The sequence below is a fragment of the Actinophytocola xanthii genome (assembly GCF_001921205.1).
Taxonomy (GTDB): Bacteria; Actinomycetota; Actinomycetes; order Mycobacteriales; family Pseudonocardiaceae; genus Actinophytocola; species Actinophytocola xanthii.
In genome coordinates, this window is the sequence record NZ_MSIE01000006.1 from 1 (window position 1) to 110,644 (window position 110,644).

Below are 110,644 nucleotides of genomic sequence, written 5' to 3' on the forward strand. Positions count from 1 at the left end.
GACGGCCCGCTCGGCGACGGCGCCGAGCTCTACACCCGGCACTTCCGCGACTACCGCGCCTACCTCGCGGTGGAACCGCTGGCGAGCTAGGCGCTTGGCGTCAGCGGTACCCGCACCGACCTGGCGCCGCGCAGGTCCAGCCAGACCTCGGTCGGCGTGCGGACCAGGCGGGCCAGTACCGCCTGGCAGCCGGCGCACCTGGCGACGGCGCCCGGGGCGCGGTCGTAGACGTGGCTGTCCGCGAACCGGCCCGCGGCGCCGCATGACGCGCAGGTCACCGTCGCGGTGGTGACGTCGACGCCGAACGCCTCGGCGAACAGCCCGGCCATCGCGTTGCCGTCGATGAAGTCGTCTGTCGTCGTGTCCACTCGCCATCACCCTCCACTCGGGCCGAACCGCTCGGTCCTGATGTTCGCCGGGTCGTGACCGGCCGCCAGCAGCAGGTCCGACGCCGCGGTCACGAAGCCGGTCGGCCCGCACACGTAGACCCGGCCGCCGACCTCCCCGGTGAGGTCGGCCGCGGCCAGCCGTCCGGCGGCGCGGGAGCCGGGCGGAGCGGTTCGGGTGTGGACCATGCGCAGGTCCAGCCACTCGGCATCCGCCAGCCCGCGGAGCTCCTCGCCGTAGAACACCTCGGCCGGGCCGCGTACCGAGTACAGCAGGGTGAACCGCCCCGCGTCCGCTACCCGGGCCCGCTCCCGCACCATCGCCATCAGCGGGACGATCCCGGAGCCGCCGGCGACCAGCAGGACCGGCCCGCCGTCCGCCGGGTGCCAGGCGAACCAGCCGCCGACGGGCCCGAGGACCTCGAACTCGTCGCCGGGCAGCACGTCGTCGACGAGGTAGGGCGAGACCTCGCCGGCCGGTACGCGCTGGACGGTCAGCTCCACCCGGTCCCCGTCGGCCGGCGCCGCGATCGAGTAGCTGCGCTGGGCGGTGTAGCCGTCCGGGGCGGTCAGCCGCACGTCGAGGTGCTGGCCCGCCACGTGCCCCGGCCACCCCGGCACCTCGAGGACCAGGGTTCTGGCCGTCGACGTCTCCGAGCGCACCGCGACGACCCGCGCTGCCAGCCAGCGGGCCCGCCGCCGGACCGGCGGGCGAGGACCGGCGGCGGTGTCAGTCATCGCTGTACCGCTGCTCCCGCCAGGGGTCGCCGTAGTTGTGGTACCCCAGCGACTCCCAGAAACCCGGCTCGTCCTCGTGGCCCAGGTCGATCCCGGACACCCACTTCGCGGACTTCCAGAAGTACAGGTGCGGCACGAGCAGCCGGGCCGGGCCACCGTGCTCGGCCGGCAGGTCCTCCCCCTCGAACCGGTAGGCGATCCAGGCCTTGCCGTCGAGCAGGTCCTCCAGCGGCAGGTTCGTGGTGTAGCCGCCGTGCGAGCGCACGAGCGCGTGGTCGGCGACGGTCTCCACGTCCTCGAACAGCGTGTCGAGGGAGACGCCCTGCCAGGTCGTGCCGAGCTTGGACCACCGGGTGACGCAGTGGATGTCGACCGTGGGCCGCTCGCTGGGCAGGTCGAGCAGCTCCCGCCACGTCCAGGAGGTCTCGGCGCCCACCTCGGTGCGGATGGTGAACCGCCACTCCTCGCGCCGGACGAGCGGGGTCGGCCCGGCCTGCAGCACCGGGAAGTCGCTGGTCAGGTACTGGCCTGGCGGCAGGTCCTCGTCCGACGGCTCCCGCCGACCGCGAAAACCCCTGCTCACGATGCTCACTCGGCCACGCTAGCGACTCTCGAGCGTTTTGCGCAGGGCCGCGTCCGCCTTTCGGGACATGTCCGCGACCGCCGCCCGCCGCAGGGCGTCGGCCTCGTAGGCGGCCCGCCGGTCGCGCACGACCTTGGCCGGGATCCCGGCGGCCACGGCGAACTCGGGCACGTCGCCCTTCACCACTGCGTGCGCGCCGACGACGCTGCCGCGCCCGATGCGCGAGCCCTTGGCGACCGTGACCTTCGTACACAGCCAGGTGTCCGGCCCGATCCGCACCGGCGACTTGACGATGCCCTGGTCCTTGATCGGCTGGTGGATGTCGGACGTCACATGGTCGAAGTCACAGATGTAGACCCAGTCGGCCACCAACGCGGCCTCACCGAGCTCGATGTCGAGGTAACAGTTGATCACGTTCTGCCGCCCGAACACGGCCTTGTCCCCGATGCGCAGCGAGCCCTCGTGGCAGCGGATGGCGTTGCCGTCGCCGATGTGGACCCAGCGGCCGATCTCCATCCGGCCGTAGCCGGGGCGGCAGTGGACGTCGAGGTTCTTGCCGAGGAAGACCATGCCGCGCAGGACGATGTGCGGGTTGGCGAGGCGGAACTTCAGCAGGCGCCAGTACCGGACGAGGTACCACGGAGTCCAGGCCCGGTTGCGCACGACCCACCGCAGCGAGTCCACGGTGAGGAACCGCGCCTGGTTCGGGTCCCGCCGCGAGCGTCGCCATCCCCGGATCCGGTCGGCCACCGGAGCGCCCCACATCGACGTCATAGCAGCTGACCGTAGCCCACCGGGTTACGTTGCAGAACATGACCGAGCCCGAGCCGTCCGACCGGCACGCCAGCTGGTTGGAGCTGTTCTTCGACCTGGTGGTCGTGGTCGCCGTCAACCAGCTCGCCCATCTGCTGCACGGCAGCGCCCACCACGGGCCGGACGGCCTGCACATCGCCACGTTCTTCACCCTGTACCTGGCGATCTGGCTCGTGTGGACGACGTACACGCTCTACTCGAACGTGGTCGCCGAGCGGGTGCGGGAACGCTCGATGTTCGTCGGGATGGCCGGGATCGCCACGATGGCGGCCGCCGTCCCGACCGGCATGGGCGAGCGGGCCGACGTCTTCGCGGCGCTGTATCTGGTGACGAGCGTGCTGGGCGTGAGCAGCTTCACCCGCTCGGGCCGGATCCTGCTGTCCTGGGGCGCCGCCACGCGCAACGCCGGCCTGCTCCCCTGGATCGCCTCGTTCTGGGTCGAGGAGCCCTGGTGGAAGCTCTCGCTGTGGATCTTCGGGCTGGGGGTCACGCTGTGGTTCAGCGTGCTGACCTCGCGGGGCGACGGCCAGCGGGTGATCGAGATGATGAACGAGCGGCTGGCCCGCCGGGCCGCGCGGAGCCGCCGGGAGATGCCGCCCCTGGTGGAGGCCACGGTCAACCCCGGACACCTCGGCGAACGGCTCGGGCTGTTCGTGATCATCGTGCTGGGCGAGGCCATGCTCCAGCTGGTGGGCGCGGTCGGTGAGGTCGAGGACTGGTCGCCCGGCGGCGGGCGGGGCTGGCTGCTGCTGCTCACCGTGGCGGCCGCGTTCGGACTGCTGGTCGCGCTCTGGTGGCTCAACGTGCGGTTCGGGTTCGCCGAGGAGACCCGGTTCCCGCCCCGGGTGGTGCTGCCGGCCCACTTCGTGGCGATCGCCGCGATCACCACGGTCGCCGCCGGGCTCGGCACCGCCGCGGCCGGGGTCGGTGAGCACCTGCCGGCCGCGAGTGCCTGGCTGCTGTGTGCCGGGGTGTCGGCCTACCTGCTGGTGATCACGCTGCTCAGCCGGCAGCGCCTGTCCTGGCGAACGGCGGCCACCGCCGCCGGCGTGGTCGTTCCGTTGGTCGCGGCGGTGCTCGCGCCGTGGCTGCCGGCGGCGGTCGTGGTGGTGCTGCTGCTGGCCGGCTGTCTTGTCGGGGCGGCGGGATTGCGCGCCCCACTAACGTCGAACGGGTGACCGCACTCATCATCGACACCGACCCGGGTATCGACGACGCCTACGCGCTCGCACTCGCCTGCGCGAGCCCCGAGGTCGACCTGCTCGGCGTGACCACGGTGTTCGGCAACGTCGGGCTCGCGATGACGACGCGGAACGCCCTGCGGGTGCTCGCCCTGTACGGGCGGGACGACGTGCCGGTGGCGGCCGGAGCGGACCGCCCGCTGGTGTTCCCCCACCCCCACCGGGCTCGGTACGTGCACGGCGAGGACGGCCTGTCCGGACGCTCGGACAGCCTGCCGGAACGCGCGGTGGGCCTCGCGGGCACCGACGCCGTGTCGCTGATGGCCTCGCTGCTCGACGCCGCGGACAGCCCGGTCACGATCGTCCCCATCGGGCCGTTGACCAACATCGCGCTGCTGCTGGCCGTGTACCCCTCGCTCGCCGGGAAGATCGGGCGGCTCGTGGTCATGGGCGGCTCGATCGCGGGCGGGAACGTCACGGCCGCCGCGGAGTTCAACATCTGGAGCGACCCCGAGGCCGCCCGCCGCGTCCTCGTCGAGGAGGAGATACCGACCGTCCTGGTCCCCACCGACCTGACGCACCGCTGCGCCGTGGATACCGAGTGGCTGGACCGGCTGGCCGCGAGCGGATCGCGGGGCCGGGTGCTGGTCGAGCTGACCGCGCGGTACCGGGAGTACTACCGCGAGGCCATCGGTCGGGACTGCACCGTCCTGCACGACGCGGTCGCGATGGCCGAGGCGATCAGCCCGGGGATCCTGCGGATGACTCCCCTGCCGCTCGAGGTGGAGTGCGCACCCGGCCCCGCGCGGGGAATGGTCGTCGCCGACCGGCGCAACCCGATGGCCCGCGAGCTCTCCGGGGAGCCGAGCGGCCGCACGGTGGACGTCGCCCTGGACGCCGACCTGGACGCGGTTCGCGAGTTCCTGCTGTCCCGGCTGGCCACCTGAGCGGCGGGCTCAGCGCACCTCGGCAGTGCAGACGAACGCCGTCGGGGTGCGGCCGATGCGGGTGAGGACCGCCGTGGCCGCGTTGGCTCCGTTGAGCTTGAGCCGGGGTCGCAGCGTGTTGGGGTCGACGTCCAGGCCGCGGACGAGGATCTCGAGCCGGCCGACCTCCCGCCGCCGCAGGGTCTGGCGCAGCGACTTCTCGCTGTAGTGGCCGAACTCCAGCACGCGGAACGCCCGGACACCCGGCGGTGGCTCGTCCCCGGTCAGATAGGCGATCCGTTCGTCCAGCTGGGACAGGCCGAACCGGGCCGCGTAGTGGCGGACGAGACCGGCCCGGACGACGGCGCCGTCCGGGTCCACGAGCCACTCGCACGGCTCGACGACGGCGCAGTCGTCCGAGTCCGCGTCCGTGATGCTCCACTCAGGACCACCTGAGCGGAGTACGGTGGCCCGGCGGCGAATGCCGGGGGTGGCGAGCTCGCCCGTCCACAGGCAGGCCTCCCGCACCTGGCCGTCCAACGAGACCAGCTCCACCTCACCCGCCCAGGGCAGGAGGTCGAAGTCGACACCGGGCGCGCACTTGACCGCCAGGTCGCGGCCGGGCCAGGCCGCGGCCAAACCGTCCAGCGGGGGCAGGAAGTCCTCGACGCGCCAACGCCGCCGGCCGGCCGCGTCCCGGCGCCCCGGATCCGCGAACACCGCCGTACCCCGGGTGACCGGGCGCAGCGCGTCGGCACGGACCAGCGCGGCGCCGGGCACGTTGTGCGCGGCCATGGCGAGGCGCACCGGGTCGAGGTCGGACCCCACGCAACGGTCGGCCACCGGCAGCAGCGCGGCGAGGTCGACCCCCACCGAACAGGTCACGTCGTGGACGGCCCGGCCGGCGAACCGGCGGGCCCGGACCCGGGCAACCGGCGCGGCCGTCGCCTGCTGGAGCGCCGCGTCGGTGAACAGCCACCGGTCCGGCTCGTCCACCTTGGCGCTCGCCCGCCGACGAAGCAGCACGGTCTCCAGCACCGGGGCGGCCCGGTCACCGAGCGAGCGCCGCGCGGCGGCGACATCGGCCAGGTGCGACGCCGGCGTCAGCGGCAGCCGGTCGATCTCGGCGAGCGCCGCGCCCCCCGCCGGGGAGCGCAGGAACGCGACGTCCGCCGCGTGGAAGGTGTAGGTCAGGGCTTGGTCCCGGTCACCAGCACGTTGTAGAACACCTGGCGCGGAGCGATCCTGCTCAGCACCTTCTCGTCCAACCAGGACAGGCGCAGCCACGCCTTGTAGGCGAACAGCCTCCAGCCCAGCGTCAGCTTCTCCTGGGGCACGGCGGCCTCGAACGTGCGCACCGGCCAGCCGAACAGCGCCGCGGCCAGCTCCTCGGTGACCGCGCGGACGTCGGTCGCGCCGGCGTCGCGCACCACGCGCTCCAGCTCGGCCGGGTCGAACGTGTGCAGGTCGACGATGGCCTCCAGCGCGGCGGCCCGGGAGGACTCGTCCAGCTCGGACTGCGGCCGGCGCCAGGCGGCCAACGGCGGCAGCTTGGTGACGTTCGTGGTCAGCCACCAGGTGAGCTGGCCGAGCTTGCGGGCGTAGCGGTCGCCGATCCTGGTCGGTTCGCCGGCGAACACGAACCGCCCGCCGGGCTTGAGCACCCGCAGCACCTCGCGGAACGCGGCCGGAACGTCCGGGATGTGGTGCAGCACGGCGTGCCCGACGACGAGGTCGAAGGTGTCGTCGTCGTAGGGGATGCGTTCGGCGTCGGCAACGCGGCCGTCCACGTCCAGCCCGAGCTGGGCGGCGTTGCGCAGGGCCACCTGGACCATGCCCGGCGAGAGGTCGGTGACCGAGCCCTGCTTGATCACACCGCCCTGCATGAGGTTGAGCAGGAAGAAGCCGGTGCCGCTGCCGAGCTCCATGGCCTTCTGGTACGGCCACTCGGCGTCCCCGGCGACCGCGCGGAACCGACCGACGGCGTAGTCGATGCAGCGCTCGTCGTAGGAGATAGACCACTTCTCGTCGTAGGTGTCGGCCTCCCAGTCGTGGTACAGCACGTTGGCCAGCTTGGGGTCCGACCGGGCCGCCTCGACCTCGGCCTCCGTCGCGTGCGGGTTCGGAACGGGGTCCCCGCTCGGGTCACTTGCCACTGAACGTCGCCTTTCCCGGGCCGTTCTCGACGAACGAGCGCATTCCGGTCTTCTGGTCCTCGGTCGCGAACAACGCGGCGAACAGCTGGCTCTCCAGCTGCAGCCCGCTGTTCAGGTCGCCGTCCAACCCGCAGTCGATGGCGAGCTTCGCGGCGGCGAGCGCGCGGCCCGGGCCGCCGGCGAACTGCTCCGCCCAGCGCCGAGCCGCCGCGTACACGTCGTCGGGCGCCACCACCTCGTCGAGCAACCCGATCGCCAGCGCCTCGCCGGCGTCGACAAACCGTCCGGTGTAGACGATGTCCTTGGCGCGGCTCGGTCCGACGAGGCGGGCGAGCCGCTGCGTGCCGCCGGCACCCGGGATGACGCCGAGCAGGATCTCGGGCTGACCGACCTTGGCGTTGTCGCCGGCCACCCGCCGGTCGCAGCACAGGGCGAGCTCGAGGCCGCCGCCGAGCGCGTAGCCGGTGATCGCGGCCACCGTGGGCTTGGGGATCTCGGCGACCGCGGTGAACGACGAGGACAGCGCACCGGCGCGCGCTGCCATGTCCACATAGGACAGGTCGGCCATCTCCTTGATGTCCGCGCCGGCCGCGAACACCTTCTCGCCGCCGTAGACGACGACGGCGCGCACGTCGTCGCGCTGGGTGGCCTCCTGCGCGGCGGCGCGGATCTCCTCCTGCACCTGCTTGTTGAGCGCGTTCATCGGTGGGCGGTCCAACCGGATGGTGCCGACACCACCGTCCACTTCGAGCCTGACGAACTCACCCACGCCAACGCCTCCTGCCGCCTCGTCTGTCGTTCTCGTCAACCTAGTCGGAGGTGGCGCGCCGTGCGAAGTACCTGTCGCCGAGCCGGTCGAGCTCGAGGTCCTGACCGAAGGCCGTGGAGAGGTTCTCGCTGGTCAGCACGTCGTCGAGCAGTCCCTGGGCGACCACGCCGCCGTCGGAGAGCAGCAGCAGGTGGGTGAAGCCCGGCGGGATCTCCTCGACGTGGTGGGTGACGAGGATGGTCGCGGGGGCGTCCGGGTCGCGCGCCAGCTCCGAGAGGCGGGACACCAGGTCCTCCCGCCCCCCGAGGTCGAGCCCGGCGGCGGGCTCGTCGAGCAGCAGCAGCTCGGGGTCGGTCATGAGCGCGCGGGCGATCAGGGCCCGCTTGCGCTCGCCCTCGGAGAGGGTGCCGAACAGCCGGTCGGTGAGGTGGGCGATCCCCAGCGCCTTGCACAGCTCGGTGGCCCGGCCGGTGTCCAGCGAGTCGTAGTCCTCCCGCCACCGGCCGAGCACGGCGTAACCGGCGCTGACCACGACGTCGAGGACCCGCTCGGTGCCGGGCACCCGCGCGAGCAGGGCGGCCGAGCAGAACCCGATCCGCGGCCGCAGCTCGAACACGTCCACCCGGCCGAGGCGCTCGCCGAGCACGTGCACCTCCCCGGTGGAGGGGTGCAGCTCGGCGGCGGCGAGCCGGAGCAGGGTGGTCTTGCCGGCCCCGTTGGCGCCGAGGATCACCCAGCGTTCGTCGAGCTCGACACTCCAGTTGACCCCCGAGAGCAGGTTCGTGGTGCCGCGGCGGACCCCGACCTCGGACATGTGCACGACCAGGTCGTCCAGTTCGTCTCCCGTCACGGTGCCCTATTCAACAGGAGCGTTTGCCGGGCCGTGCCCTCGGTTTGCCCACCTGCGCAGCCGTGGTTCCCGCCCCTGGTCGACGGGCGTTCACTCCCGGCATGCGGCAGACCTACCCGGACCTGGGCTTCGACCCCGCCCCCGGTCGCAGCGCCGACGTCGAGGCTCTGCTGGCCCGGCTGACCGAGACCGAGGCCGCGCTGGTGGAGGTGGCGTCCGGCCTTTCGCGGAGCGCGCGTCCCGGCGCCTGGCGGGGAACGGCGGCCGCGGCGTTCCGGGCCGGGGTCGGGACACTGGCCGACGCCGCACGGGAGGTGGCGGCCGCCGTCGTGGCGACCCGGGAGCCGCTGACGACCTGGTCGGCCCGCCTGTCGGCGAACCAGCGCGAGGCCGACCGCCTGGACCGGCTGGCGGGGACCGTCCGGGACGAGCCGGAGGCGCTGGCCCGGGTGGTGGCGGAGGCGTGGCGCCTGCGCGGGAGGCACCTGCGCGAGGCCGCGGCGGCGGTGGAGGCGCTGCGGGGGTCGGGCGGTGAGGGCTGGTGGGGCCCCAGCGGGGCGACGGCGGCGGTGGCTGGGCAGGTCAGCGTCTGGTCGGGTGGACTGGCGGTGCTGGTGGCACCCCCGCCGCCGACCGGCCTGGCGGCGCTCCCGCTCGACGCCGTCCCGACCCCGCTCCCGTCGGGCTTCCTCCCGGCCGTCCCGCCGAACGGTGTCGTGACCCCCGCGGTGGCGTTCCCGGCCGCTCCCGTCCCCACCGCCCCGGCGGCGGTCCAGCTGGACTCCGTGCCGGCTCGCTGGTCCACGCCCGTCGAGCCCTCGACGCGGGTGGTGGACCTCTGGTCCGGCCCGGGAACGACGGCGCGGCGGTCGGCCACACCGGACAGCCGCGTGGAACGGGACGAGCCGTCCAGGCGCCTCCCGATCGGGCGAACTCCCCCGGTCCCCGCCGCACACCGCTCCCCGAGCGACCATTCCCGCCCGGCGGATCGGCGGGGTGCCGACCGCCGTCCGGCTACCGGGCCCCTGCCGGGGCACGAGGAGCCCGGCCGAACCAGCCGGCCGGCCGGAGCGCGGGTGGAACCCCCGGCCGCACGGATCGCGGCGCCGCCGGACCTCACGCCACACCCCAGCTCAGCCGAACCGCCCCCGCGCCAGCCCCCGGCCGGGCCGCCGCCGGGCCCGGCCGTGCCTGGCCCGCAACCCCGCCCAGCAGGGCCGATCGCCTCGGACCCCCTGGCCCGCGCACCGAGCCCACCCACCTCCGACCCGGCCCGCACGGCAGGCCCGGCCACCTCCGCCCCGCCGGCCCGAACCGCAGGGCCGTCCACCTCCGACCCACAGGCGCGAACCGCAGGCCCAGCCACCTCCGACCCGACTCGAACACCAGGCCCGAACACCTCGAACCCGCCGGCCCGAACGGCAGGCGCACATACCTCCGACCCCACCCGACCGCCGAGCCCGACCAGCCCGAACCCACTCACCCGGCCCGTCCCGCAGGCCTGGCCTGCCTCGGCACCGGCCGGCACCGGCACCGCCAGCACCCATGCCCCGGCCCACGGCACCGACCACGACGACCAGGACACCGACCTCGGCCTGGTCGCCATGCCGGTCGCTCCCGGCGTCCGGACCCACCGACCCGCACCACCCACCCGCCCCCGCGCCCGGCTGATCGCCTTCGTGCTCTCCCCCACCGACAGCGACACCGACAGTGCCACCGACAGCGACACCGACACCGACACCCTCGTCCTCGCGCTCGTCCTCGTCCGTGCCGACGACCACGGCCGGGTCCGGCACGACCACCTCTTCCTTGCCCCGCTGTGCGCCGACTTTGCCTCCCCGCGCACCCCGGCTGGTCCGCCGCCACCCCACCAACGTCTACTGACCACCAACGAAAGGAACGCCAATGGGTGAGGGATACGTCGCCGACGAGGCCGGGATCGCGGCCCGGGTCGGGGAGCTGAACGCCTGCGCCGCCGAGGTGGACAGCGTGCTCGGCGTGCTCGGCGGCACCGCGGGCGACCTCGGGCCGGGTGAGCTGTCGGCGGCCGTGGCCGAGGTCATGGACCAGTGGCGCGGCAACCTCGGCGAGATGCGGGACAAGATCGACAAGGCGGCCGAGAACACCCGCTCCGCGCTGTCGAACTACCAGCTCCTCGAGGATGTCAACGAGACCAGGATGCGTGCTTTCGCCAACGACAAGGTCGTCGAGGAGCAGCTGAACCTCGTGCGCGGCGCGGCCGTGGCCTCGCTGGCCCAGCAGCAGGGAGGCACCCCGTGACCCGCCGGTCCTTCCCCGCCCTCGGCTTCGACCCCACGCCGGGTGAGCTCGAGGCGGTCCAGGCCGTCCTCCTCTCCCTGCGCCGTGCCATCGAGGCCGCCGCGAGGACGCTGCCCCGGCTCCAGGAGGCCTGCTCGATCACCGACGACGCCGAGTGGGGCGGCAGCGCGGCCGAGGAGTTCAGCGACCACGCCGACGACCTGCCGATCGGGCTGACCAAGGGCATCGAGTCGATGGGCAAGGTCACCACGGCGCTGGGTGAGTGGGCGGGTCAGCTGAACGCCAACCAGGCCAAGGCCGAGGAGCTCGAGGACCGGGCCAGGAAGCTCAAGGCCCAGATCGCCGCCGCCGAGGACGACCTCATCGCGGCGGCCAGGGCCATCCCGGCGGACACGAGCCACCCGCAGTACGCCCAGCGACAGGCCGCCTACCTGGGACAGGTCGACCGCACAGCCGACCTCGACGAGGCGTTGCGCGCGGTCATCGAGCAGGCCCGCCGTCTCGAGGCCAAGCACCTGCGGGAGGCCAACGCCGCGGCGGACGGGGTGCGCAGCGGGCCCGACGACGCGTTCGAACCCGAGAACGACGCGTGGTACGTGCAGACCCTCGACGGCGTCTCCAAGGTCTCCGGCATCGTCTCCGCCGCCACGGCGGCCGCGGCCGCCGGGCTCGCCATCACCGGGGTCGGGGCACCGGCCGCGGCGGTACTGGGCACCGTGGCCGCCGGCACCGCCGGGATCAGCACGCTCGCCGGCATCGGCCAGCGGATCACCGGCTCGCGCAACGCGCCGTCCACCGTGGTGCTCGCGCTGTCGGCCATCCCCGGGCGCACCTACACCTCGGCGCTGGTCGGCGCGGGCAGGGGCGCGCTCCGACCGGCGGCCGGCGTGGGACGCACCCGCGGCGGCCTGGCCGGCGGGAAGGACGGCGCGGCCGAGGGGTTCACCTCCGGCGGCGTGCCGGCGATCGTGAAGGACGTCAACGACGTGCGGCGGCTCGCCAGGCAGCACGGTTCGCTCACCGACGGGGTCCGGGCGAAGGTGGCCACCAACGGGCTGAACCTGGTCGCCAAGGGCGACGGCAAGCTGGCCGGGGAGGCGTTCAGCAACCTCGTCGACGCCACCTCGCGCACCGTCCAGGCCAGCGGCAGCACCCTCACCCTCGAGCAGAAGCGCGAGCTGGAGCTGCTCAAGCTGCTGGCCAACCCGCGCGGTGACGCCGCCCAGAACGCGGTGGTCAACCTGGCCCGCGACGAGCTGCATCACCGGGAGACCGGCAAGTGAGGCTCGCCTTCCCCGACGAGGTCCACCGGATCCCGGTCGAACAGCCCGAGCGGGCGGTGCGTGAGCTCACCGCCCTCCTCGGCGAGCTGCGCGAGGGCACCGCGGCCGACCTCGAACCGATAGCCAGCGAGGCCGTCGAGACCGCGATACGGGAGGGCGCGTTCCTGATGGCCGTGGTCGCTCCGGCCGGTGCGGCCCCGGCCATGCTCACCGGAGTCGTCCTCGCCGTACCGCCCACCTGGGACGGTGACACCGCGGAGTCGCTGCGGGACGCGGTGGAGGACCGGGGCGGCCCGGACGTACGGGAGACGGCGACCGTCGAGACCGGCCTCGGCCCCGCCGTGCTCGTGCAACGGGTGCCCGGGGTGGAGCAGGCCAGGGAACGCCGCGCGCTCACCATCCAGCTGCAGGCGTTCGTCCCGGAGCCGGGGTCGGGCCGGATGCTGCTGCTCACCCTGGCCGCACCCACCGCGCACGGCTGGACCGTCCACCAGGAGCTGTTCGCCTCGCTGGTGGCCTCGGCCCGGCCGGACAACGAGGACGAGCGCGAGGACGAGCGCGAGGACCAGCCCCAGGACACGGTCGGGGCCGACGCCCCGGTCGAGGACCAGTCGTTCGAGGCACACACCTACCGCCTCTGAACCGCGGAGAACCTGAATGTGATCGAACAGGGGCGCCGCTCGTCGCGTTCGGCAGGCAAGATGGGCGAATGGCCGCCTCCCACGTGCACCCAGGACACCCGTTCCCGCTCGGCGCGCACCCGGAGGCCGGCGGGGTCCGCTTCGCCGTCGCATCGTCCATCGCGGACGCCGTGGACCTGTGCCTCATCTCCGAGGACGGCGAAGAGCACCGGATAGGCCTGACCGAGCGCACGTTCGGCATCTGGCACGGCCTCGTCCCGGGTGTCACACCGGGACAGCGCTACGGCTACCGCGTGCACGGCCCGTACGACCCGGCGCGGGGATGGCGATGCAACCCGGCCAAGCTCCTCGTCGACCCCTACGCGACAAGGATCACCGGAACGGTCACCGATCTGGACGCGACGCTGGGCTACCGCCACGACCCGATGAGCCCCGGGCGTTCCAACACCGACTCGCTCGGCCACGTCCCGCTGTCGGTGGTGACCTCGCCCGGCGGTCCGGACACGGGTGTCAAGCCGGAGACGCCGTTCGAGGAGACGGTGATCTACGAGCTGCACGTGCGCGGGTTCACCCGACTCCACCCCGACGTTCCCGAGCACCAGCGCGGGACCTACCTCGGCCTCACCCATCCCTCGGTCCTGGAGTACCTGCTGCGGTTGGGGGTGACCGCGGTCGAGCTGATGCCGGTGCACACGTTCGTCGACGAGCCGGCGCTGCTCCGCCGCGGCCGCCACAACTACTGGGGCTACTCCTCGCTCGGGTTCCTCGCCCCGCACGAGGGTTACGCGAGCGAGCCCGGCCGGGAGACCGCCGAGTTCCGCACGATGGTCGCCGCGCTGCACGCGGCGGGCATCGAGGTGATCATGGACGTGGTGTTCAACCACACCGGCGAGGGCGGGGTCGCCGGGCCGACCCTGTCCATGCGCGGGCTGGACGCCCCGGCGTACTACGTCCTCGACAGCCGGGGGTCCGACATCGACCTCACCGGCTGCGGCAACACGCTCGACCCCGCCTCGCCCACCGTCGTCCGGCTGGTCGCCGACTCGCTGCGGTACTTCGCCAGCGAGCTGGGGGTGGACGGGTTCCGGTTGGACCTGGCCAGCGCGCTGGGCCGGCCACGAGGCGGCTCGTTCGACCCGAACTCGCCGCTGCTGACGGCGATCATCACCGACCCCGTGCTGTCCCGGTGCAAGCTGATCGCCGAGCCGTGGGACGCGACCGGCGAGGGGTACCGGGTGGGCGGTTTCGCTCCCCAGTGGACGGAGTGGAACGGCCGGTTCCGCGACGAGGTCAGGGACTTCTGGCGGGGCCAGGTCGGTGTGCGGGACCTCGCCTACCGCCTGTCCGGCTCGGAGGACCTCTACGCCGCCAGCACCCGCCGGCCCTGGGCGTCGATCAACTTCGTCACTGCCCACGACGGGTTCACGCTGCGGGACCTGGTGTCCTACAACGACAAGCACAACGAGGCCAACGGCGAGGACAACCGGGACGGCACCAACGACAACCGCTCCTGGAACTGCGGCGTCGAGGGCGAGACGACCGACCCCGAGGTGCTCGGGTTGCGCGACCGGCAGGCCCGCAACATGCTCGCGACCCTGCTGCTGTCGACCGGAACGCCGATGCTCTGCGCGGGCGACGAGATCTGGCGCACCCAGGGCGGGAACAACAACCCGTACTGCCTGGACGACGAGACGTCCTGGGTGGACTGGAACCTCGACGACCGCGCCGAGGACATGCTGGCCTTCGCCAGGAGGCTGATCGCGCTGCGCGCCGACTCGCCGGCCCTGCGCCAGCCGGAGTTCTTCGACGGGCGCCCTTCCACGACCGGCCGGCCGGACCTGGTCTGGCTGACCGAGCAGGGCGCCCCGATGACCCCCAACGACTGGTTCGACGACACCCGCCGGACCATCGGCATGTGGATCGACGGCTCGACCTCGCTCTCCCGCGACCGCGAGGGCGAGCTGGTCGCCGACGACACCTGGCTGCTGCTCCTGCACGCCGGGGACAGCGACACCACGGTGACACTGCCACCGGTCGAGTACGGCGAGGTCTACCTCCCGGTCCTGGACAGCGGCACCCGTCGCGGGCTCCCGCTGTCCGACTCCGCCCTCTCCCCCGGCAAGACGATCACGGTGCCCGCCAGGACGCTGCTGGTGTTCCGCACCCCGCGGGCCTGAGAAGGGCGGCAGCTCGCGGCCCGGCTACCAGGCCGCGCTGGAGGATCGCTTGTCTCGTACCACCCCCTGGGACGGCTGGCCGGGGCAACTCGATCCTGTCACGATCAGCACCATGTTCCGGTCGCTGATTTGCTGGCGCGACCGCACGGTCGACCTCCTGCTGGTCGCCTCGTGTGGCTGTAGCCCCGCGCGACGCCCGCTGGACTGAACGGCGTCGCGCGTCCCCGCGCCCCGTAGTTCAGGAACCTCGCAAGGAGCATGGCGTTGTCCACCGCAACCCTTTCGTCCACGCTGCCGCTCGACGACCTGGTGGCCTCCCGTGGTCCACTCTGGACCGCGACCCAGCTGCGCGACCTGGTCTCCCGGGTCGGCACCGAGCTGTCCGGCCCGCTGCTGGACATGGTCCGCTTCGCCAGCCCGAACCGCTGGTGGACCCGGCTCGCCCTGACCGACGAGGTCGAGCTGTGGCTGCTCTCGTGGCTACCCGGCCAGCACACCGCCCCGCACGACCACGGAGGCGCGGCCGGTGCGTTCTCGGTCGTGCTCGGTGAGCTGTCCGAGACCTACCGCTACCCCGGCAACCCCGCCGGCCAACGCACCCACCGGGTCGGCGACGCGATCGGGTTCGGCGCGGGGCGGGCCCACCAGATCTGGAACACCGGCCTGGCCAAGGCCGCCACCGTGCACGCCTACTCGCCCCCGCTCGTGCCCACCCGGGAGTACGCGAGCCTGGACGACATCCCCAACGTCATCCCACCCGCCCCAGCCAGGTCGGCCACCCCATGACCCCTGTTGAGGAAATGCTGGCATTGGCCAGGGCACAGCTGGACCGGGTGACCGCGCACGAGGTCGCCGAGCTCGAGGACGCCCTGGTGGTCGACATCCGGCCGGTGCACAACCGCGCCACCGAGGGCGAGATCCCGGGCTCGGTGCCGATCGAGCGGATCGTGCTCGAGTGGCGGCTGGACCCGCGGGGGGAGCACCGGATCGACGGCTTCACCGAGGACACGGTCGTGGTCGTGGTCTGCAACGAGGGCTACTCCTCCAGCCTCGCCGCGCGTGACCTCCAGACCCTCGGCCTGACCAGGGCGACCGACCTCGTCGGCGGCTTCCGGGCCTGGCTGGCGGCCGGCCTCCCGGTCCGCGAGGGCCCGACGCCGGCCATCACCTGATCAGCCGGCGGCCGGATCGGGCAGCAGGGCCGCGAGCAGCTCGGCCCGGCGCGGGTCGTCCCCCGGGTGCCAGGTGCAGGCAACGCTGAGCGCGACGACCCGCCCGCTCGCCCGGATCCGGCGGACCGCCTCGACGACCGTCCCGGCCGACGGTCCGCCCGGGACGGGGAACAGCAGGCCGCTCAGCTCGGCGGCGTCGACCACGTCCAGGTCCACGTGCACGACCACGGGTCCGTCCGGAGCCTCGACCTCGGCCACGTCCCGGAGCACCACCGCCGAGGCCGCCAGGTACTCGGCCTCGGGCGGGTCCAGGTCGCGCGCCCCGACGAGCGTGGCCCGGTGCTCGGAAACCGGCCGCAGCCCCAGCGGGTCCGCGACCCGCTCCCGGTGCGCCCCCAGCGCGAGCCGCAGGGAGAGCCCACCGAGGTAGCCGGAGGCCGAGGTCTCCAGGGTGTGCACGTCCCCGTGCGCGTCGAACCAGACGAGCGACGGGTCGTGGCCGGCCCGCTGCACCCCGGCCAGCACGCCCAGGGCGACCAGGCAGTCCCCCGACACCACGACAGGATGAGCGGCACCGGCGTCCGACACGGCGTCAGCGACCTCGTCGTAGAGTGCGACAAGCCGCTCCCAGATGTCACCCTCCGGGAGGGTCGGCGCGACCGTCCGGTGACCGTCTCCCGGGACCGGCAGGCGCTCCGCGGACAACCGTTCGTCCTGGTGGAACGGCACGACGATGATCGAGGTCATGCCGCGGACGGTAGCCGCCAGACCGCGGCGCGGGCCAGCGGATTGCCCTTTGGGCTGTCCCACCAGGCGTGGTGGTGACACCGCCACCGCGTAACGTCTGCTGACTGTGAAGGTCGTTCGCCTGCTGCTCACCCCGGGCCGGATCGCGACGCTCGTGGCGATGGTCGCGATCGTCGTCCTGGAGCCGACTCCCGCCGACGCCGCCGTCGCGCTCGTCGGCGCACTCGCCGGCCTGCTGGCGATCCTGGCCGCCAGCCAGCTCGGCCTGCTCGCCAGTGTGCCGCTGGTCGGCGTCCGGGTGCACCGGATCGTCCTCGGCGTCGGTCCCCGGCTCGGCGACTGGAGCACCCCGAACCGGACGCTGACCGTGCGGGCAATCCCGGTCGTCCTGTCGGTCATGGTCCGCGCCGGGCGCGCCCCGGTACGCAGGCGGATGTGGGCCTCGGCGCTCTGCTCGGTCCTCGCCGAGGTGGCGGTCCTGGTGCTCGCGGTGAGTGCGGACAGCGTCTTCATGGACGGGTTCGCCGTGGCCTGCGTCGCCGAGCTGGCCCACTCGCTGCTCCCCCGCCGCTCCCCGGCGGGGACCTCCACTGGCTGGCTGCTGTTCCGCCTGCCCTGGGTGAGCACCGAACAGGCCCGCCAGATGGAGGCGGCTCCGCTGGTCGGCGAGGCGATCGACCTGGCCCACAACGGCCACCTGGCCGCCGCCGAACAGGTGGCCGCCCGCCTGCGCGACCAGTACCCCGACCTCCGCTCGGCGCTGACCGCGCGGATGGCCGTGCTCGAGGCCCAGGGCCGCTACGCCGAGGCGATGATCCTGGCCGTCAAGCTGGCCTCCGACGCCGCCCAGCGGCCCGACGAGGCCGCCGGGTCGTTCGCCGCCCTGGCCGGGCTCGCCGCGGTCACCGTCGAGGCCGGTCAGCTCGACTCCGAACTCGGCCTGTCCACCGCCAGCCAGGCCCTGGAGAACGCCAGCACGCTGGGCTACCCCAACTACCGCCTCAACGGCGTCCGCGCGCTGCTCGAGCTGCTCCGCGGCAACACCAAGGAGGCCATCGCCCTGGCCAGGCTGGCCGCCGGCTCGGGCGACGACCTCCTCGCCCGAGCCGACGACCTCGCCACCCTCGCCCGCGCCCACATGGCCTCCGGCGACAACCAGACCGCCCGCGAGATCATCGGCCAGGCCGAGAAACTCGCCTCCTGGTGGCCCCGCGTAGCCCGCACCCGCAGCCGCCTGGAGGTCTGTTAGCCAGGGACGCGCCCGACACGCCTCACGCCAGGCAGTCGCCACACGAAAGTGAAGGCAGAGGGCCCCGAGTCAGCCGGCCACCACCACCCGACCCAGCTCGACAGGGCTGGCGAGCAGCTCGTGGTTGGGCAGGACCCGGGCGGTGGCGCCGAGGGTGCCGGTGTGCGGAAGCAGGACCTCCGCCACGTACTCGCCCTCCTCGCCGGGTGACATCGGGACGGTCACCACGTCGTAGAGCTCGTCGTTGTCCGCGACGCGGCCGACCACGACCTCGACCCGGACGTCGGAGGGCGACAGGCCCGCCAGGTCCACCGCGGCCCGGACCCGGACCCGGTCGCCGAGCACCGGCGTGCGGCCCGACTCGCCGGCCAGGTCGACCTCGCACCTGGTCACCCGGACGTGCGTCCAGGAGGCACCCAGCCGGTCGCGGTAGGCGGCCAGCTCCCGGGACGCCCGGTAGTCGTCGGCATGCGCGAGCTCCACGGCCGTCGCCGCCGGCCGGTAGGCGGTCTCCACGTACTCCTGGACCATCCGGGACGCCTGCACCCGGGGACCGAGCGAGGACAGCGTGTGCCGCACCATCGCCAGCCACTGGGTCGGCACCCCGTCGGGCCGGTCGTAGAACAGCGGCCCCACCTGGGAGCCCAGCAGCTCGTAGAGCGCCGCCGCCTCCAGGTCGTCGCGGCGCAGCGGGTCGGACACCCCGTCCGCGGTCGGGATGGACCAGCCGTTGCTGCCGTCGTAGAACTCGTCCCACCATCCGTCGCGGATGGACAGGTTGAGCCCGCCGTTGAGCGCGGCCTTCATGCCGGAGGTGCCGCACGCCTCCAGCGGGCGCGTCGGGTTGTTCAGCCAGACGTCGCAGCCCCAGTACAGGTACCGGGCCATCGACATGTCGTAGTCGGGCAGGAAGGCGATCCGGTGCCGCACCTCCGGGTCGTCGGCGAACTTCACGATCTGCTGGATCAGCGCCTTGCCGCCGTCGTCGGCCGGGTGCGACTTGCCGGCCACCACCAGCTGGACCGGGTGCTCGGGGTGCAGCAGCAGCGCCCGCAGCCGCTCCTGGTCACGCAGCATCAGCGTGAGGCGCTTGTAGGTCGGCACCCGGCGGGCGAAGCCGACCGTGAGCACGTCCGGGTCGAAGACGGTGTCCGTCCACGCCAGCTCCAGCTGGGAGGCCCCGCGCTGTAGCCAGGCCTCGCGCACCCGCCGGCGCACCTCGGCGACGAGGCGGCGGCGCAGGACGCACCGCAGGTCCCACAGCTGCTGGTCGGACACCCCGTCCAGGCGCGGCGAGGACGGCTCGCCGACCACGTCGGTCAGCTCCCGAGCCGTCCAGGTCGGACCGTGCACGCCGTTGGTCACCGAGGTGATCGGCACCTCGCGGTTGTCGAAACCGGACCACAGCCCGCCGAACATGTGCCGGCTGACCTCGCCGTGCAGCTTCGACACGCCGTTCGCGCGCTGGGCGAGCCGCAGGCCCATGTGGGCCATGTTGAACATGCCCGGGTTGTCCTCCGCACCCAGCGCCAGCACGCGGCGGAAGTCCACATCGGGCAGCAGCGAGCCGTCACCGAAGTAGTGCTGGACCAGGTCGACCGGGAAGCGGTCGATACCGGCCGGCACCGGCGTGTGGGTGGTGAACACCGTGCCGGCGCGCACGGCGGAGAGGGACTCGTCGAACGACAGGTGCTGGCCGGACATCAGCTCGCGCAGGCGCTCGAGGCCGAGGAACCCGGCGTGTCCCTCGTTCGTGTGAAAAACCTCGGGCTGCGGGTGCCCGGTCAGCTCGCAGTAGGTGCGCACGGCCCGCACCCCGCCGATGCCGGCGAGGATCTCCTGGCGGATGCGGTGGTTCTGGTCACCGCCGTACAGCCGGTCGGTCACCCCGCGCAGGTCGTCGTCGTTGCCGTCCACATCGGAGTCGAGCAGCAGCAGCGGCACCCGGCCGACCCGCGCCTGCCACACCCTGGCCCGCAGCACCCGCCCGCCGGGCATGGCGACGTGCACGAGGATCGGCGCGCCGGACGGCTCGACCAGCGGCTCCAGCGGCAGGCCGTTCGGGTCGACGACCGGGTAGTGCTCGACCTGCCAGCCGTCCAGCGACAGGGACTGGCGGAAGTAGCCCGCCCGGTAGAACAGCCCTACGCCGATCAGCGGAACCCCGAGGTCCGAGGCCGCCTTGAGGTGGTCGCCGGCGAGCACGCCGAGACCGCCCGAGTAGTTCGGCAGGGCCTCGGTGACCCCGAACTCCATCGAGAAGTACGCGATCGAGGACGGCAGCCGGTTGCCCCGGCCGTTGCCCTCGGCGCCGTGCTCGGCGAGCTCGGCCCGGCGGTGCTGGTACCAGCGGTCCCCGGTCAGGTAGTCGTGCAGGTCGGCCGACAGCGCACTGGTTCTGGCCAGGAACTCGCCGTCGGTGGCGAGCCCTTCCAGCCGGTTCGCCGGAACCTCGGCCAGCAGGCGCAGCGGCTCCCCCACCCGGTCCCAGATCTCCTGGTCGATGGCGGCGAACAGCTCCTGCGTCGGCGGATGCCAGGTCCACCGGAGGTTTGTGGCCAGTGTGCCGAGCTCGGCGAGCGGCTCCGGCAGCCCGGCCCGGACGGTAAAGCGGCGTACAGCTTTCACGTCGACCGACCTTATCGGGCGACGATCGGGCAAATTCAAGGCGGCAGGCCGTGTACCCACTGCCGGGACCGGGCAGACTGCCACCACAGGGGGAAGATCTCCGCACTGCAGTAGCACCCGCATGGGAGGGTTGGACCGGTGAGTGGTCGACTTGGCATCGACGACGTAACTCCGATGGTGAGCTGTGGCCGCTATCCGGCGAAAGCTGTCGTTGGGGAACACATACCCGTGCAGGCGACGGTCTGGCGGGAGGGGCACGACGCGGTGGGCGCCACCGTGGTGTGGCGCGGCCCACACGACGAGACCGAGCGCCAGACCCGGATGATCTCCGACGACCCCCATACGGACCACTGGGCCGCCACCATCTGTCCGGACGAGACGGGCATGTGGACCTATCGGGTGGACGCCTGGAGTGATCCCTGGGCGACCTGGCGGCACGCGGTCGAGGTGAAGGTCGGCGCGGCGCAGAGCGCCGAGGAGCTGGCCAACGACCTCGAGGCCGGCGCCCGCCTGCTGGACCGGGCGGCCCGGCGGTTCCCGCACAACGGCGAGCGGGCCATGCTGCTGTCCGCGGCGGCGGCGCTGCGGGACGTGTCCAGCCCGCTGCCGGTACGCATCGCCGAGGCGCTCGACGAGCCCATCCAGCGGTACATGTTCGCCAACCCGCTGCGCGACCTGGTCACCCGCGGCCGCAAGTACCAGCTGTGGGTCGACCGGCAGCGCGCCCTGTTCGGCTCCTGGTACGAGCTGTTCCCGCGGTCGACCGGCGGTGTCGACGAGTCCGGCAAGCCGGTGCACGGCACGTTCGTCACCGCGGCCAAGGAGCTGGACCGGGTCGCCGCCATGGGGTTCGACATCGTCTACCTCCCCCCGATCCACCCGATCGGCGAGGCGAACCGCAAGGGCCCGAACAACAGCGTGATCTCGGTGCCCGAGGACGTCGGCTCGACCTGGGCGATCGGCTCGAAGGACGGCGGGCACGACGCCATCCACCCCCAGCTCGGAACCCTCGAGGACTTCGACGCGTTCGTCGCCAGGGCGAACGCGCTGGGCATGGAGGTGGCGCTCGACCTCGCCCTCCAGTGCGCGCCGGACCACCCCTGGGTGGCGGCGCACCCGGAGTGGTTCACGACCCGACCCGACGGCTCCATCGCCTACGCCGAGAACCCGCCCAAGAAGTACCAGGACATCTATCCGGTGAACTTCGACAACGACCCGGACGGCATCTATGCCGAGGTGCTCCGGGTGGTCATGCACTGGGTGAACCACGGGGTGCGGGTGTTCCGGGTCGACAACCCGCACACCAAGCCGCCGAACTTCTGGCACTGGCTGATCAGCCAGGTGAAGGCCGCCGAGCCGGACGTGCTGTTCCTGTCCGAGGCGTTCACCCGGCGAGCACGCCTCTACGGGCTGGCCCGGCTCGGGTTCACCCAGTCCTACACGTACTTCACCTGGCGGACGCACAAGCACGAGCTCGTCGAGTTCGGTCAGGAGATCGTCGACCACGCCGACGAGGCCAGGCCGAACCTGTTCGTGAACACCCCGGACATCCTGCACGCCTCGCTCCAGTACGGCGGACCGGCGATGTTCGCCCTGCGCGCCGCGCTGGCCGCGACGATGTCGCCGACCTGGGGCGTCTACTCCGGCTATGAGCTGTTCGAGCACGAGGCCGTGCGGGAGGGCAGCGAGGAGTACCTGAACTCGGAGAAGTACGAGCTGCGGCCACGCGACTTCGGCCAGGCACTGGCCGAAGGGCGGTCGCTGGAGCCCTGGATCACCCGGCTGAACGCCATCCGGCAGGCCCACCCCGCACTCCAGCAGCTGCGCACGCTCCGGTTCCACCACGCGGACAACGACGCGATCATCGCGTACTCGAAGTCGGATCCCGGGGGCAAGGACCTGGTGATCGTCGTGGTGAACCTGGACTCGTACCACCCGCAGGAGACGATGGTCCGGTTGGACATGCCGACGCTCGGGTTCGACTGGGACGACCGGTTCGCGGTGCGGGACGAGGTCACCGGCCAGACATGGGACTGGGGACAGGCCAACTACGTCCGCCTGGTACCCACCGAGGCGGTGGCCCACATCCTCACCGTCGTGCGGTAGGGGTGTTATTGGTCGCTCCCGCGACTGCGCTCAGACACCGTCTTCCTCCGACACGTCCTCGGCGCTGACGCGCCTGCGGGCGCTCCTACGTCCAGACGGTGTCCGCTCCGTCGCTCCCGCTCCTTAACACCGCGTAACTCTCCCGGCCGGGTTCGCCCGGCCGGGCGGCCGGCGTCCTCCGGCGGGGTGTCATTGGAGGGCCTCGGCCGGGGTGGGGACGTACGGTCCGGGCATGTCCAGGTTTTCCCGCGTCGTGGTGGCCGTGCTCGCGATGGCCGTCTGCGTTCCGGTGCCGCCGGCCGTGGCGGCGGCGGGTGAGGCCGGGTGTGTGCCCGAGTCGGGCTCGGCGCGGGTGCGGCCTGGGCACGGGCACGACCGCAACCACGTTGCCCAGCGGGAGGTCGAGCGGGTCGGGACCCGGTTGGGGCCCGCGCTGCCGGGGCGGGTGTCGGTGCCGGTGGTCTTCCACGTCGTGCACGCCTCGGACGGAACGGGGAACGTGTCGAACGCGGCGGTCAACGCTCAGCTCGCCGAGCTGAACCAGGACTTCTCCGGTCGGGAGGCGCCAGGCGCGGCGGCGGACACCGAGTTCTCGTTCACCCTCCAGGCCGTGCGCCGGCACCGGAACAACGCGTGGTTCTCCGGGTCGGACAGCGCGGCCGGGGAGACCGCCATGAAGACCGCGACCCGGGTGGGCAGCGCCGGGACGCTCAACATCTGGTCGACCGACACCGAGTACCTCGGGTACGCCACCTTCCCCTGGTGGTACGCCGACGACCCGAAGCTGGACGGGGTCGTGATCCAGTACGGCTCGCTGCCGGGCGGGCGGATCACCGACTACAACCTGGGGAAGACCGCATCCCATGAGACGGGACACTGGCTGGGGCTCTACCACACGTTCCAGGGCGGGTGCTCGCGGACCAACGACCAGGTCGCCGACACCCCGGCCCAGCGCACCTCGACCGAGGGCTGTCCCCGGGGCAAGAACACCTGCCCGGCCGCCGGCGCCGACCCCGTGCACAACTACATGGACTACTCCTTCGATGCCTGTTACAACCAGTTCACCGCCGGCCAGAAGGCCCGCATGCAGAACAGCTGGCTCGCGTACCGGTCCTGACGACGCCTGAAGTTCGCCACCACCCCTACCCGACGCACTCCACATGAGACAGTTTCCGTACGCGCGGACCGTCCCTTGTGCAGGAATGCCCCGCAGCGGTAACCATTGAGGGAGTGCCGGGACCCACCTGGCACCATGATCATGACCACGCGGCGACGAGGCCGGGTGACCGATCTCGAGGTGAGGGTGCGGGAATGACGGAATCTCCCGAGACGACACGGCCGGACGCCAACCTTGGCCTCGACGGCGTGCCGCATACCGGGGAGACCATGACCTCGGACGGCCACCTGGTCGAGCCGCAGTCGGAGGAGTTCGGGCACGCCCGCTCGGCGCCCAAGGCCCCCCAGTGGTACAAGACCGCCGTCTTCTACGAGGTGCTGGTCCGCGCGTTCAACGACTTCACCAACGACGGCACCGGCGACCTGCGCGGGCTCGCCGACAAACTCGACTACCTGCAGTGGCTGGGCATCGACTGCCTCTGGCTGCCGCCCTTCTACGCCTCACCGCTGCGTGACGGCGGGTACGACATCTCCGACTTCCGGGCCGTCCTGCCCGAGTTCGGGACCGTCGAGGACTTCGTGCACCTGCTCGACCAGGCGCACAAACGCGGCATCCGCGTGATCACCGACCTCGTGCTCAACCACACGAGCGACGCCCATCCGTGGTTCCAGGAGTCCCGCAATCACCCGGACGGCCCGTACGGCGACTACTACGTCTGGTCGGACACCGACGAGCGCTATGCCGACGCCCGGATCATCTTCGTCGACACCGAGTCCTCCAACTGGACCTACGACCCGGTGCGCGGCCAGTTCTACTGGCACCGCTTCTTCTCCCACCAGCCCGACCTCAACTACGAGAACCCCGAGGTCGCCGATGCGATGATCGACGTCCTGCGGTTCTGGCTCGACCTCGGTATCGACGGCTTCCGGCTCGACGCCGTGCCCTACCTGTTCGAGGAGGAGGGCACCAACTGCGAGAACCTGCCGCGCACGCACGAGTTCCTCAAGCGCTGCCGCAAGGTCGTCGACGACGAGTTCCCCGGTCGGGTGCTGCTCGCCGAGGCCAACCAGTGGCCCGCGGACGTGGTCGCCTACTTCGGGGACCCGGACACCGGCGGCGACGAGTGCCACATGGCCTTCCACTTCCCGCTCATGCCGCGCATCTTCATGGCCGTGCGGCGGGAGTCGCGGTTCCCGATCTCGGAGATCCTGGCGCAGACCCCGCCGATCCCCTCGGCCGCCCAGTGGGGCATCTTCCTGCGCAACCACGACGAGCTGACCCTCGAGATGGTCACCGACGACGAGCGCGACTACATGTACGCCGAGTACGCCAAGGATCCCCGGATGAAGGCGAACATCGGCATCCGACGGCGGCTGGCGCCTCTGCTGGACAACGACGCCAACCAGATGGAGCTGTTCACGGCGATGCTGCTGTCGCTGCCCGGATCGCCCGTTCTGTACTACGGTGACGAGATCGGCATGGGAGACAACATCTGGCTGGGCGACCGCGACGCGGTGCGGACGCCCATGCAGTGGTCGCCGGACCGCAACGCCGGGTTCTCCCGCTGCGACCCCGGCCGGATCTACCTGCCAGTGATCGCCGACCCGGTCTACGGGTACCAGGCGGTGAACGTCGAGGCGCAGCTGAACAACAGCTCCTCGCTGCTGCACTGGACCCGGCGGATGCTCCAGGTCCGCCGGGAGCACCCGGCGTTCGGCCTCGGCGACTTCGTCGAGCTCGGCTCGTCGAACCCGAGCGTGCTCGCCTACCTGCGCCACGTCCCGGCCGACCCCGAGCACGGGGTCCACGAGGACCTGGTGATCTGCGTGAACAACCTGTCCCGGTTCCCCCAGCCGGTGGAGCTGAACCTCTCCGAGCACGAAGGCCGGGTCCCGGTCGAGCTGACCGGCGGCGTACGGTTCCCGCCGATCGGGGAGCTGCCCTACCTGCTGACGCTGCCGGGCCACGGCTTCTACTGGTTCCAGCTGACCACCGACCTCGACGAGGGGTGAAGCACGTGATCCGGCCGGAGGACCTGGGCGACGGGCTGCTGAACTGGATGCTGGACCAGCGCTGGTTCCGCGCGAAGGCCCGCGGCGCCAGCTCCCTGCGGACCCGGCGCGCGGCGGCGCTGGACGGGGAACTGGTGCACACCCTGGTCGAGGTGGACGGCGAGCTGTACCAGCTGCCGCTGGGCGTGCGCGACCACGTGCCGGACAACCTGGAGCACGCGGTGATCACCCGCCGGGGCGACCAGGCGGTGTACGACGCCACGCAGGACCCGGAGCTGATGTCCAGACTGCTGACGCTGATCGCGGACGACGCGACCGTCGAGGGTCTGCGGTTCACCCCCGAGAACGGGGTCAACCTCGAGCGTGGCTTACGCGCCCGCCCGATCGGCGTGGAGCAGAGCAACACCTCCATCGTCTTCGGGGACAAGTACATCCTCAAGCTCTACCGCCAACCCGAGCCCGGACCCAACCGCGACGTCGACCTGCACCGCGCCCTGCGCGCGGCCGGTGCGAAGCACATCGCGGCGCCACTCGGCGTCATCACCGACGGTGACATCGTCCTCGGGTTCCTCCAGGAGTTCCTCTCCAACGCCGTGGAGGGGTGGGCGACCGCGACAGCGAGCGTGCGCGACCTGCTGGCCGAAGGCGACCTGCACGCCGACGAGGTGGGCGGCGACTTCGCCGGTGAGGCCCACCGCCTGGGCACCGCCGTCGCGCAGGTCCACACGGCACTCGCGGCGGCGTCCGGCACGGCCTCGGCCACTCCGGAGCAGATCTCCGCCGAGGTGGACGCCATGCACGGCCGGTTGGACACGGCGCTCGCGGAGGTGCCCCAACTGGCCGAGGACGAGTCACTGCTCCGCTCCGCCTTCGACGCCCTCCGCACGCTCGGCGCCCCCCTGACCGTCCAGCAGATCCACGCCGACCTGCACCTGGGTCAGGTCCTGCGCACCAACGACGGCTGGGTCCTGATCGACTTCGAGGGCGAGCCGGCCGCGACGCCGGACCAGCGCCGGGCCACGCGGTCACCGCTGCGCGACGTCGCCGGCATGCTCCGCTCGTTCGACTACGCCGCCTTCCACCTGCTGGCCGGGGATGAGGCCGACCGGCAGCAGACCGCCAGGGCGGAGGAGTGGTCGGACCGCAACCGCAACGCGTTCTGCGACGGATACGCCAAGGTAGCCGAGGATCCGAGGACGCAGGAGACCATCCTGCGCGCGCTCGAGCTGGACAAGGCCGTCTACGAGGTTCGCTACGAGTACCACAACCGCCCGGACTGGTTGCCCATCCCGCTGGCCGCGATCCGGCGCTGGCGACCGGAGAACCGGTAGAACGGGTGAACCGGGTACTGCGAACGTGCTCGCCCCGCCGCTCGCTCTGGCGGGCCTGCGGGGCCCGCGGCTAGCCTGGGAACGGAGGCGTCCACGCCGCGGACGCCCGCGGCGAATCGGGGTGTCCTGTGCGGATAGCGGATTTGTTGCGTCACAAGGGATCGGCGGTAGCCACGGCAATGCCGGACCGCTCGGTGGCGGGTCTGCTGGAGGATCTGGCCAGACACAACATCGGCGCGATGGTCGTCGTCGACGACGCGGGGAACGTGACCGGCATCGTGTCCGAGCGGGATGTCGTACGCCAGCTCCACGAGCGCGGCGCGGAGGTCCTGCGGGCACCGGTGTCCGAGATCATGACGACCCGGGTCGTCAGCTGCGAGCCCGGCGAGGCCGTCGACACCCTCGCCGCGATCATGACCGATCGCCGCATCCGGCACATGCCGGTCGTCGAGGACGGGCAGCTGGTCGGCATCGTCAGCATCGGTGACGTGGTCAAGAGCCGCATCCGGCAGCTGGAGTCCCAGCAGGAACAACTCGAGTCCTACATCGCGCAGGGCTGAGCCGAGTGATCTTCGGGGCATGTTGAGCAGCCCTGGTCGGGCGACGGCAGAATGAAGCGCGATGAACGACGTAAGGCCTGGAGCCGACCCGAGCGTGCTGCCGCCCGACGACCTGCGCCGGCTCGTGACCGGTGCGCACCACGCCCCACACTCGGTGCTGGGCGTGCACTCCGACCACGCCGGTACGACCATCGCCAGGGCCTACCGCCCGGGCGCCAAGGCCGTCACCCTGCTGGCGGGTGAGCAGCGGTACCCCCTCAACGAGACCGCGGACGGTGTGTTCACCACCGTACTGCCGGAAGCCCCCGGCGGATATCTGTTCGAAGTGGACTACGGCGGAGATCCGGTTCTCGTCGACGACCCCTACCGCTGGCTGCCCACGCTGGGCGAGCTGGACCTGCACCTGCTGGGCGAGGGCCGCCATGAGCGGCTCTGGCGGGTGCTCGGCGCGCACGTGCGCTCCTACGACACCCCGACCGGTCCGGTCGAGGGCACCTCGTTCGCGGTCTGGGCACCCAACGCCCGCGGCGTGCGCGTGACCGGTGACTTCGACGGCTGGGACGGCCGGGCCAACGCCATGCGCTCGCTCGGTTCCTCCGGCGTGTGGGAGCTGTTCATCCCCGGGCTGCCCGCCGGCACCTGCTACAAGTTCCGCATCCTCGGCCCCGACGGCACCTGGCACGAGAAGGCCGACCCGATGGCGTACGCGACCGAGGTCCCGCCGGCCACGGCGTCCAAGGTGGCGGTGTCGCGCTACGAGTGGGCCGACCAGGAGTGGATCGGCCGGCGGGACGCGACGGCCTGGCACAACGCGCCGATGAGCGTCTACGAAGTGCACCTGGGCTCCTGGAAGCAGGGCCTGAGCTACCGGGAGCTGGCCACCGAACTGGCCGACTACGTCTCCGAGCACGGGTTCACCCACGTCGAGCTGCTGCCGGTAGCCGAGCACCCGTTCGGCGGGTCCTGGGGCTACCAGGTCACCTCGTACTACGCCCCGACCGCGCGGTTCGGCTCCCCGGACGACTTCCGGTACCTGGTCGACACCCTGCACAAGCGCGGCATCGGCGTGATCATGGACTGGGTGCCGGCGCACTTCCCCAAGGACGCCTGGGCGCTGGCCCGCTTCGACGGCACCACGCTCTACGAGCACGGCGACCCCCGCCGCGGCGAGCAACCCGACTGGGGCACGCTCGTGTTCGACTTCGGCCGTACCGAGGTGCGCAACTTCCTGGTGGCCAACGCGCTCTACTGGATCGAGGAGTTCCACATCGACGGGCTGCGGGTCGACGCGGTCGCCTCGATGCTCTACCTCGACTACTCGCGCAAGGAGGGCGAGTGGCTGCCCAACATCCACGGTGGACGTGAGAACCTCGACGCCGTGCGGTTCCTGCAGGAGCTGAACGCGACCGTCTACAAGCACCACCCCGGCGCGATCATGGTCGCCGAGGAGTCGACGGCCTGGCCCGGGGTCACCCGGCCCACCCACCTCGGCGGCCTGGGCTTCGGGTTCAAGTGGAACATGGGCTGGATGCACGACACGCTCAGCTACTTCGGCCACGACCCGGTCTACCGTTCCTACCACCACAACGAGATCACGTTCTCGCTGATGTACGCCTGGAGCGAGAACTACGTCCTGCCGCTCTCCCACGACGAGGTCGTGCACGGGAAGGGCTCGCTGTGGACCCGCATGCCCGGCGACGAGTGGAACAAGGCCGCCGGCCTCCGCTCGCTGCTCGCGTTGATGTGGGCCCATCCCGGCAAGCAGCTGCTGTTCATGGGCGGTGAGCTCGGCCAGGCCCAGGAGTGGTCGGAGAGCCGCTCGCTGGACTGGCACCTGCTCGAGGACCCCCTGCACGCCGGGATCCAGCGGCTGATCGGCGACCTCAACCGCGCCTACCGGCAGTACCCGGCGCTCTACGCCACCGACGTCCGCCCCGACGGCTTCTCCTGGATCGACGCCAACGACTCGGCCAACAACGTGGCGAGCTTCCTGCGCCTCGACCCGACCGCACCGGGCTCGGTGGTGGCCTGCGTGGCCAACTTCGCCGGCCACCCGCAGCGCGACTACCGGGTCGGGCTGCCCCACACCGGCCGCTGGCGGGAGATCCTCAACACCGACGCGCAGGACTACGGCGGGTCCGGGTGGGGCAACCTCGGCGGGGTCGACGCGACCGAGGACCCGTGGCACGGGCAGCCGGCCTCCGCCCTGCTGCAGCTCCCGCCGCAGGGTGTGGTCTGGCTGGCACCGGACGCCTGAGGCTTGCGGGCCTACCGGGAGCTGCTCGGCGTTGCGGGTGTGCTCCGGCTGACCGGCGCGGTTCTGCTGAGCCGCCTGTCGACGTCGATGTTCACCCTCTCGGTGCTCGTCGCGACGACGGGCACCTACGGATACGCGCAGGCGGGGCTGCTGATGCTGGCCTTCGCGGCGACCAACGCGGTGCTGGGGCCGGTGCGCGGCCGGCTTGCCGACCGGTGGGGCGCCCGGCGGCTCGTGCTCTGGCTGCTGGCCGGCCACCTCCTCGCCTACGGCGGCCTGCTGGCCGGGCTCGCGACCGCGGCCCCGGCCTGGGTGGTCGCGGTCGCGGTGGTCGCGCTCGGGGCGAGCGTGCCGCCGACCGGGCCGGTCGTGCGCGGGCTGTGGCCCCACCTGGTGCCGGCCGACCGGCTGCCCACGGCCTACGCCTTCGACGCCGCGCTGAACAGCGCCACGTTCGTGTCCGGTCCGGTGCTCGCCGGCGGGCTGCTGTTCGTGCTGCCCGCCTACGGCGCGCTCGCGATCACCGGCTGCGTCAAGCTCGCGGGCGACACGCTGGTCGCGCTGGCACCGGTGATGCGCCGGCACACCGCCGCCCCGCAGCGGCAGCGAGGGCTGCTGGGACCGCTGGCCGTCGGCCGGGTCCGGCTGCTGCTCGCCATGATCGTCCTCGACACGGTCGCGTTCGGCAGCCTCGAGGTCACCGCGGTTGCGGCGACCGCCGGGCAGGGATCGGCGGGCCTGTTCACCGCCGCGCTCGCCCTGGGGGCGGTGGTGAGCGGGATCGGCTACGGGGCACGGACCTGGCCGGGCAGCCAACGCGTCCAGCTGGTGGTACTGCACGCCACGGCGGCGGTGCTGCTGGCCGCCGGCTCGCTGGCCGGGCCGCACGGTATCGGCCTGGCCGCCATCGCCGCGGTGTTCGCCGGGTTCGGGCTGCTCAACGGGCCGGTGGAGACGCTGCAGCAGGTCCTGATCGGCGAGCTCAGCCCGCCGGGCCAGCGGATCGAGGCGTTCGCCTGGGTGTTCAGCGTGATGTGGGCCGGCTTCGGGATCGGCACCACGGTCGCCGGGCAGCTTGCCGCCCCGGGCACCACCGGGCCCATGCTGCTCGCCGCGGCGGTGGCGCAGGCGGCGGTCGTGCCGCTCGCCGCGGTCGGGCTGCGCCGGTGACCCCGCTGTCGGGGTCGCCGGACCGGCCGGATCGTGCCGGTCTCCCACGCCCACCCCGCCGGGTTCGGCACACTGGTGGCGTGCGTACCCGACTCCCCGCCGCCGTTCGCCTGGTCGCGCCGGTGCTGCTGCTCGTCGCGAGCCTCGCCGCGTGCACGAACGCCATCGCCGGGGAACCGGTGAGCACCGGCTCGGTCCTCAGCGAGACCAACCCGGACCAGCCGGGCGGGATCGACCCGTCGTTCGTGAAGAACACCGACGGCGGTCCCATCGACCAGCTGGCCGCGGCCGTGCTCACCGACGTGCGGTCCTACTGGACAGAGACCTTCCCGGCCACCTTCGACGGCAAGGAGTGGGAGGACCTGTCCGGCGGCTACTACTCGGTGGACACCTCCTCCGACGACGCCCCGGCGCCGCCCTGCGTGCAGCAGGCCTCCGACGTCGAGGGCAACGCGTTCTACTGCCCGTCCGAGGACGTGATCGCCTGGGACCGGGCCGCCCTGCTGCCCGTGCTCAAGGAGCGCTTCGGCGAGGCGGCGGTCATGCTCGTGCTCGCCCACGAGATGGGCCACGCCGTCCAGCGCCGAGCCGGCCTGACCCCCGACGAGCAGCGCGCGAACCCCGAGCGCTACCCGACGATCCTGATCGAAGCACAGGCCGACTGCTACGCGGGCGCGTTCGTTCGCTGGGTCGCCGACGGGAAGGCGGCCCACCTGCAGGTCGCCGACGACCGGCTGGACGCCGCACTCGAGTCGCTGATCACCTTCCGCGACCCGGTCGGCACCGAGCAGACCGACGAGGGCGCGCACGGCGACTCCTTCGACCGCGTCTCCGCGTTCCAGGACGGCTACGGCTCCGGCGCCACCCTCTGCGCCGACATCAGCATCGACAACCGCACGTTCACCCAACGCGGCTTCCGCAGCGCCGCCGACGCCGAACGCGGCGGCAACCTGCCGTTCGACCAGCTCGTGACCAGCATCACCGAGGACCTGACCGCGTACTTCGCCACCGTGGTCCGCGAACAGGGCGGCACCTGGACCGACCCCACGCTGACCAGCGGCGAGGCCGCCGCCGAGTGCGCCGGCTCCGAACAGGGGCCGATCGCGTTCTGCGCCGAGGGCGACGCGATCGAGGTGACCGCCGAGGAGGAGCTGCCCAAGCTGCACACCGAGATCGGCGACTACGCCACCGGCATCCTCCTCGCCAGCCGCTACGGCATGGCCACGCTCGACGCGCTCGGCAAGCCGCTGGAAGGCGAGCGGGCGCAACGGCAGCTGCTGTGCCTGTCCGGCTCCTACACCGGGACGCTGCTGGCCCGTACCGAGGGCTTCACCCTGTCCCCCGGCGACCTGGACGAGGCCATCCAGGTGCTGCTGCGCTACGACTACCCCGGCCGGGACACCGCCGGCGAGGCCATCGACACCGGCTACGAGCGGGTCTCGGTGTTCCGCAAGGGCACCCTGGAGGGTCCGGCCGCCTGCGAGCTGACCTGACCGTTCCCGCCCCGCCCGTCCGTGGCGGCCAGTACTGTGCGCACAGCAAAGCGGGGTATGGAGGGTGGAGTAGATGCGAGCTGTGCTGCGGGCCGGCCTGACGGTCGCCCTGGTGGTGGCGGCAGCGGCGTCGCTCGGCGCATGCGCCGGGAAGGCCGTCAGCGGGACCCCGCTGGCCGTGGGCAACCTGGACACGACGAGCGCGGGCGGGCTCGAGGTGACCGACGGGCCGAGCGGGCCGCGGGACGGCGTCGAGGACGCCAGCCTGGAGGTCGAGGGCGCCGACGGCGGCGAGATGGACCGGCTGGCGATCAACGCCATCGCCGACCTCTACGAGTACTGGGGCGAGCAGCTGCCCAAGCACTTCGACCAGGAGTTCGAGCCGCTCCAGCGGCTGCTGTCCTACGACTCCGGCGGCGCCGGAGTGCAGATCTGCGGTGCGAGCACGGCCGATCTGGTCAACGCCTTCTACTGCGGCGGGGGCGGCGAGGACGCGATCGCCTGGGACCGGGGCAAGCTGCTGCCGATGCTCAACGAGATGTTCGGGCCGATGTCGGTGGTCGGCGTGCTGGCGCACGAGATGGGCCACGCCGTGCAGTTCCGGCTCGGGGAGAAGAGCAACATCAGCCAGTCCACGCCGACGATCGTGCGCGAGCAGCAGGCCGACTGCTACATGGGCAACTTCTTCCGCTACGTGGCCGAGGACCGCTCCGCCCACTTCCAGATCAACACCGGCAAGGGCCTCAACGACATCCTCGCCACGCTGTTCTTCATCCGCGACCCGGCGGGGCTCGACCACCGCACCCAGGGGGCGCACGGGCTGGCGTTCGACCGGGTGTACGCGTTCCAGGAGGGCTTCACCAACCCGCCGACCCGCTGTGCGGAGATGGACCCCGAGGAGATCGAGGGCCGCATCGCGGAGCGGGAGCGCAGCGACAACGAGATGCAGTCCAACGCGAACGAGGGCGACATCGACCCGACCGCCGAGGAGATCCAGGCCTACCTGCGGGACAGCCTCAACCAGGCGTTCGAGGACAACGAGGCGGAGCAGCCCGAGATCGTCGAGAACGGTTCGACCTGCGAGAACGGCGAGGCGACCGCTCCGGTCACCTACTGCCCGGAGGAGAACCTGGTCGGCTACGACGCCGACGCGCTGCGCGAGATCGCCGCGAAGCCCGACCCCGCCGCGCCGCCGGGTGAGGAGGGCGAGGGCGGCCTCGGCGACTTCGCCGCGTTCGCCGAGATCGCCTCGCGCTACGCCCTGGCCATCCAGAAGTCGGTCGGCCTCCCGCTCGACGACGAGAACGCGGGCCTGCGCACGGCCTGCCTGACCGGAGCCTGGGCCGGCTACACCGACGAGGAGACCGAGGACCGCGACCTGCGGCTGGCCATCGGCGACCTCGACGAGGCGGTCGCCGAGCTCCTGCAGGACGACTCCCTGGTCGCCGCGGACGTCAACGGCAAGCAGGTGGCCTCCGGCTTCGCCCGGGTCGAGGCCTTCCGCCGCGGCTACATGGAGGGCCCAGCCCCCTGCACCACGGACTTCGCCTGAGCCCTTGCCCCCACAACGAGGCCCCCGGTCCACCTCGGACCGGGGGCCTCGTGTTTCGACGGGGGTCAGTAGAGAGCGCTGGCCAGGTCGCGGCGGGCCTTGGCGACGAGCGGGTCCTCGGCCGGGAACAGGCCGAACAGCTCCACCAGATGAGTACGGGCCCGGTCGCGGTCGCTGCCGGCCGTGCGCCGGATGACGGCGATCAGCCGGGCGAACGCCTGCTCCACCCGCTGGCTCGCGAGCTCGACGTCGGCCGCGGCGAGCTGGGCGTCGATGTCCTCCGGGGAGGTGTCGGCGCGGACCACCACCGACGGGTCGGCCCCCTCGGCCCTGGCCAGGAAGCGGACCTGCGCCAAGGCGGCCCTGGCCTGCTCGTTGGCCGGCTCGGCGTCGAGGATCTTCTGGTAGGCGGCCTCCGCGGCGGCGTAGTCGCCCTGCTCGAACGCGTCCTCGGCGGCGACGAAGCGCGGGTCCTCCGGCTCGGGCAGTGGCTCGTCGCCCTCGACCGGGGCGCCGGACTCGGCGGCCCGGATGCCCGGCAGCCGGTCGCGCAGCGCGTCGAGCAGCCCGGCGATCCACTGCCTGATCTGGGGCTCCGGCTGGGCGCCCGCGAACGCCTCGACCGGCTGGCCGCCGGCGATCGCGACCACGGTCGGGATCGACTGGACGCCGAACAGCTGGGCGATCCGGGGGTTCGCGTCGACGTCGACCTTCGCCAGGATCCAGGCGCCGTTGCCGGCCTGGGCCAGCCGCTCGAGCACCGGGGAGAGCTGCTTGCACGGGCCGCACCACTCGGCCCACAGGTCGACGATCACCGGAACCTGCAGCGAGCGCTCGACCACCTCGGTCTGGAAGCTCGCCTCGGTCACCTCGACGACGAAACCGCCGCCGTTCTGGCTCGGCGGGCCGCCGTCCTGGGGTTGCCGCTCCGAGGGGGGCGGTGCGTTGCGGGCCGCCTCCGCCCGGGCCTTGAGGCCCGACAGATCGACGGCACCGGAGAGCGCGGCCGACATGGCCGCTGTCTGACGTGGGTCTGGCCTTGTCACAGCTCTATCCTGGCACGGGGTCGGGGTGGGCCGTCGGGCCGATGCTGGCAACTCGCCAGAAGCGAACACCCCTCGGGGCCGGAGCCCGCCCCTCGACCGGGTGAACCGCTACGCGGCGCCAGGGGCCGGGCAGCCGGCACTGCCCGACCGCCGCGCCTACTCCGCCAGGTGCCGCTCGACCCGCTCGACCTTCTCGACCAGCTGGTTCGTGTACCCGGGACGGATGTCCGCCTTGAGGACGAGGCTCACCCGGGGGGCGCCCCGCTGGACGACGTCGACGGCCTGCTTGACCACGGCCATCACCTCGTCCCACTCTCCCTCGACCGTGGTGAACATGCTCGTGGTCTCGCACGGCAGACCCGACTCCCGGACCACCCGCACCGCCTCGGCCACCGCCTTGCTCACACTGTCCGACTCGCCACCCGCCGGGGCGACGCTGAACGCGACAAGCACGCCTACTCCTCTCCCGCTCACCTGAACTGTGTCTGGGCACCCTGGCCGGTACCCGGTGGTAACTTCAACCGCCATGAGCCCGCGAGTGCTGCCGTTCGATCCGATCGCCCGCGCGGCGGAGCTGTGGTCGGAGCGAGTGGGCCCGTCCGGGGCGATGGCGGCGGTGACCAGCATCATGCGCGTCCAGCAGGTGCTGCAGTCCGCTGTGGACGCCGCACTGCGGCCGCACGGGCTGACCTTCGCCCGGTACGAGGCACTGGTCCTGCTGACCTTCTCCAAGCGGGGCAGCCTGCCGATGCGGGTCATGGGCGAGCGGCTGCAGCTGCACCCGACCAGCGTGACCAACATCGTCGACCGGCTGGAGGCCGACGGGCTGGTCAAGCGGATCCCGCACCCGACCGACCGGCGAACGACGCTGGCCGAGATCACCGAGGCAGGCCGGCAGCGGCGTGAGCAGGCCACCGCTGCCGTGACGGAGATCGACTTCGGGCTGCGCGGGCTGACCGACCGCCAGACGGCCCAGCTCACCGAGCTGCTGGCCAAGGTGCGCAAGGCCGTCGGGGACTTCGAGGACTGACCCCCCGCGGCTCAGCTGTCCTCCCACTGGAACACCTTGGCCGAGATGGCCCCCACCACGACGACGAACGCGGTAAGCACCAGGCACGGGACCAGCAGGGCGCTCGCGTCCCGGCCGCGGACCAGGAAGTCCATGATCCCGTCGTTCATGTGACGCAGCGGGAACACGTTCGACACCGCCTGCATCCAGGCCGGGCTCTGGTCGATCGGGAAGAACGTGCCGGACAGGAAGGCCATCGGCAACACCACGATGTTGGCCGCGCCGGAGGCGGCCTCCTCGGTGCGGCACAGCGCCCCGACGAGCATGCCGATCGCGAAGAAGGCCAGCACCCCGAGCAGGAACACCGGGACCGCCAGCACCCAGGTGCCGACCAGCTGCAGGCCGAACACCGGGAGGGCGCCGATCCCGAGGAAGATCAGGGCCTGGACCATGGCCACGCCGATCGTCACGACGACCCGTGAGGTGAGCACGGTCGTGGCCCGGACCGGGGCGAGCCGGATCCGCCGCAGGACCTGCTTCTTGCGCCAGTTGACCAGGGTCAACGCGGCGCCGAACACGGAGGTCACCGCGACCCCCCAGGACATCACGCCCGGGGTGATGTACTGGATCGGCTTGAGCGAGGAGTCCTCCACGTTGGACGTGTCGACCGTGTACCGCGGGGCCTGGTTCGTGTCGGCCAGGTTCAGCTGGTTGACCACGCCGTCGACGATGCCGCGGATGGTGCCGGCCTGGGTCTGGTCGCTGGCCGCGAAGCGGAACGTCAGCGCCTCGCCGCGCTGCTCGATCGCGGCCGGGAGGTCGCCGTCGCGCACCAGCCGGACCGCCTCGTCCATCGAGTCGTGGCGTTCCAGCTCCAGGACGCCGGTCTCACGCAGCGCGGTGATCACCGGCCCCTCGCCGACCGCGCCGACGGTGATCTTCTCCGCGCCGGCGTCCCGGAACAGCAGGCCGAACACGACCAGGAACATCAGCGGGAAGACGAAGGTGAAGAACAGGGTCGCCCGGTCCCGGTAGAACCCCTTGAGCATGGCGAGCGCGAGGCTCCTGAACGCGGTCACGCCCGGTACTCCCGTCCGGTCAGGTCGAGGAAGACGTCCTCGAGGGTCGCGGTCCGCACCTGGAGGCCGTCCAGCGCACCGCGGTCGGCCAGCGCGGACAGTACGTCCGCGGGACGGCGGGTGGAGATGGTCAACGACTGCTCGTCCTCGCTCACCTGGTCCGCGCCGGGCAGCGCCTCGGCGTCCGGACGCGGAAACGACCCTCGCTCGAGCCGCACCTGGGTTGGCGCGTCGAGCCCGCGGACCAGGGCCGCCGGCCGGTCCATCGCGAGGATCCGGCCGCGGTCCATGATGGCCACCCGGTCGCAGAGGATCTCAGCCTCGTCCAGGTAGTGGGTCGTGTAGAGGATCGTCTTGCCGCGCTCCTGGATCGCCCGCAGCACGTCCCAGAGGTTGCGCCTCGCCTGCGGGTCGAGCGCGGCCGTCGGCTCGTCGAGGAACAGCACGTCCGGGTCGTGCACGAGCGCACACGCGATCGACAACCGCTGGCGCTGGCCGCCGGAGAGCTTGTCCTCCCGCGTGTCGGCCTTGTCGGCGAGGCCGACGAGGTCGAGCATCTCGGCCGCCCGCGCCGCCCCGACGCCGTAGAGCGAGGCGAACGTCTCCAGCTGCTCGCGTGCGGTGAGCTTCTCGAAGAACGACGAGGCCTGCAGCTGTACGCCGATCCGCGGCAGCAACGCGGAGTTGCGCGGCCAGGGCGACTCACCGAGCAACCGCACCGTGCCCGAGTCGGGCTCGCGCAGCCCTTCGATGATTTCCAGCGTGGTGGTCTTGCCCGCCCCGTTCGGCCCGAGAATGCCGAAGAACTCCCCCTCGCTCACCGACAGCGACACACCGTCCACCGCGTTGAGGTCGCCGTACGCCTTGCGGATGTCCTCGACGACCACCGCGGCGCCGTTCCCTGCATTGATCACGTGCGAGAACATACCTGGGTGTATCCACCCCTCAACCCCTACGATCAGGGCCGCCTGCACGTGGGTGGCGGAGAGTACGTCTACTGGGAGCAGTGCGGCAACCCGGCCGGCAAACCGGCCCTCGTCCTGCACGGCGGCCCCGGCTCGGGCTGCGGACCGGGGCACCGGCGCTGGTTCGACCCGCGGCGGTACCGGGTGGTCCTGATGGACCAGCGCAACTGCGGGCGCAGCACACCGCACGCCGGCGACCCGGACACCGACCTCTCGGCGAACACCACCCCGAACCTGCTCGCCGACCTGGAGCTGCTCCGCACGACGCTGGGCATCGAGCGCTGGCTGGTCTTCGGCGGTTCGTGGGGGTCGGTGCTCGGCCTCGCCTACGCGCAGGCGTTCCCCGAGCGGGTGTCCGAGCTGGTCCTGTTCGCTGTCGCGACCGGCCGGCAGGAGGAGGTCGACCTGCTCGTCCGCGGCCTGCGCCCGCTGTTTCCCGAGGCCTGGGCCGCCTTCCGGGAGGCCGCCGGTGACCCGAGCGAAGGCGTCGACCTGCCCACGGCCTACGCACGCCGGCTGAACAGCGGCTCGGCCGAGGACCGGGCCGCGGCCGCCAGCGCCTGGTGCGCCTGGGAGGACGCGATCGTGCCCACCACCGGACCGAGCGAGCGGTACCGCGACCCGCGGTTCCGGCTCGGGTTCGCCCGGATCGTGACCCACTACTGGAGCCGCGGCCACTTCCTCGGCGAGGACGGCGTGCTGCTCGCGGGCGCCGGCCGCCTCGCCGGCATCCCCGGGGTGATCGTGCAGGGCAGGCTGGACTTCGGGAACCTCGCCGGCTCGCCCTGGCTGCTCGACCACGCCTGGCCGGACGGCCGGCTGGTGATGGTGGACGAGGGGGCGCACGAGACGGCGACCCCCGGCATGACGGGCGCCCTGCTGGCCGCGCTCGACGGGTTCGCCGAGATCGGGTGAACCGAACCGGGGTGAGATCCGTGTTCTTCAACGACGAGTTCTCGCGAGCGGGCGCGAGGACCGTCCTCGGAGCATGAAGGGGAAGCCGTGTCGGGCACGTCTCGCGTGATCTCGGCCATCGCCGCCGTCGCCGTCCTGCTCACGCTCGCCGCCTGCACTCCGGTGAGCACCGCGGGAGAGGCGACGTACGAGGTCGAACCGGTGGCCCGACAGGAAATCCGCCCAACCACCGACCCGGTCACCGCCGTCGGCGGAGGCTCGGGTCGGGTGACCGCCCCGGTCTCGCTGAACGCCGCGGAGATCGAGGACCTGGGCCGGGTGCTCACCGACCAGGCCGGGATGACCCTCTACCGCTACGACCGGGACAGCGCCGACCCCCCTGTGTCCGCATGCGAGGGTGTCTGCACGAGGGCGTGGCCCCCGGTGGTCGTCGAGGACGTGTCCGAGGTCGTGGTGAGCGGAATGGCCAGGAGCCTGCTCGGCACGGTGACCCGGTCAGACGACACCCTGCAGCTGACCGTGGCCGGCTGGCCCGTGTACCGGTTCGCGCAGGACTCCGCGCCCGGCGAGGCGGAGGGCCAGGGCGCCGGCGGTGTCTGGTCCGCCATCACCCCCGACGGGGGCAGGGCCGGTGCGCCACCCGGAACCACCCCGGACCCGCCCTCCGCGCCGCTGGTCACCGCCCGGGTCCTGCCCGGCTTCGGCCCGGCCCTGACCGACGGGAATGGCCTCACGCTCTACCTGTTCACCGCAGACAGCTCGGCGCCACCGAGGTCCACCTGTCTCGACGACTGCGCCCGCCGCTGGCCCCCGGTCCTGGCCGAGGGTCCCGAGCCGGAGCTGCAGGGGGTGAACCCGGCGATCGTCGGCACCCTCGCCCGCCCCGACGGCAAGCAGCAGGTCACGGTCAACGGCTGGCCGGTCTACCGGTTCGCCGAGGACACCGAGCCCGGCCAGACGGGCGGCCACGGTGTCGACGGCCGGTGGTTCGTGATCGCGCCGGACGGCCGCAAGTCCCTCGCGCCGGTCCAGGAGCAGGCACCTGAGGCCGCCGCCGAACCGGAATCCGACGGCGGCTACTGACCTCCCGCGAGGACGGACCCGGTGCGCGCAGCCTGCGCGTACCGGGTCCACCACTACTTAGTCCTATATGGACAGTCCGGCCGGCAAGTGGGGATCGCTGACGGTATTCTGCGCCTTGCGGAAATATTTTCACCACGAGAAGATGGCCGTATCGAACCTCAGCGACTCCCCCAAGCGCCCCGTCGCCCATGACGACCGTGTCCAACCAGCGGGGCCGCAAGGTCCGCCGGGCCACCATGAGCGACGTGGCCAGACTCGCCGGCGTGAGCATCAAGACCGTGTCCCGCGTGGTCAACGACGAGCCCGGGGTACACGCCGAGACCGCCGAACGCGTGGTGTCGGCGATCGAGCGGCTGGGCTTCCGGCGCAACATCGGTGCGCTGAACCTGCGTCGCGGCTCCTCGACGGGCACGATCGGGATCGTGGTGGAGGACCTGGCCAACCCGTTCTACTCCGGCCTGTCCCGGGCGGCCGAGGAGGTCGCCCGGCGACACGGCCGCCAGGTGCTGACCGGTTCGTCCGACGAGGACACCGGCCGGGAACGGGAGCTGTCGCTGGAGTTCTGCGCGCGCCGCGTGGACGGGCTCATCGTGGTGCCGGCCGGGCGGCGGCACGGGTACCTCGTGCCGGAGATCGCCTCGGGGATCCCCGTGGTGTTCGTCGACCGACCGCCCGGCGACGTGGTGGTCGACACCGTGTTGGTGGACAACGTGGCCGGCGCCGCCGGGGCCGTCACCCACCTCGCCGGGCACGGCCACCGCCGGATCGGCTTCCTCGGCGACGCCGCCGCCATCTTCACCGCTGGCGAGCGCCTGCGGGGGTTCCGCGAGGGGTGCGCGAGGGCGGGCATCCGCTTCGACGAGCGGCTGGTCGCGATGGGACCGCACACGCTCGGCGACGTCCCAGCGACCCTGCGCCGGCTGCTCGGCGGTACGTCGCCGGCCACCGCGCTGGTCACCGGCAACAACCGCATCACGGTGCTCGTCCTGCGGGCGCTGGCCGGCGCACCCCACCGCCCGGCCCTGGTCGGCTTCGACGACTTCGAGCTGGCGGACCTGCTCGACCCGCCGGTGAGCGTGGTCGGCTTGGACCCCGCTGTGCTGGGCAAGGCCGCCGCCGAACTACTGTTCGCACGGTTGGACGGTGATACGTCGCCGCCCCGCCGGATCGTGCTCCCGGTCCGGCTCGTAGCCCGTGGTTCCGGAGAGGTTGGCCCGTGACGGACATCGAAGGACGGCGGCCCGTGCGGCTGCCGGCGAACCAGCCGGAGCGCTTCTACCGGGGTGGGGCGGCCATCGCCGCGCTGCGCCGCGACCCCTCACCCCGCGAGTTCGGCCCGGAGGACTGGGTCGCGTCCTGCACCACGCTGCACGGCCAGGCCAGCGTCGGGCTCTCGGCGCTGCCGTCCGGCACGCTGCTGCGTGACGCCGTCGCCGCCCACCCGGAGACCTGGCTGGGCCCGGCCCACCTGGCTCGCCACGGCGCCGACCCGGCGCTGCTGGTGAAGCTGCTCGACGCCGGACAGCGCCTGCCCGTCCACTGTCACCCCTCCGACGAGTTCGCCGCCGCGCACTTCGACTCCCGCTACGGCAAGACCGAGGCGTGGATCGTGGTCGGCGCGGCGCCCGACGCGACGGTGTTCGTCGGCTTCACCGACGACGTGCCGGCCGACACCGTCCGCGACTGGGTCGTGCGCCAGGACTCCGCTGCGATGCTCGGCGCCCTGAACGAGGTTCCGGTCCGCGCCGGCGACACGGTGTTCGTCCCGGCTGGGCTGCCCCACGCGATCGGCGCCGGGGTGTTCATCGTCGAGCTCCAGCAGCCGACCGACCTGTCGGTGACGCTGGAGTGGAAGGACTTCCTGGACGACGAGGCCGGCGGGCACCTCGGGATCGGCTTCGAGACCGCACTCGGCTGTGTGGACCGGCAGGGCTGGAGCGAGGACCGGCTCGCCACGCTGGTCCGGCACCAGGAGGAGGGCGCGACCCCGGTGCACGACCTGTTCGGGGACCCGGCCCGCGGCTTCTTCCGCGCGGAGCGGGTCCAGGCCGGCGCGGAGCTCGCCCCCTCGTTCGGGGTGCTGGTGGCCCTGTCGGGCACTGGCGTGCTGCAGACCGAGCAGGCGGGGGAGGTCCCGGTGGCGGCCGGCGACACGTTCGTCCTACCGCATGCGGCCGGTGCGGCCACGGTGGACGGCGACCTGACCGCGATCCGCTGCCTCCCGCCGGCCGGCTGAGGCTCAGCCGACCAGCTCGTCGGCCGCCGCGTAGGGGTCCAGCGCACCGGCTGCCACCCGCTCGGCGAGGCGGTCCAACCGCTCGCTCGCGCGCACCCCGCCCCACCGGGCCCGCAGCTCGCGCAGGGCGACCGCCTCGATCTCGGCGCGGGCCCGCGCGGCGCGCCGCCTGCCCAGCGCGCCGGTGGAGACCAGCCAGGCGTGGTGGTCGGCCAGCGCCGTGACCAGGTCCTCGGCACCGCTGCCCGAGGTCGCCACGGTGCGCACGATCGGCTGCCGCCAGGACGGGCCGAGCTCGCGGCGGCCCAGGGAGATCATGTGCCGCAGGTCGCGCACGGTGGTGTCGGCCCCGTCGCGGTCGGCCTTGTTCACCACGAACACGTCGGCGACCTCGAGGATGCCCGCCTTGGCCGCCTGGATCCCGTCACCCATGCCCGGCGCCAGCAGAACGACAGTCGTGTCGGCGAGCGACACTATGTCCACTTCAGACTGTCCAACACCGACGGTTTCGACCAGCACGACGTCGAAGCCCGCGGCGTCGAGCACCCGCAACGCCTGCGGCGTCGCCGTGGCCAGCCCGCCCAGTTGGCCCCGGGTCGCCATCGAGCGGATGAACACGGCGGGGTCGGTCGTGTGGTCGTGCAGACGGATCCGGTCGCCCAGCAGTGCCCCGCCGGAGAAGGGCGAGGACGGGTCGACCGCCAGCACGCCGACGCGGAGGTCCCGGGCGCGGAACGCCGATACCAGCATCGAGGTGGAGGTCGACTTGCCCACGCCGGGGGGCCCGGTCAGGCCGAGCACCCTGGCCCGACCGACGTGGGGCGAGAGCGCCTCGGCCACCGCCCGCAGGTGCGGGCTCTCGTCCTCGACCAGCGAGATCAGCCGCGCGACGGCCAGCGGCCGGCCCGCCCGTGCCTCGTCGACGAGCGCGCCGACGTCCACTCTGGACATCCCACTAGACACGCAGCAGCAGCGCGTCCCCCTGCCCGCCGCCGCCGCACAACGCGGCCGCGCCGAGCCCGCCGCCGCGCCGGCGCAGCTCGTTGACCAGGTGCACCACCAGCCGGGCACCCGAGGCGCCGATGGGGTGGCCGAGCGCGATCGCGCCGCCGTTGACGTTGACGATGTCCTCGCTGATCCCCAGCTCCTTGGTCGACACGACACCGACCGCCGCGAAGGCCTCGTTGATCTCCACGAGATCCAGCTCCGACGCGGACAGCCCGGCCTTGGCCAGCGCGGCCTTGGTCGCGTTGGCGGGCTGCTCGTGCAGGCTCGCGTCCGGACCGGCGACCACGCCGTGCGCGCCGATCTCGGCGAGCCACTCGACGCCGAGCTCCTCGGCCTTGGCCTTGCTCATCACCACGACCGCGGCCGCACCGTCGGAGATCTGGGAGGAGGTGCCGGCCGTGATGGTGCCGTCGACCGCGAACGCCGCGCGCAGCTTCGCGAGCTCCTCGGGCGTGGTGTCCGGACGCACGCCCTCGTCGGTGTCGACCACGAACGGGTCACCCTTGCGCCGCGGCACGGTGACCGGCGCGATCTCCTCGCCGAACACGCCGTTCTGGATCGCCGCGGCCGCGAGCCGGTGCGAACGCGCGGCGAACGCGTCCTGCTCCTCGCGCGTGACGCCGTACCGAGAGTTGTACTTCTCGGTGGAGGCGCCCATCGCGACCTGGTCGAACGCGCAGAACAACCCGTCGTAGGCCATGTGGTCGACCATCGTCACGTCGCCGTACTTGAACCCGGAGCGGGACTTGGGCAGCAGGTGGGGAGCCTGGCTCATCGACTCCTGGCCGCCGGCGACGACGATCTCGAACTCGCCGGCACGGATCAGCTGGTCGGCGAGCGCGATCGCGTCCAGGCCGGAGAGGCACACCTTGTTGATCGTCAGGGCTGGCACGCTCATCGGGATCCCGGCGGCGACCGCGGCCTGGCGGGCGGGGATCTGGCCGGCGCCGGCGGTGAGCACCTGACCCATGATCGTGTACTGCACCTGTTCTGGCGCGAGGCCAGCCCGCTCGAGCGCCGCCTTGATCGCGATGCCGCCGAGCTGGGCGCCGGTGAAGTCCTTGAGCGAGCCGAGCAGTCGACCGATCGGCGTACGCGCCCCGGCGACGATGACGGAACCGGACACTGGGTCCTCCCACTGGTGCTAGCGACCGTTAACCTCGGACGATACTCGGGACCGGGCGGACCGATCCGCCAAGTTGTGAGTGACCGCACAGACACCTGCTGTCGTGCGGCGTTACCTTGTCATCCATGGACGAGCTGAAGCCCTTTGTCACCGGGATCGACCATGTCGGCATCGCCGTACCGGACATGGACGAGGCGATCGCCTTCTACCGGGACGTGCTGGGCCTCGAGCTCTACCACGAGGAGACCAACGAGTCCCAGGGCGTGCGCGAGGCGATGATGCGTGCCCCCGGGGACACCGGCGGAACGGCGGTGCAGCTGCTCGCCCCGCTCGGCCCGGACACCACGATCGGGAAGTTCCTGGCCCGCAGGGGCCCGGGCGTCCAGCAGGTCGCCTACCGCGTCACCGACATCGACGCCGCCACCGACGCCCTGCGGGCCAAGGGGTTACGCGTGATGTTCGAGGAGTCGGGGATCGGCACCGCGGAGAGCCGGGTGAACTTCCTGCACCCCAAGGACGCCGGCGGGGTGCTCATCGAGCTGGTGGAGCCGGCGGTTCCCCCCCGGTGAGCGCGCCGGCGATGAACTCGACCTCGCGGTCGATCGTCTCCGCCGTCGCGACGTCCTCGGACTCGCCGTGCCGGGCCACGGAGTGCCGGTAGCTGACCGCGAGGGCGAGCAGTCCGGCGGCCGTGTCCACCGCCGCGCCGGGCAGGGTGCCGGTCGAGGCCGCCAGGATCACCGCGCGGACCTGGTCGACGATCCGGGTGAACCGGCGCTGAAGGGCGTCCCGGACCGCGGTGTGCGTGTCGGCCTCCCGCCACAGCAGGTGGGACAGCAGGTACGACGCCCGCAGCCGCGCGTCGAGCTCGGCGACCAGCCGACGCAGGCTCGCCGCGACGTCACCGGGCACCACCACCCCCGCCGGCTCGACCCGCTCGTCGGGCAGCCGCTCCACGAGTGCGGCCAACAGGTCGGGCTTGCGCTGGAAGTAGTAGTGCACGAGCCCCTTGGGCACCCCGGCCCGTTCGGCGATCCGCGAGGTGGGCGTCGCGTCGAAGCCGGCCTCGGCGAACAGCTCCTCGGCGGCGGAGAGGATCCGCTCCCGCGCGCTCGGGTCGTCTCCCCGGTTCCTGGTCAGGCGCATCGGTGCTGCCCCTTTCTGCGAAAGGCACGCGGTCCACAACGTAACCCGGGAAGGGCGACGTCGTGGACCGCGTGCGGTTCTCGGTCGAAGGGGTGCCGTCAGTGCTGGCCGGCCATCCCGCTGCCGGCCCGGTGCGCGGCCTGGGCGACCGGGAAGGCGGCCGCGCCGGCGATGGCGGTCAGCGCGCCGATGATCCACGAGAACCACGAGATCGCGCCGAACTCGGTGTAGCTCATCACCCAGGGCGAGATGAACATCAGCACGCCCAGCACGACCTGGATCCCCTCGCTGTAGACCTGGCCGGGCACGGCCAGCGACGCCAGCCCGTCCAGCGCGACCAGCGCGCCCAGGACGACCATCGTCCACATCGCGGCGTCGTTGGTGTCGGTCCACAGGAAGGACAGCAGCGCCACGACACCGAGCACGACCTCAGCCCAGTCATGCGGGCGGGTCCAGGGCCGGACGGTGGCGGATGGGTTCGTCATAGCTCACCTCCGAAGGTTCATGGAGCTTCTGTCGACCATGATGCGCTTGGTTGGCCGGCCGGTCAAATGCTGTGACCCACGACGCATCGGACTGGTTCTGTACCGTTACTGGCCAGTAGCGTCGGCGGGCATGCAGAAGATCCTCGACGCCGTTCTCGCCGGTGAGACCGCCGCCCTCGGTTCCCTGCCCGTCCCCGAGTTCTACCGCGGGGTCACGGTGCACGCCGACGAGGTCGAGATGTTCGCCGGGGAGTCCACCCAGGACAAGGACCCCCGCCGCTCCCTGCACGTGGACGAGGTGCCCACCCCCGAGCCCGGCCCGGGTGAGGCCCTGGTCGCGGTGATGGCGAGCGCGATCAACTACAACACCGTCTGGACGTCGATCTTCGAGCCGCTGTCGACGTTCGAGTTCCTGCGGCGCTACGGCCGCACCTCCGAGCTGGCCGCCCGGCACGACCAGCCCTACCACGTGGTCGGCTCCGACCTGGCCGGCGTCGTGCTGCGCACCGGTCCGGGCGTGCACGCCTGGAAGCCGGGCGACCGCGTCGTCGCGCACTGCCTCGACGTCGGGCTGGAGCACCCGGACGGGCACGGCGACACCATGCTCGACCCCGAGCAGCGCATCTGGGGCTTCGAGACGAACTTCGGCGGGCTGGCCGAGCTGGCCCTGGTCAAGTCCAACCAGCTGATGCCCAAGCCCGCCCACCTGAGCTGGGAGGAGGCCGCCTGCCCCGGGCTGGTCAACTCCACCGCCTACCGGCAGTTGGTGTCGCGCAACGGCGCGGCCATGAAGCAGGGGGACACCGTGCTGATCTGGGGAGCCTCGGGCGGGCTCGGGTCGTATGCGACCCAGTTCGCCCTGGGCGGCGGCGCGATCCCGGTCTGCGTCGTGTCCAGCGAGCAGAAGGCGGAGATCTGCCGGCGGATGGGGGCCGAGCTGATCATCGACCGCAGCGCGGAGGGCTACCGGTTCTGGAAGGACGAGCAGACCCAGGACCCGAAGGAGTGGAGGCGGTTCGGCGCGCGGATCCGCGAGCTCACCGGCGGTGACGACCCGGACATCGTGTTCGAGCACCCGGGGCGGGAGACCTTCGGCGCGAGCGTGTTCGTCGCCCGGCGCGGCGGCACGATCGTCACCTGCGCGTCGACCAGCGGGTTCCTCCACCAGTACGACAACCGGTACCTGTGGATGCACCTCAAGCGGATCATCGGCTCGCACTTCGCGAACTACCGCGAGGCCTGGGAGGCCAACCGGCTCATCACCCGGGGGCGCATCCACCCCACACTGTCCAGTGTGTACCCACTGGAGCAGACCGGACAGGCGGCGTTCGACGTACACCGCAACGCGCACCAGGGAAAGGTCGGCGTGCTGTGCCTGGCACCCGAGGAAGGGCTGGGCGTGACCGACCCGGAGCTGCGCGAACGGCACCTTCCCGAGATCAACCGCTTCCGCGGGGTCTGAGCCGGTCGGTACGTGGGGGCCCACCTCGGTCGTGCTCGCAGGGTAGCGTGGGCCCATGGCGTTAGGTGAGGAGCGCGATCTCGTACCGCTGGGAGCCGGTTTCGACATCACCAAGCGGGGCTACAGCCGCGCACAGGTGGAGGAGCACCTCGAGCAGCTCGACGGTCAGCTGAAGCTGCTGGCCGCGGACCGGAACGCGGCCGCGGCGCAGGCGGCCGAGCTCACCGCGCAGCTCGAGGTGGCCCGGACGACGATCGACGACCTGCGGGGTCAGGTCGAACGGCTGTCGCTGCCACCGACGACGATGGCCGGGCTGAGCGAACGGCTGCAGCGCATGCTGCGCCTCGCCCAGGAGGAGCGCGACGAGACCAAGGCGAAGGCCGAGGCCGAGGCCGAGGCGATTCGCGCGAAGGCCGAGGCGGACTCCGCGACGCTGCGTGAGCAGTACGAGAAGCAGCTCGCGGAGCTGGACGAGCGGCGAGCGGCGATGGAGGCCGAGCACAAGGGCGTGCTGGAGAAGGCCCGTGCCGAGGCCGCCGAGATCACCGGGGCGGCCGAGGCCGAGCGCACCCGCCTGGACGCCGAGGCCGAGCAGCGCCGCACGGCGGTCGAGGAGGACTTCGAGATCGCCATGGCCTCGCGGCGCACCGAGTCGATGCGGGCGCTGGCGACCCAGGAGGCGACCAGCAAGTCCGAGGCCGAGCGCCGGGTGCGCGAGGCGACCGAGGAGGCCAACCGCCGCCGCCACGAGGCGAGGACGGAGGCCACCGCCCGCCTCCAGGAGGCGGCCGACGAGGCCAACCGCCGGGTGCGCGAGGCCACCGAGGAGGCCAACCGCCGGATCGCCCACGCGGCGCAGCGGGTGAACGCCCTGCGCCAGCTGCGGACCAAGGTCGCCCAGCAGCTGCAGGCCGCCCGCGACCTCGTCACCGACGCGCACGAGAGCCTGGAGCTGGCCGCGCCGGCGTTCGATCCGCTGCCGGAGGAGACGCCCGACAAGCCAGCCCCCGCCCCGCGCCCGGTGGTCGCGCCGGTCAAGGAGAACTGGGAGCCCGAGACCAAGGCCGCACCCGCGGAGATCGCCGAGGCGCCGACGAAGCGGATCGCGCGCCAGTCCTAGGTCTAGTTCTCACCGATGTCCTCGTACCAGAGGTCGGGGTGTGCGGCGATGAACTCCGTCATCAGCTCCACGCAGCGGGCGTCGTCGAGGACGGTGACGACCACCCCGTGCTCCGCGAGCCAGTCGTGGCCGCCGTGGAAGGTGGTGGCCTCGCCGACCACCACCCGCCCGATGCCGAACTGGCGGACCAGGCCACTGCAGTACCAGCACGGCGAGAGCGTGGTCACCATCGTCGTGTCCCGGTAGTGGCGGCGGCGGCCGGCGGCGCGGAACGCGGCGGTCTCGGCGTGCATCGACGGGTCGCCGTCCTGCACGCGGCGGTTGTGGCCGCGGCCGAGCACCTCGCCGTCCGGGCCGAGCAGCGCGGCGCCGATCGGGATGCCGCCCTCGGCGAGCCCCCGCCGCGCCTCCTCCACCGCGATCTCGAGCATGTCCATGCCGTCCATCCAACCGCTCCGGGCGCGGTGGTTGCGCGTCGCGGTAGGTTAACTCGCGAGTAGATAGCCCTCTCGTGGAGGACAGATGGCGGCTTACCAGACCGTGGTCGTGGGCACCGACGGCTCCGACTCCTCCTACCGGGCGGTGGACCGCGCCGCGGCGATCGCCGCGGACAGCGGCGCGACGCTGGTCATCGCGTGCGCCTACCACCCGGCCAGGCAGGAGGACGTGGCCAGGGCACAGGACGAGCTCGGCAGCGACGTCGCCTACCAGGTGATGGGCTCGACACCGGCCGAGGACACCGTGCGCACCGCCGCCGAGCGGGCCAGGGCGGCCGGCGCGTCGAAGATCGACACCGTGGTCGTGGACGGCGAGCCCGTGCCGACGCTGGCCGCGGTGGTCGCCGAGCGGTCGGCGGACCTGCTGGTGGTGGGCAACCGGGGGTTGAACACGCTCGCCGGCCGGATCCTCGGCTCGGTCCCCTCGGAGGCGGCCCGCAAGTCGCCGGTCGACGTCCTCATCGTGCACACCACATGAGCGAGCCCGACGACGGCGAACTGGAGGCGCTGCAGAGCCGCGTCGAACGGATCCTGCTCGGCGGTGCCCGCCAGTACACCCGCGCGGAGGTGGCCGAGCAGGCCGGCGTTCCCCTGGAGCGCGCGACGGCGCTCTGGCGCGCGCTGGGCTTCGCCACGGCCGCCGACGACGACGCGGTCTTCACCGACGGCGACGTGACCGCGCTGCGGACGGTGAACCTGCTCATCCACAGCGGCATCATCGAGCCCGCGGTGGCGATCTCGACGGCCCGGATGATCGGCCAACACATGTCGCGGCTGGCGGAGTCGCAGGTGCTGATGCTGCGGGACGTGCTGACGGCGAACCCGGAGCTGGCCGACGAGCGGGCGCTCGGGCACCTGGTCGAGCAGCTGGCCCCGCAGATGGAGCAGCTGCAGGACTTCGTCTGGCGCCGGCACCTGGCCGCGCACTCGGTGCGCACGCTGGTCGCCCCCGACGAGGAGATCGACGAGCGGCGTCAGGTGGTCGGGTTCGCGGACATGGTGGGCTTCACCAGCCTGACCCGCCGCTCCACCGAGGCCGAGCTGGAGACGGTGGTCGAGCGGTTCGACCACCTGGCCGCCGAGGTGGTGGCCGACAACCACGGTCGCATTGTCAAGATGCTGGGCGACGAGGTGCTGTTCGTCGCCGACTCCCCCGCCGACGGCGCCGAGATCGCCCTGGCCCTGCTTGAGCGAGCGGAGGCCGAGGAGGGGGTTCCCCCGCTGCGGGCGGGCCTGGCGATGGGGCGGGTGCTGAGCCGCTTCGGCGACATCTACGGGTCGGTGGTGAACATCGCGAGCCGCCTGACGTCGATCGCCCGCCCGGGCACGGTGCTGGTGGACCGCGTGCTGGCCGACATCCTGGCCGAGGAGCCGGCGTACGCCGTTCGCGCCAAGCGCCCCACGTCGGTTCGGGGCTACGCCCGCCTGCGCTCCGCGGTCCTCCGCAGAGCGGGTGAGGACTCCCCCAGCCTCACCGAGTCCGCCCAAAGGCTGGCCGCCGACCTGCTCGGCCTCACCCCCACCGAGGACGAGCACCCCCACCTCCCCCTCCAGCCGGACGACGACCTCGCCCGCCGCCCCCGTCGACTCCGCCACTGACCCCGGCGCAGGTCAGCTCCGCTCGAGCCACTCGCTCAGCACGGCCGTCAGCTCCGCCGGGGCCTCCAGCGGGGCAAGGTGGCCGACGCCGGGCAGCTCCACCAGCTCGGCACCCGGCAGGGCCGCCACCATCGCCGACGCCTCCTCGCCCGGGATCAGCCCGTCCTCCTCGCCGCGCACCACGAGCGCCGGCAACCCCGAACCCCGCAGCACCTCGGCCGAGTCCGGGCGGGCCGCCATCGCCCGCTGTGCCCACGCCACCGCCGCCGGCGACTGGTCCGCCACCAGCTCCCGCACCCTGGCCACCACCTCCGGTCGCCACTCCAGCGTCGTCGGGCCGAGCAACGTACCGAGCATCGCGTCGGCGAGCCAGCCGATCCCCTCGGCCTCGGCCCGCTCAACCATCGCGAACCGGTTCCGGCGCGCCGGCTCGGCGTCGGCGCTCGCCTTGGTGTTGACCAGTACCAGCCCGCTCACCCGCTCGGGTGCGGCACGCAGCACGGCCATCGCCACGTAGCCGCCCATCGAGCAGCCGCCGACCACCGCGCGGCCGATGCCGGCGCGGTCCAGCGACGCCAGTACGGCGTCGGCCGCCTCGTCGAGCGACGGCGTGGCCGCCGCCGGCGCGGACCCGAAACCCGGTAGGTCCGGCGTGACCAACCGCGCGCCGAGGACAGGCCGCAGCCCGTCCCACATCCGCGAGTCCAGCGGGAACGCGTGCAGAAGGACGACTGGATCACTCACGTGCACGTCCCCATCCAACACCGCCGAATGACATGATGCCGGCATGGCCCTCACCGTCCGAGCCGACCTGGCGAACCTCCCCGACTACATCCCGGGACGCAAGATCCCCGGTGCCGTCGTGCTGTCGAGCAACGAAGTCTCCACGCCCGCGCCGGCCGCCGTCCTCGCCGCGATAGCCGACGCCGCGGCCGACGTGAACCGGTACCCGCAGATGGCCAACGACGACCTGCTCGTGCGCACCAGCGAGTACGTCGGCGTCCCGCAGGACCGGCTGGCGATCGGCTGCGGGTCGGTCAGCCTCTGCCAGCAGCTGATCCAGGCGATGTGCGCCGAGGGCCACCAGGTCGTGTTCGCCTGGCGGTCCTTCGAGGCCTACCCGATCGTCACGCAGATCGTCGGCGCCGAGGCGGTCCGGGTTCCGCTGACCGAGGACTACCGCCACGACCTCGACGGCATGCTGGCCGCGATCACCGACGACACCCGGGTCGTGTTCGTGGCCAACCCCAACAACCCGACCGGCACCGGGCTGCGTACCGCGGAGCTGGAGCGCTTCCTGGACGCCGTGCCCGACCACGTACTGGTGGTGCTGGACGAGGCCTACCGGGAGTTCGTCACCGACCCCGACCTGCCCGACGGGCTCGAGCTGGCGGCCGGGCGGGAGAACCTCGCGGTCGTGCGCACGTTCTCCAAGGCCTACGGCCTGGCCGGGCTGCGGGTCGGCTACGCGGTGGCCCCGCCGGAGGTGACCGCCGCGGTCCGCAAGGTGGCCATCCCGTTCGCCGTCAACCGGCTGGCGCAGGCCGCGGCGGTGGCCGCGATGGACGCGGCGGAGGAGTTGCTGTCCCGGTGCGCCCCGGTCACGCGGGAGCGGGAGCGGGTGCGGGGCGAGCTGGTGGACATGGGCTACGAGGTGCCGGAGTCGCAGGCGAACTTCGTCTGGCTCCCGCTGGGCGAGCGGACCGCCGCGTTCAACGACCACCTGTTGGCCCAGAAGGTCGTCATCCGCGCGTTCCTGGGAGAGGGCGCCCGGGTCACGATCGGCCTGCCGGAGGAGAACGACGCCTTCCTGGCCGCCGCCCGCACGTTCGACCGCTGAGAGTCCATCGAGGACATCAGCGTCCTCTTCCCCTTGCCGTGGGCGGGGATCCGCACACCCCGCCGCCGGGTACGCGGGTCCCCCGCCCCCGTCCGCGGGCTCGCTCGGCGAACCGCCGACGGGCGTGGACGACACGCCGCCAGTGCTCGGCGCGTCCCTCGTCCACGCCCTCGGACGCGATGACGAGCACCTCGGCGGCCCTGGCCGCCGAGTCGATCTCCTCGGCCGCGCCGAGGTAGTTGCCGGCGTCGATGAGCGCGTAGGCCCGCCGCATCTCGGCCTGGGCCGTCGCGTAGATCGCGTAGGCGGTCATGTTGTGGGCCAGCGGCCCGAGCGGGTGCGACATGGCGTCCTCCGATCCGCGTTCCGTTGTAGGTACGTACGAATCGAAAACGAGTGAATCGACGACTCGGTCCACCTTTTTCGAAGATTTTTCCGGGCCTCACCCGAACAGACCAACGCACTCGAAGCGAGTGAACACTGACGAACGTCATGGTCGCTCAGTGGAACTGGTCACTATGGACTGTTTCGAATGGACTGCCCGCTCACCACCGCCGCGAGGTGGGCCCGCGACGGCCTCGTGCCGTCCAGCAGGCCTCGTGCCAGTGCCGGCGGTCGGCGATCCCCCCGGTCTCGTCGGCCGGCCAGACCACCACGTGCGCCGTCCCCGGCCGGATCTCCTGGTCGCAGCCGGGGCAGCGGTAGAGCTTTGTGGTCCCGGTGCCGGTGACCCGCCGGACAAGCCAGTCCCCGTCCGGCGCGCTCTCCAACCGCTGCCACCCACCGGTCAGCGGGGGTGGCGCCGGAGCCGGGGAGCCCGCCGCCCGACGCACCCGGTTACGCCGAGGCACGGTCGCCCTCCGCGGCGGCAGGGCACAATGGTGGCGTGCCGACATACGAGTTCCGCTGCCACGAGTGCGCCACGACGTTCGACGTCCGGCGCCCGATGAGTGCTGCCGCCGACCCGGCCCCCTGCCCCGACGGCCACACCGACACGGTCAAGCTCCTCTCCACGGTCGCCCTCACCGGCGCCGCCGGCGCCCCGGCACAGGGCGGCGGCTGCTGTGGTGGTGCGTGCGGCTGCGGCTAGGACTGTGATGGCGCCACCGCCCGAGCGTATCCCGCCGGTGCGCGTCTGACCTGCCCGGTCCTTCACCCCGGCGCGCGTGCCCGCAGCGCCAGCACGACCGGGGTCGGCGCACCGCCCTCGGCGAGGCGTTCGAGCACCAGCCCCGCGTCCAGGACGGCGTGCAGCAGGTCCGGCAGCGGCCAGTGGCTCGCCCCGACCTTGTCCCGAAGGCCCCTGTCGGTCCAGGACTCCGTGGTCCACCCGCGGTCGAGGTAGCCGGGACGGATCACCACGGCGTCCGCGCGACCGCGGTCGGCGAAACCGCCGCAGAAGCACGGGTGCACGCCGACGTGCACGAACACCCCGCCCGGCCGCAACACCCTGGCCACCTCGCGCAGCACAGCCGGGTACTCCGGCATGTCGGTGTGCGCCATCACTGCGACAACGGCGGGAACGGCGGCTTTCCCGACCGGAAGCCGGGCGACATCCGCCCGCACCGTGGGCAGGCGCCCCCGGGCGTGCCGCAGCATCCCCGCGGAGAGGTCGACCCCGAGCGGGGTCCGGCCGAGGTCGCGCACGGTGTCGGCATGGATGCCGGTGCCGCAGCCAAGCTCCAGGCAGCTTCCCTCACCCACACCGAGGAGATCCCGCAGGGCCCGACCGATGCCGAGGTTGTCCGGCGGTTGCTCGACGAGGAACCGTTCCTCGTACCAGTCCGCGATCTCGTCGTAGGCCGCTCGCGCCATGAGCCCAGTGCACGCCACCTCGACGAGCGGCGCCAGTGCTTTCACCGACGGCGGACAGGACGTTCTAGCGGTAGTCGCGGAAACCCTTGCCGGTCTTGCGGCCCAGCCGGCCGGCGGTGACCAGGTGCTCCAGCAGGGGCGCCGGTGCGAGGCCGGCGTCGCGGAACTCGTAGTACAGCGTGCGCTCGATGGCGAGCGAGACGTCCAGCCCCACCACGTCCAGCAGCTCGAACGGGCCCATCGGCAGGCCGCAGCCGACCTTCATCGCGGTGTCGATGTCCTCGGCGTCCGCGTAGTGCGCCTCGAGCATCTTCACCGCGTCGTTGAGGTACGGGAACAGCAGGGCGTTCACGATGAAACCGGCCCGGTCCGCGCAGTGCACGGGGTGCTTGCCCACCCGCCGGCACACCTCTCGCGCCGTGGCGACGACGTCCTCGGCCACGGCGATCGTGGACACGACCTCGACCAGCTTCATGACCGGGGCAGGGTTGAAGAAGTGCAGACCCACCACGTCGGCCGGGCGGGAGGTGGCCGCCGCACACTCGATCACCGGCAACGAGGACGTCGTGGTGGCCAGGACCGCGCCGGGTTTCACCACCTCGTCCAGGGCCCCGAACACCGCCTGCTTGACCGACAGCTCCTCGGCCACCGCCTCGATCACCAGGTCGCAGTCCGCCAGCTCGTCCAGCTCGACGACCGCGCGCAGGCGAGCGAGCACCGAATCACGAGCCTGTTCGGACAGCCGGCCCTTGACGACCTGACGGTCGAGCGACCGGCGCACCGTGTCCACAGCGGACTCCGCGCGCTCGGCCGACCGGGCACGCAGGACGACGTCGAAACCGTTCCTGGCGAACACTTCGGCGATACCGGTCGCCATCGTCCCGGTGCCGACGACACCGACCCGGTTGACCTCCCGTGTGGACGACTGCTCGACATTCGAGGTCGGCGTGAGCGCGTCGGGCACCACCGTGGGCGAGTCGACGTTGTCGTAGGTGTAGAACCCGCGGCCGGACTTGCGGCCGAGCAACCCGGCGGTGATCATCTGCCGCAGGATCGGCGCCGGTGCGTGCAAACGATTGCGCGACTGCCGGTACATCGTCTCGAGGATCTCGTAGGCGGTGTCCAGCCCGATCAGGTCGAGCAGCGCGAGCGGGCCCATCGGGTAGCCGCACCCCAGCCGCATGGCCGCGTCCAGGTCCTCCCGGCTGGCGTAGCGCGACTCGTACATCGACACCGCGTGGTTGAGGTAGCCGAACAGCAACGCGTTCGCGATGAACCCCGCGCGGTCGCCGATCACGACCGGCTCCTTGCCCAGGCGGCGCGCGAACGCCACCACGTCCGTGATCACGTCCGGCTCGGTCACCACCGTGCGCACGATCTCCACGAACCTGAGCACCGGCGCGGGGTTGAAGAAGTGCAGCCCCACCACCTTGCCGGGCCGCCCGGTGTGCACGCCGATCTCGGTGACCGAGAGCGAGGAGGTGTTCGAGGCGAGGATGACGTCCGGCCGGCACACCTGCTCCAGCTCGGTGAACACCCGGGCCTTGAGCTCGAGGCTCTCCGGGATCGCCTCGATCACCAGGTCGGCCTCGGCGAGGTCGGCGAGACTCGTGGTGAACGTGATCCGGTCCAGCAGCGCCGTGCGGGCCTCCGCGTCGAGCTTGCCCCCGGCCACCGCGCGTTCCGTGGAGTGCTCGACATGGTCGCGGGCCCGAGCCACGCTGTCCGCGTCGAGCTCGACGCCGATCACCCTGATTCCGGTCCGCGCCACGACCTCCGCGATCCCGGCCCCCATGGTCCCGAGACCGACGACCCCGACACATCCGAACTCGCGCGCCATCGCAACCTCCGGAGACCGAAAACCGGTTGCGCCGGATGCTACCTGCCGGTAACAACGTTGTTCGGGCGGTCGTGGCCCAGCTCACGAACGGGTCAGGCCGGCGGGAGCTTCGGCCAGAGGGCCGTCGCGACTGCCTTGGCCGACTGGCAGCCCATGTCGAGCTGCGCGGCCGGCACCCACACCGTCACCGACGCGACCTCCACCACGCCGGGTACCTCCTCCGGCTCGGGGAACGGGATGTGCCCGGTCTCCACCAGGCAGATCGCCGGCGAGCTCACGCTCTCGAACCTGTTCATGACCGAGGAGCGCCCGGCGATCGGCTCGGCGTTGCCGTCGTCGTTGTAGGCGGCGGGGACGAGGCCCGCCTCGAAGGCCACGTGGACCCGCAACTCAACGTCGCCGGCATAGGTCTGCCACAGGCACTGGTGTCCACCCGGACTGTCCAGGCGCTCCGCGGCGGCGAAACCCGGCAGGGCCCGCACCGCCGCGTCGTCGACCAGTTCGCAGGGATCGAGGCCGACCAGCGAGTCGGGCTCCGGCGACCGGTGCTCGACTCCGTCCTGCTCGATCGTGGCGACCACCTGCTCCATCCCCACCTGGGTGATCTCACAGTGGTGGTCGCTCGGGGAGCCGTACATCGTCGAGGTGACCTCGAGCAGGAGGTCCTCCTCGGCGAAGACCAGCCCCTGCGCGCAGGACGTCGAGTCCTTGCTCGTCTGGACCGTGTAGAGCTCCTCGGAGATGTCCTCGAGCTTCTGGCCCACCACGTCGGGGCGTTCGCTCAGCCAGCTGAGCTCGCCGACCGCCACCCACACCGACTGGCCCGGGCTCTGGGCGACCGCGACCGTGCAGTAGTCCAGGGAGCTCGGCGTCTCGAACTCGGCCGTGCCGAAGTCGTCGAACACCGTGAGATCGGTCAGGCTGCACGGGTCGATCGTGGTGAGCTCGCCGAGGGCGTCCAGGGCGGTAGCCGGTCCTTCGATGGCCACGCCCTTCTCGGCGACCGGCAGCCCACCAACCCGCGCCGAACAGCCTCCGAGCAGTGCCACCAGGAACACCAGCGCCAGCGGCGCCCACCTCGCCACGCGACCACGCCCTCACGCTCGTGCGATAAGGGAAAATCATGTCACGTTCAGGCTTTGGGCAATGCGGGAATCAGGGTTTTCGCGATGGCCTGGGCGGGCGCACACGGGTCGGCGCCTGCCTTGAGCTCCCGGATGTCCAGGGTGAGCGTGACGATCTCCACGTCGTCCCCGGCGAAGGGCCGGTGCTTCCACTCCAGCTGGCAGCTCCCCGCGGTCGAGACGGTCTTCTCCTGGAAGCCCTTGATCCCGCCGCCGAGGTCGACCTGATCGCCGTTGCCGCCAAGCTCGGGGTTGAACCCCAGTCGCAACCAGACGCCGAGGGTCGCGGTAGGCCCGGTCCAGTTGCACCAGTGCAGGTTGTACGGGCTGTTCTCGGTCTCCCCGCCGAGGTTCTCGTTGAGCGCGTCGCCCTCGAACAACGAGCAGGGATCCAGGTCGATCAGGGTCCCCCTGGCGAGGTCGTACTCCGGGGAGTCGGACCGGATCCGCTCGACGACGTCGGTCATCACCTTTCGCCCGGCGCCGCACAGGTCGTCGGCGCCGCCGTTGGTCTGGATGACGATGCCGTAGTTCGGCGAGGTGGAGGTCACGACCGTGACGAAGCAGGCGTCGTTGCCGTCGAGCATCTTCTCCATCGCCGGCAGCCCGCCGATGACGTCCTCGGCGGCATCGGCGTCGACGACCTTGTCACCCAGGGTCAGCGTGATGTTGAGGTCCTTGCCCTCGTCGTCCTCCATGTAGTTCGCGCACTCGCTGTAGCCGCCGCGGTTGTTCTCCGCTGGGCTGCCGAGCTGGTCGAGCAGCTCCTCGTCGAGCAGCGGGCAGGGGTCCAGCACGCGGAGCTTCTCCGGCGCGAAGGCCGGGTCGTTCGTGCGCGGGGTCTGGCCGCCGGTGCTGGTCGAGTCGTTGGAGGGCAGGGCTCCGGCGGGCACGGTCGTCCGCGGATAGGTGACCTTCGCCGTGTCCACCGGCTCACCACACCCGGCGACCAGCAGCACGGCGGCCAGGGCCAACAGCAAACGCCTCACACGTGCACCGTAGTCACTGGGTAGGCGGGAGGTGCGGGGAACCGGGGGTTCGGCGACCGAGGGCGTCGGCCATGCTCTCGGCGACGGTCCTCAGAACAGGCGGAACTCGGTGGAGTCCATCCCGCGCAGCGCCTCGTAGTCGAGGGTGACGCAGCGGATGCCGCGGTCCTCGGCCAGCGTGCGGGCCTGGGGCTTGATCTGCTGCGCGGCGAAGACGCCCTGCACCGGCGCCAGCAGCGGGTCGCGGTTGAGCAGCTCGAGGTACCTGGTCAGCTGCTCGACGCCGTCGATCTCCCCGCGCCGCTTGATCTCGACCGCGACCGTCGCGCCCCCGGCGTCACGGCAGAGGATGTCCACCGGGCCGATGGCTGTCGGATACTCCCGGCGGACGAGGGCGTACCCGTCGCCGAGCGTCGTGATGTGCTCGGCCAGCAGCGCCTGGAGGTGGGCCTCCACGCCGTCCTTCACCAGCCCGGGCTCCACACCGAGCTCGTGCTTGGAGTCGTGCAGGACCTCCTCCAGGGTGATGATGAGCTTCTCGCCCGCCTTGTTGGACACCGTCCAGGTGCCCGGCTCCTCGACCAGCCAGCACGGCGGGCTCATCCAGTTGAGCGGCTTGTAGGCACGGTCATCGGAGTGAACCGACACCGAGCCGTCGGCCTTGACCAGGAGCAAGCGGGTGGCCATGGGCAGGTGGGCCGTGAGCCGGCCGGCGTAGTCGACCTGGCAACGAGCGATCACGAGACGCACGCCAGGCAGGCTAGCGGACCGAGGCGACGGCCTCCCCCCAGCACGCCGTGGTCGTGTCCGCTAGTCACCGAGCAGCGTGCGGGCCGCCATGGCCTGGTCGGCGGGGAAGACCAGTACGCGCAGCCGCTCCCCGTCGTCGCTGGGCACGGTTGTCGTCGGGACTCCCACGGCCTGCAGCCGCTCCTCCACGAACCGGGCGGCACGGGCCGAGGGGACGGTCGCGACCTCACGCAGCAGGCCGTAGTCCTTGCGGTGGGCCTTGTCGGTGTCCAGGCTGGACGCCCACATCAGCACGAGCGCCAGCAGGGCCATCACGGCCAGCGGGACGAGCAGGATGTAGGTCACCTGGCCATTGTCCTCCGTGCGGCGTTCGCCACAACAGCTGGCGCGCAGGTTACTGGCCAGTACCCTCAGGAGATCCGGGTCGACGGGAGGCTGGCGATGCCGTATCCGACCGATGACGAGCGGGACCGTCCGTGGGTCATGCGCACCTACGCCGGCCACTCCTCCGCCGCCGCGTCGAACCGGCTCTACCGGCGCAACCTCGCGAAGGGGCAGACGGGACTCTCGGTCGCCTTCGACCTGCCCACCCAGACCGGCTACGACCCCGACCACGTGCTCTCCCGGGGCGAGGTCGGCAAGGTCGGCGTCCCGGTCAGCCACCTCGGCGACATGCGCCAGCTGTTCGAGGGCATCCCGTTGGCCGAGGCCAACACGTCGATGACCATCAACGCCACGGCGATGTGGCTGTTCGCCCTCTACGTCTCCCTCGCCCAGGAGCAGGCCGAGCAGCAGGGCGCCGACTGGCACGAGGTCGTCGGCCGGCTCACCGGCACCACGCAGAACGACATCATCAAGGAGTACCTCTCCCGGGGTACATACGTGTTCCCGCCGGGGCCTAGCCTCCGGCTGATCACCGACATGGTCGCCTGGACCGTCGCGAACGTGCCCAGGTGGAACCCCACCAACATCTGCAGCTACCACCTGCAGGAGGCAGGCGCGACGCCGGTCCAGGAGATCGCCTACGCCATGTCCACGGCGATCGCCGTGCTCGACGCGGTGCGCGACTCCGGGCAGGTGCCCCAGGACCGGATGGGCACGGTCGTCGCCCGCATCTCGTTCTTCGTCAACGCCGGAGTGCGGTTCGTCGAGGAGATGTGCAAGCTGCGCGCGTTCGCCGCGCTCTGGGACGAGATCACGCTCGAGCGCTACGGCGTGCGGGACCCGAAGCACCGCCGCTTCCGCTACGGGGTGCAGGTGAACTCGCTCGGCCTGACCGAGGCCCAGCCGGAGAACAACGTCCAGCGGATCGTGCTCGAGATGCTCGCGGTGTCCCTGTCCCGCAACGCCCGGGCCCGCGCGATCCAGCTGCCGGCGTGGAACGAGGCTCTCGGGCTGCCGCGGCCCTGGGACCAGCAGTGGGCCCTGCGGATGCAGCAGGTGCTCGCCTACGAGACCGACCTGCTCGAGTACGAGGACATCTTCGACGGGTCGCCGGTGGTCCAGTCCAAGGTCGACGAGCTCGTGGCCGGTGCGAAGGCGGAGATCGCGCGGGTGCAGGAGATGGGCGGAGCCGTCGCCGCGGTCGAGAACGGGTACATGAAGACCCAGCTGGTCGCCTCGCTCGCCGAACGCCGTCGCCGGATCGAGGCGGGCGAGGAGATCGTCGTCGGGGTGAACCGCTTCGCGACGACCGAGCCCAGCCCGCTGGAGGGCGAGGGCGTCATCGAGACGATCGACCCCGAGGTCGAGCAGCAGGCGATCGCGGCCATCCAGGCCTGGCGCGACCAGCGCAACCAGTCCGAGGTGGACAAGGCGCTGGAGCAGCTGACCGCGGCCGCCCGCACCGACGCCAACCTGATGGAGGCCACGCTCGGCTGCGCCAGGGCCGGCGTGACGACCGGCGAGTGGGCGGGCGCGCTGCGCGTGGTGTTCGGCGAGTACCGGGCGCCGACGGGGGTGTCCGGCGCGTCGGCCGGCGGGGAGGCCGCGGGCGAGCTCGCCGCCGTGCGCGACCGCGTGCTGGCGACGGGTGAGGAGATCGGCGGCCGGTTGCGCATGCTGGTGGGCAAGCCCGGCCTCGACGGTCACTCCAACGGCGCCGAGCAGATCGCGGTGCGTGCCCGTGACGTCGGCTTCGAGGTCGTCTACCAGGGCATCCGGCTCACCCCGGAGGAGATCGTCGCGGCCGCCGTGCAGGAGGGCGTGCACGTGGTCGGCCTGTCGATCCTGTCCGGGTCGCACCTCGCCGTCGTGCCCGAGGTCGTCGACGGGCTGCGTGCGGCGGGCGCGTCCGGGGTCCCGGTCGTGGTCGGCGGCATCGTCCCGCCCAACGATGCGCAGGTTCTCCGCCAGCGTGGCGTCGCTAGGGTGTTCACGCCGAAGGACTACGAGCTCACCGAGATCATGAACGAGATCGTCGACGTGGTCCGCGAGGCGAACGGAATCACCACGGCAACGGGATGACCGATGAGCTGGACGCGCCGCGAGTTCCTCACCCGAACCGCGGCGCTGGGCGTGTTCGGTGCCGGCGCATCGGCCTGCTCGTCGACGGTGGACGGATCGCCGCGGCCCGGCGCCGCCCCGCCGCCTGCCGAGCAGAGCGTCGCCCCCTCCGGCGTCCCGTCGATCCGGCTCGGCATCGTCCAGTACCAGCCGTACACGGTCGAGCAGAACGGGGAGGCCGCCGGACCGGTACCCGATGTCGCGAGAGCGGTGCTGGCGAAGCTGGGCCACAGCGACGTCGGCATCGAGCTGTTCCGCGACGAGCCGGCGGTCGTCGCGGGGCTGAGGGCTGAGCGGTTCGACCTCGTCGGCGGGGTGGCGGTGCGTGCCGAGCTCTGTCGAGAGACCAGGTACTCGCTGCCCGACACGGTCACCGGCACCGCGCTGATCGTGCCGAGCGACAACCCCAAGGGCCTACGGACCTATGCGGAGGTGGTCGCCGCGAAGGCGAAGGTCGCGGTGATGACCGGGCTGGCCGAGCGGCAGGACGCGATGCGGGCCGGCGTCCCGGCCGCCGACGTCGTCGAGGTGCCGGTGGCCCACCAGCTCGTCGACGCGGTGCGGGGCGGGCAGGTCGACTGCGCGGCCTTCGACGACGTCGCCGCTCGGGACATGGCCCGGGTCCTCGGCGACGGAGCCGTGGTCACGACCGAGTCGTTCTTCCCGCCGGGCCGGTCGCCGGTGATCGGCGCCTACCTGTTCAGCGCCGCCTCGGCCGCCGACCTGCTGGAGCCGTTCAACGCGACGCTCCGGGAGCTGCACGACAGCGGCGAGTGGCTCGAGCTCGTCGAGCCCTACGGGTTCACCGCCGCGAACCAGCCCCCGCCAGGGCTCACCACCGAGCAGGCCTGCGGCTGATCCCGCGCCCCGCCTCCGGTCGGCGAAGCGCGGTTAGGGTCGTGGCATGGACGAGCACGTGCTGGTCGAACGGGACGGCGAGACGGTCCGGATCACCATGAACCGCCCGAAGCGGCGGAACTCGCTGTCGTTCGAGCACCTCAGCGAGCTGTTGGCGGCATTCCGCTCGGCCGGGGACTCCCCCGCGACCGGCATCGTCCTCGGCGGCGCCGGGCCGGTGTTCTCCGCGGGGCACGACTTCGCCGACGTGGCGGCGCGGGACCTGACCGGCGTGCGCGAGCTGCTCCGGCTGTGCACCGAGCTGATGGGCACGATCCAGTCCGTGCCCCAGGTGGTGGTCGCGCGGGTGCACGGGCTGGCCACGGCGGCCGGCTGCCAGCTGGTGGCGTCCTGCGACCTCGCGGTGGCGGCGGAGTCCGCTGGTTTCGCGCTGCCCGGCGGCAAGGGCGGGTGGTTCTGCCACACCCCCGCCGTGCCGGTGGCCCGGTCCATCGGCCGCAAGCGGTTGATGGAGCTGGTGCTCACCGGGGACCCGGTCGACGCGGCGACGGCGCTCGACTGGGGCCTGGTGAACCGAGTCGTGCCGGACGCGTCCCTGGACGAGGCGGTCGACGAGTTGCTCGCGCGGGCCACCCGCGGCAGCCGGGCCAGCAAGGCCATCGGCAAGCAGACGATCTACGCCCAGCTCGACCGCCCCGAGGCCGATGCCTATGCGATCGCCCTGGAGGTGATGGCGTCCGCCTCCCAGCTTCCCGGCGCCCGGGAGGGCATGGCCGCGTTCCTGGACAAACGCCGCCCCGAGTGGCCCGACTAGGCGAGTCCGCCCAAGGGGACAGACGCTCTGATGTCGGCCCGGAGCTCCGCCACGTCCGGAACCGAGGCATGCGCCTCGGCTGCGGTGACCAGCGCACGCAGCCGCCCGTGAACCCGCACGGTGGATATCGACTCGGTCAGCGCCACGGCCTGTCGACCAGCCCCCACCGCCAACTCGATGTCCCCGGCCCGCAACGCGGCGACGGCGAGCACGGGAAGCACCATCAGGCGAGTCCGCTCGTACTCGGCCCCGAACCCGTCGACGGCCGCCGTGAGCCGCGGGAGCGCGGCGACCGCGTGACGAGGGTCTTTTCGGGCCAACAGGGTCAACACGAGTCCCCGGGTGCCGGACATCTCCGAGTGGCTCACGTGCTGCGACCACGGCGGAGGCGGTGACCGGTCGGCGCGTTCGAAGCGTTCCTCGCCTTCGTCCAGGGCGGACAGGGATGGCTCGTCGTCGCCCACCACTGCGTGACACCAGCCGAGCATCGCCATCAGGTAACTCTCGGTGGCGATGCTGATCGGCCCGTGCACCGAGGTCACCGTCCGGGCCAGGTGGGCGAAGCGCAGCCCGTCGTTCGGGCGGCCGAGGTGCAGTGCCTGGTGCGCCAGCTGGATCAGGGTTCGGGTCATCAGGTCAGCACCCTGTGGATGCTCGGACTGCCGCGACCAGGCAAGCGCCGAAGTCCACAGCCGACCGGCGGTGTCGTGCTCTCCGGCGTCGTAGTGCATCCAGGCGGCACACAACGCCAGGTCCGCGGTCGCGACCATCAACCTCGAGCGGACCGCTGCCGTGCAGTTGCTGGCGTGCAGGTGTTTGACCGCATCGAGGAGGCTCAGCACGAGCGACCGCAGCACGACGCTGCCGCCACCGACCCGGAAGTCGCGCTTGCGCAGTTCGAACGTCGTCGCTTCGATCGAGGCGACGTCGGCGGCGCCCACCTGCGCGACCCTCGGTCGGCCGGCGACCAGCAGCCGCTCGCGCAGGTGCCCGAGCACCGACGTGATCGAGGACGCCAGCACCAGGCCGATCGACACGTTCAGCAGATCGCGTCGGTCGAGTGAGCCGCTGGTGGTTTCCGCCTTCGCTGTGTTCTCCGCGCTCTCCGTCGGGTCTGTCGACGCCGAGAACCCCAGCAGCGGGGCGGGAATACCGAGCGCACACGCAACACGCGCGACGACGGCGATGTCGCGGATGCGGTGATGCCCGCGCTCGACCGCCGAGATGCGCGCCTGGGAAAGGCCGACCAGCAGGCCCAGCTGCTCCTGGGTCAGGGACAGCTCGGTCCGCACCAGACGGAACACCGTGTCGAAGTCATACCCGAGGACCGCGTCTCGAAGCGTGGGTCTGTCGAAGAAACCCTCAGGGCAGACGGAAGTGGGATTCATACGACCTCCTCGCAGGTCGAGTGCTCCCACCCTCATACCCGCCCACGCCGCGGAAGGTACAGCCCTGGTCGGTATGCCCAGTGCGATGCCGAGTGGAGATGCCGAGCGGAGATGGCCACCCACCCCGCACCACACGAGGGTGGACACGTTCTCATCGCCGTGCACCAGGAAAGGCACAACCGTGGGCAAGACAGCGACAAGGCGGACCGGGGCGACCGCGCCTTCGTCCGGGATCTCCTCCGCGACATCGAACGGGTGACCGTCTGCGGCCTCGGCATCGTCGCCGCAACCTGGTGGCCCTACGCCGGGGTCGTCGCCCTCGGGGTAGGTGCCGCTGGCGCAATTGCTCGAGGGGCGTCCCGCTACAGGGCCCACCGCGTGAACAGCGATCGCGGAGACCCTCGCGAACACCCGACCAGGTAGCCACCCTCGACCTGGCCCAGGTGTGCTCGGTTCACCGACCGAGCACACCCGAGCCCGGATCAGTGCGCCGGGTAGAGGACGGCCGCCGCGCTGCCGCCGCGCCGAACCGGCTCACCCGCGGCGATGACCTTGCCCCGGCCGACGAACTCCAGCCCCGAGGCGACACCGATGTCCGGGCTGATCTTGATGTTCGGATCGAGCGAGGACGTGTCGCGGATCTGGAACCGGTGCCCGAGAGCCTCCAGCCCCGGCGTGGTCGGCGCCGCGATGAAGGCCGGCTCGGCCTGGGTGGTGGCCGCGTTCCGCTGGGAGGCACGCGGGGCCGCGATGGCCTGCGGCAGGGACATCCCGAAGTCCAACCGGTTCACAAGGATCTGCAGCACGGTCGTGATGATCGTGGCGCCACCCGGCGACCCGACCGCGAGGAAGGGTCGGCCGTGCTTGAGCACGATCGTCGGCGACATGCTCGACCGTGGCCGCTTGCCCGGGGCGGCGAGGTTCGGGTCCGGAGCCTCGCCCTGGGTCGGGGCGAAGTTGAAGTCGGTCAGCTCGTTGTTCAACAGGAAGCCCCGACCGGGCACGACAATCCCGGCACCGCCCAGCTGCTCGATCGTGTTGGTGTAGGACACGACGTTGCCCCACCTGTCGCTCACCACGAAGTGGTTGGTGTGCGTGCCCGGGTTGCCGTCCGGCGTCGCCGTCGTGGCCGCCGCGCACTCGGCGGAGCCGAACGGGTTGCCCGGCGGCACCGGCCCCGGCGCTGCGGCCGCCGGGTCGATCTCGCACGCCCGCTGCGCCGCGAACCGGTCGGACAGCAGCTGCCGTTGGGGAACGTCGACGTAAGCGGGGTCCCCGATGTACCGCCCGCGGTCGGCGAAGGCGAGCCGGCTGGCCTCCAGGTAGTGGTGCAGGGCCTGCACCCGGTCCAGCTCGGACAGGTCGAACCGCTCCAGGATGTTCAGCGCCTCCCCCACGGTGATGCCACCGCTGGAGGACGGGGCCATGCCGTAGACGTCGTAGCCGCGGTAGCTGACGTGCGTTGGCCGGCGGTCGATCGTGCGGTAGTCCCGCACGTCCTGCAGGGTCATCAGGCCCGGCAAGGGGTCGATCGTCGCGTCCGGCGCCACCGGCGGGGTGCGGACGGCGGCGACCATGTCCCGCCCGATGGAACCTCCGTAGAACGCCCGCGGTCCGTAGCGAGCGATCTCGCGGTAGGTGTCGGCAAGGTCCGGGTTGCGCAGGCGCGAACCCACCTCGGGCAGCTCACCCCCGGGCAGGAACAGCTCGGCGGTGGAGCTGAACTGCGCGAACCGGCCCTCGTTCTGCCGGGTCTGCTCCCGGAACGTGGCGTCGACCGTGAAGCCGCGGTCCGCCACCCGGATGGCGGGCTTCAACGTGGTGGCCAGGTCGAAGCGACCCCACCTGTCGAGCGCGCGCTGCCAGGTGGCCAGCATCCCGGGCACCCCGACACTGAGACCGCTGGTCACCGCGGTCGGGAAGGGGTAGGGCTGACCGGTGTTCGGGTCCACGAACATCGTCGGCCCGCCGGCCCGCGGCGTCGTCTCGCGCCCGTCGATGGTCGAGACCGTGCGGCTACGGGCGTCGTAGTAGACGAAGTAACCGCCGCCCCCAAGCCCCGCGACGTACGGGTCGGTGACGCCCAGCGTCGCGGCGACCGCCACGGCCGCGTCGGTCGCCGTACCGCCGCGACGCAGGATCTCGAGCCCGGCCGCCGTCGACTCGGCGGTGTCGGAGACGACGGCACCGCCGTAGCCGACGGCCACCGGCCTTTTCCCTGGTGGCCCGTGGTCCGCGACCGCCGTCGTGCCCCCGGCCCCGAGCGTCGCCGTGAGCAGTAGACCAACCGTTAGTGCCGAACCGATGCGGCGGGTAAGCATCGCGTCCCCTTCCGTCAGATGCCTCCTGTTCTATACCCGCCGAGCCCGACCGGCACAACGAACTCGACGCGACCATGACGAGTAGGTCTTGCCTGGTCAATGGGCAGCCATCACGCGACCGCCGTGCTGCCCGGACGCCGGGCATCGACATTCCGACCGCCACCGGGAGAGCGGGCACCGACCATCGCCACCGTGACCTGTCAGCAGCACCCGAGAACCTGTCACCCATCTGGGGCCACGCGCGGTGGGTGCCGGCCAGCGTGCCCACTCTCAGCCGGGCGAATACCGGAACAGTCGTCGGTGATGCCCACGCTTCGCCGGTCGGTCGCCGTCGAACCCGCCGCACCACCGAAGTCGCCTGGGTGTCTCACCGATGCGGGTGGCTCGACGCCGTCGTAACCGCTAGGAACCCAGGTAACGCAGCACGGCCAGCACCCGGCGGCTGTAGCCGATCTGGGGTTTCAGCATTAACTTGTCAAAGATCGAGTTGATGTGCTTCTCAACCGAGCTGAGCGATATGTGCAGGACCTTCGCCAGGTTCGCGTTGGTGTGCCCCTCCGCCATCTTCTCCAGGACCTCGCGCTCCCGAGCCGTGAGCGTCCCCAACGGGTCGACGTGCGAGGTTCTCGCCATCAGCCCACGTACCACCTCCGGATCGAACGCGGCACCGCCCGCGCTCACTCGTTCCAACGCGTCCAGAAACTCTCCGACCTGCGCGACGCGGTCTTTGAGCAGATAGCCGACCCGCCCCCCTTCGTCCGTGATCAACTCAGCGGTGTACCGCTTCTCGACGTACTGCGAGAGCACCAGTACGCCTACCTTCGGCCACCGCCGACGAACCTCCAGCGCGGCCCGCAGCCCCTCGTCGGTATGGCCGGGAGGCATCCGGACGTCGGTGACCACGACGTCCGGCTGGTCCTCCTCGACCGCCGCGACCAGGGCTTCCGCGTCGCCGACCGCCGCGACGACGTCGTGACCCTCTTCGGCCAGCAGCCGTATCAACCCCTCGCGGAGCAGGGTCGAGTCCTCGGCCAGGATCACCCGCACGGCAACCTCGCCGACACGACGGTGGGGCCACCGGGAGGACTCTCGACCCCGAAGTGTCCGTCCGCCGCTGCCACCCTCCTCGCCAGGCCGGACAACCCGGTGCCGGTCGCCGCCGCTCCCCCACGCCCGTCGTCGCGGACCTGAACGCTGAGCCATGAGCCGTCCCGGTACACCGCGATCTCGATGGCGCTGGGTGCCCCGTGCTTGATCGCGTTGGTGACCGCCTCGGACACCACGAAGTACGCCACTGTCTCCGTGGCCAGGTCGGGCCGGCTCGGTAGGTCACAGTCCAGGCGCACCGGCACGCTGGACCGCTCCGCCACCGCCTCCAGCGCCGGGGGCAACCCACCCTTGTCGAGCGCGATCGGATACACCCGCCACGTGACCTCGCGCAGGTCACGCAGCGACTGCTGGGCCTCCTCATGAGCGTGCCGCAGGAGCGTGTCCACCTGCGCAGGCTCCACTGCCCGTCGTGCCCGGCCAAGAAGCATGCCGAGCGCGACCAGACGTTGTTGGACCCCGTCGTGCAGGTCCCGTTCGATGCGCCGGCGTTCCTCGTTGACCGCCTCCACGACTCCCGCACGACTGACGGAGAGCTCGGAGACCCGCCGACGCAGCAGCTCCTCCTCGCTGGGCCCGAGGAAGTGCTTGACCATGGCCTTCTCAAGCTCGGCGACTCCGACCAGCCCCCAGACGACGATGAACAACAGCAACGCACCGACCATGAAGAAGATGAGTGCCTCCGACGGGTCTCCCTCCTCCGCCGTACCCCCACCACCGATCTCCTGGCCCGTCAACACCTGCCAGGCCATGATGGAGACGCCGACCACGCCCAATCCGAACAGCACGAAGACGCCTACACCGAACATGCCGATCACACTGCGCGCTCCGATATATCGCAACGCCTGCGCTCCGCTGTAGTCCGTCACCTCCTCATCACTTCCCAGGAACCGTCTCACCCGAGCCCGGTTGAGATCGGCGATCCTGCGCGCGAGCGCGTAGATACGTGGGCGGGCCGGCGGGACCACCAACCCCGGCACCGCTACGAGCAGATACCCCAGCCCGACGACGGCGCTCACCCCGCCCAACGCCAGACCCACCGTGCCGAGCGCGGAGCGGCGAAGGAGGTTGCGCCGGGTCAGATCCTGCATATGGCCAGGTTAGGGGAGGGCGCCGAGCCACACATCGCGGTTTACCGCAGGTTTGCCCTGGGGTATTTCCCCCTCAGAACGTGCGGTTCACCGCGTGGCCGACCCACGCCAGCATTCGTAGCGTGGAGATCGACAACCCGCCGACCGAAAGGCCCCCGATGAACCTGTCTCTCGCCGCACCCGCCGAGCCGGTGGACGGTATCGCCGGCTTGGCCGTGGACCTGATGGACAGGTTGGGAGGCCCCGGAGCCGCGCTGCTGGTGGGGCTGGACAACATCTTCCCACCTATGCCGAGCGAGTTGGTGCTGCCGCTCGCCGGGTTCGCGGCCAGCCAGGGCACCCTCACTCTCCTCAGCGCGGTGATCTGGACCACCGTGGGCTCGGTGGCCGGCGCGCTGCTCACCTACTACCTGGGCGCCTGGCTGGGGCGCGAACGGACGAGGTCGCTGATCATGCGGGCACCTCTGATGAAGGCCTCCGACTTCGACCGGACCGAGCAGTGGTTCCAGAAGCACGGCACGAAGGCCGTGTTCTTCGGGCGGATGGTGCCGTTGTTCCGCAGCCTCATCTCCTTACCGGCGGGCGTGGAACGCATGCCGATATGGAAGTTCCTGGGGCTGACCGCCCTGGGCAGCCTGATCTGGAACTCGGGCTTCGTCGTCGCCGGCTACCTCCTGGGCGCGAACTGGCAGGTGGTCGACCAGTACGCGGGCGTGTTCCAGAAGGTGGTCATCGGTCTCGTGGTCCTGGCCATCGTGGTGTTCGTGGTACGCAGGGTCCGGGATCGGCGACGGGAGAAGGCGGAATCGTCCAGCGGCAGGAGCTCCTAGTCGGACGGCCGGAGTGGAGTGGTGGCCGCGACGTCGACGGCGAACGGTGGGGCGGGGCGCTGGGGCCGGGGGCCATCGAGGGACCGCTGAGGGAGGCAGTGTCACCGATCGTGGCCGGCGGATGAAGGCGGGGACGGCAGGACGGGGGTGGGGACCTGGCGTTGAGGGGTCGGGCCGAAAGTCGGGGGGAGGGCTGGGCGGGCAGCGTGAACCAGGGCGTGCAGTTGAGGGGAAACGGCGGGTGGTGGCACACCGGAGGAGGAGCCCACCGCAGGGTCAGGGCTGAACGGCTCCACACATGAGGGACGCGATCTCGAGCTGACGATGTCACACATCAGGGGCGCGATCTCGAGTTGATGGCGCCAAGGGCGGTTCCGCGGGGGACGCGCGGGGCCAACCCATCACGCTGGTGGGTGTGTTGCCTCGGGCGGGGCGCGGTGGCATCGAGTGGGTTGCTGTCGGGAGCTGGTGTGCCGCGGGACGGTCGGGGCCATTACCTGCGCGACAGACGGCGTGGTGGGGCGGGAGGCGCTCCCCTCCACCACGCATGCGCGGCTGATGGGGCGAGCAATCATGATCGGTATTTCGTCGAAAGTTTCGGTGATTGCCACTCGGAATCGATCTTGAATTTTCGGAAGTTTCGGAGCGATTGGAAAGAGTGTCCGTCTGACAGGGCGGTTGATCTGCGGTAATGCGGAAATCAAGATCTGTTCGCGCACACCTATTCCCGCAATCATTACGGAAACCCTTGACAATTGGACAAAGTTGGACCAACACTGTCCGTGTCGACAGCTCAACCCGCTGTCGATCCGGGTCACCCGGGCGACCTGGTTCTCCGGTCGTCAACGCATGACGGCCGGCACACCCCCGCGTTGCACAGGCGCCGACGTGCGTCGGCGTCACCCTGGCCCCTGCCGGCCGCCGGGTCGTATCGCGCTGCTGCCTGGCCTCCCGCCAGCCTCAACGAGGAGGAAGCATGAACATGGACGACGCCCCCGCTCCCTCGATCAGCCGCAGACTCTTCATGGGCGGTGCCGGCGCCTTGGCGCTGACCACCACCTCGTCGGTGTTGCTACCGGGCACCGCCCAAGCCCAGACGATCAACACGAACCAGACGGGTAACCACAACGGCTACTACTACTCGTTCTGGACCGACGCCCAGGGAACCGTCTCGATGACGCTGGGCTCCGGCGGCAACTACAGCACGTCGTGGCGCAACACCGGAAACTTCGTGTGCGGTAAGGGTTGGAGCAACGGCAGCCGTCGGAACGTCAACTACTCCGGCAGCTTCAACCCGTCCGGCAACGGCTACCTCTGCCTGTACGGGTGGACGTCGAGCCCACTGGTCGAGTACTACATCGTGGACAACCACGGCTCGTACCGGCCGACCGGCGAGCACCGGGGCACGATCAACGTCGACGGTGGCACCTACGACATCTACCGCACCATGCGGTACAACGCGCCATCCGTCGAAGGCACCCAGACCTTCCCCCAGTTCTGGAGCGTCCGGCAGAACCGGAGAACGGGCGGCACGATCAACACCGGCGCCCACTTCGACGCATGGGGCCGGGCGGGGATGGGCCTGGGCAACTTCCGCTACTACATGATCATGGCCACGGAGGGATACCAGAGCAGCGGAAACTCCAACATCAACGTGAGCTGACGGCTCCCGCCAACCGAGACCAGCGGTAGGGAGGCCCAAGTGGACGGTTCACAGCGCCTCAGCTGATGCCTAACACCTGGGAACTCGCACAGAGGCGCGGCGGCCATCGGCCGCCGCGCCATGCCGCGTCTCAGGAGCGTTCGGGGGCGTCCATCACCCGTCGGACGTCGGCACCCAGAGCCACCATGTTCTCCACGAGCCCCGGGTAGCCGCGGTCGATATGGAACACGTCCCAGACCTCGGTGACGCCCTCGGCACACAGGCCGGCGAGCACCAAACCAACACCTGCTCGGATGTCGGAGGCCCACACCGGGGCACTCGACAGCCGCTCGACACCGCGGACCACCGCGTGGTGACCGTCGGTACGGGCGTCGGCGCCCAGGCGGACCATCTCCTCGATGAAGCGGAACCGCGCCTCGAACAGGTTCTCGGTGATCATCGACGTTCCGTCGGCGATGGCGCTCAGGGCGATCGCGAACGGCTGCAGGTCCGTCGCGAAGCCGGGGTAGGGCAGCGTCACGAAGTCCACAGAGGTGGGACGGTCGTGCTGGACGACCCGGAAGGCCTGATCGTCCACAATCGTCACCTCGGCGCCGGCCGTCCGCAGCTTCTCCAGGACCAGGTCGAGGTGGTGCGGGTCGACGCCCCGCACCGTGACATCACCGCGGGTCATGGCCGCCGCGAACGCCCAGGTCGCACCGACGATCCGGTCGCCGATGACCCGGTGCTCGGTGGGCTGCAGCGCGTCCACGCCGTGCACGGTCAGGGTCGACGTTCCCGCGCCTTCGATCTTGCCGCCCATCTGCTGCAGCATCGTGCACAGGTCGACGATCTCGGGCTCGCGGGCCGCATTGTCGATCACCGTTGTGCCGTTGGCGAGCACCGCCGCCATGAGGATGTTCTCGGTGGCCCCCACGCTGGGGAAGTCAAGCCAGATCTGGGCACCGTGGAGTCCCTCGGCCTCGGCCACCACGCACCCGTGCTCGATCTCGCTGCTGGCCCCGAGCTGGCGCAGGCCGTTCTGGTGCATGTCCAGCGGCCGCGACCCGATCGCGTCACCGCCGGGTAGGGCGACCACAGCGCGCTTGCAGCGGCCCACCAGCGGCCCCAGCACACACACCGACGCCCGCAGCTTCCCCATCGACGCCGAGTCGGCGCGGTGGTTCAGGTCGGCGGGCGTCGTGATCGTGACTGTGTCGTCGTCGATGTGCACCTCGCAGCCGAGGCTGCGCAGGACCTCGGCCATCAGCGGCACGTCCAGGATCTGCGGGCAGTTGGTGAGCGTGGTGGTGCCCTCGGCCAGCAGCGCGGCGGCCATCAACTTCAGGACGCTGTTCTTGGCGCCGACGACCTCGACCTCTCCGGCCAGCCGGGCGCCACCGTGAACCTGGAAGTGCTCTGTCACGAGCGCCCATCATGCCCCAGTCCGATAAATACTCCGCGAACGCCCCGTGGTTCCGCACTGGTCAGCACAGACCGTCAGCTAACCTGCCGCCAGCCACGAGAGGGGGAGTTCCATGAAGGCGCTGTCGAGACTGGCCAGTCCGGCGGGATTCGCTCTGGTACTACTGCTGTTCCTGCTCCTGCCGTTCCTGTCGGTGTCCTGCGACGTACCGGGCATGGGGAAGATCGGCGCCGACTACACGGGCGCCCACCTGGCCCTCGGCGACGAGCCCGAGGCCCAGGTCCCGCCGGAACTCGCCGACCTGGGCGAGGAGTTGCAGAGCGGGGACGGCGCGGAGAGCGGCGACGGCGAGAGCCAACCGCCGCCGGACCCCGGCGTGCAGGTGCTCGCGATCGTCACGGCCGTGCTCATGGCCGCGGGCATCGCGACGGTGCTGATCTCGCGCACCCGGACGCGGCTGCTCGGCGCGGCGGGGGTCGCCGCGCTGGCTGGGGCGCTGGTGGTCGTCACCCAGGTGGTCGGTCAGTCCAACCTCACCGAACAGCTCCGGGAGAACGCGCGGGAACTGGGTGACGTCGAGGGTGAGGGCGGCCTGGGAAGCTCACCCGACGACCTGATCGGGGAGATGATCCACACCGAGGTCGGGTTCTGGCTCAGCCTGGTCGGACTCGTCCTGATCGCACTGGTCAGCCTCGCCTTCGTGGTCAAGGACAAGATCTTCACGCGGCCCGCCGGTGCTGGCGCTCCCCCACCGCACGGCGGTGGACAGAGCTGGATGGGCGGAACGCCACCGGCCGGGGGTCGACCGGCAGGACCACCGCCGCCCGCCGGGCCCGCGGCACCCACGGAACCGGACGGCGGCGCGGTGTCGGTGCCGCCTACCGGTCCGGCCGCAGGCACTACCGCTGTCGACATCTCACCGGCACACGGGACAGCGGGTGAGCGCCCACCCGCGGCCGGGTCCGGCGAGAACACGCAGACCGAAGGCCCCAAGGCCGGCGACAAGTAGGCGTTCGCCCCGCGGCGGGGTCGGGCGAGAACCCGGAACCGAAGGCACCATGCGACGGGCGACCCCAGCCCGGGCCAGGTACCTGACGGTCTACATCGGACTCGCGGACTCCTGCGGCGGCTCGGTCCAGTGCACGGGACCAGCGCGGAACAGCGGCCACCGGCCGCAGGGCTGAGTATCGTGCGGGGTATGGCCGTTCACATCACTCGGGTGTATACGAAAGTCGGTGACAGCGGTACTACGGCGTTGGGGGACGGGCAGCGGATCCCGAAGACCGACCCACGCATCGCCGCCTACGCGGACGTCGACGAGGCCAATGCCGCGATCGGGGTCGCGGTCGCCATGGGAGGGCTGGCGCAGGAGGTGGTCGACGTCCTCCGGGCAGTGCAGAACGACCTGTTCGACGTGGGCGCCGACCTCTGTGCACCAGTCGTCCCCGAGCCGAAGTATCCGCCGCTGAGGATTACCGAGGAGTATGTGGTTCGGCTGGAGGGGTGGTGTGACGAGTTCAACGGGCGCCTCGCTCCGTTGAACTCCTTCATCCTGCCCGGCGGCACGCCCGGCGCCGCACTGCTGCACGTCGCCCGGACCGTCACCCGCCGCGCGGAGCGCAGCGCGTGGCGTCTCGCCGAGGTCGACGGGGACCGGACGAACCCGCTCGCCGCCCGGTATCTGAACCGGCTCTCGGACCTGCTGTTCGTCCTCGCGCGGGTCGCGAACCCGGACGGTGACGTACTGTGGTCACCGGGCGCCAACCGGTAGCAGCGCTCAAGCGGGATTACTGCAAACGGACCGTTCCACACCCCCATCTCCGGGTATGCCTTCGGCATGTCCACCGCCACACAAGCCAAGAACAGCACCACCCTGCAGGTCCTGGGCCGCGCCGGCATGGTCTGCTACGGCGTCGTCCACGTCCTGGTGGGCTACCTCGCGCTGCGGGTCGCGTTCGGTGACTCGAGCGAGCAGGCCGACCAGCGCGGCGCCCTCGAGGAGATCGGCTCCGGCGGGCTGGGGAAGGCCGTGCTCTGGGTCCTGGGCATCGGGCTGTTCGCCTACGCGCTGTGGCAGCTCCTGCTCGCGGCCAAGGGCTACGAGTGGGTGCCCAAGAAGAACAAGCGCATCCGCAAGCGGATCGGCGCGGTCGTCCGGGCGATCATCGGCATCTCGCTCGGCGTCACCGCGGTCCGGCTCGCCAGCGGCAGCGGGTCCGCCGGGTCGGGCAACCAGCAGCAGAAGAGCTGGACCGCCGAGGTCCTGTCGCTGCCGGCGGGACGGCTGCTGGTCGGTGCGGCGGCGCTGGTGGTCATCGGCGTGGCGGCGGCGCTGGTGTCGAAGGGCGTGCGGAAGTCCTTCCTCAAGGACCTCAACACCGGTGACCTGCCGGCGGGCAGCCAGCGCTGGGTCACCCGACTCGGCGTCGCCGGCTACATCGCCAAGGGCGTCGTGCTCGGCATCATCGGCATCCTGCTCGGGATCGCGGCCCTGCACCGCAACGCGGGCGAGGCCGGCGGGCTGGACGCGGCCCTCAAGACGCTCGCCGAGCAGCCGTTCGGCACGGTGGCGCTGGTGGTCGTGGCGCTCGGCCTGGCCGCGTACGGGGTCTACTGCTTCGCGGCCGCCCGCGCGCACAAGAGCTAGACCGCGACCGAGGCCTTGAGGACGTGCCCTAGGACGCCCAGGGCAGGCGCCCGCGCCCGGGCGGTGCGGACTCGAGCCAGGACAGGAAGCCGGTCAGGGCGTCGGGGCTCATGGCGATCTCGACGTCGTGCTCGGCGCCCAGGTTTCGACCGCGGAAGCGGAGCACGCGGGAGGCCGGCGGCATGCTGTACAGCTCCGGCCCGGACGGGTCGCGGCGGTCGGCGATCTCCAGGCCGCTGCGGTGGATCACCCGGTCGGGGCCGGGCCGCAGGCTGAGCACCCGGAACCAGACGAACTCGTCACCTCGGTAGCGACCGACACCCAGGTGCCACCCCTTGCCGGAGTCGTCCAGGCGGGTTCGCAGGGCAGCGTGTACGCCACCGGAACGCAACGCGCGCAGTCTCCGCCCGGCGAACCAGGCGAGCGCGACGGTGACCAGGACCAGGACCGCTCCGACGATGACAGTGATGTCCACGACGGCCCGCCCCAGCCTGCCGTCAGTCCGGCTGTCCCGCGGCGCGGAGTCGGGCGAGCGCCCTGGTGCGCGTGTTCTCGTCGTCGCCGCGCTCGAGCTCGGCCCTGGCCTCCGCGACGTCGATCTCGTCGGCGAGGTCGGCGGACTCGGCGAGGATGCTCACCGTGTCGCCGGTGACCGAGAGGAAGCCGCCATGGACCGCGGCGGTCACCGTTCCCCCGTCGGTGGTGCGCACGGTCACGACACCGCCTTCGACCAGCTGACCGAGAACCGGTTCGTGGCCGGGCATGATGCCGATCTCACCCTCGGTCGTCTGCGCGACGACGAACGTGGCGGTACCCGACCACAGGCGTCGTTCCACGGCGACCAGTTGGACGGACATCTCGGCCACGCGGTACCTCCCTCTGACAGCTTGTCCCAAGTCTAGTTGGTCGGCTGACAACCTCTTCGGGCAGGCCGGTGTCGGTAGAGGTGAATCAGATCACCTACCCACACCGGGGGGGACTTGTATGAGCGAAGCGGAGTTCACGGACTTCGTCACCCACCGCTCCCCTGCCCTGCTGCGCACCGCCTACCTCCTCTGCGCCGGCGACCACGCCGCCGCGGAGGACCTGCTGCAGGAGGTGCTCGAACGCGTCTATCCCCGCTGGCGGCGGATCCGGCGCCAACCCGAGCCGTACGTGCGAGCGGCACTGACCAACGCGGCAACCAACCGCTGGCGCAGGCGCGGCCGGCGTCCGGCGGAGTCACCACTGGAGTGGGAGGGGGCGCCGCCGCAGGTGGCCGGCCCGGAACAACGGGTCCTGGACCGGGACCAGGTCGTCCAGGCCCTGGGCACGCTGCCGCCCAGGATGCGCGCGGTGCTGGTGCTGCGCTACTTCGACGACCTGTCCGAGGCGGACACGGCGGCCGCGCTGCGCTGCGGCGTCGGCACGGTCAAGAGCCAGGCGTCCCGCGGACTGGCCCGGCTGCGCGAGCTGATGACCACGAACGACACCACGGCCTCCAGGAGCACCTGACATGGACACCCGCGATCTCACCAACGCCCTGCGCGAGGCCACGGAGGACCTCGCACCCCGGCCCGACTTCGCCGAAGCCGTGGTCAGCGGCGGACGCCGCCGGCGTACCCGCACCCGGCTCGGGGCGGCGGCCCTCGCCACTACGGCGGCGGCGGTCGTCGCCGCGGTCGTGGTGGTCGGTTCCACGGAGACCGCCGCACCGCCTCCCGGCCAGGGCGACGCCACCCCGACGCCGGTCCACGAGCCGAAGGTCGACACCCGGATGACCCTGTCGGGCGGCAACCTCCTCGACGACAAGCAGGCCACCGCCCGGGTCATCGCGGCCTGGACGCCCGGCCTGGACAACGACCCGGCCGGCGACATGTTGGCCGACCGCCTCGGCGAGCCGCACGTCTACTGGCACGGCACCACGCCGGCCGGTCCCGCGGCGGTCGTCATGCAGACCGTGCGGCTGGCCGCGGACGACCGGCTACCCCCGGCACAGCGGGGTCAGGAGGTGCTGGCCATCGGGCTGGTCACGACGCCGCCCGGCACGGACGAACCCCGCCTGATCGGCCTCCAGGTCGAGTTCGACGGCCTGGGCGGCCACTTCCTGATGCCCGACGACCGGACGGTGGTCGCGCTCAGCCCTGTCGGCCCCGATTTCGACTCCGGTGCCGAGGCACTGTGGGTGTCCGACGCGATCTCCTACGACGAGGACGGCCGCTCCCAGCGGGAGTGGGAGTCGATCTACAGTTCCGAGCTGGTGACCCTCACCCAGCTGCCGGAGGGCACCAACCCGCTCAACGTCCGCCTCGTGATCAGTGGCGGTAACGCCCCGCCGGCCCGGGGCGGAAAGATGGGGGCGCACCTGGACCTGCTGATCACCAGCGGCTACCCCGCGCAACTGACGCCGGTGGACCGTGGGCTCGGCTGGAAGACCAGGCTGGAGACCGGGCAACCGCGCGGGCTCGAGCGCCCCGAGGAGGTCTTCACCACTGCCGTACGGGACAGCGGCCTGCTCGACGCCAGCTCCTACACCGACGACTCGCCGGACTGGACGGTCGTGGCCGGGATGGCCGACGGGCGCACGGTGGTCCTCGGCGAGTGGCAGGAGCTGGACAACCCGGCCCAGCTCTACGCGGTTCTCCTCGACCGGGAGGGGAGGGTGCGGTCGGTCGAACACGTCGCCGCGGCCGACCGGAACAACCCGCTGCCCGTGGTGTACCGGCTGCCCGACGAGCAGGGAACCGTCGTGGCGGCCTTCGGCGAGCAGCTGAGCTGGCGCGGCTCCCCGTCGAGTCCCTGGTCCGAGCCCGTGGACGACGTCGCCCTCCTCCCGCCCGACGCGACCGAGGTCCAGGTCGGCTCCCAGGTCGTCGAGCTGGGAAGCTGACAGACGCGAACGGCGCCCACCGCGAATCGCGGTGGGCGCCGTTCGGCGTCGTTCCAGGAGACTACTTCTTGGTGATGTCCTTGTACTTCTTCTCCAGGTCCTCCAGGCCACCGATGCCCAGGAACGCCTGCTCCGGGTAGTGGTCGAAGTCGCCCTTGGTGATCTTGTCGAAGGCTTCGACGGTCTCCTCGCGCGGCACCGTCGAACCCGGCTGGCCGGTGAACTGCTCGGCGACCAGCATGTTCTGCGACAGGTAGCGCTCGATCCGCCGCGCCCGCTGCACCGTCACCTTGTCCTCTTCGGACAGCTCGTCCATACCGAGGATGGCGATGATGTCCTGCAGCTCCTTGTACTTCTGCAGGATCCGGATGACCTCGGAGGCGACCCGGTAGTGGTCGTCACCGACGATCGCCGGGTCGAGGATGGTCGAGGTCGACGCGAGCGGGTCCACCGCCGGGAAGATGCCCTTCTGGAACACCCCTCGGGAGAGCTCGGTGGTGGCGTCCAGGTGGGCGAACGTCGTCGCCGGGGCCGGGTCGGTGTAGTCGTCCGCGGGCACGTAGATCGCCTGCATCGAGGTGATCGACCGGCCCTTGGTCGAGGTGATCCGCTCCTGCAGCTCGCCCATCTCGTCGGCAAGCGTCGGCTGGTAGCCCACGGCCGAGGGCATGCGACCGAGCAGGGTCGACACCTCGGAGCCGGCCTGGGTGAACCGGAAGATGTTGTCGATGAACAGCAGCACGTCCTGGTTCTGCACATCGCGGAAGTACTCCGCCATGGTCAGCGCGGACAGGGCGACCCGCATACGGGTACCCGGCGGCTCGTCCATCTGACCGAACACGAGCGCGGTGTCGTTGATGACGCCGTCCTCGCTCATCTCCAGGAACAGGTCGGTGCCCTCACGGGTGCGCTCGCCGACGCCGGCGAACACCGAGGTACCACCGAAGTTCCGGGCGACGCGGGTGATCATCTCCTTGATGAGCACCGTCTTGCCGACGCCAGCGCCGCCGAACAGGCCGATCTTGCCGCCCAGCACGTACGGGGTCAGCAGGTCGATGACCTTGAGACCGGTCTCCAGCATCTCGGTCTTGCCCTCGAGCTGGTCGAACGCCGGAGGCTTCCGGTGGATCTCCCAGCGCTGCAGGTCCTCGCCGTAGCCGGGCTTGTCGAGGCACTCGCCGAGGGCGTTGTAGACGTGGCCCTTGACCTCCTCGCCGACCGGCACGGAGATCGCGGCGCCGGTGTCGCGCACCGCGGAACCGCGCACCAGACCGTCCTGCGGCTGCAGGGAGATCGTCCGCACGAGGTTGTCGCCGAGGTGCTGGGCGACCTCGAGGGTCACCGTCTTGCGCAGCTCCTCGAACTCGATGTCCACCTTGAGGGCGTTGAACAGCTCGGGCACCGCGCCGCGGGGGAACTCGACGTCGACCACGGGCCCGGTCACCCGCACGATGCGGCCCGTGGCCGCGTTCTCGGTTGTCGTCATCAGTCTTCACTTCCTACCGCGGCGAGCGCGTTCGCGCCGCCGACGATCTCGCTGATCTCCTGGGTGATCTGGGCCTGGCGCGCCTGGTTCGCCAGGCGGGTGAGGGTCTCCAACAGGTCGCTCGCGTTGTCCGAGGCGGACTTCATCGCGTTGCGCTGCGCGGCCAGCTGCGAGGCCGCCGACTCCAGCAGCGCGGCGTAGATCCTGGTGTTGATGTACTTGGGCAGCAGCGCCGAGAGCAGCGCGTCCGCACTGGGCTCGAACGAGTACGCCGGCGGGATCACGTCGCTGCGCTCGGCCCGCTCCTGGTTCGGGTCGGCCTCGGTGTACTCCACCTCGAGCGGCGCGATGCGCTTGGCCACCGGCACCTGCGAGAGCATCGAACGAAACTCGGTGTAGACGATGTGCAGCTCGTCCACGCCGAGAATGCCGTCCTCGCCCGGCTGGTCACCGGAGTCGTCCGCGCCGGCCAGGAACGCGTCGACCAGCGTGCGGCCGGCCGTCGCCGCGTTCTCGTAGCGCGGGACCTGGGAGAACCCGGTCCAGCTGTCGGCGATCTCCCGCCCGCGGAACCGGTAGTACCCCACGCCCTTGCTGCCGATCACGTACAGCACCGGCGTCCTGCCCTGCTCACGCAGCAGCGACAGCAGCTCCTCCGTCGCCCGCAGCACGTTGCTGTTGTAGGCGCCGGACAGGCCCTTGTCGCTGGTGATGACCAGCACGCCGACCCGCTTCGGGTTCTCCCGCTGGGTCAGCAGCGGGTCATCGAGGGAGGACGCGGCGCCGGCCAGCGCGGAGAGCACCTTGGTGATCTCCGTCGCGTACGGCCGGGACGCGTCGACCCTCGCCTGCGCCTTGCTGATCCGCGAGGTGGCGATGAACTCCATCGCCTTGGTGATCTTGCCGATCGACTTGGTCGCCCGGATCTTCTGCCGCAGCTCGCGAAGTTGTGCTGCCATCTACGTCGTCCGCCTCAGCTCGTCGGGGCGGGCCGGTTGACCTTGACGGTCTCGTGCCCGACCTCGTCGGCGTCCATGGCCTCGGCCTCGACCTCCACCAGGGGCTTGCCCTCGGAGGTGGTGAAGTCCTTCTTGAACTCCTCGGCCGCGGCGACGACCCGCTCGGCGAGCTCGTCGCTCCACTGCCCGCTGTCCCGGATCTCGGCCAGGATGCCCTCGTGCCGGTGGCGCAGGTTCTCCAGCAGCTCGCGGTTGAACCGGGCCACGTCCTCGATCGGCACCTGGTCGTAGGCGCCGTTGGTGCCGAGGTACACGGTCACCACCTGCTGCTCGACCGGCACCGGCGAGTACTGCGGCTGCTTGAGCAGCTCGTAGAGCCGGGCACCGCGGTCCAGCTGGGCACGCGAGGTCGGGTCGAGGTCGGAGGCGAACGCCGCGAACGACTTCAGCTCCTCGTACTGCGACAGGTCGATCCGCAGCGAGCCCGAGACCTTGCGCATGGCCTTGACCTGCGCGGAGCCGCCCACCCGGGACACCGAGGTGGTCACGTCGACCGCTGGGCGCTGCCCCGAGTTGAACAGGTCGGACTGGAAGAAGCACTGACCGTCGGTGATCGAGATGACGTTCGTCGGGATGTAGGCCGAGATGTCGTTGGCCTTGGTCTCGATGACCGGCAGACCCGTCAGCGAACCGCCGCCGAGGCCGTCGGAGAGCTTCGCGCAGCGCTCGAGCAGACGCGAGTGCAAGTAGAACACGTCGCCGGGGAACGCCTCACGGCCCGGCGGGCGCCGCAGCAGCAGCGACAGGGCGCGGTAGGCCTCGGCCTGCTTGGTCAGGTCGTCGAACACGATCAGGACGTGCTTGCCCTGGTACATCCAGTGCTGGCCCAGGGCCGACCCGGTGTAGGGGGCGAGCCACTTGAAGCCGGCCGAGTCCGAGGCGGGCGCGGCCACGATCGTGGTGTACTCCAGCGCGCCGTTGTCCTCGAGCGCCTTGCGCACACCGGCGATCGTCGAGCCCTTCTGGCCGATCGCGACGTAGATGCAGCGCACCTGCTGCTTGGGGTCGCCGGTCTCCCAGTTAGCCCGCTGGTTGAGGATCGTGTCGACGCAGACCGCGGTCTTGCCGGTCTTGCGGTCGCCGATGATCAGCTGGCGCTGGCCGCGGCCGATCGGGGTCATCGAGTCGATCGCGGTGATGCCGGTCTGCAGCGGCTCGCTCACCGGCTGGCGCTCCACCACGGTGGCGGCCTGCAGCTCGAGCGCGCGGCTCTCCTCCGCGGCGATCTCGCCGAGGCCGTCCAGGGGCTGGCCCAGCGGGTTCACCACGCGGCCGAGGAAGGCGTCACCGACCGGGACCGAGAGGATCCGGCCGGTCCGCTTGACCTCCTGGCCCTCCTCGATCTGCTCGTAGTTGCCGAGGATGACCGCACCGATCTGGCGCGGCTCGAGGTTCTGCGCGACGCCGAGGATGCCGCCGGGGAACTCCAGCAGCTCGTTGGCCATGGCCGAGGGCAGGCCCTCGACGTGGGCGACACCGTCACCGGTGTCGATGACCAGGCCGACCTCCTCCCGACTGACGTCGGGCGAGTAGCTGGACACGTAGTTGTCGATCGCACTGCGAATCTCGTCCGACGAGATCGTCAGCTCCGCCATGGCGTTCCCGCTCCTACCGTCTTGTCCTTCAGGTTCATGGGTTCGGTCTGCCGCTCAACCCGCCAGGCGGCGACGCAGCTGGTCGAGGCGGCCGGTGGCACTGCCGTCGATGACCTCGTCACCGACCCTGATGACCAGGCCGCCGAGAATGTCGGGATCGACCTCGACGTGCAGCGCGATGGGCCGCGCGTAGATCCGGTTCAGGGTCGCTGCGAGCCGTTCCTGCTGCTGCTCGGTGAGCGGACCGGCCGAGACGACATAGGCGACCGAACGTTCCCGCCGCTTGGCCGCTTCCTCCGCGAGTTCGCCGAGACCGGCAACGAGCGCTCGGCCCTGCGGAGCGACGACAAGCTGCTCAACCAGTCGAACGGTCACGGCCTCGGCTTTGTTCCCGATCAGCGTGCGGACCAGCTCGGCCTTGGCCGACGCGGGCGTCGTCCGGTCGGTCAGCGCCTGCTCGAGGGCAGTGTCGCCGGCGACGATCCGACCGAACCGGAACAGCTCGTCCTCGACCGCGTCCAGCCGCCCGGCGCGCTCGGCCCGGACCAGCAGGGCGGTACGGCCGAGCCGCTCGATCCCGTCGAGTAGCTCGCGCGGGGTGGACCAGCGCTCGCGGACCACGGCGACCAGCACCTCGAGGGCCTGCTGGCTGACCTTGCCGGAGAGCAGGCCGGACAGCAGCCGCTCCCGACGCTCGGGCTCGGCCGAGGAGTCGCCGAGCGCGCGGCGCAGGCCCACCTCGCCGTCGAACAGCCGGACCACCGCGAACAGCTCGTCGCCGAGCTGGTCGGCTGGGCCGGCCATCTCCGTCGATACGGCTGCCGGAGGCGCGGCCTTGGGCGTGCGGGCCCTGGTGGTCCGCGCCCGCGTGGGTGCCGGCGCCTCGCTGGAAGCAGGTGTCGCCGGGGTCGCGGGCGCGTCGCCGAGCGCCTCGAGCAGCTTGAGCTCGGCGGCGGCAAGGGCGTCGCGGCTGGCGGCATGGAATGTCATGTGCGGGTCCTAGTTCTTGGCGGGCGCCGAGACCGAGTCGAGCTCGTCGAGGAACCGGTCGACCGTGCCGGTACGCCGGGCCTCGTCCTGAAGGGACTCACCGACGATCCGGCTGGCCAGCTCGACCGCGGTCCGACCGAGGTCGGCCCGCAACTCGGCGACGATCTGGGCACGCTGGGCCTCGAGCTGGGCCTGGCCCTGGGCCACGATGCGCGCGGCCTCCTCCTGGGCCTGGGCGCGGAGCTCCTCCTTGATCTGCTCCGCCTCCAGCCGGGCGTCGTCCCGGATGCGTGCCGACTCGGCCCGGGCCTCGGCGAGCTGCGCGGTGTACTTCTGCAGCGCCTTCTCCGCTTCGGCCTGTGCCTCCTCGGCCCGCTTGATGCCGCCCTCGATCTTCTCCGCCCGCTCCTTGTACGCCGCCTCGAAACGCGGGGTGACGTACTTCCACAGCACGAACAGCAGGAGCAGGAACGCGATGAGACCGAGAATGATCTCGGACAGGTGCGGCAGGACCGGGCTCGGCTCCTCGGCCGCCAGCACGATCGCGGTGTTCAACATGGTGTCTCCTCAGCTGGTCGCCACGAACGAGGGATCAGGCGGAGGCGATGAAGAAGAGCACGAGGCCGATCAGGGCGAGCACCTCGACCAGCACGAAGGTGGTCCAGGCGATGTTCATGAGCTTGCCCTGGGCCTCCGGCTGACGAGCGGTGCCGTTGATCACGGCGGCCCAGATCAGACCCACGCCGACACCCGGGCCGATCGCGCCGAGGCCGTAACCGATCAGCGCCAGGCCGGGGTTGGTGTCGACCGCCTGCTGGGCAAGAAGAAGGTTGCTCACTTGAGATTTTCCCTTTCAACTCGGTCCGCGCGAGTTGCGCGGATCGGGTGCGTGTCTGAACTGGTGTCCCGGCTCGTTGCCGGTTCAGTGCTCCGTGGCCAACGCGCTGCCGATGTAGTTGGCGGCCAACAGCGCGAAGATGTACGCCTGCAGAACCTGGATCAGGGCCTCGAGGAAGGTCATCGCGATGGCGAAGGCGAAGGAGATGACCGAGACGCCCTTGAGAATGCCGCCCGCCTCGAGCAGCAGGTACTCGCCGGCCAGCGTGAACACGAGCAGGATCAGGTGCCCCGCGAACATCGCGGCGAAGACTCGGATCGCCAGCGTGATCGGGTTCATGATGAACTTCGAGAAGAACTCGATCGGCGTCAGCAGGAGGTAGATGGGCTTGGGCGCACCGGGGGGGACCAGCTGGTGCTTCAGGTAGCCGAGGAACCCGTGTCGGCGGAAACCCACGCCGTGGTAGATCGGGTACACGATGAGGATCGACAGCGCGAGCGGGAACCCGATGTGCGACATCGTCGGGAACTGGATGAGCGGGATGATCCCGAAGATGTTGTTCACCAGAATGAAGGTGAACAACGCGAGAATAAGAGGCACGAAGGGCATGAAGTCCTTCGAACCGATCTGTTCCCTGGCGATGTTGTTGCGGCCGAAGTCGTAAACGGACTCGGCGGCGAACTGGAACCTGCTCGGCACGATCTTCAGTCGGCTCGAGGCCATGAGGAAGAACACCGCGATGATGATGACCGACAGAACGATCAGCACCATGGGCTTCGTAACCCCGGCGAAAATCGGCGGGAGGTTGAAATCACCCGCACCAGGCGGATTGAACTCACCCTGTGCTAGCCACAGCGCCCGCAACTGGGCTCCTTCCGGTTCTCCCGGCCGGCAGACAACCGCCGGGGGAATCGTCACGATCAGGACTTAACGTACCTCAGCGACCTCGGGCACCTGGCAGCGGCACCCCTGCTCCCGAGGGGTGCCCCAAGGCCCTGCGCGCACCATATCAGCCGCTCCCGGGCTAGGAGGACGCGCGTACTACTTACCAGTCACATGGGGGCTGCCAGCGCGGACCGCCGACCGGTGATCGACGAGAAGATCTACTGGTCACCGCTGTCGACGATCAAGGTCGGGATCTTGGTCCGGCGGAACGCCACGGCGTCCATGGCGGCCCAGACGACCACCACGCCGAGCATCGTGTACGCGAGCGACTCGGTGTGCAGCACGCTCACGTCGGTCAGCAGCATCATCACGATCAGCAGGACCAGCATCTTGCCGACGAACCCGCCCAGCGCCGCGGCCATGACCAGCATCGGGTTCATCGCGGCCGTCTTCCGCATCAGCCACAGCGTCGCGAACGACGAGGCGAACGCCACGATGCCGCCGACCAGCGCACCCAACGTCCCCTCGACCCCCGCGACCAGGGTGCCGACGGTGATTCCGGCCACCACGACAGCCAGCGCCGGCCACAGCGCGTAGCGCAGCATGGCGTCGGCGAGCTTCAACACCGACTCGGCGTGGCTGCGCGGCATGTCCGCGAGCAGGCCGAGCCCGGCTTCGTCCTCGTTCTTCTCGTTCGTCATCTCGCCCTCAGTCTAGGGACGGCCGAGATGACCAGCGCGATCAGGATGCCGATCCCCATTCCCCAGGCCACCGCGAGCGCGTCGAACAGGGTCAGCGCGACCGCGCCGAAGGCCAGCACCGCCGCCCACAGGTAGATGAGCAGGACCGCGCGCCGCTGCGAGTGACCGAGCTCCAGCAGCCGGTGGTGCAGGTGCATCTTGTCCGCGTGGAACGGGCTCAGGCCCTTGCGCGTGCGCCGGATGATCGCCATCAGCAGGTCGAGGACCGGCACGAACAGCACGGCGGCCACCACCAGCAGCGGCGAGAGCAGCGCGATCATCTGCTTGCTCTCCGGGTCGGGGACCCGCCCGGAGGCTGATGTCGCGGCCGAGGCCAGCATCAGGCCGATCAGCATCGAGCCGGAGTCGCCCATGAAGATCTTCGCCGGCTGGAAGTTGTGCGGCAGGAACCCCAGGCATGCCCCGGCCAGCGTGGCCGCGATCAGCGCGGGTGCGTAGTTGCTCACGTCGCCGCCGGTCTCACCCAGCAGGTTCAGCGAGAACGCGCAGGTGGCGCTGGCGGAGATGAACCCGATCCCGGCCGCCAGCCCGTCCAGGCCGTCGACGAAGTTCATCGCGTTGACCATCGTGACCACGAGCAGCACGGTGACCAGCGCGCCCTGGTTCTGGTCGAGCACCAGCTGCACGCCGTCCTCGGCACCCCACGGCAGCCCGATCACGATCCACTGCAGACCGAACAGCACCAGGATGCCGGCACAGGTGGTCTGTCCGGCCAACTTGGTCAGCGAGTCCAGCTCGTACCGGTCGTCGAGCATTCCGATCAGGACGATCACGCCGCCGCCGACCAGCACGGCCATCGGGTCCAGTGTGTACTCGAACCCGCGGCGCAGGACCGGCAGCTGGTGGGCGAGCAGCATTCCCCCGCACACGCCGAGGTACATCGCGAGGCCACCCAGGCGCGGGATCGGCACCGTGTGCACGTCGCGCTGGCGCGGGTGGGCGACCGCACCCCAGCGGATCGCGATGCGGCGGACCAGCCCGGTGAACAGGAACGTCAGCACCGCCGTGGTCAGGGCGACCAACAGGTACTCCCGGATCGGGAGGCCGGCCGGCTGGAACCCCTGGGCGAGGCTCATCGCACGTACGCGGGACGGGCGGCGACGAGCTGGCCCACGGCCGTCGCGACCTCCCCCAGCTCGGCGTCCCCGGCCTCGGTACCCGCCGGGGCCCGCACGGCGCGGCCGATCAGCCGGGCGATCTCGGCCATGTCCGGTTCGGTCATGCCCTGGGTGGTCACGCAGGGTGAGCCGACACGGATACCCGACGGGGTGGCCGGCGGGGCGGGGTCGAACGGGATCGCGTTCTTGTTCAGCGTGATCCCGGCCAGGTCGCAGCGCCGTTCGGCCTCGGCACCGGTGACCTCCAGCGAGCGGAGGTCCATCAGGGCCAGGTGGGTGTCGGTGCCGCCGGAGACCGTGCGCATGCCCTCGGCCTCGAGCCCCTTGGCGAGCGCGGCGGCGTTGGCCACGACCTGGGTCGCGTAGCCCTGGTACTCGCTGGAGGCGGCCTCACGCAGCGCGACGGCCTTCGCCGCGACCGCGTGCATGAGCGGACCGCCCTGGGTGAACGGGAAGACGGCCTTGTCCACGGCCTTGGCGTGCTCGGCTCGGCACAGGACCATGCCGCCGCGCGGGCCGCGCAGCACCTTGTGCGTGGAGAACGTGACGACGTCGGCGAAGGGCACGGGTGAGGGGATGACCTTGCCGGCGACCAGCCCGATGAAGTGCGCCGCGTCGACCATGAGGATCGCCCCGACCTCGTCGGCGATCGACCGGAACGCGGCGAAGTCGATCAGCCGGGGGTAGGCGGTCGCGCCGGCGATGATCATGCGCGGCTCGTGGGTGATCGCGAGGTCGCGGACCTGGTCGTAGTCGATCAGCTCGGTGTCGGCGCGGACCCCGTAGGCGACCGGCTGGAACCAGCGGCCGGAGAAGTTGACCTTCGAGCCGTGGGTGAGGTGCCCGCCCTGCTTGAGGTCCATCGCCAGCACGGTGTCGCCCGGCTCGCAGAACGCGGCGTAGGCGGCCAGGTTGGCGCTCGCCCCGGAGTGCGGCTGGAGGTTGGCGTGCTCGGCGCCGAAGAGCTCCTTCGCCCGGGCGATGCCGATCTCCTCGGCCGTGTCCACCTGGGCGCAGCCGCCGTAGTAGCGGCGGTTGGGGTAGCCCTCGGCGTACTTGTTGGACAGCGTCGAGCCGAGCGCGGCCAGGACCGCGGGGCTGGTCAGGTTCTCGCTGGCGATCAGCTGCAGACCGCCTCTGAGCCGCTCGAGCTCTCCGAGCACGACGTTGGCGATCTCGGGATCCGTGCTGGCCAGGGCGTCGAAGTCCGGGCCCCAGAACGGCGTGTCCAAGCGAGTTGCTTCTTCCCACGAGGCTGCAGTGGCGTCAGGCTACCGCGCCCGCGTGGGGTTACGGTTTCCTGGTGACCAAGCTGAAGAAGGCCGAGTACGAGGACGAGCTGGCCCGGCTAAACCTGGAGCTGGTCAAGCTGCAGGACTGGGTGAAGGCCCAGGGCTTACGGGTCGTGGTGCTCTTCGAGGGGCGCGACGCCGCCGGCAAGGGCGGGATCATCAAGCGGATCGCCGAACCGCTGAACCCCCGGATCTGCCGCATCGCCGCGCTGGGCACCCCGACCGAGCGGGAACGGACCCAGTGGTACTTCCAGCGGTACGTGGCCCACCTGCCCGCGGCGGGCGAGATCGTGCTGTTCGACCGCTCCTGGTACAACCGCGCCGGGGTCGAGCGCGTGATGGGGTTCTGCACCGAGGAGGAGTACCAGGACTTCCTGGTGGCCGCGCCCGAGTTCGAACGCCTGCTGATCCGCTCGGGGATCACCCTGGTGAAGTACTGGTTCTCGGTGTCCGACGACGAGCAGGAGAAGCGGTTCCAGGAACGCATGCACGACCGGACCAAGCGGTGGAAGATCTCGCCGATGGACCTGGAGGCGCGGCGGCGCTGGTTCGACTACTCCAAGGCCAAGGACGTCATGTTCGCCCACACCGACGTCGACGACTCCCCGTGGTGGGTGGTCGACGCGGACAACAAGCGGAAGGCGCGGCTGAACTGCATCTCACACCTGCTGTCGCTGGTGCCCTACGAGGACGTGGACCCGCCGGTGCTCGAGCTGCCGCCACGGGGACCGGCCGACCCGGACTACCAGCGCCCGCCGGTCGACTCCCAACGCTGGATCCCGCAGCGTTACTAGGGCACATCCGCAGGGCGCGTCTAGCGCGTTCGGACCTCGGTGCCGAGGACCTCGGTGACCTCGGTGAGGCTGACCGCGCCCTCGCGGAGCACGACCGGCGTGTCGCCGGTGAGGTCGACGATCGTGGACGGGACCGGGTCGCCGCTGGGACCGCCGTCGAGGTAGACCGCGACCGACTCGCCCAGCTGGTCACGGGCCTCGGCGGCCGTGGCCGCCGGGGGCTGACCGGAGCGGTTGGCGCTGGAGACGGCCATCGGGCCCACCTCGCGCAGCAGCTCGATCGCCACCGGGTGCAGGGGCATGCGCAGCATCACCGTGCCGCTGGTGCGCCCGAGGTCCCAGGCCAACGACGGGGCATGCGGGAGCACGATCGACAGGTCGCCCGGCCAGAAGGCCTCGATCAGCATCCGGGCGGGCCGGGGAACCGACAGCACCAGCCCGTCGACCGTCGTCCAGGAGCCGACCAGCACGCCGACCGGCATGTCCGGACCGCGGTTCTTCGCCTCCAGCAGCGACCGCACCGCGGAGGAGGAGAACGCGTCCGCGCCGATGCCGTACACCGTGTCGGTCGGGACCACCACGAGGCGACCGGCCCGCACCGCGCTGGCCGCGGCGGCCAGGCCGTCCAGCCGGTCCTGCTCGACCGCGCAGTCGTACACCACACTCACGGCGCAGACCCTATACGCCCGGCCTGACGATCGATCCGGCCATCTCCGCGGCCCGTCGCCGCCAGGTCTGGCGGCGGAAGCGGTACACGATGGCGAACACCAGGAAGGCGCCCACCAGCACCCCGAGGACCACCAGCACCGCGCTCCCGATCAGCCCTCCGGCCACGACCGTGATCAGGCCCAGCGCGACCGTCAGCACGGCCAGGCTGACCGCGATGCCCTCCGGCACCCAGGTCCAGCGCCGGCCCAGCGCGACCTCCTCGAGCAGCTGCTCCGCACCCCGGGTCAGCTCCTCGTCGCCGACGTCGAGCGCGAGGATGCGGGTCGCGGCCTGCTCGCAGATCAGCAGCTGCCGCTCGCTCGTGATCACCAGCGTGTCGTCGGCGGTGCGGGAGCGGCACTGTTCCGCCACCGAGCACCAGGCGCTTGCCAGGTAGTAACGCAGCGTCCGGTCCCCCGGGCGGTCCGCGACCAGGTTCTCCAGGTCGGCAATCGCGCTCGCCGCGCGCCCCTCCCCCACCATCACCTGGGCGGTGCCCAGGCGCGCCAGCAGCGACGCCGGGCCGCCCGCGGCCAGGGCACGGCGGTAGCGCTCGTCCGCCTCCCGCCACCTCCCCCGCGCGAGGAGGACATCACCCAGCCCGACCTGGTCCAAAGGGTTGTCGCGCAGGCTCGCGGCCCGGGCGAAGTGATCATCGGCGGTGTCCAAGCGGCCCTCGAGCAGGGCACACCGCCCCAGCGCGGCATGCCGGCGAGCTTCCGGGTCACCCCCCGGGAAGTCCTCGGCCACCAACCGCCACTTGACGATCACGTCGAGCCACGATCGAAGCATTGGATCACCCCCGCCGGCACGTTACTCTCGGTAGACCCGTGTCGGGGGGTGTCGAGGTGAAGAACGTGCCGAGCCTGAGCTCGCGCTGGCTGGCAGTGACCTGTGCCGGGCTCTACCTGGTGGTGAGCGCGGTCGTGGGTGTCGCGCTGCTCGCGGCTCCCCGCCCGGACGCCGACCAGCTCGACCGGGATGCGCCCGCCGACGTCGCCGAACGCACTGAGGACGGCACCGGGGTCACCACGACCCTCACCACCCACCCACCGCCCGCCGGCTTCCAGCACGTCCAGGGCCCGGAGCGGATGCGCACGGTCATCCCGGTCGGCTGGCGGGTCGCCAGGGGCGGCGCTCCCGGCGCGCTGCGCGCGGCGGACCCCTCCGACAGCGCCCGCTTCGTCGGCTTCGGCGCAGCCCCCGCCCCGAGCACGGACATCGGCCAGACCCACGCCGAGACCGAGAGCAGGTTCGCCGAGCGCACCACCGCCTACCGGCGCATCGAGCTGAACCGGGCGACCTACGCGGGCAACCCCGCCGTCGAGTGGGAGTACCGCCACGACGACGGCACCGGCACCCAACACGTTCGAGGGCTGTTCTGGCGGGTCGACGGCATGGAGTACTTCGTGTTCGCCTCGGCTCCGGAGAGCGCGTGGCCCCGGATGCGCCCGGTCTACGACGAGATGGTCGCCCACTCGACCCCCTGACCCGCGGAGACGGTCAGCCGCGCCGGGCGGTGGCGAAGCGGGGACGCCCGGCCAGGTCCGGGTGGTCGGTCACCTCGGTCAGCACGCGGCGGGCCGACAGCAGCGCCGGGACCGACTCGCCCTGGGTGTCGTCGTGCTCCACCGCCAGCGCTCCCCCGGGACGCAGCAGCCGGGCCGCGCATCCGACGACCTGCCGGATCACCTCGAGGCCGTCGGGCCCGCCGAACACCGCCCGGGCGGGATCGTGCTTGGCGACCTCCGGCGGCACGACCGTGCCGGCCGGGACGTACGGCGGGTTGCAGACCAGCAGGTCGACCCGGCCCTCCAGCTCGGCGAGCAGATTGGGGTCGGCCACGTCCCCGGCGTGCAGCACGATCGGGGTGTCGCCGGCCGCCGCGCGACGGTCGGCGTTGCGGCGGGCCCAGGCCAGCGCGGAGGCGTCCAGCTCCACAGCGTGCACCGTGGCGTCCGGGCGGGCCGAGGCGAGGGCCAGGGCCAGCGCGCCCGAGCCGGTGCACAGGTCGACGACCAGCGGCGCGACGACCCCGCGCAGGGCCGCGAGCCCCCACTCCACCAGCAGCTCGGTCTCCGGCCTCGGCACGAACACCCCCGGCCCGACCTCGACGGTGATGGGACCGAACGGCGCCCCGCCGGTGAGGTGCTGGAGCGGGACGCGCTGCGCGCGCCGGGTCACCAGCCGCCCGATCGCGTCGACCACCTGCCGGTCCACCAGCGGCACGAGCACCAGCCGGCCACGCTCGACGCCGAGCACGTGCGCGGCGATCAGCTCGGCGTCGACCCGGGGCGAGGCCACCCCCGCCTCCCCCAGGACGCGCTCAGCCTCCGCAATAGCCACCCGAAGCGGCAACCTGCCCGCCTCCACTAGCCCGCCTCCCCGGAATTTTTACTGCTGGTCGCCTTGCCGTGAACGTGCGGCTGGGGCGCGTACTTGTGGCTGGGTTGCGTCACGTTCCCCTGAGGTGCGGTTTTGGAGGTGGACAGGGGGGTGACCAGGTGGGTCAGGTGGGTTGGTGGGCGGATAGGCGTTCTTCGCGGTCGGCGGTGGCGAGGGCGTCGAGGACGCCGTCCAGGTCGCCGTCCATCACCTGGTCGAGGTTGTAGGCCTTGTAGTTCACCCGGTGGTCGGAGATCCGGTTCTCGGGGAAGTTGTAGGTGCGCACCCGCTCGGAGCGGTCGACCGTCCGGACCTGGCTGCGCCGGTTGTCGGAGGCCTGCTTGGCTGCCTCCTCCTCGGCCGCGGCGACCAGCCGGGCCCGCAGGACCTGCATCGCGCGGGTCTTGTTCTGCAGCTGGGAGCGCTCGTTCTGGCAGGACACGACGATGCCGGTGGGCAGGTGGGTGATCCGCACCGCGGAGTCGGTGGTGTTCACGCTCTGCCCGCCCTTGCCGGAGGAACGGAACACGTCGATCCGGAGGTCCTTCTCGTCGATCTCCACCTCGACGTCCTCGACGTCCGGGTACACCAGGACGCCGGCGGCGGAGGTGTGGATGCGCCCCTGCGACTCGGTCACCGGGACACGCTGGACCCGGTGCACCCCACCCTCGAACTTCAGCCGCGACCAGACGCCGTCCACGGTGGCCGTCCTGCTCTTGATGGCCACGGTGACGTCCTTGTACCCGCCGAGCTCGGTGTCGGTGCCGTCGAGCACCTCGGCCTGCCAACCGTGCCGCTCGGCGTAGCGCAGGTACATGCGCAGCAGGTCCCCGGCGAACAGGGCGGACTCGTCGCCGCCCTCGCCGGACTTGATCTCCAGCAGCAGGTCGGAGCCGTCGTGCGGGTCGCGGGGCAGCAGCAGCTCGGTGAGCTTGGCCTCGAGCACCGGGACTCGCTCGGCGAGGGCGCGCGCCTCGGCGGCGAACGCGTCGTCGTCGGCGCCCAGCTCGGTCGCGGCCCCCAGGTCCTCCCGGGCGGCCTCCAGCTCGCGCAGCGTCTTGATCGTGGGCGTGAGCTCGGCGTACCGCCGCCCGAGCTTGCGGGCCCGGGTCTGGTCGCCGTGCACCGCGGGGTCGGCGAGCGCCTTCTCGAGCTCGTCGTACTCGGCCAGCAGCTCCCTGAGCGATGTCGAGTCCACGGGCGACCTCCCTTCGTCGAGTCTGGGCACGAAAACGGCGCCCACCCGCGATGCGGGTGGGCGCCGGGATCGAAGCTAGTTGTTCTTCTGCCGCTTGCCGTAGCGGGCCTCGAAGCGGGCGACGCGGCCGCCGGTGTCGAGGATCTTCTGCTTGCCCGTGTAGAACGGGTGGCAGTTCGAGCAGACCTCGACGTGGATGCTGCCCGACTTCTTCGTGCTGCGGGTGGTGAACGTGTTCCCACAACCGCAGACGACCTCGGTCGCGACGTACTCGGGGTGAATACCGGTCTTCACAGATCTTGCCCTTTCTCGGTGGCCGCCGGGTCCCCGACAGGTGCGGGGTGAACCGGAGCCGGACTCGACCAATCAGTCTGCCAGATGTCCCGGCGCCCGGTTCAACACGCCCCGGTGGTGTCGTATTCCGGCCACCGGGGCGCCCGGCGGTGCTCAGTCGTCGTTGACCGACGGCGTGTTCTTGGCCACCTGCATCAGGAACTCGATGTTGGTGCGGGTCTTGCGGAGCTGGGTCAGCAGCAGGTCGATGGCCTGCTGGTTGTCCAGCGCGTGGAGCACCCGGCGCAGCTTCACCGTGACCGCGAGCTCGTCCGGCGGGAGCAGCAGCTCCTCCTTGCGGGTGCCGGAGGCGTCCACGTTGACCGCGGGGAACGTCCGCTTGTCGGCGATCTTGCGGTCGAGCACGAGCTCGGCGTTGCCGGTGCCCTTGAACTCCTCGAAGATCACCGTGTCACCCGCGGAGCCGGTCTCCACCAGCGCCGTGGCGAAGATGGTCAGCGAACCGCCGTCCTCGATGTTGCGGGCCGCGCCGAGGAACCGCTTCGGCGGGAACAGCGCGGTCGAGTCGACACCACCGGACAGGATCCGGCCCGACGCCGGCGCCGCGAGGTTGTAGGCGCGACCCAGGCGGGTGATCGAGTCGAGCAGCACGACCACGTCGTGGCCCATCTCGACCAGGCGCTTGGCCCGTTCGATGGACAGCTCGGCCACGGTGGTGTGGTCGCCCGGCGGGCGGTCGAAGGTGGAGGCGATGACCTCGCCCTTCACCGACCGCTGCATGTCGGTGACCTCTTCTGGCCGCTCGTCGACGAGCACGACCATCAGGTAGCACTCGGGGTTGTTCGTGGTGATCGCGTTCGCGATGGCCTGCAGGACCGAGGTCTTACCGGCCTTGGGCGGCGAGACGATCAGTGCGCGCTGCCCCTTGCCGACCGGCATCACCAGGTCGATGACACGCGTGGTGAGCACGTGCGACTCGGTCTCGAGCCGCAGTCGCTCGTTCGGGTAGAGCGGGGTCAGCTTGGTGAACTCGGGGCGGTTCTTCGCCTGGTCCGGGTCCAGCCCGTTGATGGTCTCGACGCGCACGAGCGGGTTGAACTTCTGCCGCTGCTGCTCACCGTCGCGGGGCTGGCGCACCATGCCGGTGATCGCGTCGCCGCGGCGCAGGCCGTACTTGCGCACCAGCGAGAGCGAGACGTAGACGTCGTTGGGACCGGAGAGGTAACCCGAGGTGCGCACGAACGCGTAGTTCTCGAGCACGTCGAGCACGCCGGCCACCGGCAGCAGGACGTCGTCCTCACGCACCTCGGTGTCCGGGCTGTCGCTGCGGCCGCTCGTGCTGCCGCCGCGCCGGCGGCGGTCCCGGAAGCGCCGGCCGCGCCGGCGGCCGCCGTCCTCGTCGTCCTCGTCGTCCGGTCCGTTGTCCCGGTTCCGGTCCTGGGAACGCTGCTCCTGGGCGCGCCCCCGGTCCTGGTTACGGTCCTGGTTACGGTCCTGGTTACGGTCGCGGTTGCGGTCCCGACCGTCGTTCTGGCGCTCGCCGCGGCCCTGTTGCCGGTCGCCGCGGTCCTGGCCGCCCCGGTCCGAACCGCCCTTGTCCCCGGAACGATCCTCGCGGCGGTCCTGACGCTCCTCACCGGAGCGCTGCTCACCGTCGGGCGTGCCCGCGGCGCGGGTGGACCCGCGCCGGCGCCGGCTCTCGCGACGCTCACCCTCCTCGCCGTCCGCCTCCCTGGCCGGAGCCTCCTTGGCGGGGGCCTCCTTGGCCGGGGCGGGCGGCGCCTCGGTCACGGTCGCGGTGGCGGTCGCGGCGGGAACGCTGGGCTCCGGCCGGGTGGCCTTCGCGCCGCTGTCGGAGTCCATACCCAGCGGAAGCGTTCCGGACGCCGCCGGAGCCGCGCCGCTCTGGCGCTCCTTGATCGCGGCGATGAGGTCGCCCTTGCGCATGCCGGTCGTGCCGGTGATACCGAGCTGGCCGGCAAGCTCGCGGAGGTCGGCGAGCACCATGCCCGACAGACCCGCGCGCCGTCTGGTCGTACCCCCGTTTGCGCTGGTGCGCGGCGTTTCAGCCGCGTCGGCGACAGGCGCGGGCGCGGACTCGACGGCGCCGTTGGCTGCTTCGCTGCCCAGCAGATCAGTGTTGCTCACTCATGTCCTTCCTGACCAGGTCCCCGCCTCCACAGGAGGACCCGTGTACCAGCGGACCGCCGCCCGACGAACTTCGAGACGGCGTATGCCCCTGTTGATCGACTGTCGTCACCGCCATGGCCACCTGGCTTCTCGCCATTGCGGACGATGATCGTCAACGCGGAGCTATCTCTCGGTCACCACGGCTTTCGGTATCCGCCATCGTCGGCTCCGACCTCTGGGAGGTCGGGCCGGCATCGCGGCGGATGATGCGACCCGGAACGATTTCCCCGGGAACGACACCGGGCGCCCGTACGCGCGGTGACTGAACGCCCCTGAGGGTAGACGGCCCGGCATCCGCGTGCAACAACCAGGTGTGCCGGCGTGGCTAACCGGCACAACGTCACCTACCTCGGATTTGTTCCAGCGGCTCGACGCGGACCCCGTTCCGGTCGACCGCCAACTCGCGCACGGTGAAACCCGCGGTGTCCACGCCGGCCGGCACCCGACCGTCCAGCGTCATCGCCACCACCGCAGGTCCGGCGCCGGAAACCGTTGCGGCGACGGCGTTCTCCCGAAGTTCACGGACGAGTCGCATGGTGTTCGGCCAGGCCTGCGCGCGGTAGTCCTGGTGCAGCCGGTCGGCTGTCGCCGGGAGCAGGAGGTCGGGTCGCACGGTCAGCGCGTGCACGGCGAGCGCGCACCGCCCGGCGGCGAACGCGGCATCGGCGTGCGGGACCTCGACGGGCAGCAGGCCGCGGGTGAGCGCGGTCGCGGAACGCTCGTTCGGGACGAAGACGACCGGCCGCAACGCTTCGTGCGGGTCCAGCCGCACCGCGTGATACCGAGGGCTGCCCGGCGTCGGACCGGACGGGCCGTCCTGTTCCGACCAGGCCAGCACGAGCCCGCCGAGCAGGCTCGCCGCGGCGTTGTCGGCGTGGCCCTCGAACTCGGCGGCGAGCTGCAGCGCGGTCTCGTCGAGCGCCCGCCCGGCGAGCGCGTACCCGGCGGCGACACCGGCCACCACGGCGGCCGCCGACGAGCCGAGCCCGCGGGCGTGCGGGATCTGGTTGACACAGGTCAGCTCGAGCCCGGGCAGGTCACACCCGAGGTGGGCCGCGGTGCTCGCGAGCGCCCGCGCGACCAGGTGCTTCTCGTCGACCACGAGGTCGGCGCCCTCGCCGGCGACCGTGCCGCGCACGTCCCGGCCGCCGAGCCGGACCTCGACGACGTCGTACAGCGCGAGCGCCATCCCCAGCGCGTCGAACCCCGGGCCCAGGTTGGCGCTCGACGCGGGGACGGTGACCCGGACAGCCGTCACCCGAGCTCCAGCGCGGAGGCGACGGCACCCGGGGAGACCGGCACCGGCTCGACCGGGACCATGTTGGCCAGCGCGGTGTCGGGGTCCTTGAGGCCGTGTCCGGTGACCGTGCAGACGACCGTCGAGCCGGCCGGCAGCCGTCCGTCGCCCGCGGTCATCAGCAGGCCGGCCACGCTGATCGCCGAGGCCGGCTCGACGAAGACGCCCTCGCGTCCGGCGAGCAGGTGGTAGGCCTCGAGCAGGCGCTCGTCGGAGAGCATGTCGATCAGACCGCCGGAGGCGTCGCGGGCGGCGATCGCGCCCGCCCACGAGGCCGGGTTGCCCACCCGGATGGCCGTCGCGATCGTGTCCGGGTCGCGCACCGGCTCGCCCCGCACCAGCGGCGCGGCGCCCTCGGCCTGGAAGCCGAACAGGCGCGGGGCCGCCGCCACCACCCCGTCGTTGGCGTAGGCCGAGTAGCCCTGCCAGTAGGCGGTGATGTTGCCGGCGTTGCCCACCGGGAGCAGGTGCACGTCCGGTGCCCGGCCGAGCGCGTCGCAGATCTCCCAGGCGGCGGTCTGCTGGCCGATCAGGCGCACCGGGTTGACCGAGTTCACCAACTCGACCGGGTACTCGGCGGCGGTCTTGCGGGCGAGCTCGAGGCAGTCGTCGAAGTTGCCGTCGATCTGCAGGATCCTGGCGCCGTAGGCGACGGCCTGGGCCAGCTTGCCCAACGCGATCTTGCCGCGCGGCACGAGCACGGCGCAGGTCATCCCGGCCCGGGCGGCGTAGGCGGCCGCCGAGGCGGAGGTGTTCCCGGTGGACGCGCAGATCACGGCGGTGGCCCCGGCCGCGAGAGCGTGGCTGATCGCCACCGTCATCCCCCGGTCCTTGAACGAACCGGTGGGGTTGGCCCCCTCGACCTTCAGGTAGACCTGGCAGCCGGACAGCTCCGACAGGTGCGGCGCCTCGAGCAGGGGCGTGCCGCCCTCCTGCAGGGTCACCACCTTGGCACCGTCCGGCAAGGTGATCCGGTCCTGGTAGGCCCGGATGATCCCCGGCCACCCCGACCGCACTCCGGCCGCTGCTGTCATGGTTCCTCACCTTCGACCCGCATAACGCTGACGACGTCGTGCACCACCGGGAGCCCGGCGATCTTGTCCACGGTGGAACGGAGCGCCGCGTCCGGCGCCGAATGGGTCACGATCACCAGGCTCGCGTCCTCGGTGCGGCCCTGCTGGCGCACCGCGGCGATGCTGACGTCGTGTTCGGCGAACACCGAGGCCACCGCGGAGAGCACACCCGGCCGGTCCGCCACGTCCAGGCTGATGTGGTACCGGGTGTCCACCTGGGAGATCTGGCGCACCGGCAGCGCCGCGTAGGAGGACTCCCCCGGGCCCCGCCCGCCGACGACCCGGTTGCGCGCGACGGCGACGAGGTCGCCGAGCACCGCGCTCGCGGTGGGCGCGCCTCCGGCGCCCTGGCCGTAGAACATGAGCGAGCCGGCCGCGTCGGCCTCGACGAACACGGCGTTGAACGCCCCGCCGACCCCGGCGAGCGGGTGCGTGCGGGGGATCATCGCCGGGTGCACCCGGACGGCGACCGCCTCGGTGCCGTCGGACTCGACCCGCTCGCAGATCGCGAGGAGCTTGATCGTGCGGCCGAGCGCGCGCGCCGCGGCGATGTCGGCCTGGGTGACCGCGGCGATGCCCTCCCGGTACACGTCGGCCGCCGTCACCCTGGTGTGGAAGGCGATCGAGGCGAGGATGGCCGCCTTGGACGCGGCGTCGTAGCCGTCGACGTCGGCGGTCGGGTCGGCCTCCGCGTAGCCGAGACGGGAGGCCTCGTCCAGGGTGTCGGCGTAGCCGGCGCCGGAGGAGTCCATCGCGGACAGGATGTAGTTGGTGGTGCCGTTGACGATGCCCATCACCCGGTTGATCCGGTCGCCGGCAAGCGACTCGCGCATCGGGCGCAGCAACGGGATCGCACCGGCCACCGCCGCCTCGAAGTACAGGTCGGCGCCGGAGGACTCGGCCGCCGCGAACAGCTCCTCCGCGTGCTCGGCGAGCAGCGCCTTGTTCGCCGTCACGACGGACTTCCCGCCCCGCAGGGCGGCGCCCAGCAGGGCACGGGCGGGCTCGATGCCGCCGATCACCTCCACCACGACGTCCACATCGGACTCGACGAGGGCGGTGGCGTCGGTGGTGAGCAGGTGCGCCGGCACGTCCGGATGCCGGTGCGGACGGCGAACCGCGACGCCGGCGAGCTCGACATCGTCGCCGATGCGCGCCGCGAGGTCGGCCGCCTGCTCCTCGAGCAGTCGTACCACCTGTGCGCCAACGGTTCCACAGCCGAGCATGGCGACCCTGATGGTCATCAGACCTCCAGCCGGAGCAGATCGTCCATCGTCTCCCGACGCAACAGCAGGCGGGTCTCGCCGTCGCGGACCGCCACCACCGCAGGGCGGAGCAACCGGTTGTAGCCGCTGGCCATCGCGTAGCAGTAGGCCCCGGTCGCCGGCACCGCGATCAGGTCGCCCGGGGCCAGGTTCTCCGGGAGCCAGCAGTCCCGCACCACCACGTCGCCGGACTCGCAGTGCTTCCCGACCACCCTGGACAGCACGGGATCACCGCCGCGCAGGCCCTCGTCGGAGAACCGGGAGACGAGGCGGCAGTCGTACTCGGCGTCGTACAACGCGGTGCGGATGTTGTCGCTCATCCCGCCGTCCACACTCACGTAGCGGCGCGAGGTCCCGTGGCCCAGCGCCACGTCCTTGATCGTGCCGACCTCGTAGAGGGTGACCGTGCCGGGGCCGACGATCGCCCGGCCGGGCTCCACCGCGACCAAGGGCTCCGGCAGCTCGTACTGCTCGCACTCCTTGGCGACGATCGTGCGCAGCTGCTCGGCGAGCCAGGCCGGCGGCGGCGGGTCGTCGAGCGCGGTGTAGGCGATGCCGAGCCCGCCGCCGAGGTCCACAGTGGACACCGAGGCGAGTGCCTCGGCGCCGTGCTCGTCCCGCAGCTGGGCGAGCAGCCCGATCACCCGGTGCGCGGAGAGCTCGAACGCGTTGGCGTCGAAGATCTGCGAGCCGATGTGGCTGTGCAGGCCGACCAGCCGCAGCCCCGGGGACCCGAGCACCCGCCGCACCGCCTCGGCGGCGTCCCCGCCGGCCAGCGAGAAGCCGAACTTCTGGTCCTCGTGCGCGGTCGCGATGTACTCGTGGGTGTGCGCCTCGACCCCGACGGTCACCCGGACCAGCACCGGCTGCACGGTCCCGTGGTCGCGGGCGATCCGGTCGAGGCGGGCTATCTCGTAGAACGAGTCGAGCACCACCGCGCCGATCCCGGCGGACACCGCCGCCTCGAGCTCGCCAGTGGACTTGTTGTTGCCGTGCAACGCGATCCGCTCGGGAGGGAACTCGGCTCGCAGTGCGATGGCGAGCTCGCCGCCACTGCACACGTCCAGCGAGAGGCCCTCCTCGGCGACCCAGCGGGCGATCTGGACCGAGAGGAACGCCTTGGACGCGTAGTGCACCAGCGCCGGGTCGCCGAACGCCCTGGCGTGCTCGGCGCAGCGGGTGCGGAAGTCGTCCTCGTCCACCACGAACAGCGGTGTGCCGTACTCGTTCGCGAGCTCGCGGACGTCAACGCCGGCCAGCCGGACCACCCCGTCGTCCCCCCGGCGCGCGTTGCGCGGCCAGACGGCCGGCAGCAGCTCGTCCAGGTCATCCGATGTGGATGGACGGGGAACGGCAGGGTGTCCCGGCGGCAGGACTTCGGCGTGCCGGGGGCCTGCCGGGTGTGCGCGCATACGCCTACATCCGTTCCGGTGCGGTGACGCCGAGCAGGCCGAGGCCGTTGCCGAGCAGCTGTCGGGTGGCCGCGCACAGCGCGAGGCGGGCGGTGGTCAGCGGTGTGGCCTCCTCGTCGCCCTGGGGCAGCACCCGGCAGGCGTCGTAGAACTTGTGGTACGCGCTGGCCAGCTCCTCCAGGTAGCGCGCGATCCGGTGCGGCTCGCGCAGGGCGGCCGCGGTGGCGACCACCTTCGGGAACTCGCCGAGCGTGCGGACCAGGTCACCCTCCCGCGGGTGGGTCAGCAGCGACAGGTCCACGTCGGCCACGCCGTCGGGCACCTTGATGCCGAGGTCGGCCGCGCCCCGCTCCAACGAGGAGAGCCGGGCGTGCGCGTACTGCACGTAGTAGACGGGATTGTCGTTGCTGCGCTTGCTCCACAGGTCGAGGTCGATGTCCAGCGTCGCGTCCACCGAGGACCGGATCAGCGCGTACCTCGCGGCGTCCACGCCGACCGCGTCGACCAGGTCCTCCATGGTCACGACCGTGCCCGCGCGCTTGCTCATCCGCACCGGGCGGCCCTCGGACACGAGGTTCACCATCTGGCCGATGAGGACCTCGACGACGTCGGGGTCGTCGTCGAGGGCCGCCGCGGCGGCCTTGAGCCGGGCGATGTAGCCGTGGTGGTCCGCGCCGAGCATGTAGATGCACAGGTCGAAGCCGCGCCGGCGCTTGTCGCGGAAGTAGGCGATGTCGCCGGCGATGTAGGCCGGGGCACCGTCGGACTTGATCACGACCCGGTCCTTGTCGTCACCGTACTCGGTGGAGCGCAGCCACCACGCGCCCTCGGCCGGGTAGAGGTGCTCGTGTGCCTTGAGCTCCTCGACGACCTCGCTCACCGCGCCGGAGGCGTGCAGTGAGTCCTCGTGGAAGTAGACGTCGAAGTCCGTGCCGAACTCGTGCAGGCTCCGCTTGATCTCCTCGAACATCAGGCCGACGCCGATCCGGCGGAAGGCCTCAGCGCACTCGTCGGGCGACAACGAGAGCGCGTTCGGCTCCTCGCGGAGCACGGCGGCAGCGACGTCGGAGAGGTAGCCGCCGGCGTAGCCGTCCTCCGGCGGCGCCTCGCCCCTGGCCGCGGCGACCAGCGAGCGCACGAAGCGGTCGATCTGGGCGCCGGCGTCGTTGAAGTAGTACTCCCGCACGACCTCGGCACCCTGCGCGGCGAGCACCCGGCCGAGCGCGTCGCCGACCGCCGCCCAGCGTGTCCCACCCAGGTGCAGCGGACCGGTCGGGTTCGCCGAGACGAACTCCAGGTTGATCCGGCGGCCCGCCAGCGCGTCGCCGTGGCCGTAGCCGCTCCCCCGCTCGAGCACTTCACGCACGATCTGGCCCTGCGCGTCGGCGGCCAGCCGGAGGTTCACGAAGCCCGGTCCGGCGACGTCGGCCGCGGCCACGCCGTCCCGGCCGACGAGGGCGTCGGCGAGCCAGCCGGCGAGGTCCCGCGGCGCGACGCCGATCTTCTTCGCGACCTGGAGGGCGAGGTTCGTCGCGTAGTCGCCGTGCTCGGGGTTTCTCGGGCGCTCGATGGTCACCGCGGGTGGCAGCGCGGTGTCGTCGAGGTCGCGGCTGGTCAGCACGTCCACGGCGACGGCGCGGACGAGGTCGGCAAGAGCGGCGGGAGTCACCCGCCAAAGTCTAGGTAGCCCGGACGTACCCGAAGGAGTGGCCTCGCCCATAGGATGGGTCACGGGGAGTTCACACCGAAATGGGGGATCACGATGATCCTGCGCGCCGTCGCCACCGTGGTCGCCACGGCCGTCCTGCTCGCCGGGTGCACCAGCCGCGCCGGGGAGGAGCCGGCGGAGAGTGCCGCGCCTTCCAGCCCGAGGGTGGAGCTCACCCCGGACGAGGGCAACGAGGACCCCTCGGAGAACATCGAGGGCGTGGAGACCGCCGAGTTCCAGGGCGGCCTGCACACCGCCCCCGGCCAGCGGGTGGCCTACGACCGCCACCCGCCGATGGGCGGCGCACACGACCAGGTGTGGGCGAACTGCAGCGGCACCGTCTACGCGCGGGCGGTGCGCACCGAGCACATGGTTCACTCGCTCGAGCACGGCGCGGTCTGGATCGCCTACGAGCCCGAGCGCCTCGACGAGGACGACGTCGCGAAGCTGGCCGAGCGGGTCGAGGGGCAGCCGTACCTGATGCTCTCCCCCTACCCGGGCATCGACACCCCGATCTCACTGCAGTCCTGGGGCCACCAGCTGAAGGTCGAGTCGGCCGACGACGAGCGGATCGACCAGTTCATCCAGGCGCTGCGGCAGAACCCGTACACCACGCCCGAGCCCGGCGCGCCCTGCGACACCGACCCCTCCGCGTTCGACCCGGCCAACCCGCCGAGGTTCGACCCGAGCGCCCCGGGACCCGACGCCATGCCGGTGGACGGCAACTGATCGGCGGCCGTTGACGCCGAGCCCACACCGACTCCTTACACTAAGTCGCTGCAGTGGTTTCTTCTGAGGTGTGTTCTCCCTGTACGAGACGAGGTCCGAGACCGGCATGGCGAGCGGGACGAAGAGCAAGGGCAAGCCCAAGAGCAAGGGCGCGGTCAAGGGCGGGCGTTCCCGTTCCGCGATGTCCCGACCCAAGCGACCCAAGCCGTGGGGCATGATCGCCGCGGTCCTCGCGGTCGTGCTGCTGGCCGGTGGCGTGTTCACGTATGCCTTCATGCAGATCAACGAGAAGGAGAAGTGGATCGCCTCGGAGGACAACAAGGACCCCTCGGAGAACATCGACGGCGTGGTGCGCAAGGAGTACGACTCCGGCCAGCACGTGACCGGCGAGCAGCGGGTGGCCTACGACCAGTCGCCCCCGTTCGGCGGGCCGCACGACCAGGCCTGGGCGGCCTGCAGCGGCGTGGTCTACGACCGCGCGGTGCGCAACGAGAACATGGTCCACGCGCTCGAGCACGGCTCGGTGTGGATCGCCTACAACCCGGACGAGATCAAGGGCGGCGCGCTCGACAAGCTCAAGGCCAAGGTCGAGGGGCAGCCGTACCTGATGCTCTCCCCCTACCCCGACCTCGACCGGCCGATCTCGCTGCAGTCCTGGGGTCACCAGCTGAAGCTGGACTCGGCCGACGACACGCGCATCGACGACTTCATCCGCTCGCTGCGGGAGAACCAGTACCAGAACCCCGAGCCGGGCGGCCGCTGTGACGTGGACGGCACCGGGTTCGACCCGACCAACCCGCCGCCGTTCGTCGCCGAGGCGCCGGACGAGAAGACCGCGGTCAAGATGGACGGAAGCGGCGCCATCGACGAGTCCCAGCAGGAGCAGAACGGTCAGCAGGCGCCCCCGATGACCTCCGTTCCGGCCCAGCCGTCCCAGTCGGCGCCGGCGGCCAGCACCCCGCCCAGCCAGTGACCGAGGAGGGTCTGCCGGAGGACGACTCGCCAGCCCCGAGCCGGACCAGCCGGATCCTGGTGGTTCTCGCCGCCACCGTGGCGGTGCTGCTGGTCGGCGGGGCGGGCGGGATGCTGCTGACGATGTCCCAGGTGGAGAACGCCTCGCCGCCCGGACCCGACTCGGTCGACGTCGGGTTCGCCCAGGACATGCGGGTCCACCACCTGCAGGCGGTGACGATGGCCGGCATCGAGCGGGACCGGACCGACGACGGCGAGCTGCGCGCGATCGCGTTCGACATCGAGTCCACCCAGCTCTCGCAGTCCAGCGAGATGGCGGGCTGGCTGACCGTGTGGGGCCGGCCCGGGCTGCCGGACCCCGGCGCCGGTCACATGGAGTGGATGTCCGAAGGCGGCACCCACGAGCACACCGACGGCCACGGCGAGACCAGTACCGGGGCCGTGCAGCGGATGCCGGGCATGGCCACGGCTGCGGAGATCGACCAGCTGCGCGGGTTGACCGGGCGCAAGCTGGACGTGCTGTTCCTGCAGCTGATGCTGCGCCATCACCAGGGTGGCCTGCAGATGGCGAAGTACGGGGCCGAGCACGCCCGGACGGGTTACGTGCGGAATCTGGCGAGGAAGATCGTGCAGAGCCAGCAGGCCGAGGCGGACGCGATGACCGAGATGCTCGCCAAGCGCGGGGCGCGGCCGCTGCCCTCCTGAGTCACCAGCGCAGCTCCCGGCAGCCGTCGGCGGCCCGCTCGGTCTCGAGCTGCAGGGTGGCGTGCTCGATCTGGTACTCCTCGGCGAGCAGCCGCTGGGCGGCGGCGAGGATGCCGGCCTGGTCGCCACCAGGCTCGACGGCGACGTGCGCGGAGGCGACCTCCATGCCCGAGGTGAGCGTCCAGACGTGCACGTCGTGCACCTCGCGGACCCCGGCGAGCGAGCGCAGGCCGGTGGTGAGCTGCTCGACGTCGAGGCGTTCGGGCGCGTGCTGGAACAGGATCCGCAGCGAGCGCCGGGCCAGCGTCCAGGTCCGCGGCAGGACGAACAGCCCGATCGCCACGCCCATGACCGGGTCGGCGTAGCGCCAGCCGAACAGCAGCGTGACCAAGCCGCTGACCAGCACCCCGACCGAGCCGACCAGGTCGGCCAGCACCTCGAGGTAGGCCCCGCGCAGGTTCAGGCTCTCCTTCGCGCCCTCGCGGAGCAGGAGGAAGGCGCACGTGTTGGCGACCAGCCCGCCGACCGCGACGAGCAGCACCGGCAGCCCCGGTACGGCCGGCGGGTCCTGGAACCGGCCGACCGCCTCGACGATGACGTAGCCGGCGACGCCGAACAGCAGGACGGCATTGGCCAGCGCGGCCAGGACCTCGGCGCGGTAGAGCCCGAAGGTGCGGCCGGCGTGCTGGCGCGCGCGGCGGGCGGCGAGGATCGCGGCGAGTGCGAGCCCGACCCCGACGACGTCGGTGACCATGTGGGCACCGTCGGAGATGAGGGCGAGCGAGGAGGTCGCGAACCCGACGACGAGCTCGGCCACCATGAAGGCCGTGGTGACCGCGAACGTGATGGCGAGGCGACCCAGGTAGCGCTCGGAGGCACTGGTCGGCTGGCCGTGCCCGTGGCCGTGTCCCATCACCGGCTCCTTCCTGCCGGCCGAAACATATAGTCACATGCGCATGAATGCAACTTACGACGTGCGCTTCGCGGTTTCGGCCGCGAGCCGCCGCCCCAGCGCCCGCGCGACACCGGGCACGAGCCGAGTGGCCCACGCCCCCAGGTGGGCCTCCGGCGTGACCGGAACGACGACCCTCCCCTCGCTCACCGCCGCCAGTACGGCCGCCGCCACCTTCTCCGGCCCGTAGTTGCGGCGCCGGTACAGCGCCTCGGCCCGCTCGCGCCTGGCCTGCTCCTCCTCGGGGCCGGTGCCGGCGAACCGCGCGGTGGAGGCGATGTTGGTGTGCACGAAGCCCGGGCAGACCGCGCTCACGCCGATACCGGCCGGCCGGAGCTCGCCGTCCAGGCACTGCGCGAGCATGAGCACGCCGGCCTTGGTCGTGCTGTAGGCCGGCAGCGACGGCGTGGCGAAGTACCCCGCGGCCGAGGACGTGATTACCACATGCCCGCCCTCCCCACGCTCCACCATCGCGGGAAGAAACGCCCGTAACGTGTGAATGACCCCCCACAGGTTGACGTCGACCACGCGCCGCCAGTCCTCGAGCGAGGTGTCCAGGAAGCTCCCGCTGACCCCGATTCCCGCGTTGGCCATCACGAGGTCGGGCACCCCGTGCTCGTCCAGCACGTGCCGGGCCAACGCCTCGGTGGCCTCCGGGTCGGCCACGTCGAGCTGGAAGGCGAGGCCGCCGACCCGCCGAGCCGCCTGCTCGGCCCGCTCGAAGTCGAGGTCCACGCACAGCACCCGCGCTCCCTGCCCCGCGAGCGCGACCGCCGTGGCGAGGCCGATCCCGCTCCCAGCGCCGGTGACCAGGGCGAGCTGCCCCGCCAACGCCGGCGCGAGGTCGGTGACCCGCCCCCGGGGCGAGGTGCCCCGCTCCACGTGCTCGACGAACTCCCGCACCATCCGGGCCACCGCGTCCGGATGCGTGCGCGGCGCCCAGTGACCCGCCACGAGCTCGCGCCGGTAGAGGTCGTCGCACCATTCCTCGGCCGCCGCGGCGAGGGCCGGGGTGAGGAAGGGGTCCTGGGTCAGCACGATCTGCTGCACCGGCACAGTGATTCGGCGAGGCCTCCCCCGCCCGGCGCTGGCCCGGTACAGCTGGAGCCCGTTGGCCGCGTCCCGGTACTCGGCGCCGAACCGCCGCCGGAAGCCCGGCAGCCGCCAGAGGGCCTCCGGCAGCACCGGCACCTGAAACGCCCCGATGTACCACGACCGAGTGAGCTGCTTACCCACGGCGGCCGGGTGCCGCCGCCACTGCCGCACCCAGCTCCCCACCTGCCCGAGGTCGGGGCCGGAGATCGAGGTGAAGGACCGGACGAGAGCAGGCTCAAGCGCCGCCCAGGCCTGGACGGAGCCCCAGTCATGCCCGACGAGGTGTGCCGGGTCGTCGCCCGCTGTCGCCCGCACAACCGCGTGCAGGTCGCCGACCAGCGCCTCCACCCGATACCCGTCGCGCGTGGCCGGCGCGTCGGAGCGCCCGTGCCCCCGCACGTCATAGGTGACGACGTGAAAGGCCTCCGCCAGCACCGGCGCGACCCGGTCCCACACGGAGGCGTTGTCCGGATAACCATGCACGAGGACGACAGTGGGCCGGTCGGGTTCACCCCACTCGTAGACAGCGAGCCGCAGCCCGTCGGAGTCCACCCAGCGCTGCCGCCCACTCCCAGCCATGCGGTCACGGTAGCCGCTGGGAAGCCGGCGGACCGAGTACGCTAAGCTTCCCCACGTCGTGATGACGGGCCCTTGTAGCTCAGGGGATAGAGCACTGCCCTCCGGAGGCAGGTGTCGCAGGTTCGAATCCTGCCAAGGGCGCCCCTTCTGACCTGGTTGAACGCTGCTCCTCTATCCACAGTGGAGCGAGAGCGTCTCATCAGGTATGCCATCACTCCGCGACCACATCCCCGGTCAGGACCCGCTCGCCGCAGCGCCCAGGGCTCGATCACCTGTCTGCCCAGCGGCACGCTGCGCGGGCGCGTCTACTCCCGGCCTCGATCCAGCCACCCACCGCCGCCGGTACCTGACCGAGACCACCCCCGCTCCGGACATAGATGCCGCCCCCTCGCCCCAGCACCGTGCAAAAGATCCACTACCTGATCAGCAGCGCCTACCGGCGAGCCGTCAACATCCGCACCGTCGCCGGTCGTCTCGACCACGCCGAAGGCGGCACCACCCTCGCCTACTTACACTGCCTCGCTTCACGAAGCCGACCAACGCGCCAGCGACCTGCTCATCACCCGCCTCCCCCACCCGGCAGGTCTCGTAGGCTAGGAGGTCGCCCAATGATGTGCGACATCGACGACGATCCGGTCGGCAGGGTGAACACTCGGAACGGCAGCCGAGCTCGGACTCCCAGGCCTACCGACGTGGTGCCGTGGTGTGTGCCGGCCCAGGCGACCTGGCGGAAGGTCCGGAAGCCGGTCACGTCGACCAGTTCCGCCGGGTCGTCGAACACGTACGTGGGCTCGTAGTTCTCGTTTAGCCCGAACGCGTGTACCGAGACCTGCAGCCGTGCGCCGCCGCGCACCGGGACCACCTCACCGGTCGCCTCCGCCGACACCGCGTTCACGTAGGACACCCAGTAGCGGCCGACCGCCCCCCGAAAGTCGAAGACCAACCGGTCGAAACACAGCTGCCGCCCCGCCCGCAGCCCGACCATGTACCCCGTCACGGTCGGGTGGGCGGACTTCACCCCTGACCCCCAGGTGACCGCGCAGGACTCCACCGACGCGGCAGCCGGGGCCGGAGTCAGCCCGACCAAGAACATCAACGTCGCCAACGACAAACCAACCTTGCGAAACATCCCTGTTTCCCGACACTCTAGTTGACGGTGTCGGTCACGATCGATGTTTGCCATGAGCTGCCGCGTGGCCGCGAAAGCAAGAGGCCACTCGAAAGAGTGACCTCTGTTCATCGATCTGTCGATATATTATTTACCTTTCACCGTAATATCAGAATCGTGGAGGAGTTGTGCGAGCGAAAGATGTTATTCCATCCGCCGCCGTGGCGGTACTACTCATCACATCGACGCTAGTCTCGCCCGCAGCCTCGGCCGACGAGCACCCGGATTTGCGTCAGAGCAGCAACGGGATCTTCTTGACCGGGGACTGGAACGGGGACGGGGTCGACACGCCAGGACTGTTCGTTCCTGGATCTCCAAACATCTACTACCTGCGTAACAGCAACACCACGGGGACCGCGGACATCACGCTGACCTTCGGAAGGGGCGGATTCCCGGTAGCCGGCGACTGGGACGGCAACGGCGAGGACACCATCGGCCTTGTCGCCCAGGGCAACCCGAACAGATACTTCCTGCGTAACAGCAACACCACGGGGACCGCGGACATCGCGCTGGTCTACGGCAGCCAAAACTACCCGGTGGTCGGCGACTGGGACGGCAACGGTGCAGACACAGTTGGAGTCGTCGCTCGAGCCAGACCCAACACCTTCCACCTGCGCAACAGCAACACCTCGGGTACCGCGGACATCACGCTGACCTATGGCGATGTCGGGAATCCCATCGCGGGCGACTGGGACAATGACGGAATCGACACGGTCGGCCTGGTCCAGTTGAACGAGACCGGCAGCGCGGCGCACCAGTGGCTCCTCCGCAACACCAACAGCAGCGGCGTCGCCGATGTCACTTTCCGTTATGGCTTCGGCGGGCGGCAGATCACGGGAGATTGGAACGGGGACGGCATCGACACGCCGGGCCTCACCTACATCAGCCACCCCCACGCGTGGTACATCCACAACCACAACAGCGAAGGATTGGACGACTTCGGCTTCACCTTCGGTGGATGACCGCCCAGCCGCCACCTCGACCGCAACACCGACGTTGACGAGGCACATCGAGGCGCCGACCCAACGTGCAGGAGACAGGCGGAAACCTTCTTGATCAGGGGACAAGGTGCTCCTGGTCACCACGCCCGACCTGCCCGAGTCGGTCTCCGATCTGGAGAACCTCCGCGCGGTCTACCCCCGCCATCGTCCTCGACGGCGAACGCGCCACCACCGGCGCCCGGCCTGGAGGCCATGGACGGCGCCAAGCTCGTCCACATCGCCGCCAACGGCACCCATGAACCCAACAACGCCGTCTTCTCTCCGCTCGAGCTGGCCGACGGCGGTGACCCCGATGGCGGCGTAGACCGGCCGGTTGGCGACCTGGC

General features: G+C 71.4%; 106 protein-coding genes and 1 tRNA gene. 48 read left to right on the plus strand and 59 right to left on the minus strand.

The window, feature by feature from the left end; all coding sequences use genetic code 11:
• Positions 1 to 86 precede the first annotated feature (86 nt).
• From BU204_RS04925 to BU204_RS04940, 4 genes are read right to left on the minus strand one after another with little or no spacing between them, the layout of a single operon-like run.
• Positions 87 to 368, minus strand: a complete 282-nt coding sequence (locus BU204_RS04925; protein WP_233159308.1) for a DUF6510 family protein — start codon at positions 366 to 368, stop codon at positions 87 to 89.
• Positions 369 to 374: 6 nt separating this feature from the next.
• Positions 375 to 1,124 (minus strand): ferredoxin reductase, encoded by a 750-nt coding sequence (locus BU204_RS04930; protein ID WP_075124342.1) that lies wholly within the window; start codon positions 1,122 to 1,124, stop codon positions 375 to 377.
• Positions 1,117 to 1,716: a sulfite oxidase-like oxidoreductase gene (locus BU204_RS04935; protein ID WP_075124343.1), complete on the minus strand. Its 600-nt coding sequence runs from the start codon at positions 1,714 to 1,716 to the stop codon at positions 1,117 to 1,119. Before BU204_RS04935 ends, BU204_RS04930 begins: the two co-directional genes overlap by 8 nt.
• A 9-nt stretch (positions 1,717 to 1,725) precedes the next feature.
• A complete protein-coding gene (locus BU204_RS04940; RefSeq protein ID WP_075124344.1) occupies positions 1,726 to 2,481 on the minus strand; it encodes an acyltransferase in 756 nt (251 codons plus the stop codon).
• Positions 2,482 to 2,519: 38 nt separating this feature from the next.
• On the opposite strand from BU204_RS04940, the gene BU204_RS04945 reads away from it, so the two are divergent.
• Both BU204_RS04945 and BU204_RS04950 read left to right on the plus strand, forming a co-directional pair.
• Positions 2,520 to 3,698, plus strand: a complete 1,179-nt coding sequence (locus tag BU204_RS04945; protein WP_075124345.1) for a low temperature requirement protein A — start codon at positions 2,520 to 2,522, stop codon at positions 3,696 to 3,698.
• Positions 3,695 to 4,648 carry a nucleoside hydrolase gene (locus tag BU204_RS04950; protein WP_075124346.1) on the plus strand — a complete coding sequence of 318 codons (954 nt, stop codon included), beginning with the start codon at positions 3,695 to 3,697 and terminating at the stop codon, positions 4,646 to 4,648. Before BU204_RS04945 ends, BU204_RS04950 begins: the two co-directional genes overlap by 4 nt.
• A gap of 9 nt (positions 4,649 to 4,657) precedes the next feature.
• On the opposite strand, the gene BU204_RS04955 is transcribed toward BU204_RS04950, so the two are convergent.
• The 4 genes from BU204_RS04955 to BU204_RS04970 are packed head-to-tail and all read right to left on the minus strand — an operon-like array spanning position 4,658 to position 8,366.
• On the minus strand, positions 4,658 to 5,821 hold the full coding sequence (locus BU204_RS04955) for a THUMP-like domain-containing protein (protein ID WP_075124435.1): 1,164 nt from the start codon (positions 5,819 to 5,821) through the stop codon (positions 4,658 to 4,660).
• The gene (locus BU204_RS04960) at positions 5,818 to 6,783 is read right to left on the minus strand and encodes a class I SAM-dependent methyltransferase (RefSeq protein ID WP_075124347.1); all 966 of its coding nucleotides are present in this window, start codon (positions 6,781 to 6,783) and stop codon (positions 5,818 to 5,820) included. The genes BU204_RS04955 and BU204_RS04960 overlap by 4 nt, the downstream gene beginning before the upstream one ends.
• Positions 6,773 to 7,552: an enoyl-CoA hydratase/isomerase family protein gene (locus BU204_RS04965; RefSeq protein WP_075124348.1), complete on the minus strand. Its 780-nt coding sequence runs from the start codon at positions 7,550 to 7,552 to the stop codon at positions 6,773 to 6,775. The genes BU204_RS04960 and BU204_RS04965 overlap by 11 nt, the downstream gene beginning before the upstream one ends.
• Before the next feature lie 40 nt (positions 7,553 to 7,592).
• A complete protein-coding gene (locus BU204_RS04970) occupies positions 7,593 to 8,366 on the minus strand; it encodes an ABC transporter ATP-binding protein (protein ID WP_075124436.1) in 774 nt (257 codons plus the stop codon).
• A gap of 137 nt (positions 8,367 to 8,503) precedes the next feature.
• On the opposite strand from BU204_RS04970, the gene BU204_RS04975 reads away from it, so the two are divergent.
• The 7 genes from BU204_RS04975 (at position 8,504) to BU204_RS05005 (ending at position 15,955) form a co-directional block, all read left to right on the plus strand.
• Positions 8,504 to 10,315, plus strand: coding sequence for a hypothetical protein (locus BU204_RS04975; RefSeq protein WP_075124349.1), 1,812 nt, complete (start codon positions 8,504 to 8,506; stop codon positions 10,313 to 10,315).
• Positions 10,308 to 10,682, plus strand: coding sequence for a WXG100 family type VII secretion target (locus BU204_RS04980; RefSeq protein ID WP_075124350.1), 375 nt, complete (start codon positions 10,308 to 10,310; stop codon positions 10,680 to 10,682). The genes BU204_RS04975 and BU204_RS04980 overlap by 8 nt, the downstream gene beginning before the upstream one ends.
• A complete protein-coding gene (locus BU204_RS04985; protein WP_075124351.1) occupies positions 10,679 to 11,965 on the plus strand; it encodes a hypothetical protein in 1,287 nt (428 codons plus the stop codon). Before BU204_RS04980 ends, BU204_RS04985 begins: the two co-directional genes overlap by 4 nt.
• Positions 11,962 to 12,606: a hypothetical protein gene (locus BU204_RS04990; protein ID WP_075124352.1), complete on the plus strand. Its 645-nt coding sequence runs from the start codon at positions 11,962 to 11,964 to the stop codon at positions 12,604 to 12,606. Before BU204_RS04985 ends, BU204_RS04990 begins: the two co-directional genes overlap by 4 nt.
• Before the next feature lie 68 nt (positions 12,607 to 12,674).
• Entirely contained in the window at positions 12,675 to 14,783 is a 2,109-nt protein-coding gene (gene glgX / locus BU204_RS04995) for a glycogen debranching protein GlgX (protein ID WP_075124353.1), read from the plus strand.
• Between the two features lie 264 nt (positions 14,784 to 15,047).
• Positions 15,048 to 15,569, plus strand: a complete 522-nt coding sequence (locus BU204_RS05000; protein WP_408607984.1) for a cysteine dioxygenase — start codon at positions 15,048 to 15,050, stop codon at positions 15,567 to 15,569.
• Positions 15,566 to 15,955: a rhodanese-like domain-containing protein gene (locus BU204_RS05005; protein ID WP_075124355.1), complete on the plus strand. Its 390-nt coding sequence runs from the start codon at positions 15,566 to 15,568 to the stop codon at positions 15,953 to 15,955. The genes BU204_RS05000 and BU204_RS05005 overlap by 4 nt, the downstream gene beginning before the upstream one ends.
• Here the strand turns inward: BU204_RS05005 and BU204_RS05010 are convergent, their stop codons facing one another.
• Complete coding sequence (locus tag BU204_RS05010; RefSeq protein WP_075124356.1) at positions 15,956 to 16,702, minus strand: arginase family protein; 747 nt, start codon at positions 16,700 to 16,702, stop codon at positions 15,956 to 15,958.
• Between the two features lie 106 nt (positions 16,703 to 16,808).
• Between BU204_RS05010 and BU204_RS05015 the strand changes: the two genes are divergently transcribed.
• The gene (locus BU204_RS05015) at positions 16,809 to 17,951 is read left to right on the plus strand and encodes a tetratricopeptide repeat protein (protein ID WP_083661004.1); all 1,143 of its coding nucleotides are present in this window, start codon (positions 16,809 to 16,811) and stop codon (positions 17,949 to 17,951) included.
• 69 nt (positions 17,952 to 18,020) lie between these two features.
• Here BU204_RS05015 and glgP read toward each other — a convergent pair whose 3' ends face one another.
• Positions 18,021 to 20,579, minus strand: a complete 2,559-nt coding sequence (gene glgP, locus BU204_RS05020; protein ID WP_075124357.1) for an alpha-glucan family phosphorylase — start codon at positions 20,577 to 20,579, stop codon at positions 18,021 to 18,023.
• 138 nt (positions 20,580 to 20,717) lie between these two features.
• On the opposite strand from glgP, the gene BU204_RS05025 reads away from it, so the two are divergent.
• From BU204_RS05025 to BU204_RS05065, 9 genes are all read left to right on the plus strand, one after another.
• Positions 20,718 to 22,685, plus strand: a complete 1,968-nt coding sequence (locus BU204_RS05025; protein ID WP_075124358.1) for an alpha-1,4-glucan--maltose-1-phosphate maltosyltransferase — start codon at positions 20,718 to 20,720, stop codon at positions 22,683 to 22,685.
• A 232-nt stretch (positions 22,686 to 22,917) separates the two neighbouring features.
• A complete protein-coding gene (locus tag BU204_RS05030; RefSeq protein WP_233159310.1) occupies positions 22,918 to 23,802 on the plus strand; it encodes a zinc metalloprotease in 885 nt (294 codons plus the stop codon).
• 194 nt (positions 23,803 to 23,996) lie between these two features.
• Entirely contained in the window at positions 23,997 to 25,814 is a 1,818-nt protein-coding gene (gene treS / locus BU204_RS05035; protein ID WP_075124359.1) for a maltose alpha-D-glucosyltransferase, read from the plus strand.
• A 5-nt stretch (positions 25,815 to 25,819) separates the two neighbouring features.
• Positions 25,820 to 27,145, plus strand: a complete 1,326-nt coding sequence (locus BU204_RS05040) for a maltokinase N-terminal cap-like domain-containing protein (RefSeq protein ID WP_233159312.1) — start codon at positions 25,820 to 25,822, stop codon at positions 27,143 to 27,145.
• Between the two features lie 128 nt (positions 27,146 to 27,273).
• Entirely contained in the window at positions 27,274 to 27,705 is a 432-nt protein-coding gene (locus tag BU204_RS05045; RefSeq protein WP_075124360.1) for a CBS domain-containing protein, read from the plus strand.
• Positions 27,706 to 27,766: 61 nt separating this feature from the next.
• Entirely contained in the window at positions 27,767 to 29,962 is a 2,196-nt protein-coding gene (gene glgB / locus BU204_RS05050) for a 1,4-alpha-glucan branching protein GlgB (protein ID WP_075124361.1), read from the plus strand.
• Between the two features lie 3 nt (positions 29,963 to 29,965).
• Complete coding sequence (locus tag BU204_RS05055) at positions 29,966 to 31,132, plus strand: MFS transporter (RefSeq protein ID WP_075124362.1); 1,167 nt, start codon at positions 29,966 to 29,968, stop codon at positions 31,130 to 31,132.
• An 80-nt stretch (positions 31,133 to 31,212) separates the two neighbouring features.
• Positions 31,213 to 32,625 (plus strand): neutral zinc metallopeptidase, encoded by a 1,413-nt coding sequence (locus tag BU204_RS05060; RefSeq protein WP_075124363.1) that lies wholly within the window; start codon positions 31,213 to 31,215, stop codon positions 32,623 to 32,625.
• 73 nt (positions 32,626 to 32,698) lie between these two features.
• A complete protein-coding gene (locus BU204_RS05065) occupies positions 32,699 to 34,177 on the plus strand; it encodes a neutral zinc metallopeptidase (RefSeq protein WP_075124364.1) in 1,479 nt (492 codons plus the stop codon).
• A 65-nt stretch (positions 34,178 to 34,242) separates the two neighbouring features.
• On the opposite strand, the gene BU204_RS05070 is transcribed toward BU204_RS05065, so the two are convergent.
• The gene (locus BU204_RS05070) at positions 34,243 to 35,190 is read right to left on the minus strand and encodes a tetratricopeptide repeat protein (RefSeq protein WP_075124365.1); all 948 of its coding nucleotides are present in this window, start codon (positions 35,188 to 35,190) and stop codon (positions 34,243 to 34,245) included.
• Positions 35,191 to 35,379: 189 nt separating this feature from the next.
• Positions 35,380 to 35,676 (minus strand): MTH1187 family thiamine-binding protein, encoded by a 297-nt coding sequence (locus BU204_RS05075; RefSeq protein WP_075124366.1) that lies wholly within the window; start codon positions 35,674 to 35,676, stop codon positions 35,380 to 35,382.
• Positions 35,677 to 35,749: 73 nt separating this feature from the next.
• On the opposite strand from BU204_RS05075, the gene BU204_RS05080 reads away from it, so the two are divergent.
• Positions 35,750 to 36,253, plus strand: a complete 504-nt coding sequence (locus tag BU204_RS05080; protein WP_075124367.1) for a MarR family winged helix-turn-helix transcriptional regulator — start codon at positions 35,750 to 35,752, stop codon at positions 36,251 to 36,253.
• An 11-nt stretch (positions 36,254 to 36,264) separates the two neighbouring features.
• Here the strand turns inward: BU204_RS05080 and BU204_RS05085 are convergent, their stop codons facing one another.
• Both BU204_RS05085 and BU204_RS05090 read right to left on the minus strand, forming a co-directional pair.
• Positions 36,265 to 37,311, minus strand: a complete 1,047-nt coding sequence (locus tag BU204_RS05085) for an ABC transporter permease (RefSeq protein WP_075124368.1) — start codon at positions 37,309 to 37,311, stop codon at positions 36,265 to 36,267.
• Complete coding sequence (locus BU204_RS05090; protein ID WP_408607985.1) at positions 37,308 to 38,225, minus strand: ABC transporter ATP-binding protein; 918 nt, start codon at positions 38,223 to 38,225, stop codon at positions 37,308 to 37,310. Before BU204_RS05090 ends, BU204_RS05085 begins: the two co-directional genes overlap by 4 nt.
• Before the next feature lie 18 nt (positions 38,226 to 38,243).
• On the opposite strand from BU204_RS05090, the gene pip reads away from it, so the two are divergent.
• The 4 genes from pip to BU204_RS05110 all read left to right on the plus strand — a co-directional run bounded on the left by pip (position 38,244) and on the right by BU204_RS05110 (position 42,510).
• A complete protein-coding gene (pip, locus tag BU204_RS05095) occupies positions 38,244 to 39,191 on the plus strand; it encodes a prolyl aminopeptidase (protein ID WP_075124370.1) in 948 nt (315 codons plus the stop codon).
• A gap of 87 nt (positions 39,192 to 39,278) precedes the next feature.
• Positions 39,279 to 40,274 carry a hypothetical protein gene (locus tag BU204_RS05100; RefSeq protein WP_075124371.1) on the plus strand — a complete coding sequence of 332 codons (996 nt, stop codon included), beginning with the start codon at positions 39,279 to 39,281 and terminating at the stop codon, positions 40,272 to 40,274.
• Positions 40,275 to 40,510: 236 nt separating this feature from the next.
• Positions 40,511 to 41,494, plus strand: a complete 984-nt coding sequence (locus tag BU204_RS05105) for a LacI family DNA-binding transcriptional regulator (protein ID WP_075124440.1) — start codon at positions 40,511 to 40,513, stop codon at positions 41,492 to 41,494.
• Positions 41,491 to 42,510 (plus strand): class I mannose-6-phosphate isomerase, encoded by a 1,020-nt coding sequence (locus BU204_RS05110; protein WP_233159314.1) that lies wholly within the window; start codon positions 41,491 to 41,493, stop codon positions 42,508 to 42,510. Before BU204_RS05105 ends, BU204_RS05110 begins: the two co-directional genes overlap by 4 nt.
• Before the next feature lie 3 nt (positions 42,511 to 42,513).
• On the opposite strand, the gene meaB is transcribed toward BU204_RS05110, so the two are convergent.
• The gene (meaB, locus tag BU204_RS05115; protein ID WP_075124372.1) at positions 42,514 to 43,461 is read right to left on the minus strand and encodes a methylmalonyl Co-A mutase-associated GTPase MeaB; all 948 of its coding nucleotides are present in this window, start codon (positions 43,459 to 43,461) and stop codon (positions 42,514 to 42,516) included.
• Positions 43,462 to 43,465: 4 nt separating this feature from the next.
• Positions 43,466 to 44,644, minus strand: coding sequence for an acetyl-CoA C-acetyltransferase (locus BU204_RS05120; RefSeq protein ID WP_075124373.1), 1,179 nt, complete (start codon positions 44,642 to 44,644; stop codon positions 43,466 to 43,468).
• A gap of 125 nt (positions 44,645 to 44,769) precedes the next feature.
• On the opposite strand from BU204_RS05120, the gene mce reads away from it, so the two are divergent.
• On the plus strand, positions 44,770 to 45,213 hold the full coding sequence (gene mce, locus BU204_RS05125) for a methylmalonyl-CoA epimerase (protein WP_075124374.1): 444 nt from the start codon (positions 44,770 to 44,772) through the stop codon (positions 45,211 to 45,213).
• Here the strand turns inward: mce and BU204_RS05130 are convergent.
• Both BU204_RS05130 and BU204_RS05135 read right to left on the minus strand, forming a co-directional pair.
• Positions 45,176 to 45,790, minus strand: coding sequence for a TetR/AcrR family transcriptional regulator (locus tag BU204_RS05130; protein WP_075124375.1), 615 nt, complete (start codon positions 45,788 to 45,790; stop codon positions 45,176 to 45,178). The genes mce and BU204_RS05130 overlap by 38 nt on opposite strands.
• Before the next feature lie 98 nt (positions 45,791 to 45,888).
• Positions 45,889 to 46,275, minus strand: a complete 387-nt coding sequence (locus BU204_RS05135; RefSeq protein ID WP_075124376.1) for an SPW repeat domain-containing protein — start codon at positions 46,273 to 46,275, stop codon at positions 45,889 to 45,891.
• Between the two features lie 130 nt (positions 46,276 to 46,405).
• Here BU204_RS05135 and ccrA point away from each other — a divergent pair, with 130 nt between their 5' ends.
• Together ccrA and BU204_RS05145 are read left to right on the plus strand one after the other, a co-directional pair.
• Positions 46,406 to 47,737: a crotonyl-CoA carboxylase/reductase gene (gene ccrA, locus BU204_RS05140; RefSeq protein ID WP_075124377.1), complete on the plus strand. Its 1,332-nt coding sequence runs from the start codon at positions 46,406 to 46,408 to the stop codon at positions 47,735 to 47,737.
• A gap of 55 nt (positions 47,738 to 47,792) precedes the next feature.
• Positions 47,793 to 48,857, plus strand: coding sequence for a coiled-coil domain-containing protein (locus tag BU204_RS05145; protein ID WP_075124378.1), 1,065 nt, complete (start codon positions 47,793 to 47,795; stop codon positions 48,855 to 48,857).
• 2 nt (positions 48,858 to 48,859) lie between these two features.
• Here the strand turns inward: BU204_RS05145 and BU204_RS05150 are convergent, their stop codons facing one another.
• Positions 48,860 to 49,303 (minus strand): nucleoside deaminase, encoded by a 444-nt coding sequence (locus tag BU204_RS05150; RefSeq protein WP_075124379.1) that lies wholly within the window; start codon positions 49,301 to 49,303, stop codon positions 48,860 to 48,862.
• A 76-nt stretch (positions 49,304 to 49,379) separates the two neighbouring features.
• Between BU204_RS05150 and BU204_RS05155 the strand changes: the two genes are divergently transcribed.
• Entirely contained in the window at positions 49,380 to 49,832 is a 453-nt protein-coding gene (locus tag BU204_RS05155; RefSeq protein WP_075124380.1) for a universal stress protein, read from the plus strand.
• Positions 49,829 to 50,953, plus strand: coding sequence for an adenylate/guanylate cyclase domain-containing protein (locus BU204_RS05160; RefSeq protein ID WP_075124381.1), 1,125 nt, complete (start codon positions 49,829 to 49,831; stop codon positions 50,951 to 50,953). The genes BU204_RS05155 and BU204_RS05160 overlap by 4 nt, the downstream gene beginning before the upstream one ends.
• Before the next feature lie 12 nt (positions 50,954 to 50,965).
• Here BU204_RS05160 and BU204_RS05165 read toward each other — a convergent pair whose 3' ends face one another.
• Positions 50,966 to 51,697, minus strand: a complete 732-nt coding sequence (locus BU204_RS05165) for an alpha/beta fold hydrolase (protein ID WP_075124382.1) — start codon at positions 51,695 to 51,697, stop codon at positions 50,966 to 50,968.
• Positions 51,698 to 51,740: 43 nt separating this feature from the next.
• Between BU204_RS05165 and hisC the strand changes: the two genes are divergently transcribed.
• Entirely contained in the window at positions 51,741 to 52,793 is a 1,053-nt protein-coding gene (gene hisC, locus BU204_RS05170; protein ID WP_075124383.1) for a histidinol-phosphate transaminase, read from the plus strand.
• Positions 52,794 to 52,809: 16 nt separating this feature from the next.
• Here the strand turns inward: hisC and BU204_RS05175 are convergent, their stop codons facing one another.
• Complete coding sequence (locus BU204_RS05175) at positions 52,810 to 53,139, minus strand: hypothetical protein (protein WP_075124384.1); 330 nt, start codon at positions 53,137 to 53,139, stop codon at positions 52,810 to 52,812.
• A 199-nt stretch (positions 53,140 to 53,338) separates the two neighbouring features.
• Complete coding sequence (locus BU204_RS05180) at positions 53,339 to 53,644, minus strand: hypothetical protein (protein ID WP_075124385.1); 306 nt, start codon at positions 53,642 to 53,644, stop codon at positions 53,339 to 53,341.
• Positions 53,645 to 53,679: 35 nt separating this feature from the next.
• Between BU204_RS05180 and BU204_RS05185 the strand changes: the two genes are divergently transcribed.
• Positions 53,680 to 53,883: an FmdB family zinc ribbon protein gene (locus tag BU204_RS05185; protein WP_075124386.1), complete on the plus strand. Its 204-nt coding sequence runs from the start codon at positions 53,680 to 53,682 to the stop codon at positions 53,881 to 53,883.
• Positions 53,884 to 53,945: 62 nt separating this feature from the next.
• Here BU204_RS05185 and BU204_RS05190 read toward each other — a convergent pair whose 3' ends face one another.
• From BU204_RS05190 to BU204_RS05215, 6 genes are all read right to left on the minus strand, one after another.
• Positions 53,946 to 54,608, minus strand: a complete 663-nt coding sequence (locus tag BU204_RS05190; RefSeq protein WP_075124387.1) for a class I SAM-dependent DNA methyltransferase — start codon at positions 54,606 to 54,608, stop codon at positions 53,946 to 53,948.
• A 64-nt stretch (positions 54,609 to 54,672) separates the two neighbouring features.
• Positions 54,673 to 56,448 carry a 3-hydroxyacyl-CoA dehydrogenase family protein gene (locus tag BU204_RS05195; RefSeq protein ID WP_075124388.1) on the minus strand — a complete coding sequence of 592 codons (1,776 nt, stop codon included), beginning with the start codon at positions 56,446 to 56,448 and terminating at the stop codon, positions 54,673 to 54,675.
• A gap of 92 nt (positions 56,449 to 56,540) precedes the next feature.
• Positions 56,541 to 57,533: a DUF3558 domain-containing protein gene (locus tag BU204_RS05200; RefSeq protein WP_075124389.1), complete on the minus strand. Its 993-nt coding sequence runs from the start codon at positions 57,531 to 57,533 to the stop codon at positions 56,541 to 56,543.
• A gap of 47 nt (positions 57,534 to 57,580) precedes the next feature.
• Positions 57,581 to 58,561 (minus strand): DUF3558 family protein, encoded by a 981-nt coding sequence (locus BU204_RS05205; RefSeq protein ID WP_083661005.1) that lies wholly within the window; start codon positions 58,559 to 58,561, stop codon positions 57,581 to 57,583.
• 90 nt (positions 58,562 to 58,651) lie between these two features.
• A complete protein-coding gene (gene nucS / locus BU204_RS05210; protein ID WP_075124391.1) occupies positions 58,652 to 59,311 on the minus strand; it encodes an endonuclease NucS in 660 nt (219 codons plus the stop codon).
• 60 nt (positions 59,312 to 59,371) lie between these two features.
• Positions 59,372 to 59,656: a hypothetical protein gene (locus tag BU204_RS05215; RefSeq protein WP_083661006.1), complete on the minus strand. Its 285-nt coding sequence runs from the start codon at positions 59,654 to 59,656 to the stop codon at positions 59,372 to 59,374.
• A 96-nt stretch (positions 59,657 to 59,752) separates the two neighbouring features.
• On the opposite strand from BU204_RS05215, the gene BU204_RS05220 reads away from it, so the two are divergent.
• From BU204_RS05220 to BU204_RS05230, 3 genes are read left to right on the plus strand one after another with little or no spacing between them, the layout of a single operon-like run.
• A complete protein-coding gene (locus tag BU204_RS05220) occupies positions 59,753 to 61,777 on the plus strand; it encodes a methylmalonyl-CoA mutase family protein (protein ID WP_075124392.1) in 2,025 nt (674 codons plus the stop codon).
• Positions 61,778 to 61,780: 3 nt separating this feature from the next.
• Positions 61,781 to 62,674 (plus strand): transporter substrate-binding domain-containing protein, encoded by an 894-nt coding sequence (locus BU204_RS05225; RefSeq protein WP_075124393.1) that lies wholly within the window; start codon positions 61,781 to 61,783, stop codon positions 62,672 to 62,674.
• Positions 62,675 to 62,720: 46 nt separating this feature from the next.
• Positions 62,721 to 63,488, plus strand: a complete 768-nt coding sequence (locus BU204_RS05230; protein WP_075124394.1) for an enoyl-CoA hydratase-related protein — start codon at positions 62,721 to 62,723, stop codon at positions 63,486 to 63,488.
• On the opposite strand, the gene BU204_RS05235 is transcribed toward BU204_RS05230, so the two are convergent.
• The 4 genes from BU204_RS05235 to BU204_RS05255 all read right to left on the minus strand — a co-directional run bounded on the left by BU204_RS05235 (position 63,485) and on the right by BU204_RS05255 (position 69,395).
• A complete protein-coding gene (locus tag BU204_RS05235) occupies positions 63,485 to 65,287 on the minus strand; it encodes a helix-turn-helix domain-containing protein (protein WP_143229312.1) in 1,803 nt (600 codons plus the stop codon). The genes BU204_RS05230 and BU204_RS05235 overlap by 4 nt on opposite strands.
• A gap of 71 nt (positions 65,288 to 65,358) precedes the next feature.
• On the minus strand, positions 65,359 to 67,197 hold the full coding sequence (ggt, locus tag BU204_RS05245) for a gamma-glutamyltransferase (protein ID WP_075124397.1): 1,839 nt from the start codon (positions 67,195 to 67,197) through the stop codon (positions 65,359 to 65,361).
• Between the two features lie 402 nt (positions 67,198 to 67,599).
• A complete protein-coding gene (locus BU204_RS05250; protein WP_075124398.1) occupies positions 67,600 to 68,244 on the minus strand; it encodes a response regulator transcription factor in 645 nt (214 codons plus the stop codon).
• On the minus strand, positions 68,235 to 69,395 hold the full coding sequence (locus BU204_RS05255) for a sensor histidine kinase (RefSeq protein WP_075124399.1): 1,161 nt from the start codon (positions 69,393 to 69,395) through the stop codon (positions 68,235 to 68,237). Before BU204_RS05255 ends, BU204_RS05250 begins: the two co-directional genes overlap by 10 nt.
• A gap of 158 nt (positions 69,396 to 69,553) precedes the next feature.
• On the opposite strand from BU204_RS05255, the gene BU204_RS05260 reads away from it, so the two are divergent.
• Together BU204_RS05260 and BU204_RS05265 are read left to right on the plus strand one after the other, a co-directional pair.
• The gene (locus BU204_RS05260) at positions 69,554 to 70,225 is read left to right on the plus strand and encodes a DedA family protein (RefSeq protein ID WP_075124443.1); all 672 of its coding nucleotides are present in this window, start codon (positions 69,554 to 69,556) and stop codon (positions 70,223 to 70,225) included.
• A gap of 976 nt (positions 70,226 to 71,201) precedes the next feature.
• A complete protein-coding gene (locus BU204_RS05265) occupies positions 71,202 to 71,888 on the plus strand; it encodes a glycoside hydrolase family 11 protein (protein ID WP_075124400.1) in 687 nt (228 codons plus the stop codon).
• Between the two features lie 130 nt (positions 71,889 to 72,018).
• Here the strand turns inward: BU204_RS05265 and murA are convergent, their stop codons facing one another.
• Complete coding sequence (gene murA / locus BU204_RS05270) at positions 72,019 to 73,293, minus strand: UDP-N-acetylglucosamine 1-carboxyvinyltransferase (protein WP_075124401.1); 1,275 nt, start codon at positions 73,291 to 73,293, stop codon at positions 72,019 to 72,021.
• Positions 73,294 to 73,405: 112 nt separating this feature from the next.
• Between murA and BU204_RS05275 the strand changes: the two genes are divergently transcribed.
• The 3 genes from BU204_RS05275 to BU204_RS05285 all read left to right on the plus strand — a co-directional run bounded on the left by BU204_RS05275 (position 73,406) and on the right by BU204_RS05285 (position 75,940).
• On the plus strand, positions 73,406 to 74,302 hold the full coding sequence (locus BU204_RS05275; protein WP_075124402.1) for a hypothetical protein: 897 nt from the start codon (positions 73,406 to 73,408) through the stop codon (positions 74,300 to 74,302).
• Positions 74,303 to 74,491: 189 nt separating this feature from the next.
• Entirely contained in the window at positions 74,492 to 75,064 is a 573-nt protein-coding gene (locus BU204_RS05280; RefSeq protein WP_075124403.1) for a cob(I)yrinic acid a,c-diamide adenosyltransferase, read from the plus strand.
• 66 nt (positions 75,065 to 75,130) lie between these two features.
• Complete coding sequence (locus BU204_RS05285) at positions 75,131 to 75,940, plus strand: DUF1206 domain-containing protein (RefSeq protein WP_075124404.1); 810 nt, start codon at positions 75,131 to 75,133, stop codon at positions 75,938 to 75,940.
• Positions 75,941 to 75,968: 28 nt separating this feature from the next.
• On the opposite strand, the gene BU204_RS05290 is transcribed toward BU204_RS05285, so the two are convergent.
• Together BU204_RS05290 and BU204_RS05295 are read right to left on the minus strand one after the other, a co-directional pair.
• Positions 75,969 to 76,415, minus strand: a complete 447-nt coding sequence (locus BU204_RS05290; RefSeq protein ID WP_075124405.1) for a DUF2550 domain-containing protein — start codon at positions 76,413 to 76,415, stop codon at positions 75,969 to 75,971.
• Positions 76,416 to 76,437: 22 nt separating this feature from the next.
• A complete protein-coding gene (locus BU204_RS05295; protein ID WP_075124444.1) occupies positions 76,438 to 76,797 on the minus strand; it encodes a F0F1 ATP synthase subunit epsilon in 360 nt (119 codons plus the stop codon).
• Positions 76,798 to 76,924: 127 nt separating this feature from the next.
• Here BU204_RS05295 and BU204_RS05300 point away from each other — a divergent pair, with 127 nt between their 5' ends.
• Positions 76,925 to 77,434, plus strand: a complete 510-nt coding sequence (locus BU204_RS05300; RefSeq protein ID WP_075124406.1) for a SigE family RNA polymerase sigma factor — start codon at positions 76,925 to 76,927, stop codon at positions 77,432 to 77,434.
• 1 nt (position 77,435) lies between these two features.
• Complete coding sequence (locus tag BU204_RS05305; protein WP_075124407.1) at positions 77,436 to 78,809, plus strand: hypothetical protein; 1,374 nt, start codon at positions 77,436 to 77,438, stop codon at positions 78,807 to 78,809.
• 61 nt (positions 78,810 to 78,870) lie between these two features.
• Here the strand turns inward: BU204_RS05305 and atpD are convergent, their stop codons facing one another.
• The 10 genes from atpD to BU204_RS05355 form a co-directional block, all read right to left on the minus strand.
• Positions 78,871 to 80,295, minus strand: a complete 1,425-nt coding sequence (gene atpD / locus BU204_RS05310; protein WP_075124408.1) for a F0F1 ATP synthase subunit beta — start codon at positions 80,293 to 80,295, stop codon at positions 78,871 to 78,873.
• Positions 80,295 to 81,254, minus strand: coding sequence for a F0F1 ATP synthase subunit gamma (locus BU204_RS05315; protein WP_075124409.1), 960 nt, complete (start codon positions 81,252 to 81,254; stop codon positions 80,295 to 80,297). Before BU204_RS05315 ends, atpD begins: the two co-directional genes overlap by 1 nt.
• Positions 81,255 to 81,268: 14 nt before the next feature.
• On the minus strand, positions 81,269 to 82,909 hold the full coding sequence (gene atpA, locus BU204_RS05320; protein ID WP_075124410.1) for a F0F1 ATP synthase subunit alpha: 1,641 nt from the start codon (positions 82,907 to 82,909) through the stop codon (positions 81,269 to 81,271).
• Positions 82,910 to 82,963: 54 nt separating this feature from the next.
• On the minus strand, positions 82,964 to 83,899 hold the full coding sequence (locus BU204_RS05325; RefSeq protein WP_075124411.1) for a F0F1 ATP synthase subunit delta: 936 nt from the start codon (positions 83,897 to 83,899) through the stop codon (positions 82,964 to 82,966).
• A 9-nt stretch (positions 83,900 to 83,908) separates the two neighbouring features.
• Complete coding sequence (locus BU204_RS05330; protein ID WP_075124412.1) at positions 83,909 to 84,457, minus strand: F0F1 ATP synthase subunit B; 549 nt, start codon at positions 84,455 to 84,457, stop codon at positions 83,909 to 83,911.
• 34 nt (positions 84,458 to 84,491) lie between these two features.
• The gene (locus tag BU204_RS05335; protein ID WP_075124413.1) at positions 84,492 to 84,737 is read right to left on the minus strand and encodes an ATP synthase subunit c family protein; all 246 of its coding nucleotides are present in this window, start codon (positions 84,735 to 84,737) and stop codon (positions 84,492 to 84,494) included.
• Between the two features lie 84 nt (positions 84,738 to 84,821).
• Entirely contained in the window at positions 84,822 to 85,601 is a 780-nt protein-coding gene (atpB, locus tag BU204_RS05340) for a F0F1 ATP synthase subunit A (protein ID WP_075124414.1), read from the minus strand.
• 239 nt (positions 85,602 to 85,840) lie between these two features.
• On the minus strand, positions 85,841 to 86,323 hold the full coding sequence (locus BU204_RS05345; RefSeq protein WP_233159322.1) for a hypothetical protein: 483 nt from the start codon (positions 86,321 to 86,323) through the stop codon (positions 85,841 to 85,843).
• Positions 86,320 to 87,459, minus strand: a complete 1,140-nt coding sequence (locus BU204_RS05350; protein ID WP_075124415.1) for a glycosyltransferase family 4 protein — start codon at positions 87,457 to 87,459, stop codon at positions 86,320 to 86,322. Before BU204_RS05350 ends, BU204_RS05345 begins: the two co-directional genes overlap by 4 nt.
• On the minus strand, positions 87,456 to 88,733 hold the full coding sequence (locus tag BU204_RS05355; protein WP_075124416.1) for a serine hydroxymethyltransferase: 1,278 nt from the start codon (positions 88,731 to 88,733) through the stop codon (positions 87,456 to 87,458). The genes BU204_RS05350 and BU204_RS05355 overlap by 4 nt, the downstream gene beginning before the upstream one ends.
• 71 nt (positions 88,734 to 88,804) lie before the next feature.
• On the opposite strand from BU204_RS05355, the gene ppk2 reads away from it, so the two are divergent.
• Positions 88,805 to 89,587 (plus strand): polyphosphate kinase 2, encoded by a 783-nt coding sequence (gene ppk2 / locus BU204_RS05360; protein WP_075124417.1) that lies wholly within the window; start codon positions 88,805 to 88,807, stop codon positions 89,585 to 89,587.
• A gap of 20 nt (positions 89,588 to 89,607) precedes the next feature.
• Here the strand turns inward: ppk2 and BU204_RS05365 are convergent, their stop codons facing one another.
• The gene (locus BU204_RS05365) at positions 89,608 to 90,255 is read right to left on the minus strand and encodes an L-threonylcarbamoyladenylate synthase (protein WP_075124418.1); all 648 of its coding nucleotides are present in this window, start codon (positions 90,253 to 90,255) and stop codon (positions 89,608 to 89,610) included.
• Between the two features lie 10 nt (positions 90,256 to 90,265).
• Positions 90,266 to 91,087, minus strand: a complete 822-nt coding sequence (locus BU204_RS05370) for a tetratricopeptide repeat protein (RefSeq protein ID WP_075124419.1) — start codon at positions 91,085 to 91,087, stop codon at positions 90,266 to 90,268.
• A 56-nt stretch (positions 91,088 to 91,143) separates the two neighbouring features.
• Between BU204_RS05370 and BU204_RS05375 the strand changes: the two genes are divergently transcribed.
• Complete coding sequence (locus tag BU204_RS05375) at positions 91,144 to 91,785, plus strand: hypothetical protein (RefSeq protein ID WP_143229314.1); 642 nt, start codon at positions 91,144 to 91,146, stop codon at positions 91,783 to 91,785.
• 13 nt (positions 91,786 to 91,798) lie between these two features.
• Here BU204_RS05375 and prmC read toward each other — a convergent pair whose 3' ends face one another.
• From prmC to argS, 9 genes are all read right to left on the minus strand, one after another.
• Positions 91,799 to 92,668: a peptide chain release factor N(5)-glutamine methyltransferase gene (prmC, locus tag BU204_RS05380; RefSeq protein ID WP_075124421.1), complete on the minus strand. Its 870-nt coding sequence runs from the start codon at positions 92,666 to 92,668 to the stop codon at positions 91,799 to 91,801.
• Positions 92,669 to 92,804: 136 nt separating this feature from the next.
• Positions 92,805 to 93,878: a peptide chain release factor 1 gene (prfA, locus tag BU204_RS05385; protein ID WP_075124422.1), complete on the minus strand. Its 1,074-nt coding sequence runs from the start codon at positions 93,876 to 93,878 to the stop codon at positions 92,805 to 92,807.
• A 75-nt stretch (positions 93,879 to 93,953) separates the two neighbouring features.
• Positions 93,954 to 94,172, minus strand: coding sequence for a 50S ribosomal protein L31 (rpmE, locus tag BU204_RS05390; protein WP_075124423.1), 219 nt, complete (start codon positions 94,170 to 94,172; stop codon positions 93,954 to 93,956).
• Positions 94,173 to 94,325: 153 nt separating this feature from the next.
• Positions 94,326 to 96,320, minus strand: a complete 1,995-nt coding sequence (gene rho / locus BU204_RS05395) for a transcription termination factor Rho (protein WP_075124424.1) — start codon at positions 96,318 to 96,320, stop codon at positions 94,326 to 94,328.
• 382 nt (positions 96,321 to 96,702) lie between these two features.
• A complete protein-coding gene (thrB, locus tag BU204_RS05400) occupies positions 96,703 to 97,620 on the minus strand; it encodes a homoserine kinase (protein ID WP_075124425.1) in 918 nt (305 codons plus the stop codon).
• Positions 97,617 to 98,693, minus strand: coding sequence for a threonine synthase (gene thrC / locus BU204_RS05405; RefSeq protein ID WP_075124426.1), 1,077 nt, complete (start codon positions 98,691 to 98,693; stop codon positions 97,617 to 97,619). Before thrC ends, thrB begins: the two co-directional genes overlap by 4 nt.
• Entirely contained in the window at positions 98,690 to 99,976 is a 1,287-nt protein-coding gene (locus tag BU204_RS05410) for a homoserine dehydrogenase (RefSeq protein ID WP_075124427.1), read from the minus strand. Before BU204_RS05410 ends, thrC begins: the two co-directional genes overlap by 4 nt.
• Complete coding sequence (gene lysA, locus BU204_RS05415) at positions 99,976 to 101,409, minus strand: diaminopimelate decarboxylase (RefSeq protein WP_075124428.1); 1,434 nt, start codon at positions 101,407 to 101,409, stop codon at positions 99,976 to 99,978. The genes BU204_RS05410 and lysA overlap by 1 nt, the downstream gene beginning before the upstream one ends.
• Before the next feature lie 4 nt (positions 101,410 to 101,413).
• On the minus strand, positions 101,414 to 103,078 hold the full coding sequence (argS, locus tag BU204_RS05420; protein WP_075124429.1) for an arginine--tRNA ligase: 1,665 nt from the start codon (positions 103,076 to 103,078) through the stop codon (positions 101,414 to 101,416).
• 93 nt (positions 103,079 to 103,171) lie between these two features.
• Between argS and BU204_RS05425 the strand changes: the two genes are divergently transcribed.
• From BU204_RS05425 to BU204_RS05435, 3 genes are all read left to right on the plus strand, one after another.
• Positions 103,172 to 103,846, plus strand: a complete 675-nt coding sequence (locus BU204_RS05425) for a DUF3105 domain-containing protein (protein ID WP_233159345.1) — start codon at positions 103,172 to 103,174, stop codon at positions 103,844 to 103,846.
• A gap of 106 nt (positions 103,847 to 103,952) precedes the next feature.
• Positions 103,953 to 104,819: a DUF3105 domain-containing protein gene (locus BU204_RS05430; RefSeq protein WP_075124447.1), complete on the plus strand. Its 867-nt coding sequence runs from the start codon at positions 103,953 to 103,955 to the stop codon at positions 104,817 to 104,819.
• Positions 104,816 to 105,523, plus strand: coding sequence for a DUF305 domain-containing protein (locus BU204_RS05435; RefSeq protein WP_083661009.1), 708 nt, complete (start codon positions 104,816 to 104,818; stop codon positions 105,521 to 105,523). Before BU204_RS05430 ends, BU204_RS05435 begins: the two co-directional genes overlap by 4 nt.
• Position 105,524: 1 nt before the next feature.
• On the opposite strand, the gene BU204_RS05440 is transcribed toward BU204_RS05435, so the two are convergent.
• Complete coding sequence (locus tag BU204_RS05440) at positions 105,525 to 106,436, minus strand: cation diffusion facilitator family transporter (RefSeq protein WP_075124431.1); 912 nt, start codon at positions 106,434 to 106,436, stop codon at positions 105,525 to 105,527.
• Positions 106,437 to 106,490: 54 nt separating this feature from the next.
• The gene (locus BU204_RS05445; protein WP_075124432.1) at positions 106,491 to 108,149 is read right to left on the minus strand and encodes an SDR family oxidoreductase; all 1,659 of its coding nucleotides are present in this window, start codon (positions 108,147 to 108,149) and stop codon (positions 106,491 to 106,493) included.
• 68 nt (positions 108,150 to 108,217) lie between these two features.
• On the opposite strand from BU204_RS05445, the gene BU204_RS05450 reads away from it, so the two are divergent.
• A tRNA-Arg gene (locus tag BU204_RS05450) sits at positions 108,218 to 108,290 on the plus strand.
• A 418-nt stretch (positions 108,291 to 108,708) separates the two neighbouring features.
• Here BU204_RS05450 and BU204_RS05455 read toward each other — a convergent pair.
• Positions 108,709 to 109,254, minus strand: a complete 546-nt coding sequence (locus tag BU204_RS05455) for an AMIN-like domain-containing (lipo)protein (RefSeq protein ID WP_233159347.1) — start codon at positions 109,252 to 109,254, stop codon at positions 108,709 to 108,711.
• Positions 109,255 to 109,445: 191 nt separating this feature from the next.
• Here BU204_RS05455 and BU204_RS05460 point away from each other — a divergent pair, with 191 nt between their 5' ends.
• Positions 109,446 to 110,279, plus strand: a complete 834-nt coding sequence (locus BU204_RS05460) for a hypothetical protein (protein WP_143229315.1) — start codon at positions 109,446 to 109,448, stop codon at positions 110,277 to 110,279.
• Positions 110,280 to 110,644: the final 365 nt, after the last annotated feature.

Coding starts and splice junctions, on each gene's coding strand:
- BU204_RS05010 (WP_075124356.1), bottom strand. CDS start 16,702: ATGACCTCGATCATCGTCGTGCCGTTCCACCAGGACGAACGGTTGTCC.
- BU204_RS05160 (WP_075124381.1), top strand. CDS start 49,829: ATGAGCGAGCCCGACGACGGCGAACTGGAGGCGCTGCAGAGCCGCGTC.
- mce (WP_075124374.1), top strand. CDS start 44,770: ATGGACGAGCTGAAGCCCTTTGTCACCGGGATCGACCATGTCGGCATC.
- BU204_RS05275 (WP_075124402.1), top strand. CDS start 73,406: ATGAAGGCGCTGTCGAGACTGGCCAGTCCGGCGGGATTCGCTCTGGTA.
- BU204_RS05135 (WP_075124376.1), bottom strand. CDS start 46,275: ATGACGAACCCATCCGCCACCGTCCGGCCCTGGACCCGCCCGCATGAC.
- BU204_RS05030 (WP_233159310.1), top strand. CDS start 22,918: ATGTCCAGGTTTTCCCGCGTCGTGGTGGCCGTGCTCGCGATGGCCGTC.
- BU204_RS05150 (WP_075124379.1), bottom strand. CDS start 49,303: ATGGACGGCATGGACATGCTCGAGATCGCGGTGGAGGAGGCGCGGCGG.
- BU204_RS05145 (WP_075124378.1), top strand. CDS start 47,793: ATGGCGTTAGGTGAGGAGCGCGATCTCGTACCGCTGGGAGCCGGTTTC.
- atpD (WP_075124408.1), bottom strand. CDS start 80,295: ATGACGACAACCGAGAACGCGGCCACGGGCCGCATCGTGCGGGTGACC.
- BU204_RS05265 (WP_075124400.1), top strand. CDS start 71,202: ATGAACATGGACGACGCCCCCGCTCCCTCGATCAGCCGCAGACTCTTC.
- BU204_RS05350 (WP_075124415.1), bottom strand. CDS start 87,459: ATGAGCCTCGCCCAGGGGTTCCAGCCGGCCGGCCTCCCGATCCGGGAG.
- treS (WP_075124359.1), top strand. CDS start 23,997: ATGACGGAATCTCCCGAGACGACACGGCCGGACGCCAACCTTGGCCTC.
- BU204_RS04980 (WP_075124350.1), top strand. CDS start 10,308: ATGGGTGAGGGATACGTCGCCGACGAGGCCGGGATCGCGGCCCGGGTC.
- meaB (WP_075124372.1), bottom strand. CDS start 43,461: ATGTCCAGAGTGGACGTCGGCGCGCTCGTCGACGAGGCACGGGCGGGC.
- ccrA (WP_075124377.1), top strand. CDS start 46,406: ATGCAGAAGATCCTCGACGCCGTTCTCGCCGGTGAGACCGCCGCCCTC.
- BU204_RS05325 (WP_075124411.1), bottom strand. CDS start 83,899: ATGACATTCCATGCCGCCAGCCGCGACGCCCTTGCCGCCGCCGAGCTC.
- ggt (WP_075124397.1), bottom strand. CDS start 67,197: ATGCTTACCCGCCGCATCGGTTCGGCACTAACGGTTGGTCTACTGCTC.
- glgB (WP_075124361.1), top strand. CDS start 27,767: ATGAACGACGTAAGGCCTGGAGCCGACCCGAGCGTGCTGCCGCCCGAC.
- lysA (WP_075124428.1), bottom strand. CDS start 101,409: ATGCGCGCACACCCGGCAGGCCCCCGGCACGCCGAAGTCCTGCCGCCG.
- BU204_RS05280 (WP_075124403.1), top strand. CDS start 74,492: ATGGCCGTTCACATCACTCGGGTGTATACGAAAGTCGGTGACAGCGGT.
- BU204_RS05295 (WP_075124444.1), bottom strand. CDS start 76,797: ATGTCCGTCCAACTGGTCGCCGTGGAACGACGCCTGTGGTCGGGTACC.
- BU204_RS05300 (WP_075124406.1), top strand. CDS start 76,925: ATGAGCGAAGCGGAGTTCACGGACTTCGTCACCCACCGCTCCCCTGCC.
- BU204_RS05220 (WP_075124392.1), top strand. CDS start 59,753: ATGCCGTATCCGACCGATGACGAGCGGGACCGTCCGTGGGTCATGCGC.
- glgX (WP_075124353.1), top strand. CDS start 12,675: ATGGCCGCCTCCCACGTGCACCCAGGACACCCGTTCCCGCTCGGCGCG.
- BU204_RS05130 (WP_075124375.1), bottom strand. CDS start 45,790: ATGCGCCTGACCAGGAACCGGGGAGACGACCCGAGCGCGCGGGAGCGG.
- BU204_RS04940 (WP_075124344.1), bottom strand. CDS start 2,481: ATGACGTCGATGTGGGGCGCTCCGGTGGCCGACCGGATCCGGGGATGG.
- BU204_RS04945 (WP_075124345.1), top strand. CDS start 2,520: ATGACCGAGCCCGAGCCGTCCGACCGGCACGCCAGCTGGTTGGAGCTG.
- BU204_RS05005 (WP_075124355.1), top strand. CDS start 15,566: ATGACCCCTGTTGAGGAAATGCTGGCATTGGCCAGGGCACAGCTGGAC.
- atpA (WP_075124410.1), bottom strand. CDS start 82,909: ATGGCGGAGCTGACGATCTCGTCGGACGAGATTCGCAGTGCGATCGAC.
- BU204_RS05225 (WP_075124393.1), top strand. CDS start 61,781: ATGAGCTGGACGCGCCGCGAGTTCCTCACCCGAACCGCGGCGCTGGGC.
- thrC (WP_075124426.1), bottom strand. CDS start 98,693: ATGACAGCAGCGGCCGGAGTGCGGTCGGGGTGGCCGGGGATCATCCGG.
- BU204_RS04970 (WP_075124436.1), bottom strand. CDS start 8,366: ATGTCCGAGGTCGGGGTCCGCCGCGGCACCACGAACCTGCTCTCGGGG.
- BU204_RS05105 (WP_075124440.1), top strand. CDS start 40,511: ATGAGCGACGTGGCCAGACTCGCCGGCGTGAGCATCAAGACCGTGTCC.
- BU204_RS04930 (WP_075124342.1), bottom strand. CDS start 1,124: ATGACTGACACCGCCGCCGGTCCTCGCCCGCCGGTCCGGCGGCGGGCC.
- BU204_RS05330 (WP_075124412.1), bottom strand. CDS start 84,457: ATGTTGAACACCGCGATCGTGCTGGCGGCCGAGGAGCCGAGCCCGGTC.
- BU204_RS05305 (WP_075124407.1), top strand. CDS start 77,436: ATGGACACCCGCGATCTCACCAACGCCCTGCGCGAGGCCACGGAGGAC.
- BU204_RS05080 (WP_075124367.1), top strand. CDS start 35,750: ATGAGCCCGCGAGTGCTGCCGTTCGATCCGATCGCCCGCGCGGCGGAG.
- BU204_RS05410 (WP_075124427.1), bottom strand. CDS start 99,976: ATGACCATCAGGGTCGCCATGCTCGGCTGTGGAACCGTTGGCGCACAG.
- BU204_RS04975 (WP_075124349.1), top strand. CDS start 8,504: ATGCGGCAGACCTACCCGGACCTGGGCTTCGACCCCGCCCCCGGTCGC.
- BU204_RS05070 (WP_075124365.1), bottom strand. CDS start 35,190: ATGTCGGCCGCGCTCTCCGGTGCCGTCGATCTGTCGGGCCTCAAGGCC.
- BU204_RS05155 (WP_075124380.1), top strand. CDS start 49,380: ATGGCGGCTTACCAGACCGTGGTCGTGGGCACCGACGGCTCCGACTCC.
- BU204_RS05065 (WP_075124364.1), top strand. CDS start 32,699: ATGCGAGCTGTGCTGCGGGCCGGCCTGACGGTCGCCCTGGTGGTGGCG.
- BU204_RS05370 (WP_075124419.1), bottom strand. CDS start 91,087: ATGCTTCGATCGTGGCTCGACGTGATCGTCAAGTGGCGGTTGGTGGCC.
- BU204_RS05230 (WP_075124394.1), top strand. CDS start 62,721: ATGGACGAGCACGTGCTGGTCGAACGGGACGGCGAGACGGTCCGGATC.
- BU204_RS05430 (WP_075124447.1), top strand. CDS start 103,953: ATGGCGAGCGGGACGAAGAGCAAGGGCAAGCCCAAGAGCAAGGGCGCG.
- BU204_RS05425 (WP_233159345.1), top strand. CDS start 103,172: ATGATCCTGCGCGCCGTCGCCACCGTGGTCGCCACGGCCGTCCTGCTC.
- BU204_RS05440 (WP_075124431.1), bottom strand. CDS start 106,436: ATGGGACACGGCCACGGGCACGGCCAGCCGACCAGTGCCTCCGAGCGC.
- BU204_RS05345 (WP_233159322.1), bottom strand. CDS start 86,323: ATGACGAACGAGAAGAACGAGGACGAAGCCGGGCTCGGCCTGCTCGCG.
- hisC (WP_075124383.1), top strand. CDS start 51,741: ATGGCCCTCACCGTCCGAGCCGACCTGGCGAACCTCCCCGACTACATC.
- BU204_RS05445 (WP_075124432.1), bottom strand. CDS start 108,149: ATGGCTGGGAGTGGGCGGCAGCGCTGGGTGGACTCCGACGGGCTGCGG.
- BU204_RS05260 (WP_075124443.1), top strand. CDS start 69,554: ATGAACCTGTCTCTCGCCGCACCCGCCGAGCCGGTGGACGGTATCGCC.
- BU204_RS05175 (WP_075124384.1), bottom strand. CDS start 53,139: ATGTCGCACCCGCTCGGGCCGCTGGCCCACAACATGACCGCCTACGCG.
- BU204_RS05285 (WP_075124404.1), top strand. CDS start 75,131: ATGTCCACCGCCACACAAGCCAAGAACAGCACCACCCTGCAGGTCCTG.
- BU204_RS05255 (WP_075124399.1), bottom strand. CDS start 69,395: ATGCAGGATCTGACCCGGCGCAACCTCCTTCGCCGCTCCGCGCTCGGC.
- BU204_RS05190 (WP_075124387.1), bottom strand. CDS start 54,608: ATGGCGCGAGCGGCCTACGACGAGATCGCGGACTGGTACGAGGAACGG.
- BU204_RS05195 (WP_075124388.1), bottom strand. CDS start 56,448: ATGGCGCGCGAGTTCGGATGTGTCGGGGTCGTCGGTCTCGGGACCATG.
- BU204_RS05315 (WP_075124409.1), bottom strand. CDS start 81,254: ATGGCAGCACAACTTCGCGAGCTGCGGCAGAAGATCCGGGCGACCAAG.